The organism is Parabacteroides leei, from assembly GCF_023369805.1.
Classification (GTDB): Bacteria; Bacteroidota; Bacteroidia; order Bacteroidales; family Tannerellaceae; genus Parabacteroides; species Parabacteroides leei.
Window position 1 is genome coordinate 1 of the sequence record NZ_JAMBQG010000013.1, and the last position, 115343, is coordinate 115343.

Sequence of the window (115343 nt, forward strand, 5' to 3'; positions counted from 1 at the left end):
AAAAAACACAATATTTCAGCCCGCCACATATGATTTCATATAAACTAATATTGGCGAAAAAAAACTTCAACCTCTTTTTTATATTTTTTAAGCCATTTTCAACAGAGTCTGTCACGAACTCTGTCAAAATACGAAATCAACTTTAATTTATCTGAAAGTTTCAACCTTGGTTATTAACAAATAAAAGTAATTTATTATGAAGAAAAATCTCCTGATCTTAGTGCTTGTTATGTTGCTTCCCGCTTTTGCATGGGGACAAGAGCAGATAACTATCACAGGAACGGTAATGGATGAGTCTAATTTCTCCGTGCCGGGTGCCTCTATTGTGGAAAAAGGAACCACAAATGGTACAGTAACTGACCTTGATGGTAATTTTTCCATTATTGTATTTAACAAAAATGCGACTCTGCAATTCTCTTTTATCGGCTACAAAACTCAGGAAATTCCGTTAGCCGGAAAAACTAAAGTAAATGTTATCTTACGTGAAGATGCAGAACAGCTGGATGAAGTTGTCGTTACCGGTTATGGAGGGCAACAAAAGAGAGCCACATTAACTACGGCCATTTCCAAGTTAGACAACAGAGCTCTTGAAAACGTAGCAATCTCCAACGCCGGACAATCATTACAAGGAACAGTAAGTGGTCTACGTGTTGTAAATACATCCGGTAAACCGGGAGAGGCTCCCAACATTGTCTTACGCGGCGGTGCAACTATTACCGGTGACCCTGCAAACAATCAGGCGCTGGTTGTAGTAGATGGTATTGTACGTTCCATGAATGACGTAAACCCTGCCGACATCGAATCGATCCAGGTTCTAAAAGACGCAGCTTCCACCGCCATTTACGGAGCTCGTGCCAACAGCGGTGTTATTCTTGTAACGACTAAAAGAGCCAAAGAAGGGAAAGCGACTGTCTCTTACAAATTCAAAGGAGGTATGAACTTTGCCCGCAAAGGATATGAGTTCCTCGGAGCCAGAGATTTCCTGTATTATAACCGACTAGGTAACAAATACATTAATGATGCCGGCTATACCAGAACATTACAACAGGTGAACAATACGACCGGGTATGGAACAAATGCCGGAGATCATTTCTCCGTTCATTATCTGACAGAAGAAAACAAACATCTTCTAAATGAGGGATGGCAGCAAATGACAGACCCGTACGACGGAGAAGGCCAATTGATCTTCAAAGACTACGGAGGCCAAATGATGGACGCGGCATTCAATGACCCTTCATTTACCCAGGATCATTACCTTAGTGTAACGGGAGGAAATGATAAGGCTACTTTCCTGACCTCTTTCGGATATTATAATGAACAAGGCCAGGTCGTAGGTACGTCTTATGAACGTTTTACAGGAAATATCAACGGATCTTATAAAGTACGCGACAATATTAAAATCAATGCAGGTGCTACTTATTCTTTTTCAAAAAAACCGGGTTTATGGATCAGTGAAGCACAGCTGTTCTATCGTTCCATGAGCTTATGGCCGACTCTCAACCCTTACGATGAAGATGGAAATCCGGCTGCCGGTGTCGGATCTGCAGATGGAAACCCTCTTTACTGGAAAGATAAATTACAACGTATCAACAATGTCCGCAGGACGACTTTCAACATTGGTGGAAGCTGGGAAATTATTCCCGGACTGTCACTGAATGAAAACAGTTCAATTTATTATATCGATAACGAACAAGAAGATTTCGATAAGCAATATCAGACGCAAAACAGTAATACACCCAACAATACACGTAATGCACGTGGTATGTATGAACGCCAGTTCCAACAGCAGCATAGTGCCACATTGACTTACAATAAATCGTTTATAGAAAAGCATAATCTGGAAGCAATGGTCGGTGGCGAATATTTCGACTACAACCGTTTCAAGCTACAGGCAAAAGGGAACAAGGCCCCAAGTGACGATATCCCTACACTGAACGGCTCCAGCGACAAGACGGAAGTCTATTCTTATAAAGATGGTTACCGTATGTTATCAGGCTTCGCCCGCGTCAATTACAACTATGAATATAAATATCTGTTCTCCGTTGTTGCCCGCTACGATGGTATATCCAAGCTAAGTGATAACCGCTGGGGTTTCTTTCCGGGCGTTTCTGCCGGCTGGAATATACATGAAGAATCATTCTTTAAAGACACGGAAATCGCCAAATATGTATCCACCGTTAAACCGCGTGTCAGCTACGGTGTTAATGGTAACGTTGCCGGACTGGGTAATTATGAAGTGTATGGAGAATATAATACCATCAACAACAGTTCCAGTATTCCTATCCCTTATAACGGCAATGTAGGTTTTCTGAATACCGGGCTGATCAACAGCGACCTGCGCTGGGAAAAGAGTAATTCTTTTGAAGTCGGTCTTGACCTGGGCTTCATAAATAATCGCTTCAACCTGATCCTGGATTATTACAACCGTACCACCAGCGACTTACTTACCAGCCTCGAGTTGCCCGGATATACCGGTTTCAGCAGTATCAGAACAAACCTGGGAAGCTTACGCAACACAGGTTTCGAGGCTGAAGTTAAACTTAATATTCTTTCAAACCCCAAGGCGTTCAGCTGGGATTTCTCTTTCAACACATCGCTGGTACACAATAAAATCATTAAGCTGCCCTACAATGGTAACGAAAATAACCGCCAGGGCGGTATGGAAGTATACGACCCTAAATCCGGTAAAGTGATCTGGGTAGGCGGATACCAGGAAGGACAACCTCTCGGCGAAGTATACGCCTATAAACAGGAACGTATCTTCAAGGATTGGGACGACGTAAAAGCAAATGCCGGTGACAGATATGACGCGGTTGCAGAACTATACGGTCCGAACAAATGGGCACAGATGAGCGATAAGGAAAAGATCGGTAAAAAACCAATCGAACCGGGAGACGTTATGTGGGCAGACTTAGATAATAACGGCGTTATCAACGAATATGACCGTGTAAAAGTCGGAAATGTTTTGCCTAAATGGACCGGAGGTTTTTCTACAAATCTTTCCTATAAAGATATATCCTTATTTGCCCGTTTCGACTATGCGCTGGGCCATATTATTTACAATGACCTCGCGGCCCGCTCACTGGGACAATATCAGGGTTCTTTCAACATAATAAAAGATGTTTATAATACCTGGTCGCCTGAGAACGTTAATGCGGATCTGCCTAAGTTCTATTATGCAGACCAACTCGGTAAGAAGAACATAACACGTTCAAACAATGCGAATCCCAATATCAATAATAACAGTTCCCGTTTCTACGAGAAAGGAGATTATCTGGCTTTGAGAGAGATCACATTAAGCTATCGCTTACCTAAGAAAATCATTGAAAAAGCAACATTGAGCGATGCTTCTATCTACATAACAGGACAAAACTTATTCTATATTACCGGTTATACGGGAATGTCGCCCGAACCGGCAATCAAGAAAGATAATGCCGGAGTAGATGAAGGTAGATATCCTATGCCGCGAACCGTATTATTAGGCGTTTCCGTTTCTTTCTGATAATCATTTCAAATTTAAAGCAATATGAAAAAAATATTTTTATCAATAGCCATAATTTCATCTCTCTTTATAGGAGGATGTACATCACTGGATATGAAGCCGATCAGTTCCATCTCAGATGCGAATTACTGGAAATCGGCAGACCAGTTCGACGCTTTCATGACAGGATTACACACTCGTTTCAGAGATCATGCCTATAATTTCTTCCTTTTAGGAGAGGCACGAAGCGATGTTTTCGGTGATTTACCATTCGGAGGTGAAGCATCACAGGGTATGGAACGCTTCCCTTATAATACCTTAAACGAAGAAAATCCGGGTATTTCCAATTACGGAAAATTCTACGAGAACATCAATCAGTTAAACCTGATGATCCTCCGTACTGATGAAACTGAAATATTGACTGAAGAACAGAAAAACTATTACCTCGGGCAAGCTTATGGCATACGGGCTTTCTACTATTTCCACATTTTACGTTCATGGGGAGACGCAGTCATCACAACTGAACCGACATTTACAGTAGATGTTTCCAATATGGCAAAAGAGGCTTCTCCTGCAACAGATGTAATGAAACAAATAAAATCTGATATAGAAGCTTCTGTAAATGCTTTTGGTTCCGATTATACCATCAAAGGACAAAAAAGCATGTGGTCAAAAGCTGCGACATTAATGCTGAAAGGTGAAGTGTATCTTTGGTCCGGTAAACAAATGGGAGGCGGAAACGAAGACGCAACCATTGCCAAAAATGCCCTGACAGATATACAAAATAATGTATCATCGTTGAGTTTAATGGATAAATTCAGTGACGTTTTTGCCTACACCGAAAAAGGAAATGAAGAAATCATCTTTGCTTTCCGTAACCAACTCAAAGAACATGATTTATGGAATGGCTCGTTTGGCGGAAGCTTTCTTCCCCAGAGAAACTACTTATCTACCTACTATGATGCTGCTACCGGAGAAAAGTTCGACCTGACAAAAGAAAACAGATTAGGTCTGATCCGTTTGGGTATTAAAAAAGAGAATATATACCGATATGATGACAAGGACAGCCGCAAATTGGCGACACTGAAAGGTGCTTACAATAAGCTGGAAGATGGTACGCTTGATCTTGTAGGTGTCTTTAATTATAAATATCAGGGAGTTCAGGATGCAGGTGACAGCCGCTCTTTGTGCGACGATTATCCTATATACCGTTATGCAGACCTTCTGCTTATGCTGGCAGAGGCAAAAGCTATGCTGGGAGAAAATCCGGCGGAAGAAATAAATAAGATACGTCAACGGGCTTATGGCGAGAACTACGATAACAAAACAATCGGTTATCCGAATCAGGACATTGATAAAGACATAAACGAAGCCATTTTAGAAGAACGTTTCAAAGAATTTATCATGGAAGGTAAACGCTGGTATGATTTGCGCCGTTTCGGTAATGAATATGTATTTAAATATACATTAGCCGAAAACGGAAATACCGACAAGCTGCTGTGGCCGATAGATAAAACAACGCTGACCAACAACCCGGCCTTGAACCAGACTCCGGGTTACAAAGTGGCAGGAGCTAAATAAATTTCCAAACAATTTTGAATTCCAAAGAAGGATTACTCTATACACATTCACTTTCCTTCTTTGGAATTCATATTTCCCCGCCTACACAATCCCTAATATATTATAACACATCTAGTAACTCTAAGAGAGAATTCAATTTATTAGGAAAATATTTCTCAAATAATAACCCCGTTAATAAAATATTTTATTTATTTTTGTCAAGTTTCTAAACGGAAGCATATACATAAACAATAAATACTATACACCATGGAAAGAATTAAAGGTCTGATCGATGCCCCTTTTACTCCGTTTTATGAAAATGGAGAAGTGAACTACGAACCCATCGAAGCATACGCTAAACTACTAGTCAACAATGGGTTAAAAGGCGTTTTCATTAACGGGTCATCCGGTGAAGGATACATGTTAAATGAAGAAGAGCGCATGAAGCTGGCCGAAAGATGGGTGGAAGTTGCCCCGGAAGGATTCAAAGTAATCGTACATGTCGGAAGCACCTGTGTAAAGACAAGCCGGAACCTGGCTGCTCATGCTCAGAAGATCGGAGCGTGGGGTATCGGTGCAATGGCTTCCCCTTTCCCTAAAGTAAATCGCGTGGAAGAACTGGTAAAGTATTGCGAAGAAATTGCCTGCGGTGCACCGGAACTGCCTTTCTATTATTATCATATCCCGGCATTCAACGGCGCATTCCTTTCTATGGTAGACTTTCTGAAAGCGGTAGACGGACGTATTCCTAATTTCGCCGGTATTAAATATACGTATGAAAGCTTGTACGAATACAATCAGTGCAGATTATATAAAGACGGTAAATTCGACATGCTTCACGGACAGGACGAAACAATTCTGCCATGTCTGGCTATGGGTGGAGCCCAGGGCGGTATCGGAGGAACTACCAACTACAATGGAAAAGAATTGGTAGGCATTATCGAAGCATGGGAAGCTGGAGATCTGGAAACAGCCCGCGAAAAACAAAACTTCTCGCAGGAAGTCATCAACGTGATCTGCCATTTCCGTGGAAATATTGTAGGGGGTAAGCGCATCATGAAACTGATCGGTCTGGATCTTGGTAAAAACCGTACTCCGTTCCAGAATATGACAGATGCGGAAGAAGCTACAATGAAAGCAGAACTGGAAGCAATCAACTTCTTCGAAAGATGTAACAAATTCTAATATAATATGGACGCAAAGACAAATATATCCCGGCCAGCCGACTATCTCGGCTACTGGGGCAACGTCTACAAAAACGATTTCGTGAACGATATCATACCTTTCTGGTTGAAATATGGCATCGATAAGGAAAACGGCGGATATTTCACCTGTCTGGACAGAGACGGCTCCTTGATGGATTCAAACAAATCGGTTTGGTTCCAGGGACGATTCGCCTTCGTACTGGCGTACGCTTACAACAACATAGAAAAACGGGAAGAATGGTTACAGGCTTGTAAAAACGGTATTGACTTCATTGAGAAATACTGTTTTGACACAGACGGACGTATGTTTTATGAAGTAACGGCAACCGGTGTCCCGGTACGTAAAAGAAGATATGTATTCTCCGAAACATTTGCTGCTATTGCCATGGCCCAATACGCTATCGCTTCAGGTGATAAGAGCTATGCAGAGAAAGCAGTCAAACTGTTCAAACAGGTTCTCTATTACAAAAACACACCGGGATTACTGGAACCCAAATTCCGTGAAGGCTTTGTTGCCAAAGGACATTCCATTTGTATGATCCTGATCGATACGGCAGCCCGTATCCGCGAAGCGATCAACGATGAAATCCTTACAAAACAAATAGATGAATCCATCGCTGAACTCCGTCGCGACTTTATGAAACCGGAGTTCAAAACCATTCTGGAAACCGTTGGCCCGAACGGTGAATTCATCGACTCGATCCCGGGACGCACAATCAACCCTGGCCATTCCATCGAAACTGCCTGGTTTATTCTGGAAGAAGCCAAATACAGGAACTGGGATCCGGAACTGAAACAGATGGGGCTGACTATCCTCGACTGGGCCTGGGAATGGGGATGGGATAAAACCTACGGCGGCATTACCTATTTCAGAGACTGCAAGAACCTGCCTCAACAGGAATACTGGCACGATATGAAATTCTGGTGGCCCCAGTGCGAAGCCATTATCGCCACATTATATGCGTATGAAGCAACCGGTGACAGCAAGTATCTCGAAATGCACAAAATGATCAACGAATATACTTACGCCCGCTTCCCGGACAGGGAATACGGTGAGTGGTACGGCTATTTCCACTATGACGGAACACTCTCTCAGCGTGCTAAGGGCAATATGTATAAAGGACCGTTCCACATCCCCCGGATGCTTCTGAAATGTAATCTGCTTTGCAAAGAAATTCTGTCAAAATAATATTAACAGAAAGAAAATGCTGTCAAAAGTTCATTTGCCGTCAGCTAAAGCAGGCAAATGAACTTCAGATGGCTTACCTTCCAAACTTTGTTTTCACCTTATAAATATAGAACGAAATGAATAACAAAAAAATCTATCCCTGGGTAGTTGTCGGTCTGTTGTGGGGCGTAGCTTTACTAAACTACATGGACCGCCAAATGCTCTCTACCATGAAAGATGCGATGATGATCGACATCACCGAACTGGAGTCGGCGGCTAATTTCGGCCGCCTGATGGCCGTATTCCTCTGGATTTACGGATTCATGAGTCCTGTAGCAGGTATGATTGCCGACAGGGTAAACCGCAAATGGCTGATCGTCGGAAGTTTGTTCGTCTGGTCGTTCGTTACGTTGATGATGGGCTATTGTACCACTTTCAACCAGATCTATTTCCTACGTGCCCTGATGGGGGTAAGCGAGGCTTTATATATCCCTGCCGGACTATCGCTTATTACCGATTATCACCAGGGAAAAACCCGTTCACTGGCCGTAGGTATCCACATGACCGGTCTTTATACCGGACAGGCTCTAGGTGGTTTCGGTGCAACGGTGGCAAGTGCCTTTACCTGGGAGACGACCTTTCATTGGTTCGGTATTGTGGGAATAGCGTACAGTGTTATCCTGATCCTGTTTCTGAAAGATAAAAAAGACCATATCGTTCAAAAGATAAAAGAAGTAGGTGCAGCGGTAGAAAATCCGATTAAAGGAGCCCTCAAAGGTATGGGAATGCTGTTTACAAACATTTCCTTCTGGATTATCCTGCTCTATTTCGCAACACCGAGCTTACCGGGATGGGCGACAAAGAACTGGCTACCGACATTATTCTCCGAAAACCTGTCGATCGATATGTCTGAAGCCGGACCGCTTTCAACCATTACAATTGCCTTATCCTCTTTTATCGGAGTAATTGCAGGCGGTATCTTATCAGACAAATGGATACAGACGAATGTTCGAGGCCGTGTTTACACGGGAGCCATCGGGTTGGCATTGACCATTCCATCGCTATTATTACTCGGTTTCGGGCATAACTTTCTGATGATAGTCGGCGGAGGTCTTTGTTTCGGTATCGGTTTCGGTATCTTCGATGCAAACAATATGCCGATCCTTTGCCAGTTCATTTCACCGCGTTACCGTGCTACGGCTTACGGTATCATGAACATGACAGGCGTATTCGCAGGAGCAGCCATCACGGATATTTTAGGCAGGTCGACAGATGCGGGTAACCTCGGACACGATTTCGCGATGCTGGCAGGACTTGTTGCCATCGCCTTGATTATTCAGATTTGTTTCCTTCGACCGAAGGTGGCGAATATGACAGATTAATTACCTAGATTATGCATAGATTTTACCTAGATTTCGCATAGAATACCTAGATTTTACATAGATTATGCATAGATTTGGTTCAGTATTTTAACAAACAACACATATAGAACATTTATCATGAAAAAAAACATCTTTTATCTCTGTCTTCTATTCATCGCACAAACCGCCTTTGCAGCAGACAGCTTGTACGTAAGGGAACAGCAGATTCCTATTCTGATCGACCGTACGGACAATGTCCTGTTGGAAATGCGTATTCCCGCACAGAAAGGGGATGTATTAAATAAACTCACCTTACAGTTCGGAAACGAAACGAACCTGTCGGATATCAAAGCCATCCGATTATATTACAGCGGTACGGAAGCTCCCGCCAGAGAAGGTTCCCATTTCAGTCCGGTAGCTTATGTCAATAGCTTTACACCGGGTAAAACCCGTACGGCAAATCTGTCTTATTCAGTTAAACAGGACGAAATTACAACACCATCCAATAGCATCACACTGAAGTCGGCACAACCGATGGTAAAAGGGGAAAACTATTACTGGGTCAGCATCGAAATGAAACCGGAGACATCCCTTTTGTCGAGAGTGTCATTCACTATGCCGGAAGCTACCATCAATAACAAACCCGCCCTTATTGAATGGAAAGGAAAAGCAAATGCTCCCCGCCGTGTCGGCGTAGGAGTACGCCAGGCCGGTGACGACGGCTCTGCAGCTTTCCGTATTCCGGGAATGGTTACAACGAATAACGGTACACTGCTGGGTGTATACGACATCCGCTATAACAGTAGCGTCGACCTGCAGGAAATGGTCGATATAGGTGTGAGTCGCAGTACCGACAAAGGACAAACCTGGGAACCGATGCGGGTAGCCATGACCTTCGGTGAAACCGGCGGTCTGCCGCATGCACAGAACGGAGTAGGCGACCCTTCCATCCTGGTAGATGAAAAAACAAATACCGTCTGGATCGTTGCTGCCTGGACACACGGAATGGGTAACGGCCGTGCCTGGTGGAACTCGATGCCGGGTATGACTCCCGATGAAACGGCTCAGTTAGTACTTGTGAAAAGCGAAGACGACGGTAAAACATGGAGTGAACCGATCAACATCACCTCACAGGTAAAAGATCCTTCCTGGTATTTCCTGTTGCAGGGTCCGGGACGTGGTATCACGATGCAGGACGGAACCTTGGTATTTCCTATCCAATTCATCGATGCAACACGCGTTCCGAACGCAGGCGTGATGTACAGCAAAGACCGTGGTAAAACATGGCATCTGCACAATCTGGCACGTACCAATACTACCGAAGCACAGGTAGCAGAAGTAGAACCGGGGGTATTAATGCTGAACATGCGCGACAACCGTGGCGGTAGCCGTGCAGTAGCCATCACCAAAGACCTGGGTAAAACATGGACGGAACATCCATCCAGTCGCAGTGCACTTCAGGAACCGGTATGTATGGCCAGCCTCATCAAAGTGGATGCTAAAGACAATATCACCGGTAAGAAACTATTATTGTTCTCCAACCCGAACACAACAAAAGGACGTAACCATATTACAATCAAAGCCAGTCTCGACGGCGGCCTGACCTGGCCGGCAGAGCATCAGGTATTGCTGGACGAAGCTGAAGGATGGGGTTATTCCTGCCTGTCGATGATTGATAAGGAAACAGTCGGAATCTTCTATGAGTCGAGTGTTGCACACATGACTTTCCAGGCGATCAAGATCACTGACCTTATTAAGTAAATCCGGATGAAGCAAAAACTGTTCATAACACTTATACTATGTTTATGGCTGCCGGTGGTGTATGCTACCGGTAGTCAGAACTTACTTCCCTGGCCACAACTGGTGGACTGGACGAAGCAGACGTTCTCCGGTAAAGATATTTCTCTCTCACTGGCAGGTAATACCGAGCAAATGGTCACCGACTGGCTGCAGGAAAGCAATATCAAAGTAAATCCTGCCAGTAAAAAGATTTTCCGGGTAATGCTTGTCGAAAGCCTGCTGGAAGCAAAAATAAATGAGAATGAAGCATACAAATTAGAGGTTTCACCACAAGGAATCACGATTGAAGCAACCACCGAACAAGGCGTTTACCGGGCCATTCAGACCCTCCGCCAACTGACAGAAAAGAAAGGTGACAGAGCATATATCACAGGATGTAAAATTACAGACTGGCCGGCTTTCCGTATCCGCGGATTTATGCAGGATGTGGGACGTACCTATACTTCGATGGAGGAACTGAAGCGGGAAATAGCCAAACTGGCACAATACAAGATCAACGTATTCCATTGGCACCTCACGGAAAACCAGTCTTGGCGACTGGAAAGCAAAATCTTCCCGATGCTTAACGACAGTATCAATACGACCCGTATGCCGGGTAAGTATTACACACAAGAAGAAGCCAGGGAACTGGTTGAATTCTGTAAACAGCATCAGGTATTACTGATCCCTGAGTTCGATATGCCGGGACACAGTGCCGCCTTCATCAGCACCTTCCGCCACGACATGCAGAGTCCGGAAGGGATGAAAATCCTGAAGCTCCTGGTCGAAGAGGTATGCGAAACATTCGATGTGCCGTACCTGCATATCGGAACGGATGAAGTGAAGTTCACCAATCCTCAATTCGTACCTGAAATGGTATCTTTCATACGGTCAAAAGGCAAAAAAGTAATCTCATGGAACCCGGGATGGCAGTATCAGCCGGGAGAGATCGATATGGAACAAATGTGGAGTTACCGAGGAAAAGCACAACCGGGAATACCAGCCATCGACTCCCGTTTCCATTACCTGAACCACTTCGATACCTTTGCCGACATCCGTGCTTTATACAATAGCACCATCTATCACCATACCGAAGGAAGCGACGATATGGCCGGTGTCATCATGGCTATCTGGAACGACCGCTGGGTAGAACCGGAAGAAAAGATCATCAACGAAAATTTCCTTTATCCTAACATGCTGGCAATAGCCGACCGTTCATGGCGTGGGGGAGGTTATGAATACTTCGACAAAGAGGGAACGAACCTACCGTCGGAAGACAGTCAGGCATATAAATCCTTTGCTGAATTCGAGAAACGGATGCTATGGCATAAGGAGCATAACTTCAAAGGCTATCCGTTCTCATACGTAAAACAGACAAACGTAAAATGGCGCATCACCGACGCATTCCCTAATAACGGCGACCTGAACAAAGTATTTCCACCGGAAACAGAGCTGAAAGACAGTTATACCTACAACGGGAAAACCTACGGAACAGGCGAAACCTTCGGAGCCGGTATCTATTTACGTCACGTATGGGGAAACACCATTCCAGGCTTCTACAATGATCCACAGGAAAATCATACCGCTTATGCCTGGACCTGGGTCTATTCACCCAAAGATCAGGAGGTCGGTGCCTGGATCGAATTCCAGAATTATGGACGCTCGGAAATGGACCTCGCCCCGCCACAGGGAAAATGGGACTATAAAGGAAGCCGCGTATGGCTGAACGACCGGGAGATATTACCGCCCGTATGGACAGCCACCCACAAGGAAAAAACAAACGAGATACCTCTGGGAAATGAGAACTGCGTTGGCCGTGACCCGGCTAAAGTTCACCTGCAAAAGGGATGGAACAAGGTATTTATGAAACTGCCGGTCGGTAAATTCAGTTTACCGGAAGTACGGCTTGTCAAGTGGATGTTCACCTTCGTATTTGTCACTCCTGACGGTGAAAAGGCGGTAGACGGACTGATCTATTCACCCGATAAAAAGAAATAAGCAGATCATAGATTATTATACAATGAAAAAAACTCTTTTATTATTATGCCTGTTACTCTGCACAGCAACCTATGCCCAAAAGAAGATAAAGGTTGCCTGCGTAGGCAATAGTGTGACATACGGCGCAGGCATAGAGAACCGGGAAGTAAATGCTTATCCGGCTCAACTTCAGCGCATGCTGGGTGACGGATACGAAGTGGTGAATTTCGGTAAAAGCGGTGCTACGCTACTCAACAAAGGGCACCGTCCTTATTGCGACCAGGAGGAATACAAAGCAGCACTCGACTTTGCCGGCGACCGGGTAATCATCCATCTCGGATTGAATGATACCGATCCGCGCAACTGGCCCAATTACAGGGATAACTTCGTAAGCGACTACCTGGCCCTGATTAATTCTTTCCGTCAGGCAAATCCCGATTGCCGGATATGGATCTGCCGGATGACACCGATCTCACACCGTCATCCACGCTTCAAGTCGGGCACACGCGACTGGTACTGGATGGAACAGGAAACCATCGAAGAGATAGCCCGCCTGGCCAACACCGGACTGATCGACTTACAGGCCGGCTTGTACAACCGTCCCGACCTGTTGCCGGATGCCCTTCATCCGACTGCGGAAGGAGCCGGTATCCTTGCCAAGACGATCTACCAGGAGCTGACAGGCAACTACGGAGGCCTGCAAATGCCGGTCACTTACTCCGATAAGATGGTTCTGCAACGTGAGAAGCCGTTGCCCGTCTCCGGAACAGCCAATGCAGGTGAAAAAGTAACCGTACAGATTGCCGGACAAAAGAAAGAAACCGTAACTGCTTCCAACGGCAAATGGTCGGTCATACTCGACCCGATGCAGGCAGGAGGCCCTTATGAACTGACTATCGAAACCTCTTTACTGGTAGAAAAAAAGAACAAGAAGAAAACTCCGGCATCGCAAAAAATAACTTATAAGGATGTACTGGTTGGTGAAGTATGGCTCTGTTCCGGCCAGTCGAACATGGCTTTCCGGGTAGACGAACTGGTAGACAGCCAGCGTAAGGAATTGACCGGATATGCCGGTAAACAACCGCAAATACGTCTCTTCAACATGGAGCCACGCTGGTTCACGAATGCGGTGGAATGGGATGAAGCGGTAATGGATTCGCTCAACCGACTGCAATATTACCACGACACGCAATGGACAACATGTAACGAACAAACAGCCGATAGATTCTCCGCCGTAGCTTTCTCTTTCGGACAGATGCTTTCGGATAGTCTGCAAGTTCCGGTCGGTCTGATACTGAATGCTGTCGGAGGTTCGGGTACGGAAGCATGGATAGACCGGAAAACACTGGAGTTCGACTTCACCGATATCCTGTATAACTGGACAGAGAACGATTTCATCCAGGATTGGGTAGGCGGCCGTGCCGCCCTCAACATAAAGAAATCGACCAACAAACAACAACGGCATCCGTACGAACCCTGCTACCTGTATGAGACAGGCATCGAGCCGTTGCAGCAATATCCGATCAGAGGAATCATCTGGTATCAGGGTGAATCGAATGCACAGAATATAGAGACACACGAACGTCTGTTCCCATTGCTGGTGAATAGCTGGCGGGAGAACTGGCAAGAGGAACTACCGTTCTACTATGTTCAACTGTCGAGTATCGACCGTCCGAGCTGGACCTGGTTCCGTGACAGCCAGCGCCGGATGATGCAAGAAATTCCCAATTGCGGCATGGCGGTAAGCAGCGACCGGGGAGATTCGTTGAATGTACACCCGAGATACAAACGCGAAATAGGGGAGCGGCTCGCACGTTGGGCTTTAAACCGAACCTACGGACATCGGCTCACTCCGTCAGGCCCGCTCTTCCGTTCGGTTGAGTTCAAGGACGATGCCGCCTATATCACCTTCGATTATGCAGAGGGCTTGCATACTTCCGACGGACAGCCGATACGGACCTTTGAAATAGCCGAATACGACGGGTTATTTGTTCCGGCAGAGGCTGAAATTGTCGATGGAAAGGTCAAAGTCCGGAGCGATAAAATCGCCCGTCCCCAATTAGTCCGCTACGGATGGCAGCCTTTCACCCGTGCCAATCTGGTGAACGGGGACGAACTTCCGGCTTCCACATTCAGATCCAAAGAGTAACTTTATAGTAATAACAAGATGTACGACAAATCAATAGTAACCGGATGGTTGATCCTGCTGCTCTTTTCACTGGCAGGATGTAACCATTCTACATCTGAAAAAACAACAAACATCATGATCAACTGGAATAAATTACCCGACCTGCCGGGCATGGCAGACACCGCATCACTGGGAGTATCGGCTCCGTTTACCGGCATAAGTAACGGAATGCTACTGGTAGCCGGTGGTTGCAACTTCCCCGACAAACCTGTCACGGAAGGCGGTGCAAAAAAATACTACAGCGACATATTCGCCCTCGACCTTTCCAATCCGGCCAGCGGATGGAAAAAAGCGGGCAATCTACCTTTTCCGGTAGCCTACGGTGCAGCAGTTACTACCCCCGAAGGTATTATCTGCATCGGAGGCAACAATAGCGACACCTTCTTCCCGGATGTATGCCTGCTATCCTGGAATACGACCGATGAAAAGGCGGAAATCAATACACTGCCATCTCTTCCGGCCCCCATGGACAATCTTTCTGCAACCTATACAGACCACACGGTGTATGTGGCCGGAGGAAACCAAAATACGCTTCCATGCAATAGTTTCCTCTCCATGGACTTAACAACAAAAAGCAATTGGGTAAACCTGCCCGACTTCCCGGGAGCCACCCGCGTCCAGCCTGTTTTAGCAGCCCAAAAGTCAGCAGACGGTGTACGTATCTATCTGGCCGGAGGTTTCCAGCCCATTCAGAACGATACGGAAGCGATCGTACCTCACGATATGCTCTCATACCATCCGGCAACAAAAACATGGAGAACGGAAACAGAACTACCCTCATTCAAAGATGGAAAGCATCGCACCTTCACCGGAGGTTGTGCCGTCTCTTATAGCGACAGTTCAATCCTGCTGATGGGTGGTGTCAACTACGACCGTTTCCTTACCGCCGTCAACCGCCCGAAGCTGATCGAGGCAGCCGAAGCCAAAGGAGACACGACTTTGGTCAATACGTTACAGGAGGAAGGCAAAGCCTATATGTATCATCCGGTGGAATGGTACAAATTCAACACGGCTTTGTTACAATACAACACGTTCACTAAAGAATGGACCGATCTGGGCGATTACGAACCATTAGCCCGTGCCGGAGCAGGAGCCATATTCAAAGGCGACAGCCTCATCATCGTCAACGGCGAATTAAAACCGGGTATCCGTACCCCGCAGGTCAACCTGGCCATCATAGAATAAACGTGTATTCTTGCCTTTCAACCGTTTTATATCATACCCAAACAACGCAAAATCCCCCAGACACGGATCATCGGGAAAGACTTCTTTCAAAGCTTCGGTTATCTCGATGGCTGTTTTTAAGGTGGCATTCTTTTGAGCAGTTAGTCCCAGTTCCAGGGATATCTGATGGACATGTGTATCTAAAGGAATGATCAGTTCATGGGGTCGTATCGATGTTTCCCAGATTCCGAAATCGACAATACCGTCTTTCCGGACCATCCAGCGAAGGAACATAGCCAGACGTTTACAGGCGGATGTACCGGTCAATACCGGAATACCTTCGATACCCGAAAAGACATCTTGTATCTTCGTAATCGGATTGGGGTACCGACTGGTAGCCAATGCATCTTCCAGCGATTCATGTTCTTCATAGATACTTTTCAACCGCTCGCACAATTGCCGGAGATGGGAGTAGGTGTAGAAACGGTAAAAAGTATCCCTTTTGCCCGGTTCCACCGCATTTCCCGGCAAGTCTTTATAACCTTCCTCCATGATCCAGCGGTACGGACTGACGCCCATCACCGCATGCAGTTCGTTTGCCTTCCGCAGGATCAGTTCCCGTCGTCCGTAAGAGATCCAGGAGGTGAGAAAAGCGGATATTTCTATGTCTTTTTTCTCGGTGTACCGGTGCGGGAACTGTACCGGATCATCCGGGATAAAGGTATCTACGTTATATTCTTTTGCCCAACGGCGAAGCTTTTCTTTTATCTGTTCATCCATCTGTTATTTCTTCTTCAGGAAATACTGACGCTGATCCTCCGGGTAATGCTCGATGGCATAGCGAAGTGCTGTGCGGGGGAGACGGGTAGCGTACTCTTCCAGAAAGGCGGTTAAAGTTTCCCGGTCTTTCTTTCCGACCTCTCGGAGCATCCAACCCACGGCCTTATGCATCAGGTCATGTTTATGCGACATCAGTTTTTCCGCCAATGCCAGCGTATCGGTATATTCACGGTTACGGATAAACGTCACCGTCGAAACCATCGCGATGCGTTGTTCCCACAGGCAATCGCTTTCCGCCAGTTCATACAACCGCGAACGGTCTTTATCCAGCAAGTAAAGCCCCACCAGATGCGGACAGGTGACATCCACCAGATCCCAGTTATTGATCCGGCGGGCATTACCGAGATAGAAATCGTACAGCTTCTTCCGGTCAGCTTCCGAAGCTTTTTTGAATTGCTCGACAGCGATCAAAAGGGCACAAAGGCGTGCTTCGTGATATTCGCTATCCATCAATTTCTGCAATTCCGCCAAAGGTGTTTGCTTGTTCGCCTTTGCGATGCTGCGGGTGAGGGGAGCAACCAGTCCGAGGAATACATCGCCTTCGGCATACTGTCCCGGCCCCGTTTTAAAGAAACGTTGCAGGAAAGCAGCCTTCTCCGGATTCGCCATCGAGAGAAGTTCGCTCAATACAAACTCCGCCGTCATGGACGCATGACACGTGATACAGGACGGTCGCCTTCCAAAAATCCGATGACGTTATTACAAACCGTACGGGCCATGACGATACGTACATCCAGTGTCTGCGTTCCGATATGCGGGGTCAATACGACATTATCCATTTCCAATAATTCCGGCAACGGATAATCGCCGAATTCAAATACATCCAGGCCGGCACCATGAATCGTTCCGTCCTGCAAAGCCTTCACCAGCGCCTGTTCATCTACCAGCGGACCACGGGCTGTATTGATCAGGATGGCAGACGGTTTCATTTGCTTCAACTCTTCTTCACCGATGATATGATAGGTGTCAGGGGTATAAGGAGCATTCAGGGAGACGAAGTCGGACTTAGCCAACAGCTCTTCCATAGAAGCATACATTACATTCAGTTTTGTTTCTTCATCCACATATAATTGGCGGCGGTTATGGTAGATCACTTCCATACCACAGGCGTTCGCACGTTTGGCAAGGGCCTTTCCGATGCGTCCCATACCGATAATACCCAATGTTTGTCCGGTAATATTCACACCCAGATTTTCGAGTACGCCTATTTTCATTTCCTTGCCTAAAGTGCGCAACTTACGGTCGCATTCGGTAATGCGGCGGGCGGTGTCGATCATCAGGCCGAGTGCCAGGTTGGCAGTAGGAGCGGTCACCGGGTCAGGGGTATTGGCTACCGTAATGCCTTTTTCCAGGCAGTAAGCCACATCGATATTATTGTAACCCACCGCATAGTTAGCTACCATCTTTAAATTCGGTGCATGGTCTACCAGTTCTTTGTTCACCGGAAAATCGAACATGGAGCACAATATATCATATTCCGGAATCATTTCGAACACTTCCTCATAAGTAAAATCTCTTCCGTCGGGAAATGTCACATCATACTTGCTTTCCAGTTCCGTGAAGCCTTCACGGAACATGTCGTAGGTTACTAATATCTTTGTCATAAGTCATTACGATTATTATTCGGACAAAAATACAAATCTATCGTTAATAAATTCCTATTTTTGTGAGCATAATATTAAAACAGTATGGTTCTAAACTACATTTGGATTGCTTTCTTTCTTATCGCATTCGTTGTCGCACTGGGTAAACTGATCTTTGCAGGCGATACAGTGGTATTCACCGATATCATTAATGCCACATTCGATTCAGCCAAAAGTGGATTTGAAATATCATTAGGGTTAACAGGTATCTTGTCGCTTTGGCTAGGCATTATGAAGATAGGTGAAAAGGGAGGGGTGATTCAGTCGTTTGCCCGGTTGGCTGCTCCGGTGTTCAGCAAGCTCTTTCCCGATATCCCCAAAGGCCATCCGGCAACAGGTTCTATCTTCATGAACTTCTCCGCCAACCTGCTGGGATTGGATAATGCAGCGACTCCGATGGGATTAAAAGCGATGCAACAGTTACAGGAATTCAATACGGACAAGGAATCGGCCAGCAACCCGATGATCATGTTTTTATGTATCAATGCTTCCGGACTGACACTGATCCCTATCACGATCATGATGTACAGGGCACAGTTGGGAGCCGCCAATCCATCGGATGTATTTCTGCCGATCATGCTGGCGACATTTACTTCCACACTGATAGCTATCCTGGCTGTTTGTATCAAACAGCGCATCAATATCCTTCAGAAAAACCTGCTGTTATTCTTCGGAGGTATGGCAGCTTTCATCGGAGGACTCGTTTGGTTATTCAACTCGCTGGAGCAGGAACAGGTATCGCTTTATTCGACTGTCTTCGCCAATACGTTGTTGTTTACCATTATCTGCGGATTCATCGTAAGTGGCGTACGCAAAAAGATCAATGTCTACGACACATTTATCGAAGGGGCCAAAGAGGGCTTCAAGACAGCCATAACAATCATTCCATACCTGATAGCGGTACTGGTAGCCATCGGCGTATTCCGTGCATCGGGTGCAATGGATTTTGTGATAGGAGGTATCCGGACAGGAGTAGAGGCAGTAGGGTTGAATGCCGATTTTGTCGGCGGGTTGCCAACCATACTGATGAAGCCGCTGAGTGGTAGCGGTGCCCGTGGCATGATGCTGGATGCGATGCGAACATATGGAGCCGATTCGTTTGTCGGACGCCTTTCGTCGATCGTACAGGGTTCTGCCGATACTACTTTTTATGTGGTGGCTCTTTATTATGGCAGCGTAGGAATCCGTAACACACGGTACACCGTACAATGTTCTTTACTGGCCGACCTGGCAGGAGCTATTGCAGCAATAGCACTCACTTATTTATTCTTTGCCCAGTAAATTCCGTATTATCAAAATGTCACTACTATACCGGGTAAATCGGATTACTAGTGCAGGTAATTGGAATTAGTATACCGGGTAATATTTTTTAACAAATCATTCTGATAAAGAAACAAGATTAATAATAGCATTATGGCAATATCATTTTACGCGGAAGACATCGAACTTCCGGCTATCAAAAAGAGGGCTGTCAGCAGCTGGATCAAAGCGGTGACAGAAACATACGGGAAAAAGACAGGGGATATCAGCTATATCTTTTGTTCCGACGAAAAGATCCTGGAGGTAAACCGCCAGTATCTGCAACACGATTATTACACCGATATCATCACATTCGATTACACCAGCGGCAACAAAATATCGGGCGACCTTTTTATCAGCCTGGATACAGTAAAAACAAATTCAGAAAAGTTCGAAACACCTTACAACGAAGAATTGCACCGCACAATCATCCACGGAATTCTTCATCTATGCGGCATCAACGACAAAGGTCCGGGGGAGAGGGAGATCATGGAAGAAAACGAAAATAAGGCTTTGGCTATTTTGCCGGAGGAATGCCGGGAGTGATTCATCATAAGAAGGGGGAAGATCTTTCAAAAAGATTATCTTTGTTGGAAATAAAGTAAACGACTGAAAGCATTAAACGATGAATGACTTTGAAGAATATATAAGACAAGGGGAACCTCTAAAACGAGAAAAGGGTTATGCTTGGCAAACCGCTATCGGCTTGCAGGCGGTAGACGATTTAAAGCCGTCTGAATACCTGATACAAACGGCACGTCAACATATTGAAGGTGATATAACTATCGAAGAAGCCAAACAGCTTATTGATAGTTACTATCAGTCAAAGACCGTTAGAGCTGATATCGAAGACAGAACGGAAGAAGCTGATAAGGTTTCAGCACGCATTACCGAGATATTATCAGAGAAGACGTTCACTTTTTCACCTGTTGAGTATATCAACATTCATCGCCGTCTATTCCAAGGTATCTACAAATTTGCAGGCAAGATCAGAGATTACAATATTACCAAAAAAGAATGGGTTCTAAAAGGCGAAACCGTACTTTATGCCAGTGCCGACAGCATACGCGAAACGCTTGATTATGATTTCATGCAGGAGAAGAATTTCAGCTATAAGGATTTGAACATCAACGATGCTATTACACATATCGCTAAATTTATATCCGGAGTTTGGCAAATTCATGCTTTCGGTGAGGGCAACACGCGTACAACAGCAGTGTTTACAATCAAATACCTGCGCACATTTGGCTTCGACATCAGCAATAACGCGTTTGCTAATCATTCATGGTATTTCCGTAATGCTTTGGTTCGTGCCAACTACAATAATTTGGGTAAAGGCATTTACGCCACCACCGAATATATCGAAGCATTCTTTAGAAACCTTATTTTTTCTGAGCATAACGAACTAAAGAACCGGACAATGCTTGTGCAAGAATCTTCTCTACTAGACATTCAAAGTGCAAACGCATCAAAAGAAGTCGCCCCAAAGTGCAATATTTGCACTTTGAATTGCACTTTAGAGGAAATTGCCGTACTAAATTTCTTGCGAGAACAGCCTAAAGCGACACAAAAAGAAATTGCTGCACATATAGGCAAATCCGAGAGAACAATCAAAACTATTACTGTTAATCTGACCGAAAAAGGCATCATTGAACGCAAAAACGGCAAAAGAAACGGCTTTTGGAAGATTATGGATGAGGATACTTACCTGGAGAATACCGAGAGTGATTCATAATAAGAAAGGAGGATAAAATATCTTTCCAAAACATTTTTCTTTTTTCTTACTATCTCTTTATCTATTTTTTCTACCTTTGTCAATAACTCCTCAGCAGAAAGCCCAAGGGCGGAGTTGGGGAGCGTGGTTTATTTATAAAGAAGACGTTTATTGGCGTTTGTCTTTCGTATTTCAAAACTTCGCAACTTTTGACTCCTCGAAATGACGGATAGCAACAAAGACGTCCTCCTGATATGTTTATACAAGCATCTATGTGTTTCTTACCCAAGAAATACACAGTTTGTAGTACATATCGGCGTGGGCTTTCTGCGTTGCTCGTTCTCGAGGAGTGGGCAATGCGAAGGCCTTGAAATACGGGACGAGCGAAGGTAAGATTCCCACGCCTTCTTGTATATAGACTTTGTTTTTACAGAAACTTAACCACCAAAGGGAGTCGGGTACAAGCTAGGAATTAACCATGATTCATATTGGACGGCTTATTGAGCATAAGCTTCATGACCAGGGACGTACAGTTACTTGGTTTGCAACACAATTGTGTTGTACCCGTCCGAATGTGTACAAAATATTTAGCAAAGAAAGTATCGATACATACCAACTTTGGCGCATCTCCAACATTTTAGGATACAATTTCTTTCAGGATCTTTCCGAAGCTATAAAAACAGATCTAATTACTTCTTAAATCACCATCGTGTGTTCATATAGGAAACATAAATGTAAACTATTTGGAACCACTCATTTACCTATTCACACCTCTATTTATCCATATCTTTGCGTTACAAAAAATTAATTTAAAAATACTGCAATTACAGGTTTATCTAATAATGTATTTGTGGCTGAATATTCGTATAAAATAACTGAGTTTGTAAACAAAAACGGGTAAATGATGAAAGTAAAATTCTTATTATCAACATTATTCTTCTGCACAGTCCTGTCCGTGACAGCTCAAACCGTAACAGACAGGATTCATGTCGGAGTAAAAGGAGGAATAAATATGTCACGTGCCGACTATTCGTCACTGAAAAATCGTAGTCCTAAATTTATGCCGAACGCCCTAGGCGGTATTTTCATTGAATTTGAGTTTGGCGAAAACCACCTATTCTCTATCAGGCCGGAAGTCAATTTCTTAGGGAGAGGTACGAAGATCAGCGAAAATGACCTCAATTACAAGTTGAATGCCAAATACACAGATGTTCGTCTTCCTCTCATTTTCAATTTCGGCAATCCCGACAAAATTCGTCCGTATATATATGTTGCTCCTATTGCAGGATTTGTACGGGGAGGTAAGATAAGCCTAAAAGATGCAACTGGCAGCTATAAGATAAATGTCGCAAGCGCCAACATGGCTGATACTTATTTTGCAGGAGCACTGGGCATAGGCTTCAAACTTCCGATTTATTTATCAGAAAATAAACGAATGCACTTTTCACTGGAGGCGAATTACCAAATGTGCTTCACCGATACCTATGGCAAAATGGAAAAAGACGGGGACGCCTTTGCTGTAAACCGTCCAGCTTATTATCTGAGGGGAGAGCGTAAACTGCATGGATTTGAAGTGGCAGCCACCCTTTCTTTACCGCTGAGTATATTTAAACGTGCCCCGAAGAAAAAAGCCGAGCCTGTTTATATTCCACAACCAATCCAGATTGTACAAGACACTCCTGTAGTCAGGGAAGAAGTGAAGCCATGTTACTCTTTAGAAGAAATCCTCGACTTGATAGCAAAAAATAAATCCGTAGTAGGCAAGACTATTTGCGCAATCGATATGGTACACTTTGAGTTTGATAAAAGTGTAATAAAGGAAAATTCGTATCCTTACTTGAACAAAATAACTGACCTGATAAAAAAGACCTCCATGCACATAACAATCAAAGGACATACGGACGGTATCGGTAAAGCCGATTACAACATGGAGTTGTCTAAAAAACGGGCTCAATCCGTTTACAATTACCTGGTAGGAAAAGGAGTCGACCCATCCTGTTTAAAATATGAATATTACGGCCTGACACGCCCTATCGCTCCGAATGCAACGGAAGAGGGACGCTTGATGAATCGCCGTGTAGAATTTGAGATCACAGAATAAACCCAATAGAAGAATATAAATCATGAGAACTATCTATACAAAAATAACATTCTTATTACTGGTGATATTGGCATGCGCCTGTAATAAAGACGAAGATACGACAATCGTTCTTGAAGACGGTCAACCGAAAGCGGCCACTTTAATAGTAGGAAAATGGAAACCGTCTAAAAAACAACTTCTAGATAAACTGACGGGGAAGGTCATAAAGGATGAACCGTTGAATGAAGAAGAATCGTCCTTTTGGGAATTTTTCGAAGACGGTACATTCGGAAAAACCGAAAGTACGGAAGATCGTTTCAACTGGAATGTAGACGAAGATGATTATACGGTCAGTTTCGAAGGTAAGAAATGGTCGATAGGTGCATTGACGAAGGCAAAAATGATACTTTACCTATTAGGCAAACAAGGTAACGAAGAGGAAGATAAAAACAATTTGCTTGCTTATTTCTTCGACCGATTCGGAGAATATGAAGAGGAAGACGAGAATACAGAAGAACCGGTATCCGGTTCAAAAATAGCAAAAATCACAGCGACAACAACGTATTTACATTCTTCCAATAAAAAAACAGAGACCTATACATTCGCTTATGACAAGAAAGGACGCATTGGTGAATATTCAGTTGGAGTAACCCAGGCACCTTTTATATACAGTTATGAACAGGACATGGTTTCCGTCAACGGTTCCGAATCATATCGGGGATTACTGAATAATAAAGATCATATTGAGACGTTACAGTATCTCGATACAGACAGAAAAACTGCTGCCACTGCTTCTTATAACGGTCTGGGGTATTTAATTACCATCAACAATACGAGCCTGAAATACGACAAGGAAAATAATCTATTGACAGTCGGATATTTTGAATATAAATACACGAAAGAGAAAAACGATTCTAATCTCGATCTGAATTGTTTTATATCGAATTGCAGTACGGTTTATGAATATGATTACAGCCATTATTCCTTATTTGCTCCTTTTGGTTTTTACGGAAAATACTCTACAAACATGATTGCCGAAGAGCATGGACATAACTGGGACTATTATTCTGTCTACAATTATGAACGGGATAAAGAAGGCCGTATCATTAAAATCGTTCGTAAAGCCATCAACAATTTCAATCACGACGAAACACTCAACACTACAACATTCGATATTATTTATCAAGATTAAATACAAAAGAATATGAAAAACTTAAATTCCCTGCGATTACTGAGTTTATTAATATGTGTGGTAATAGGACTATCGGGCTGCTCTGATGATGAGAAAGAGGAAGGTCCCGAGCTACCAATAATAGAACAGAGTTTGGTTGGGACCTGGGAATTGATGCACTATGAAGGCTGGAATCAATACGAGGATGAACGGGAAACTTTCTCCGAAGATGATAATACATATCGTATTCAGTTTAAAAACAATGGGACAGCACAATCATGGACATACGAGAATCATTGGATCGAAGATGATTTCACCATTACAGACTGGTATATAAAAGACGATGTTTTATATACACACGATTCGGAAGGAGATGACGAAATAGCGACAATAGTTAAACTTACCGAATCTCACCTGATCGTTGAAAGTTATTCCGAAGACAGGACACAATATTATAAAGAGACTTATAGACGACTTGATTAAATACAAAATTGAAATCGTATGAAAAAACAAATTCTAATCGCCCTGCTAGCACTCGGATGTACGAGCGGAGCATACGCTCAAAGAGACAAGGTAAAGATACAGGACACTCAAGCACGTTTGCTGGATGTAACTTCCAATGCTTATGTGAAACCGTTGACTGTAGAGCTGAAAATTGATAAGTCTAAAGGGCGTATCAGAGATGAATGGACACTGACCAGGGAACAGGCAGAAGCCGAAATGAAAGGGGATATCGTAAATATCCGCAGTTATGCAGTTTACATGTCTTCACAAAAACATAATGCCGATGTTATCGTTGCTGCTACGTTCAATTTCAGAACAAATGATGAGGGGACAGGATATCTGATCACTGTTGTGGGTTATCCGGCAACCTTCGAGAATTGGAAAACGGCCGATACTACCGATTATGAATGGATTCGAATGGAAAAAACACTAACCACTGCCGACCGGGAGAAGATTTCGGCTGTGGTGAAATAAACAAATATATCAGTAGTATTAATTAAAAAACGATTACACGATGAAAAAGATTTTACTTCTATTCGTTATGGGACTTTTCGTATGCTCAGGCATACATGCACAAATTGTTTCATCCCGCAGTGTCGGAATCGAATCAACCCCTCAACGTCCGTCAGAAACCATATGGTACTTACGCGGAGGTCTTAATATGGCAGGATTTGCCGGCGACGGGGCCGAAGATATGGACAGGAAAGCTGCTTACAATTTTGCAGTAGGATTCCAAAAACCCATATCAACTATCGGAGCCTATTGGGGAATGGATTTCGGCCTGGGTTCACGGGGGTGGAAAGTCGAAGAATTAAAAATGATGACCAACAATATTCAAGTATCTCCGTTTACATTCGGTTGGAAATACGGAATAACAGATAACTTCTACATCGACGGACATGTTGGGGCATTCGTTAGTTTCGATTATCTCGGTAAAATGAAATACGATGGTGAAAGCATAAGCATGGGAGACTGGGAAGATGATCTTGGACTAGAATGGAACCGATTTGATGCTGGTATGAATATCGGTTTCGGTATATGGTACGATCGCCTGAATCTGGACTTCACATTCCAACGCGGATTTGTAGAAGCTGCAACCGATAGCAAAGCATATACCAGCAATATTATGCTACGATTAGGGGTTGCATTTTAACTGTTTTCAAAAAAACGTCCATGTCTCCAATGCCGGAAACGTGGACGTTTCTTGTCCAATTAAAAATATAAAAACATATGCTACGAGTTTCAATCTTATTCCTATTCCTGTTCCGCATATTTACGCTGGCATCCCAGACATTTGTGGAAACCGGGAACATGTATCCGTTAAGTGTAGACGGGAATAAATATGTTGTCAGTGGGTTCACAACCTTTGAAAACCTGAAAGATGATGAAATATATGCAAACGCCTTATTATGGACAGTTGAAAATATCTGTCCTAAACAACAGGAAGGAATCACCAAAAGAGACATTAAAGACAAGAGTTTCAGTTGCGACCTCATATTAGGATCACTGGCTGACTCTGGATTGGACAATGCATATTATTGCCGGGCTATTTTCCGGGTGGCAGACAAAAAACTGGTTTATTATCTTTCAGATGTATTGATAGAATCAGCTGCCTTCGTAATGAAAAAAGTAACGCCACTTGAAAAACTAACCCCGGAAAAGAAAACATCACACAAACAGATAATGGACGATTTTGTAGGAGTAGAGTCTTCCATACTCAACAAAATGTTTGACTTCATAACGAATAACAAACTACCGGAGATCACTCACTGGAATGAAATCAGCATCCGCAAACCCGTGAAAGGCATGAATGAAGACGAATGCAGGCTGGCTTTCGGCAAACCGCAAACGATTCTAGAAACCAACAGTGAAGTCCAATGGATGTATAACAGTTCCTTTTATTTATTCTTCAAGAACGGACAGGTTCAGACTATCATAAAATAGATCATATCAGTTAGATATATACCCGGAAGATATTCGGATATAACATTTACGACAAAGAATGAAAACAAGCCTATTATTGTTTCTCCTTCTCTTTGTTCCTGGTGTTCTATGCGCCAATGGAAGAGAAGATAAAGATACTATCTCAAACACTTATTGCGACAAAACGATACAATTCCGGGCACAACAACTTATACTTCCGGCATCTCTTATACTGGTGGGATCATGGGGTGTTTGTAACGGTTTCCTGCAATCGGTCAACCACTCAGTAAAAGACCAGATGACCGACCTGCGAAAGAATCGTTTCTTTCATGCAGACGATTACATACAATACCTGCCAGTTATATCTTATGCTGGTCTAGGCTTGATTGGCATAAAATCCAAACATTCATTCAAAGAAAGACTGATCATTACAGCCACATCTTATCTCGCAATGGGGATAATGGTAAACGGAACAAAACTAGCCATAGACGAGAAACGACCGGATTCCTCTGCTGAAAATTCTTTTCCTTCGGGACATACCGCCACCGCCTTTATGGGTGCCGAATTGGTCTGTATAGAATACGGCCCGGGCTATGGAATCAGTGCGTATCTTATAGCCAGTAGTGTAGCTGTTTTACGTCTTTACAACAACAGACACTGGCTGAACGATATCATAGCAGGGGCAGGTATAGGTATTCTGAGTGCCCGTGTAGGTTACTGGCTCTTACCCGTCAATAAAAGGCTATTCGGATTAAATAAAAAAAGATCAGCAATGATAATAACATCTCCTTTTTATGATCACGAAAACCAGGCATTCGGAGGTGCTTTATCCATACGGTTTTAATCTAAAAACGCCATCCGATATTACCCCCTCCCATTATGCCCTCCCCTTAAACAAGCAAAAACTACCGGAAACACATTCTGAGAAAATCTCTGTCTCAAAGAGAGTAATATTCAACGAACATTTAAAATCAGAAACATTTACAGATTCTAATCCAAATCTACCATTCACTCATTTTTCAACTGATCAGAATTCTTTCTCTCTACATTTGGTCTGTAATCTAATTTTTCATCTTAAATTTACAGATATGAAAGTAAGGCTCTTATTTTTATTCGTATGTCTGGCATGGAACGGATGGGCGGAATCATTCACTCCTTACAGTCGCGATTCTCTTAAAAAAGGGGATTGGTTCACTTTTGAGTGTGTTCATTATTATCCTTATGTGGCACCGGGAATCCAGGAAGAGATTCCCTGGAGAGCAGAGAATATCCGGAGGGTCATTGTCCGGGCAACAGTGACAGATAGAACAGATAAATCCATTTCTATGGACTATACGCTGGATAACCTGTATGATTGTCACAATGATAAAGAGAAACAGGGATTTTATTATTTCGACAATCGTTACCAGCAGGATTTCGGTTTTAAAGACAACGCCTCAGACAAACAGATTTTGCATGTCACATACGATCGGAAAAGTGGAAAAGCACTCACATTCGACAGAACGAACTCACTCTACTCCTATTCGAAAACGTATATTCCTTTCGGAGTAAGACAAGAGGGATTATCTGCCAATGCGGATGTATCTGTCCAGGATTCTTTAAATCTGGACAAGCTTGTCACCTCGACAGCCAACGATCTTCTGACCAGATGGAGTGAGGGTCTACCTAACTTTCCGACACCGAATACACGAATTATCGAAGCCTCCTTCCCTATTCCCCCGAATACGGAATTTACCTGCTGCAATTTAGATCTCGACACATCCGGAGACTCAACCGTTCATAAAAAAATATTTATCCCCTACCCGACAGAATACAAAGTCGGAGCACAAAAAACGCTACTACTAACTCCCGGAGATTCCATTGTTCAGGACAAAAAACTATATATAGATACACATCGCATCCGTTACGAAGGACGAGGAAACGAGCAAAACAACTTCCAATACAGCTATCGAAGGTTTGCCAACCTCTATGAGTCTGACATATTTGTTTTCAACCTCAGACAACCCGACGAGCTGGAAAAAGCCTTCCAGTCCCGTAATGCTCTTTTTCAAACTGTCTTAGAGAAAGATTTTGGAAAGATGGATCCCTATTGGCGAAAGGTATTCGAACGCTCGGAACAGTATCTCAAAGGAGCTATTATCCTACAACGCTATATGTATTACACCGACAAAGAGGCCTGGCATAAAAGCGGTTTGCTCAGCTGGCAAGCCCCCCACTTTGCATCGGTCAATCCACTTATCGATTATGCATACAACCTAAAAAAACCGGATGCTGCAAATTATGACTATTTTCTGTATGAGTATACTATCTATAAAAAACAGGAACTCAAGTCGGATAATCTACGTCTGAACAAGCAAAAAGAATTAACCCCACAGGAAGACTATCTATTAACGAAACAAATCCTTTCAGGTTATCCTAAATATCAAGTAAACAAAATTAATCTAAAGGCTTTAATGGGTGAAAAAATGCTATCCGAATTAGATGCGGATTATAAGGATTTTATCAGCTCCTGCCCGGATACCAGTCTGACAAACGATCTAAAAAATACATACAACAAGCTGTTACCTTTCGAAGCCGGAAAGAATATTAAAGAAACCGGTCTGATTATAGCTGACAGCCTGCACCTGGCGAAAGGAAACGACCGGAAATACATCCTGTTACAACTATTGCCATGGGATGGTCTTCCCGCCAATAATCTCCAAAACGCACTCGACTTGAAACAGCGTATTGAAGCGGAAGGACTAACTTCGACCATACAACTCGAACTATACTCAAATTTCTCCTCTCATAATGCTGAGAAGGTAAAGCCATACAAAGCTATACCCAGCCAGCAAGCACAAGATTTAAAGTCTAAGGGTATCTACCCACTCACCATTCTGATGCGCGAAGACGGAACTATTCTCTATCGGAGACTCTGGGATTTTGACATAGACACAATCATCGATTTAGTAAAAAAAGACCTGAGCAGAGAAGATAAATCCTTCAACGATTTCATAAAAGGATTCAAAGAAGGCGTTATAGGTGCGCTTTTACTCGCTGCGATCATCGGTCTTATTTACTATTTCCGGACCAAAAGCAAACAGAAGCAGGAGCTTAACCGCCGTCGTATCCGTGAACTCGAACTCCGTGCGATCCGTTCGCAGATGAACCCGCATTTCATCTTTAATGCACTCAGCTCGATCCAGAATCTGATCAACCGCTCCGCCAATCAGGAGGCGAATAAATATCTGATCGACTTCTCCCGTTTACTGCGGAAGGTATTGGCTACGTCCGAAAAGAAGCTTGTTCCCCTCTCCGACGAGATCGAACAGCTACAGTTATATTTGAAACTCGAACAACTACGTTTCCCCTTCTCCTACTCCCTGACAGTAGACGAAAACATCCAGCCGGATACGATCGAGATACCGGGAATGCTGATACAACCTTTCGTTGAAAATGCAGTTAAACACGGAATCGCCCCGCGAGGTACCGGAGAGATCACAATTCGATTATCTTTGCAAAACCAGTTGTTGATAATCGACATTACCGACGATGGTCCCGGACTGAAAACAGAAGAGAACGGAGGTTTCGGTATCCGTGCCGTCACCAACGAGTTCGAAATATTAAAGACTTTGTACAACACGGAAATAGGTGTTACAATCGAAAATAGGCAGGAAAAAGAAGCTGTCTCCGGTTGCCATGTCCGGTTATCCATTCCTTTATAACGCAAAATATGAACACAAAAATAACCGCAACAATTGTAGATGACGAGCAGGGTAACCGGGAGAACCTGCTCCGTATGATCGGGACCTATTGCCCGCAGATCAGTATATCGGCCATCTGCAGTTCCGTTACGGAAGCTCTTACCGTCCTGCCCGAAGCAAAACCGGATATCCTCTTTTTGGATATCCGGCTGGGTGACGATACCGGTTTTTCCCTTCTGGAAAGTCTTCCTGATATTCCCTTTGAGGTGATCTTTGTAACCGCCTACGACAGCTATGCGATCCAGGCAATCCGTTTCAGTGCACTCGACTATCTATTGAAACCGATCGACCCGGAGGAGCTGACACATGCCGTAGATAAAGCCGTCCAGGTAGTATTGCGGAAACAGGAAAACAAACGGATGCAAAACCTCCTCCAGAACACACGGGCGATAGACAAACAAAAGAAAATAGCACTGTCTGTCGCCGATAAAATAGAGTTTGTAGAGATCGGCTCCATCATCCGTTGCGAATCGGAGAGCAACTATACGACTTTCTATCTAAAGACAGGTGAGAAGCTGGTTGTCTCCAAAACATTAAAAGAATTCGACGAGCTATTAACTCCCTATCATTTCCTGCGCGTACACCAATCGCACTTGATCAACCTGGATGAGATCAAAAGCTTCATCAAAAGCGACGGAGGATATATCCGCATGAAAGACAGATCGTCCATCCCTATCTCCCGGCAACGGCGGAACTATGTGATGGAGGTTTTAAAGGAATTATGACCGAAACCTTTAACGAAACAAAGCATAAGCAAAATATCCTTTGGGATGATGACTAAAAGGCGGAGTATGACTATCTTTGCAGAAGAAACAAAGATAATTACGACAATGACTTTCAATTACGATGTGATCGTGGTAGGTGCCGGTCATGCAGGCTGTGAAGCCGCAGCAGCTGCCGCCAACCTGGGTTCAAAAACGCTTCTTATCACAATGGACATGAACAAGATTGCACAGATGAGTTGCAATCCGGCCGTAGGCGGTATCGCCAAAGGACAGATCGTTCGTGAGATTGACGCATTGGGAGGGTATATGGGTATTGTTACAGACCGTACCGCTATTCAGTTCCGTATGTTGAACCGAAGCAAAGGACCAGCCATGTGGAGCCCGCGTGCCCAAAGCGACCGTGCCCGCTTCATCGACTGCTGGCGGGGGATCGTGGAAAACCTTCCGAATCTATATATCTGGCAGGATACCGTTCAGGAGCTATTACTTGACGGGAATACCGTTTGTGGCGTTAAGACCAATATGAACGTTGAATTTCGTGCCAAAAGCGTGGTTCTAACCAACGGTACATTTCTAAACGGATTGATGCATATAGGACGCACGCAATTACGCGGCGGACGCATCTCCGAACCGGCAGCCACAGGACTCACAGAACAGTTGGTAGCCGTAGGCATTAGATCCGAACGGATGAAGACAGGAACACCCGTCCGCATCGACGGCCGCAGCATACATTTCGATGAAATGGGGGAACAACCGGGAGAGAATGACTTCCACAAATTCTCATACCTCGATTTCCAGCCACGCCCGTTAAAGCAACTTAGCTGCTGGACAACATTCACCAATGAAGCTTGTCATGAAATCCTTCGCGAAGGCCTCCCCGACTCTCCTCTGTACAATGGACAGATCCAGAGCATCGGCCCGCGCTACTGTCCGAGTATCGAAACAAAGATCGTCACCTTCGCAGATAAAACACAACACCAGCTGTTTCTGGAACCGGAAGGAGAAACGACACAGGAATATTACCTGAACGGTTTCTCCTCCTCTCTCCCATTAGACATTCAGCTGCGTGCATTACAAGCCATCCCTGCATTCAGGGATATTCAAATTTACCGCCCGGGGTATGCGATCGAATACGATTTCTTCGATCCGACACAGCTACATCATAACTTGGAAACAAAACAGATCAGAAACCTGTTCTTTGCAGGACAGATCAACGGTACTACCGGCTATGAAGAAGCAGGCGGCCAGGGACTGATTGCAGGTATCAATGCACATATAAACTGCCACGGTGGCGAACCATTCGTATTAGGCCGCGATGAAGCCTATATAGGAGTACTTATCGACGACCTGGTAACAAAAGGTGTAGACGAGCCTTACCGGATGTTTACCTCCCGTGCCGAATACCGCATCCTGCTCCGACAAGACGATGCAGATATGCGTCTGACAGAAAAAGCATACAAAATAGGTTTAGCGAAACAAGACCGTTACGACCTGCTCAAAGAGAAAAAGGGACACAGGGATGCTATTATCTCCTTTGCAGAAAACTATTCTGTGAAGCCGCAATATATAAACGACGGATTAGAGAAACTAGGTACTACCCCACTCGCTCACGGTTGCAAACTGATCGACTTGATCCTTCGTCCGCAACTCACGATGGAAAGTATTGCCACCCTCGTTCCGGCACTCCGCACAGAACTGGACAAGGTTCCCGTTTCACGTAAAGAAGAGATTATCGAAGCGGCAGAAATCCTGATCAAGTACAGCGGGTACATCCGACGCGAGCAGATCATAGCAGATAAGATAAATCGTTTGGAGAATATCCACATCAAAGGCAAATTCGATTACAATTCGATCCAGTCTTTATCGACCGAAGCACGGCAAAAGCTAACCAAGATAGATCCGGATACAATTGCCCAGGCAAGTCGTATCCCTGGTATCTCTCCAAGCGATATAAACATCCTGTTGGTATTACTCGGAAGATAAAACGCGAATTGTTCCACGTGAAACATTTGCTTTAGATAAAAGGAGGTAAAACACTGGGAATAGGCCAGAAACAATTAAACAAGATGAGTTCAGAAACCGACAAACATATAAAAATGATCCTTTCTATCCTGCCGGACAAACCTGGATGTTACCAGTACTTTGACGACAAGGGTACGATCATTTATGTAGGCAAGGCTAAGAACCTGAAGCGCCGCGTATCCTCCTATTTCAACAAGGAACACGACAGCAATAAGACACGAGTATTGGTAAAGCAAATCCGCGACATCAAATACATCGTAGTAGATACGGAAGAGGATGCTTTATTACTCGAAAATAATCTGATCAAGCAATATCGTCCGCGGTATAACGTAATGCTGAAAGACGACAAAACGTATCCGTCTATCGTGGTAAAAAACGAATACTTTCCGCGCATATTTCAAACCCGAAATATAGTGCGCGACGGTTCGCAGTATTACGGCCCCTATCCTTCCGTATATACGGCAAAAGTCATGCTTCAAATGTTGAAAGAACTTTATCCGTTACGCACCTGCAAATATCCGCTTACACCGGAATCGATTGCCGAAGGGAAATACAGCGTTTGCCTGGAGTATCATATAAAGCGCTGCAAAGGCCCCTGCGTAGGATTGCAGACACTGGAAGAATATCGTCAGAATATATCCGAAATAAAAGAGATCCTGCGCGGGAATATCTCCCAGATAAGCAAACATCTTTATGAGGAAATGCAAACGCTTGCCAGAGAATTGAAGTTCGAAGAAGCTCAAAAGATTAAAGAGAAATACGACGTAATAGAGAACTACCGGGCAAAATCGACCGTGGTAACTCCCATGTTACACAATATAGATGTTTTCTCTATCGCCGAAAACGAACGTTCAGCTTATATCAACTTCATGCATATAGGAAACGGAGCAATCGTGCAGGCCTACACTTTCGAGTATAAAAAACGGCTGGATGAAACAAAAGAAGAACTGCTCAGCCTGGGTATTATTGAAATGCGCGAACGTTTTAAAAGTACAGCCCGGGAGATCATCGTTCCTTTCGATCCGGATATGGAACTGGGCAATGTCAGCTTTACTGTTCCACAGCGTGGCGATAAAAAGAAGCTACTGGAACTTTCAGAAATGAATGTAAAACAATTCAAAGTAGACCGCCTGAAACAAGCGGAAAAACTGAATCCGGAACAACGCAGCACACGCATATTGAAAGAGGTACAGGACGCTTTACATTTACCCAAGCTGCCAATACATATCGAATGTTTCGACAACTCGAATATACAGGGTAGCGATGCCGTTGCAGCCTGTGTTGTCTTTAAAATGGCGAAACCATCGAAGAAAGACTACCGCAAATACATTATTAAAACCGTAGTAGGCCCCGATGATTACGCCTCCATGAAAGAAGTAGTCCGTCGCCGTTATCAGCGGGCTATCAACGAAGGATCTCCCCTGCCCGACCTGATCCTTACCGACGGGGGAAAAGGGCAAATGGAGGTGGTTCGTGAAGTCATACAGGACGAGCTTCATCTGGATATCCCCATAGCCGGATTAGCGAAAGACGGCAAGCATCGTACATCGGAACTGCTCTTCGGCTTTCCACCGGTCACAGTCGGCATGCAGATACAAAGCCAGATGTTCCGGTTCTTCACACAGATACAGGACGAGGTACACCGCTTCGCCATCACCTTCCACAAGGATAAGCGCAGTAAAAGCCAGACTCGCTCGGAACTGGACAGCATCAAAGGAATCGGTGAAAAGACGAAAGTATTGCTTTTACGCCATTATAAAAGCGTAAAAAGAATACGTGAAGCAAGCTTTGAAGATTTAAAAGAATTAATCGGAGAAGCCAAAACAAAAGCATTAATAAATGGTTTAAAGTAAACATATAAATGAGAACAGTTATACAACGTGTACGACATTGCTCCGTCACGATTGACGGACTGGTAAAGTCTAAAATAGGAAACGGATTGCTCGTGCTGGTAGGTATCGAAGATCGCGACACACAGGAGGACATCGAATGGTTATGCAAGAAAATAGCGAACCTACGCATTTTCGACGATGAAAACGGGGTTATGAATCGCTCTGTGATCGAATCAGAGGGCGAGGTTATGGTCGTTAGCCAGTTCACTCTTCACGCGTCTACAAAGAAAGGAAACCGCCCCTCCTACATCCATGCGTCTAAACCGGATATCGCCATACCGATGTACGAAGCTTTCTGTGCGGAGATGGGACTTCAACTAGGCAAGGATGTTGCCACAGGAACATTCGGTGCAGATATGAAAATAGAATTGTTAAACGATGGGCCGGTCACAATCCTGATCGACTCGCAAAACAAAGAATAAGATGGCAGATATTACCCTGCAGGAAGCCCAGGAAAAGGTAGACCACTGGATCAAAACATACGGTGTACGCTACTTCAACGAGCTTACGAATATGACGATCCTGACCGAAGAAGTAGGCGAACTGGCCCGTATCATGGCTCGTACTTACGGTGAACAATCCTTTAAGGAAAGTGATAAACATCGCGATTTGGGCGATGAAATGGCGGATGTATTATGGGTACTACTCTGTCTTGCCAACCAAACCGGCGTAGACCTGACAGCAGCGTTCGAAAAGAATCTGCTGAAGAAAACCGACCGGGATAAAGAACGACATATAAACAATAAAAAATTATAACGATGGCACACGAACACAATTGCAGTTGCGGACATGACCATGATCATGACCACGACGACCAGATGGATAAATACCATGAAGCATTCACCAAATTTGAACCGGTAGCAACAGATAGCAAAATAACGGAAACGGTTAATGCACTCGTTGAAAAGCACTACAAGGAGAACTTCACACCCGAGGTATTAAAACAGATCCACGGATGTATCGACCTGACTTCCCTGACCAGTATAGATACAAAAGAAAGCATCTGGAAACTGGTAGATAAGGTCAATGATTTCGAAGGTACCCGTCCTGATGTTCCCAACGTGGCAGCGATATGCACCTATCCCCTCTTCGTTGAAACGGTAAAGCAGGCATTAGCCGCACAGAATGTGAAGATCGCTTCCGTTGCTGCAGGATTCCCTTCCTCACAAACATTTATAGAAGTAAAAATCGCAGAAACAGCTATGGCTGTTATGTCGGGAGCCGATGAAATAGATGTTGTGATGAATCTGGGTTACTTCATGGAAGAAAATTATGAAGAGATCGCCGAGGAATTGCAGGAGATTAAGGAAAGTTGCCGCGAAGCCAAACTGAAAGTGATACTGGAAACAGGCGCATTGGCTACTGCTGCCAATATCCGGAAAGCCTCCATCCTGGCTATCTATTCCGGCGCAGATTTCATCAAAACATCCACAGGCAAGGGTTATCCCGGAGCAACACCGGAAGCCGTTTATACGATGTGCAAAGTACTAAAAACGTACCATTCCATCGCAGGAAGACGAGTTGGGATAAAAATATCCGGAGGAGTACGCACAGCGGAGGATGCAGTTAAGTACTATACAATCGTAAAAGAGGTATTAGGCAATGAATGGCTGAACAACGAATTATTCCGTATCGGAGCAAGCAGCCTGGTGGAAGATATCGAGCACAGACTAGGGAAATAAAGTAGACAGTCGACATAAAAAAAGGTTCAATCCGTAGATGGGTTGAACCTTTTTTATATCTGAACATTTACTTATTTCTGTCTTTCCATGATATAATCGGCCAGTAAAAGAAGACCGTTCCGGGCATCCGATTCCGGAAGTTGCATAAGAACCTCCACTGCCTTATCACGATACTCCTTCATCCGCAATTCTGCATATTCGATACCACCGTTGGCTTTGGCAAACTCAATCAAAGCATCGATATTCTCAGCAGAAAAATCCTTATCGTGGATCACTTTCAGAAGAGATTCCACATCTTCTCTCCTACCCTGTTCCAGGGCGTGCAACAAAGGCAAAGTAACCTTTCCTTCGCGAATATCATTACCGGTAGGCTTTCCGATATTCATTTCTTTATAATAGTCGAAAATATCGTCCTTGATCTGGAAACAATACCCCAGATACTCCCCGAACTTACGACATATCTTTACCATTTCGGGAGAAGCATCTGCCGAAATAGCACCGATCTCCGTACAGGAAGAAAGCAGCGTCGCCGTCTTTTTCTTTATAACCTGCATATAACATGCTTCATCCAGGATAGTTTCTTCGGCTGTTTCGAGCTGTTTGATCTCACCCTCCGACAAGTCGCGCCCAAGGTTCGATACGATATTTATGATCTGCAGATTGCCTGTCTGAATAGAACGGATCAAAGCCGTGGAAAGGACATAATCCCCAACCAATACAGAGATGCGGTTATCGAAAATGGCATTCAGGGAAGGCACTCCCCGACGCTGCTTCGTTTCGTCGATCACATCATCGTGTATCAGTGTAGCCGTATGCAGCAATTCCAGGAAAACAGCCGAATTGATCGTATGATCGGTCACTTTTCCACAAGCTTTTGCCGTAAGCAATACCAATAACGGACGAACATGTTTACCGCTGGCATGCAATATCTGGTCGATAGCCGCTTGCAATCTACGCGTCTCACTACGAAGTGAATCCGCAAATTCATCGTTAAAGCGCTTAAACTCTTCCGCAACCGGTTCTTCTATTTTCTTTCTATCATTCATATTCTATCCAAAGATTCGCAAAATTAACAAAAAGTATTGAGTAAGCGAGTTTTTTCGTACATTTACCGTCTATTGTCACCCTAAAACGTGTTAAAAGAGATGAAGTTATTCCTCATAGATGCGTACGCACTGATCTATCGATCATACTACGCTTTTCTTAAAAATCCGCGTATTAACTCAAAAGGCATGAATACATCGGCCATTTTCGGGTTTATAAACAGTCTGGAAGACGTTTTAAAACGTGAGAATCCGACACATATCGCCGTAGCTTTCGACCCCAAAGGGCCTACCTTCCGTCATGAAGCATACGAACTGTACAAGGCACAGCGGGAAGAAACCCCCGAAGTGATCCGGCAATCCGTACCTATTATTAAAGATATTATTGAAGGATACAATATCCCGATACTGGAAGTCCCCCGTTTCGAAGCAGACGATGTGATAGGTACGATCTCGAAGCAGGCAGAAAAAGAGGGATTCGAAGTCTTTATGATGACACCCGACAAAGACTACGGACAGCTGGTGTCCGACCATATATTTATGTACCGTCCCAAATTTGGAGGCGACTACGAAGTGATGGGCGTAAAAGAAGTACTCGACAAATACTCGCTGACCTCGGTCGACCAGGTAATCGACCTGCTGGGTTTGATGGGTGACAGTTCCGATAACATTCCGGGTTGTCCGGGTGTGGGAGAAAAGACAGCCCAAAAATTACTCGAAGAATATGGCTCGATCGAAAACCTGCTGGAGAATACCGATAAACTGAAAGGGGCACTTCATAAAAGGGTAACAGAAAATGTAGAGCAAATTCGTTTCTCCAAATTCCTGGCAACGATTAAGACGGATGTGCCCATCCAGTTCGATGCGGCGAAATGCATCCGCGAAAAACCGAACGAAGCCCGGTTGACTGAGATTTACACAGAATTAGAATTCAGAACATTTATTAACAAACTAACCTCAGAGGAGAAAAAGCCTGCCGCAACGAAAGTTGCAAAGGGCCCTGTTCAAGGCTCTCTGTTTGACATATTTGCACCCGAGGAGCCGAGTGTTCCAAAATATTCGACTCTCGCGAACTTAAAATCGACACCTCATGATTACAAAGTCGTTGATTCTGAAGAAGAAAGAGCTAAATTAGGTCAATTTTTAATGGATCAGGATTTTTTTGCTTTTGACACGGAAACTGACGGTATCGATCCACTGACAGCCGGACTGGTCGGAATGTCGTTCGCTGTAAAGGAAAATGAAGCCTGGTACGTTCCGGTTCCGGCCGACAAGGAAGAGGCGGCCAAAGTAATAGCCCACTTCTCCCCTGCCCTGCAAAATCGCAAATCGCAAAAGATAGGTCAGAATATTAAATTCGATATCATGGTCCTCCGCAAGTATGGAGTGCGGGTAGCCGGTCCGTTGTTCGACACCATGATCGCCCATTACCTTCTCAACCCGGAGTTGCGACACGGAATGGACTATCTGGCGGAAACCTATCTCAAATATAAACCGATCCCCATCACGGAGCTTATCGGTTCAAAAGGAAAAAATCAGTTATGCATGCGCGACGTACCTTTGGCACAAATTGCCGAGTATGCCGCCGAAGACGCCGACGTTACCCTGAAGCTAAAAAACTTCTTCGCTCCCGAGCTCGAGAAAACCGGAATCGAATCGCTCTTCTTCGATATTGAAATGCCATTAATATATGTACTGGCAGAAATGGAGCAGACTGGCGTTAAGCTCGACACAGTCGCCTTGAAGCAGTCGTCGGATGAACTGACCGATGCCCTGAAAAAATTGGAAAAAGAAATCTATGAGCTGGCCGGTGTGAAGTTCAACATCAATTCCAGTAAGCAGGTCGGTGAAATCCTTTTCGAACGTCTGAAGATCGAAGAGAAAGCCAAAAAGACAAAAACAGGTAGTTACAGTACCAGCGAAGACATACTGGAAAAACTCCGCGGGAAACATCCGGTCGTAAGTAAGCTATTGGAATATCGCGGGCTGAAAAAATTACTGAGCACTTATATCGATGCCTTGCCGGAACTAATCAGTCCGGTAACAGGGAAAGTCCATACCTCATACAACCAGACAGTCACTGCCACCGGTCGCCTGAGTTCGACCAATCCGAACCTGCAAAACATCCCTATCCGGGACGAGCTGGGACGCGAAATCCGCAAAGCATTCATTCCGGATAGTAAAGATTGTACCTTCTTCTCGGCCGACTATTCGCAGATCGAACTGCGCATCATGGCCCATCTGAGTAATGACGAGCACATGATCGAAGCCTTCCGTAGCGGAGCAGACATTCACGCTGCCACTGCTGCTAAAATATACGGCATTCCGGTAGAGGAAGTGACCAGCGATATGCGTCGTAAGGCCAAAACAGCCAATTTCGGGATTATCTACGGCATCTCGATATTCGGCCTTGCCGAACGGCTGAACATTCCCCGGTCGGAATCAAAAGAGCTTATAGAAGGGTATTTCAAAAGCTATCCGGGTATCCGTGATTATATGGACGAAAGTATCCGTATTGCCAAGGAAAAAGGGTATGTGGAAACGATCTTCAAACGCAAACGCTATCTGCCGGATATCAATTCGCACAACGCCATCGTCCGTGGCTATGCCGAACGAAATGCGATCAATGCCCCCATCCAGGGCAGTGCCGCCGACATCATCAAGGTAGCCATGGTACGTATCTTCAAGCGTTTCGAAGCAGAAGGATTAAAAAGCAAAATGATCCTTCAGGTACACGACGAATTAAACTTCAATGTCTGCAATGATGAATTGGAGAAAGTAAAACAGATCGTCCTGGAAGAAATGGAAGGTGCGATCAAGTTACAGGTTCCTCTGATTGCCGATTGCGGCGAAGGGAACAACTGGCTGGAGGCACATTAAATATATCGTTTTAGATCCCGCCTCATCCTAGATATTTATCTGAAACAGGTGACTTAATTTGAGCGATATAGCTACAAATAGTAGACAACACCCCTATTTCGCCCCCTTTTACACCCCCATCTCAACGATGCTCACACCCGGGTGCAAAAGGGGGCGAGACCCGGATCTCAGTGAACTTATATCATTATCTTACTGGTTTTAAGTCATATACTTAGTCAAAAAAAGTCATAAGTCTACACACTATGAATGATAGTTATGATAGATGGAATGATAGTTATTTCTGGCAACTATCATAAGATAAACATCTATTATACAAACTATTAATTAAAAAAATGATAGTATGATAGTTACTTTTCAAAATATCTTTGGTAAAGAATGCAATATGAGAAAAGACAGTATATTACTTGTTCTTGAATAATATACAAGAAAGATTGGTTATCTTTGCAAACTGAAAAAGCTGTCGGATGGCAGCTCCTACAAAGAAATATTGCAAATAGATAATAAAACAATATATATTTTATGGCATTACAATGTGGCATCGTAGGTCTTCCGAACGTAGGAAAATCTACTCTTTTCAACTGCTTATCAAATGCAAAGGCACAGTCTGCAAACTTCCCGTTCTGTACGATCGAACCGAACGTAGGTGTAATTACCGTTCCCGACGAACGTCTGAACAAACTGGCAGAGCTGATCAACCCGAAACAAATCGTTCCTACTACGGTAGAAATCGTTGATATCGCCGGCCTGGTAAAAGGTGCCAGTAAAGGAGAAGGATTAGGTAATAAGTTCCTTGCAAATATCCGTGAAACAGATGCTATCCTGCATGTATTACGTTGTTTCGACGATGAAAATATCGTACACGTAGACGGTAAGGTAGACCCTGTACGCGATAAGGAGATCATCGATGCTGAACTTCAGATCAAAGACCTGGAAACAATCGATAGCCGTATTGCCAAAGTACAGAAACAAGCCCAGACAGGCGGTGACAAGCAGGCAAAACTGGCTTATGAAGTATTAGTAAAATACAAAGAAGCCCTGGAACAAGGAAAGAGTGCCCGTACAGTTACGTTCGAAACAAAAGACGAACAAAAGATTGCTCACGAACTCTTTCTGCTGACGAGTAAACCGGTGATGTATGTCTGCAACGTAGACGAAGCCAGCGCCGTAAACGGTAACAAATACGTAGAAGCAGTACGCGAAGCAGTAAAAGAAGAAAACGCAGAAATCCTGGTAGTAGCTGCCAAGATTGAAAGTGAAATAGCCGAGTTCGAGACTTACGAAGAACGCCAGATGTTCCTACAGGAAATCGGGCTGGAAGAGTCAGGTGTAGCGCGTTTGATCAAATCGGCTTACAGCTTATTGAACCTGCAAACTTACCTCACTGCCGGCGTACAGGAAGTACGTGCCTGGACATTCGAAAAAGGTTGGAAGGCTCCTCAATGTGCCGGTGTGATCCATACGGATTTTGAAAAAGGTTTCATTCGTGCAGAAGTGATCAAATATGATGATTTCATTCATTATGGTTCCGAGGCTGCCGTTAAAGAGGCCGGCAAGATGAGCGTAGAAGGAAAAGAATATATCGTACAGGATGGCGATATCATGCATTTCCGTTTCAATGTATAATCACAAAAAATAAGGTATAATAAGATACTAAAAGCCGTTCCGTTTTATTCGGAGCGGCTTTTCTTTTTACCATTACGGTATTGCATCGGAGTAACTCCGAAATATTCCTTAAAGCATTTACCCATATAGCCGGGGCTCGAGAAGCCGGCTTTCCATGTAATTTCCGAGATAGTCAGCTCGCTGTTTTCTAGCAGGGAAGCACATTTACGAAGTTTTATCTGAAGAATAAAATCATTCAGGGTAAGCCCTGTAATCGCCTTTATCTTTCCACCAAGACGGGTACGTCCGATAGCAATCTGACGACACCACATGTCGATATTGAAATCTTTATTCTCCATATTCTCTTCGATGATCCGGACAGAGTCTTCAAGTAATTGCTGATCGAGGCGGTTGGTAGCCAGATCGGTTGGTGCCGATTCCGCTTCGGTACAGAAACGAGCCTGTTGCCGTCTCAAAGTAGCGATCACATTATTACATTTTAAAAGAAGAAGTTCCAGATTAAAAGGCTTCATTATATAATCGCTCGCTCCGCACTTCATACCCTCGAGGGCACTTTCCAGATCCGTACGGGCCGTTAGTAAAAGGATCGGGATATGCGACGTTTCAAATTTCTTCTTCAACCGCTGGCACATAGCCGTACCCGACATGCCGGGCATCATCACATCACTGATGATCAGATCGGGCTGCATTTCTCCGGCAATACGGATACCTTCCTCTCCTTCACTAGCCTTATAAACCTTATATTTGATAGAGAAAGCTTCCTCCAGAACTTGCAGTAAATCTTCATTATCCTCTACAATCAGAACAGAAAGTGCATTCTCTTTTATCTCCGGAGAAGAATTATCCAGAGAATCGGAGAAAACGATCTCTTCCTCCGGCCACAATGTTTCTACAGGTAAAATATCAACCGCTGCGGCTTCTGTTGTTTTTTGTTCTTCGGTCAAATGTTGTTCACCCAGTTTGAGAGTCACTATGAATGTAGTCCCCTTACCTAATGCACTCCGTACTTCGATCGTTCCTTTGTGTTGCAATATAATTTCTCTAGTAAGTGCCAAACCTATTCCACTACCGGAAAGGGATACACCGGAAGCATTATCTGCCTGGTAAAAACGATCGAATATATGATCTTGTTGGCTCTGGGGAATACCAGAGCCAGTGTCGGAGACACGTATCTCCGCAATATCCTTTTTCTGTAGAATGGTGATCGTTATGTTTCCCTCTTTCGGAGTAAACTTAAAGGCATTTGAAAGTAAATTATTAAATACTTTCCGGATCTGAGCCGGGTCGAACCAGACTGGGATATTCTCATCTGCCGTATCCAATTTATACTGGATATGGTTCACTGCGGCATAATCCCGGAATGAATCGAATATCTGTTGTATGAAGGCAACCAGGTTTTGTTTGCTTGCATGGAAAGGCATCTTACCCTGTTCCAGACGACGGAAATCCAGTACTTCGGTTATCAGCTGCTGCATCTGTCCGGTATACTGGCGGACCTTCAATAGTTTGTTGCGAAACGTTCCCCCTAAATCGTAATTCTGCAGGATCAAATCGATCTGGCTGACCATCAAGGTCAACGGAGTACGAAGCTCGTGCGATATATTGACATAGAACTTTAACTTCATCTGGTTCAGTTTCTCGATACGTAGCTTCTCCCTATGTTCCATTTCCAACGAAGCTTTCAATACGGCACGACTCCGGTTAAAGCGGATAAGCCAGACCAGAAACAGGACAGCCAGCAAAATATAGATACCGAAAGCATAGACTGAGGCATAAAAAGGAGGACGTATCCGGATATCCATAGCGATCTGCTTGCCCTCTCCCACTTCACGTACCAATAAACGATATTTTCCGGGGGATAAAGAAGTATAAATTATCAATGGATGCCGGGTTCGCGTCCATTGTTTATCCAATCCTTCCAGTTTATACTCAAACAGGTTCTTGTCGGCATACCGGTAATTGGTGGAAGTAAAGCCGATTGTCAGATTGTTGCGGTCATAGGGTAAAGTCAGTTCGGATGTATATGCTATTCCTTCCTTTAGAGGAGTGGAAGCAGAAGAAGGGGTCATAAGCGTATTATCCAGATATAAGCTATTGAAAGAAATCGTATAAGGCACAGTTGTAGCAGCCAGACCTGATTCTTTTGTAGCTATAACACCTTCTACTCCCCCGATAAAGATCGTACTGTCTTTCGGTGATATATATACGCCGCAATTAGAATTCAGCCTGTGAAGCGGTGAAGATATTCCCAGCAACGTATGTGTACTTTTTCCTTTCTTCATATCCAGCAAGGTGATTCCACGTATCGATGTAATCAATAGCCGTCCCATCGGTGTAACACACACTTTGAAAGGTTCGTTAGTCAGTAGCTGTCCCTGCTCCTGGTTATAGCAAGCCCAGAAATCATTCAACGGCTCATATCGCAATACTCCCATACCGACAACAACAAAATAAAGGTTTCCTCTATTGTCACCGGTAATACTTTGTACCGGCTTTTTCCCTATCATCCCTTTTACAGAAAGTATATCTTCTACTTTTCGGGTATCCATACTGACACAGAGTATTTCCCTGTTGGCCGGAGCAAGCCAAAGCCTGTCCTCCATATCCAGATAAGCAGCACGGATAATAACTCCCGTCTGGCTCAACAGGTCGGGATCGGTAAACAACCATGAAAGCTTTTGCGTTTCAAGATCCAATAAATATATCCCCCCCTGGGAAACAACGATCAGATTCCCTTTCCAGGGTATGAGATCTGTAATTATCTGTTGATGATCTTCAACTAATACATCCGCCCCTATCTGTTCAAAAGGTCCGGAAGAAGTGGAGCAAAGCAATCCACGCAGAAAAGTACCGACATATAATCTGTCCCGGTCTGCATCATACCAGACCGACTTGGTTGTACGGCACGGGATACGCGAAGGACCGGAATCAAAACGTTTTATCTTTTGAGTCTTAAGATCCATCGAGTTTAGTCCTCCATGCTCGGTTGCTATATATAAATTCCCTTTGGTATCCTCCGTCATTTTACCAAACAGGAAACCGTTCAGACTATTGGGGTCACTCGGTGAAATACCGTAAAATGTATAATTTTCCGTGTCCGGATTGAAATAACTGAGTCCTCCGTAATAAGTTCCGACCCACATCCCACCCTGGCTATCCCGGTGGATAGCATAAACGGATGAATGCTGTAAAGACCAGGAGACTTGTTCTTTATGAGATAAATGGTAACAGTCCTGCAGAGAAGGCTTCACTACCGTTATTCCACCAAAGCTTCCGATCCATATATTCCCTTTAATATCCTGGTTAATACAACGAACCTGGTTATTGACAAGCGGACAAACCGGACTATTCTCCTGCAGAGCAATCCATGTACCGTCATTATATACTCTCACTCCATTCGATCCCGTACCTACCCATAACCGGTTCTGTGCATCCTTAAACAAGGAAGAAATGGATTCGTTTTCCAACAAGGAACGAACGGTTCCTCCAGTATATTCATACACCCCCTTGTTAGTTCCCAACAACCAACCGGCATCAGATAAAAGCAGAGATCTTATAGTGATAGTCGAGTCCTGAAAAGCATACAGTTTTTCAGGTTCCCCATCGAGCCGGTAACGATAGAGTGTATTTTTAGACGAATAATACAAATACCGGTTCTCATAAGTCAACGTATTCGCCGAAATATCCGTCCGTCGGAACTCTTCCGTCCTCATATTATAAGCAATCAACCGGTTATTGGCCAACATATAGACAAACGCCTCCCCATCCCCACAAATAGCATGGATATTATTATCCTCCACACCATCCATATAGGTAGAGAGACGGAAAGAACGGACAATTCTTCCATCATACACATTGAAGTTATCATTACCAAACCAGATATATCCTCTTGCGTCTTCATAAATAGAGATCGCCGATGGTTGCGTAAATCCATCATTCAAATCGACATGTTGAAAGTAAAGATCTTTTGCCGACACAGGAAATACTAGTAAAAAGCACAATAATTGATAGAGGTTCTTAAAACTCATACAAACGATATTTACATGCAAAAATAGCTTATTTCCAACTAGTAAGCAATAAGATAAATATGTATAACATGTAAATATAAAAGATTATACTACCTGTATTAGGCTTGTTTTTGTAAAAGAACACAAAAAATAACCACCTACCCCCATTATTAAAATAGTAATATCCGTCAAATAAATAGTAATATCCATCACCAACAGGATTTACCATGCTATCAACAGATTCTAATATAGCTTTGATTCAACACTTTATAGATTTGCAGCATTGAAATTAAATTTTCTTGAATCTAATTAAAGATTTGTTTATGAAAAAAGTATTGAGACCTATCGGACTTATTTTACTATCCGGCGCTCTCTGTTCTACCGGACAGGTATATGCAACAGGAGCTAAGTCGGAAGCTGTAACTAACATCGCTCAACAAAAAAAGCAAGTAAAAGGTACAGTTATTGATGCATTTGGCCCCGTAGCCGGTGCTTCCGTATCTATAAAAGGAACCAGTCAGGGTACTATTACCGACATGGATGGTAACTTTGTAATAGATGTGGAACCGGGAAGCATTTTGTCTATCTCTTTTATCGGTTATGTAACGCAAGAGATCAAATACACCGGACAAGCTACTCTGGATGTAAAATTAATGGAAGACAGCCAGAAAATTGACGAAGTGGTCGTAACCGCCATGGGTATCAAGAAAGAAAAACGTGCCCTTCCTTACGCCATGAGTGAACTGAAAGCGGAGCAGCTCCAGACTGTTCCCGTACAAAACGTAGCTACTTCCTTATATGGTAAAGCTGCCGGTGTACAGATCCAGCAGACAGCCATGGGACCTACAGGAGGTACCAAGATCCAGATCCGTGGTATCAACTCGGTGGAAGGTAATACACGTCCGCTGATCGTTGTCGATGGTATACCTATCAACGATACAGACTCCAACTGGGCCGGTCGCGAACGTAGCGAGACACAACAGGGATCTGCTCTTAACGACATCAACCCGGACGATATCGAATCGATGTCTATCCTGAAAGGTGCAAACGCTGCCGCTCTGTACGGTTCACGTGCAACCAACGGTGTGATCGTAATCACTACTAAGCGTGGAAGTGCCGGTAAAGGCCTCGGTATTCAGGTCGGAACATCTTATACGTATGACCAGCGTGCTTTTATGCCGGAACTTCAGAATGTGTTCGGAGGTGGTTCAAATCCGTACTTCACTACGAATGCAGACGGTCAGAATATATATAACGGTGATACTTACCGTAGCTTCGGTCCACGCATGGACGGAACGGAAGTGCTTTGGTGGGATGGCGTGAAACGCCCGTATTCTCCGCAGCCTAACAACTACCGGGATGTATTTAAAGACGGTTTCAGCAACAACAATAGTATCTCTATTACCAACGGTACCGATAAGAACAGCATTCGTCTGGCTTATACAAATATGAACTATGGCGGTTACCTGGAAAACTTCAAACAGAACAAGCACAACTTCAGCTTCTCCGGTAACTTTAAGGTACACGAACGCCTGACTTTCGATGCTTCTGTTTCGTTCAACATTTCGGAAACAAAGAATCCTCCTACACGTATCGACCGTGTTTCAAACTATCCGATGCCTCGTAACGAGATCACTCAGTTGTGGAAAGACAATTATAAGAATGATGAAGGCTACTTCCTGACAGATGAGATCTCAGGGATCAGTTCCGGAAACCGCGATAACATCATCAAATACCTGATGTGGCAACAGAATGAAAACGAATATACACAGAACCGCGAACGTCTGATCGCTTCATTGTCTGCTAATCTTAAGATATTCGACTTCCTGACTTTCCGTCTGCGTGGTGGTACGGACCGTTACCGTGACGACAAGGAGAACAAAGAATACTTTACCAAATATTCAGACCCCTCAGACATTAACAGTCTGGAAGGTAGTTACCGGAAAGAGGATGCACACTACCAGAAAAATTATGTGGAAGGCTTATTGATGTTCAACAAAGCTATCAATGAAGATTTCGATGTATCTGCCAACCTGGGTGTTTCCGGTGAAGATATCACGGAATCGAAAGTGATCTGGGAATCTCATGGTTTGAAATATAACGGTATGTTCTCATCAGAAAATAATAAGAGAGACCCGAAGGGTGCCAGTAGAGACAAAGTCGTTAACCAAGGTGAATTCCTGGGAGCTGTTTTCGCTTCTGCCCAGGTAGCTTACAAACGCTTCCTGTATCTTGACTTGACTGCCCGTAACGACTGGTCGTCTCGTTTGACAGCCGGCAACCGTAGTTTCTTCTATCCTTCTGCCGGTTTGAGTTTCGTGTTTACAGAAGCATTGGATCTACCGGATTGGTATAACTACGGTAAACTTAGAGGATCATACGCTATCGTAGGTAATACGACACCGTCTATCTACTTTACTAACTCTGAATACCAGTACGGATCATTCAATAGTTCAGTTATTACAAATGAATTCAAAGCAGACGTTCCTCCCACCAATATCGTTCCGGAAAAGACTTATTCATGGGAAGTCGGTTTGGAAAGCCGCGTGCTTAACGGACGTTTAGGATTAGACTTCGCTTTCTATACAAACAAGACTAAGAACCAGATCATCACTGTTCCGGTCGCTCCTTCAACAGGTGCTACAGGTATGAGAATGAATGCCGGTGAGATCGGCAACCGTGGTGTGGAACTTCAGGTTACCGGAACTCCGGTTGAAACCAAGAACTTCAGTTGGGAAGGTATTCTGAACTTCGCCTATACACATAATGAACTGCTTTCTCTGATCGATGGCATGGAAGACCGCCAGATCAGTAACCCGTGGAGTGCAGCGATCTTCAAAGCTGTTCCGGGATATGCTACACCTAGTGTATTTATCCGTAAATGGGTACGTGACGACCAGGGCAGAATCGTAGTGGATAAGAACGGTAACTACCAGCAGGAATCAGAATTCACTTATGCAGGTAGCGCAGCACCGAAATTCACAGCCGGTTTCACGAATACATTCCGTTACAGAGACTTTTCTTTAAGCGTACATATCGACGGTTCGTTCGGAGGTAAACTGCTTTCATTCACCAACAACTTCCTGAAAGCATCTGGTGCAGGTAAAGAATCTTTGTGGGGACGCGATGAAGAATACGGTGGTCTGGCTTATTATATCGACAAGAACAGTAACCAGAAAATTCCTCTGGACAGCCACAGCGCCTCAGCTCCGGCAAATGCACTTGACGGACGTGTACGTCACGACGGTATCATTGTAGATGGTGTAAACGAAAAAGGAGAAAAGAACGACATCATTGTATCAGCAGCCGATTATTACAACTCGCGCTACAACCGTAACGGTTCTGAAGACAACCTGTATGATAACACCTATATCAAACTGCGTGAAATGAAATTATCTTACCGCGTTCCGAACAACATCGTTTCTAAGATCGGTCTGCAGAACCTGAATGTTTCATTAATCGGTAGTAACCTGTTCTTCATCTATAAGAACGTTCCTAACGTGAATCCGGAAGCAACACTGGGTACAGGCGGTACGAACCCTTATGTGGAATACACTTCTTACCCCTCGGCCAGAAGCTTTGGTTTTGCTATCAACACCAGTTTCTAAACCTAGTAACTTACTCATAATAAAACAGTAAACTTTTATGAAACACATATTATATAGCCTGCTTCTAGGCACCGTCGTAGCCTTCTCTTCCTGCGAAAGCAAACTGGATGACAAGCACAATAATCCGGATGGATTTACCTCGGCAGAGATCGAATACCTTTTCTCCAAAGGTGCGTTGAAAGCAATCGAAAACGATTACGCCGATACATATAATTACAACTTCCGTCTGATCGGGAACTATATCCAGACAACTGCCCGCCAGGCAGGAAAAGACCGTGTCAACCTGTATCAGAACATTCAGGACGATAAGGCCCGCTGGGAAAACTATTACGTAACCCGTATGAGTACCCTGACCGAGATAGACAAGATGTATGCTACCCTGTCACCGGACGAACAGGCCAAATATCAAATCTTTGTCGAGGCTGGTAAGGTTCTGAAAGCATACAACACGGCTATCGCCACCGACTTTTTCGGCAATATGCCTTACACGGAGGCCTTCACCGCACGTAACGTAGTCTATGGTGGAAGCGTGATCTTCAAACCGAAATATGATACACAGAAAGATATTTATTATTCTATTCTGGAAGACCTGAAATCTGCTGCCGCTTATTTCAAGACAGCATCTACCAGCAATATATTTAAACAACAGGATATTATCTACAAAGGTAACTGCGACGGCTGGTACAAGTTTGCCAACTCATTGCGCCTGCGTTATGCCATGCGTATCTCAAATGCCGATCCTGACAAGGCCAAACAAGTATTGGCAGAACTTTCACTGGACCAGTTGATTACCAGCAACAGTGATAACACATATATTAAGGTAGACAACCAGAGTACTGCTCCTGACGGTATCTGGCGTGCTATGAACGAAAGTCATTCCAAAGCACAAAGCTACTATATGTATGCACCCGAATTCACTGTTAACTTGCTGAAAGAAGCAGCCGACCCGCGCCTGGTGGTATTCTATCAGCCGGCAACAGATGACGAAGGGGATGTTTACGAAGATAGCAAAGAGATCATCGGTTATCCTTCTTCTGCCGACAAAGCAATCGCTCTGGTAAACGGACCGAATGGAACTGAACTTTTCAAGATATACGGATGTCTTAACACGGTTACTTTCCGTAAAAACTATCAATTGCCGGTAGGTATCGGTATGACTGCTGCTGAAGTTTATTTCTGTCTGGCAGAAGCTGCACACCGTGGTTTGTTTAGCGGAAATGCTGAAGAGTTCTATAACAAAGGGGTTATCTTATCTATTCAGAACTATTACGAATATTATAAGAACAGCGATGCAGAGAAAGGAAAAGATATGAATATCGCCAACAGAGACGTATCCGACGGAACGTTGGGTAGCTGGTTAGCCACTTCAACTTTCAAGTTCAATTCATCAAAAGCATTAGAGCAGATCGCTACCCAGAAATGGTTACACCTCGGCTTCCTCCAGATATATGAAAACTGGGCAGAATACCGTCGTACAGACCTGCCTGTCCTGGATGACGACCGCGAAAACGGTGCTCTGCTAAACAAAGAAAATGCTCCGGTACGTTTTTTGTATCCTTCGAAAGAAGCATCCATGAACACAGAAAACTATAATGCTCAATCAGCAAACAACAAAATCGACGCGCGTCTGTGGTGGGACGTAAAATAGTCCCATCCAACTGAATAGCTACTAATCATTGACCGTATGGTTGATAATTGTTACCTTTGCGCTAATAATTACCGGCCATACGGTTTTATATTACAACAAACCATATTAATCCTATAATAGCATGAATTTCAAATATTCATTATTAGTAGCGATCTGTCTTGGGAGCGGTACTATGCAAGCCAAAGACTCGATCTATAAAAAAGGGTGGATAGACTTGAATAAGAACGGTGTAAAAGACGTTTACGAGGACCCCTCCGCTCCTGTCGAGGCACGTATACAAGATCTACTCAACCAGATGACACTGGAAGAAAAAAGCTGTCAGATGGCAACCCTTTACGGCTTCGGACGTGTCTTGAAAGACTCCCTCCCTACCGAAGGATGGAAGAACGAAATCTGGAAAGACGGTATTGCCAATATCGACGAACAATTAAATGGAGTAGGAAGCGCTCGCCGCAGGACACCGGAAATGATCTATCCGTTTAGCAACCATGCCGAAGCAATCAACAAGACACAACGGTGGTTCATAGAAGAAACTCGCCTGGGTATCCCTGTCGACTTCTCAAATGAAGGTATTCACGGACTGAACCATACTAAAGCAACTCCTCTACCCGCCCCGATCAACATCGGTAGTACCTGGAACCGTTCGCTGGTACTTCAGGCCGGAGATATTGCAGGAAAAGAGGCCAAAGCCTTAGGATATAACAACGTATATGCCCCCATCCTCGACGTTGCCCGCGATCCTCGCTGGGGACGTGTACTCGAGACGTATGGAGAAGACCCTTATCTGGTCGGTGAACTCGGCATACAAATGGTAAACGGTATCCAGCAAAACGGCGTAGCTTCTACCCTGAAACACTTCGCCGTATATAGCATTCCGAAAGGTGGACGCGATGCAGCCGTGCGTACCGACCCGCATGTTGCTCCCCGCGAACTGCATGAAATTCACCTATATCCCTTCAAAAAAGTAATACAAAAGGCCCATCCCAAAGGTGTAATGAGTAGTTACAACGACTGGGACGGTGTACCCGTTACCGCCAGTTATTACTTCCTCACCGAACTGTTACGCCAGGAATATGGTTTTAGAGGGTACGTGGTAAGCGATAGCGAAGCCGTAGAATTCGTACAAACCAAACACCACGTAGCCGACTCTTACGAAGAAGCCGTGCGCCAGGTGGTAGAAGCCGGACTGAATGTCCGTACTAACTTCACCCATCCCGCCGACTATATCCTTCCGGTACGTCAATTGGTAAAAGAAGGCAAACTATCCATGAAATCAGTCGATCGTATGGTAGCCGACGTATTACGTGTAAAGTTTGAACTCGGCCTGTTCGACTCGCCGTATGTAAAAGACCCGAAAGCGGCAGATAAGATTGTCGGTGCCGACAAACACCGCGATTTCGTACTGAATATGCAACAGCAATCACTCGTTCTCCTGAAAAATGAAAACAATCTGCTTCCACTGGATAAGAACCAGACAAAGAAAGTGCTTATCGCAGGCCCGTTAGCCAAAGAAACCAACTATATGATCAGTCGTTACGGCCCGCAGGGATTGGATAATATCACGGTTTACGACGGTATTAAAAGTTATCTGGGTAACCAGACAGAAGTAGTCTATGCCAAAGGGTGTGAAGTCAAAGATGCTAACTGGCCCGACAGCGAAATCGTTCCTACTCCGCTGACGGACGAAGAAAGACAGACAATTGCCGAAGCCACTTCAGCAGCAGCGGATTGCGACGTAATCATCGCCGTACTGGGAGAAGATGAAAGTTGCACGGGAGAAAGCAAATCGCGTACAGGCCTCGACCTTCCCGGCCGCCAGCAACAACTGTTGGAAGCTCTGCACGCAACAGGTAAACCTGTCGTGCTCATCCTTATCAACGGCCAACCATTAACAATCAACTGGGCAGACCGTAACATTCCTTCTATCCTCGAAGCTTGGTTCCCCGGCCAACTGGGCGGAGAAGCAATCGCACAAACCCTGTTCGGTGATTACAACCCGGGCGGACGTTTGTCAGTTACTTTCCCGAAAACGACCGGACAGATCGAGTTTAACTTCCCGTTCAAACCGGGTTCACAAGACGGACAATACTTCTCAGGCCCTAACGGCTCCGGAAATACCCGTGTAAACGGCGCTCTTTACCCGTTCGGTCATGGATTAAGCTACACCACCTTTGCTTACTCAAACCTTGCAATCAAGCAGGAAACGCCGTATTCGCAAAGCCCCGTTACAGTCACGGTCGATGTCACCAACACAGGTAAACGCACCGGTGACGAAGTAGTGCAATTATACATCCGCGATAAAGTGAGCAGTGTAATCGCTTACGAGTCTGTATTACGTGGTTTCGAACGTATCTCCCTCCAACCGGGAGAAACCCGGAAAGTGTCCTTCACCCTTCTTCCCGAAGATCTTCAGATACTGGACAGACACATGCAATGGACAGTAGAACCGGGTGAATTCGAAGTAAGGATAGGTGCCTCATCTACCGATATCAAGTTGAAAGATACATTCGTTGTGAAGTAATATAGAACGATCACAATATAGTCTATTCAGGTATTTCATTCCCTCTTACTTTCGAAACAACCCGGAGATTTCGTAAAGTAAGGGGGAATATTTATTTGTAAAAAGAAAGATTAATTATCTTTGCCTGAGAGAAAAAGGAGGAAGATTTGAAAAATCACAAGATACAACAGATTAACTCACTGGAAACACAAAGATGTTTCTCGCAGATATACTCTACATATTTTACCAAAATGATACGCTTTTCACAAGCTTATGTCATTGCAGAAGAAGATGCAGAAAATATCGTGCAAGATATATTTCTTTATCTATGGGAGCATCCGGAAGTATTCAAAACGATTGATAACATGGATGCCTTTCTGTTTACCCTGGTCAAAAACAGATGTTTGAATTTCCTTAAGCACAGCCTGTATGTAAATGAGAAAAAAAGCTCCATACAAACGGTAGAAGAACTGGAAATGCAAATGAACCTGTACTCTCTCCAGCAATTTGACGAATCATTCCTCACTATTTCAGATGTTGAAAACCTGATTAACGAAGTAATCGACAAACTACCGGAACGTTGTAAAGAGATCTTTATACTCAGCCGCATGGAAGGATTAAAATATAAAGAGATAGCCGAACGATTAAATATATCTGTGAATACTGTCGAAAACCAAATGTCTATAGCCTTACGCAAGTTAAAAATCGAATTAAAAGATTACCTGCCTCTCCTACTTTTCATACTTTAGAATAGCTCTTACCTTTTACTCGAATAAAAAAGTAATTTTTTTCATTTTCATTTGGTGGTAACTTCCCGTGCTTTTGTCTTTACTATAAGAGACAAACAATTTAGTCATGAATAATAAATTAGATAGATACTTCTCCGGCGATATGCCTGCTACAGAAAAAGCAGAACTCTTCCTGTTTCTGGAAACCGATCCGGAAGCAAAAAAAGAATTTGTACGCACAAAGAATGCACTTGCCATCTCGGAACTCACCGATCGGAAAGAAGATGAGGAAAAGACCCTCAAAGGAATCCGTGAATTTGATAAACGACTTGGGAAACGTACCGTCAGACAATTCAGGATCAATCTCCTGAAATATGCAGCGATAACACTGGTATTAATAATCAGTTCCTGGTTTGCATCTCAAAAATACAACCAGTATCAGCAAAAGGATCTATACACAGAAATAAACGTACCCAAAGGACAACGTGTAAATATGACCTTAGCAGATGGCACATCCGTATGGCTAAGCCCCCGGAGCAGAATCAAAATACCCAATGAATTCCGAGGGTATGACCGAACAGTCGAGCTAGATGGAGAAGGCTATTTCTCAGTCACAAAAGATCCCAAACGCCCATTTATCGTTAAGACGCAGCAATTCAACGTCGAAGTACTAGGTACAGAGTTCAATGTCTTCTCCTATACAGAACTTCCACGTTTCGAAACCAGCCTGGTCGAAGGTTCCGTACTTGTATATAACAGGAATAACAAAAACGAAAATATTCGTTTAAAACCAAATGAAAAAGTATCGGTAATCAATGATATCATGGTTAAATCCAGTTCTGATTTCGATAACCGGGATTACCTGAAAAGCGGTATATATAACTTCAAATCAAAACCATTTGTAGAAATACTCGACTGCCTGTCACTTTGGTATAACGTAAAATTCAAAGTGACCGGAACAGTTGCTCTTACCCGCAAAATATCAGGAAAATTCCGACAAAGTGAAGAAGTAGAGAAAATATTAAGTGCTTTACAAGGTGTTTATCATTTTGAGTTCAAAAAAATAACAGATGATGAATTCGAAATCTATTAATAAACAGATGTTTAACTCATTAAATCTAATTGCCCATGAAATAAAAGAACAACTACTATGATAGGACCAGAAAGGGTAAGTGATTGCAGCACTTACCCTAAAGAGTCAATACTATCAACCCATTTCGAGACAGATTACAGTATCAACTTTAAACTATCAGCAAAGTTATGAAAAAAAACTTGTTGCAACTATGCTATGTATTCAAACAAGATGAATTAACACACATTATTCGTATTATGAGATTATCCGTGTTTTTTGTATTCGTACTATTCTTCCAGCTTCATGCCATCGATACGCATTCGCAGGAAGCACGAATCACTATCACCAAAAGTAATCTTTCGTTCGGTGAACTAATCTCCGAAATAGAAAGACAAACCGATTATCTGTTCTTATACGGAGATACAGATATAAACCTGTCACAGTCTGTAAAGGTAGAGGCAAAAAATAAGACGGTAAAAGAAGTCTTAGATGCAGTCTTAATGAATAAAGGACTTACTTATAAAGTATTGGATAACTACATATCCATACATTCTACAAAAAATAAACGCCTTATATCATATTCCAAATCCTCGGAACCTCAAGTTCCAATGATCAAGGTGACAGGAACTGTGGTCGATCAGTTAAATATCCCTATTATCGGAGCGAACGTTCTTTTGAAGGGAAGTTCCTCTACTGGAACAGTTACCGATATCGATGGTCATTTTTCTATTGAAGTTCCAGCAAACGCACATCTTATCTTTTCTTATATAGGCTATCAGAACAAGGATATAGCTGTAAACAACCAGAAGACAATAGTAATCACCTTACAAGAAGACTCTAAAAACCTTGAAGAAGTTGTAGTCACGGCCCTAGGTATCAAACGCTCGGAAAAAGCATTGGGCTATGCAGTACAGAAAGTTGGAGGAGATAAAGTATCGGCAGTTAAATCAGTAGATGTAGGAACTGCATTAACCGGTAAAATTGCAGGATTGAACGTACAAAACAGTACAGAGTTCAATGAAGCCCCCAGTCTTTTATTACGTGGAGAAGAACCTCTATTGGTTGTTGACGGCGTACCTTATAGTAATATATCCCTACGTGACATAGCTTCCGACGATATTGAATCAGTTGATGTTCTGAAGGGTGCTACAGCGTCTGCCTTATACGGTGCAAGAGGAGGAACAGGAGCTATCATGGTGACAACTAAAAGAGGTACGGAAGATGGACTAAACGTGAGCATTAACAGTAGTACTATGTTCGAATCAGGCTTTCTGCGATTACCTAAAGTACAGACTTCGTACAGTACAGGGATGAATGGAAAATACAACTCTGAAGACTTTGTATGGGGTGACAAAATGGATATAGGCCATACAGCAACACAATATGATCCTTATACACATGAATGGCGTGAAATGCCATTAGTATCCAAGGGCAAAAATAACTTCAAGAACTTTCTTGAATTTAGTTTTGTCACAAACAATAATATCAGCGTTACACAAAAAGGTAAATACGGTAGTTTTCGTACTTCCTTGACTCATATCTATAATAAAGGCCAATATCCAAATAACAAATTGAATAAGATTAATTATACTGTTGCCGGTGATATGAAATACAAAAATTTCACATTTGAAGGCGGTCTAACCTATAATAAACGTTTTTATCCTAATAATACCGGTACAGGATATGGAACCGGAGGATATATATATAGCATGTTAGTCTGGACTGGGACAGACCTGGATATCAGAGATTATAAGAATTACTGGAAAAAAGAAAATGAAGAACAAAACTGGCCCAATAAAGTATGGTACGACAATCCATATTTCATTGCTAATGAAATTGTTCATTCCAGCGACTATGATATAGTAAATGGCTTCCTCACTGCCAGCTATGAATTTACCCCCTGGTTAAAAGCCTCATTAAGATCAGGTGTCGACACTTATAGTGAACGTGAAAAATGGAGAAACTCTATTGGTGCTTACGGAGGATGGAATAAAAAAGGATATTACGAAGAAAAAAGAAGTGGCGGATATAGTATCAATAATGACTTTATGTTAACTGCCGATCATAAATTTGGAGACTTCTTTGTAGACGCTTTTGTTGGAGGTACCATTTACTTCTACCAGGACGACTGGCTTTCAGGAAAGACTAAAAATGGCATTTCAATTCCTGGTTACTATTCTTTGAATGCTTCCAACGATCCTGCACAACTGGGGAGCTCTATTAAAAAGAAACAGGTAAATAGTCTTTACGGGAAAACTTCCGTAGCATGGAAAAGTACTTTCTTTCTGGATGTCACCGGAAGAAATGACTGGTCGTCGACCCTTCCTTCAGAAACACGTTCTTACTTTTATCCTTCAGTATCAGCCAGTATCGTAGCCTCCGAATTAATTCCCATGCCGTCATGGATTGATTTCTGGAAAATCAGAGGTTCCTGGACACAGACCAAGAAGGATTTGAATATCTACGATACCAATAAAAGTTATACTATTACAACAAACATGTGGGATGGAATGAATGGAGCTACTTATCCGACCAAAATGAGAAGTGCTATCATTAAACCGAGCTCAACCCGTTCATACGAAATAGGAACTGCTTTTCACTTCCTGAATAACAGATTACAACTGGATATCACTTATTATAATAAACTATATTATAATTTAACCCGTGACGCATCCATCAGTGATGCATCCGGTTTCGAATATACATTGATTAATATTGACGAGGAACAGCTTAGAAAAGGTGTAGAAGTCACTCTGGGTGGAACTCTTTTAAAGAAAAAAGACTGGGAATGGAATGCCACTTTCAACTGGTCACTCGATCGTTATTATTACTCCAAAGTGGATCCGGTTTATTCCACACAAAAAGAATGGGTAAAAGCAGGCGAACGTTGGGACTGGCTAGGATACTATGACTGGGAACGTGACCCACAAGGGAATATAATACATGAAGGAGGCTACCCTATTCAAAGTAAATACCAAAGTGTTGCCGGAAATGAATATCCGGATTGGGTATTCGGTTTTAACAATACTCTCAAATACAAAAACTTTACGCTAGGTTTTACAATTGACGGTCGTGTCGGAGGAGTAGCTCATTCGGTTATCGATCAAGCGCTTTGGATGACAGGAGCACATATTGACAGTGATAGCCCATGGAGATACGACGAAGTTGTTAACGGCAATAAAAGCTATGTAGGACAGGGCGTAATGGTTGTTTCAGGAAGTGTAGACAGAGACTCTAATGGAAACATCCTCAGAGATGACAGAGTTTTTGCTCCAAATGATAAGGCTGTATCCTATGAAGGATATATGAAGTTATATAATGGAGCAGGAAATGTATGGGATGCCAAGCATCAACATATATTAGACCAGACATTCATCAAACTGAGAGAACTATCGCTAACCTATGCAGTCCCCGGTACATTCTGTAAGAAAATCGGTTTGCAAGGAGCCTCCGTAGCCTTCATCGGACAGAATTTGTTTATTTGGACAAAAGAATTCAAATTCTCAGATCCTGATAAAGCGTCTGAAAACTTAAATTCTCCTTCTTTGCGTATGCTCGGATGTAATTTGAAAATCAATTTTTAATCAAATAATATATGAAAACACTAAAATATATTTTTCTATCGATCCTCTTCATTGCAGGATATGGATGTTCCGCATATGATGATATAAATACAAACCCTAATGCGGCAACCACAGTATCGTCATCTTTACTGGCAACCCCGCTCCTACTGGATCTGACAGCAACAGGAGGTACTGGATCCGGGTTTATTTCAGACAATTGCCTGGCTAAACAAATGGTATGGTTAGAATCTCTCCATGACTACAATTACAATGTTTTGGGAAGAGCCGGCCTTGGAGGATATAAGACATTGATGAATACTGTAAAAATGGTAGAATTGGCCTCGGAAGAAGATAAAGCTGCCTATCAGGCTTTGGCCCTTTTCATCAAAACATACCAACTGTTCTATACATCTATGAAGCTGGGAGACATTCCTTACAGCGAAGCCTTACAAGGTGAGGAGGGAAATGTCAAACCCCAATATGATCCACAGGAAGATGTAATGATCGCTATTATGAACGATCTCGATGAGTCCGCCCGTTTTTTCAATGAAGCACAAGATTTCGAAGGCGATCCGATCTTCCAAGGTAATATTTCAAAATGGCAAAAGACAGTAGATGCTTTCCGCTTGAAAGTATTATTGTATCTGTCCATGAAAGAGAATCATCCTGTATTAAAAGTAAAAGAACGGTTTGCACAAATTGTAGCGGAAGGAAATCTCATGGAATCAAATGAAGATAATTTTCAACTGGTATTCTCTAATAAGGCAGGGCAAACCTATCCTTTCAACACTTCCGTATCAAAGCATTATATGTATTCAACTATATCAAGTGTAATTGTCGATACACTTAAAGCTTACAACGATTATCGCCTGTTCTATTTTGCTGAACCTGCAAAAGCTTTTATTAGTCAAGGATTACAGGTGAACGATGTGAATGCTTATGAAGGATTGGATCCTGCTGGTGACTTCTCTGATCTTCAATCTCTGAATGCAGATGGAAAATGCTGTACTATGAACCTCAGATATACAGATGTCATCTCCTGTGAACCTTATGTGCGCATAGGTTATGCCGAACAATGTTTTATTCTCGCCGAAGGAGTATTGCGAGGATGGATAAGCGGAGATATCAATTCATACTACAACAACGGTATTAAAGCAGCAATGAAATTTGTTGCAGATAATACTCCTGACGACGTCAAATATCATCATGGTATGAAGATTACCGACAATTATATCACAGAATATTTGAATAGTGACCGTATTACCTTATCTGGTAATTTCGATCATAAGCTGAAACAAATCATTGGACAAAAATATCTGGCTTACTATATGCAATATCCTTTTGATGCCTATTTTGAATACAGACGCACCGGATATCCGGAGCTTCCTGTTAATCCAGAGACTAACCGAAACACAGTCAAGGACAAAATTCCTGTGCGATGGATGTATTCAACCTGGGAATATGATTTCAACAGAGAAAGCGTAGAAAAGGCCGTTGCCCGTCAATATGACGGACTGGATGACAACAACAAACTAATGTGGATCTTACTTAAATAAACAATCAATAGTTATGAAAAAGAATATTTTATTAATTCTACTGGGCATTTTCTTTGCCCTCAGTACAAACAATATATATGCATCTTCCCGAAATGCCAAACATGTTATACTAATTGGCCTGGATGGCTGGGGAGCTTATAGTGTTTTAAAAGCAGAAATGCCCAATGTAAAAAAACTTATGAAGGATGGTTCATATACTTTGAAGAAGCGGTCGGTGTTACCATCTTCAAGTGCTGTAAACTGGGCTTCCATGTTTATGGGAGCCGGACCTGAACTTCACGGATATACTGAATGGTATTCCAAAACACCTGAACTTTCTTCACGGGAAATTAATAAAAACGGAATATTCCCTACAGTATTTAGCCTGTTACATGAGTCCGACCCCAAAGCAGAAATAGGTTGTATATATGAATGGGAAACAATTCGCTGTCTTGTAGATACCTTCGCTCTCAATTACGACAAACATGTTTCCGAAGCAGAAAGTAACCCCGCAGCAACAGCACAATATGCAGCCGATTATATAAAGAAAGCCCATCCTAATCTGTTAGCTGTCATCATCGACAATCCGGATCACGTCGGACATGCAGCAGGTCATGATACTCCGGAATACTACACGGTACTAAAAGAACTAGATAATTATGTAGGAGAAATCGTTAATGCCGTAAAAGAAGCCGGAATACTTGACGAAACAGTCTTTATTGTCACAGCCGATCATGGAGGCATTAATAAAGGACACGGAGGCAAGACCATGCAGGAAATGGAAACAGCCTTCATTATTTCCGGTAAAAATATCAAGAAAGGATATGAGATTTCTGACAGTATGATGCAATTTGATATTGCATCAACTATTGCTTATATCTTTAATCTGAAACAACCACAGGTATGGATTGGCCGTCCTATGTTATCTGCCTTCAAGAAATAAACACTCTAATGGAGCTGGGAAAATCCCAGCTCCATTAGAATTATCCACCTTTTCCATACCTATCTTTACTGTTCCTTTTTATACTTTATTAAAAAGAATCCTTCCCTCATTCCCAAGTAATTGAATATCTTAGCAAAAAATCAATTACTCTCGTAAACCGACAGTTTATGAATAGCCTGCAAAGATGGAAAACACAATACCGGTTCTATCGGATATTCTTCTTCAGCACATTAAAATTCAGTGTCCTGATTAGTTTTCTTTTTGCATTTTTGGGAATACTCATTTATCACGACGGGATTACCGAATACCTTAAACTCTGGCTCCGTTTCATTCCCACAGTCGGACTCGGCTTCGACCTTATTTATAAAGAATTGACCCGCAAAGAAGAATATTTCTTCTACTACAACCAGGGAATCGGCAAGTATCAACTCTGGGGCGTTACCTTCATCGTTATGTTCATCGGCTGTAATCTGTTGAATCAAATCATACAACTATGCATACAGGCCTTGAAATAGACAGCGTAATGAAAGCCTTCGGTGACCGTCCGATACTGACAGATATTTACCTCAAATGTTGTAAGGGAGATATTATAGCCCTCTTCGGACGAAACGGAACAGGTAAGTCCACCCTATTGAATATCATATTCGGAACCTTGAAAGGCGATCGTAGTTTCATCCGTATCGACGGGAAAGTGATGAACGGCCCTGCCTTCCGCTCCGGTTTGATTGCCTATCTGCCACAACATCACTTGCTACCCTCCCATCTGAAAATATCGCAAGTCGTAGATCTATGCATCGCTCCGGAAGACAGAAAACGCTTCCTAGCCGACAAAATATTAATCCGCCTCCGTACCTCTCGCATCTGTGAAATATCGACCGGAGAACAACGTTACCTGGAAATCAAAGCCACCCTTTTCAGCCGGGCGCCTTATATCCTGCTGGACGAACCTTTCAGCGGCGTCTCCCCTGTCGTAGCCGAACAGATACGGGAACTGATGACCGAAAGCGCCAAAGAACACGGTATCATCCTGACAGACCATAACTTCCGGGAAGTGCACAAAATAGCCAACCGCTTGACACTGCTTGACCAATGTTACCTCAAAGAGATCAAACAGATAGAAGAGCTTATACCTTACGGTTATTACCAGCCATAAACTAAAAAAGGGATACCCTCACGGACATCCCCTAACGCTGAAAAGATTTATTTTATCTTATTCCATACTTCTGCATCGCATATTCACCCAGAATTTCCAGATATTTGACGCATTTACTAACTACTTTTTTCATAGCGCTTTCTATTTATTTAAAACGATCTCATCATAAAACATGTCATATAAATATGTTTTACAACACAAAAGTAGTGGTAATACGCATACGTTATACCAGCATTACCCGTTTTTAACATCATTTGCACAAACAGACCTCCCGTTTCCCGAAATCCCTTATCCTATAATGTATTTCGAATAAGGCAATCTACTTAACAAATAGGTGAAAGCCCATGATGCAGCCAACGTAAATACAGCCGAAACAGGTACAATGGCAGGCACAGGAACACCCAGCCAGAGAGTCAGCAGATAAGAAGGCCCTACGAAGAAATAATGCACACAATACACCCCGAATCCTACTTTTGTCAGATTAGCCAAAGCACGACAAACCAAAGGTGACGTAATACGAACTTTCTGAACCAGCAGGAAAATAGCAGCCGTCATCAGCATCGCATTCGGAGAACAATAAGTAAAGAAGAGTTCCATCCCCTCTTCACTTACATTAGGATCGGAAGTCATATAACGAAAGCCTGCAAAAGTGATCAGGTAACCAATCAGAAACAAAAGAACAGATATCGCCAGGGTCTTACCGACTGACCAACCATTCCCTTTACCCAGATAATGGCCAAGCAACAGATAACCGTTGAAACCGGCAAAATAGTAGAACAGTCCATACGCATTCCATGAGCAGGTTCCGAACACATACCTCGAAACAAATTCCACCAAGTAAGGAATAAACAGGGAGACACTCCAGGCAATCAGAAACCAACGTTTCCCCTTATCGGACGCTTTCTCCACCCAGGCCGAGAATACAGGCATATATAAGTACAACCCGATCAGTGCATAAATATACCACATCGGCGTTGCGTATACGGTAAATGTGATCGGAATCATGGCAATATCTTTCAGCCCGTCAACCAAAGAAGCTGAAGGATCGGGCGCCCATGGGAAGAAATCGGTCACCAGTTCAGGACTTCCTCCTACCCACTGGATAAACCAGGGAGCCAGATTAAACAATACAGACCATATCAGGAAAGGAAAGAATACACGCGGAATACGTTTCTTATAAAAAAGAGATGTCTCCTGTTTGACCGGCAACAATAAAAAGCCTGTCATCATTACAAACAAAGGAACACAGGCCCTTAGCATAGATCCATAGGCAGATCCCCAGAAATTAATTTCAGGATTGGCACGCGACTCCGGAGAGGCATTGAACGGGTCGGTACAATGACAGGCAATGACCATCAGGATAGCAACGAAACGAAGTACGTCCAGCCATACGATATGCGGACGTTCAGCAGTAGTGTTATTCATGACAAGAATTATTTTCTTCAACAGGATGTAAAAGTAAGTAATCTTATCAAATCATACAAGACAGGGTTATCCTCTCTTATATTCGGAAGGAATAATGCCGGTATGTTTGGTAAATGCCCTGCGGAACGTACTGATGGAATGAAAACCGGAACGTTCGGCAATATCCTGGATACTGGCCAAAGGTTCGGCATCCATCAAGCGTTTGCTCTCTTCCACACGGAACTGGTTCACATTATCGGAAAAAGACATTCCCAGCTCTTTATTGAATAGTTGTGAGAGATAAGAACGGCTGATAGGGAACACGCGTTGTAAATCAGTAAGCCGCAAATCATCATTCAGGTAAGGTTTTTCCCTTTCAAACCAGGTATTCACCTCTTCAGCATAGCGTTTGAAAAGAGCCCCTCGCTGCTCCTCGTCATCGTCGTCTTCCTCGTCATCCACACTCAACGGAAGATCCCATCCGTTTTTAAAGGAGTGTTCAATCCGGATATTCTTAAGGAATAATGCTTTATAGAAGAAATAAAACCATACAACCAGCATAATAGCCTTAATAACGACATACAGGATCGTTCTGTCGGTCAGCAACAAAACCACATAAAGGAAATAGAGAATAGATAACACGATCATTATCCGCTTCAACCATCTCAAGTCATAATTTTCAGGATCCGAAACATTCTCGCTCAGATAAGCGGAATACTCATCGGCGTACTTTACGACAAGATATATCGGTAAAATCATATAAAAAAGAGTAAGAACCAGTACCAATAAACGCAGGAATACATCCATATTAAAGTGCGTAAACACGTCTTTTATCGAATAAAATATATGAATTTCTCCGCCTGACAAACGATAAATAAGATAAGATAAACCGCCTATCACAACAGGCGAAAGAAAAACTGCAAACCGCTTTATAGTAAGAAAACCGGGACGTAGCTTTTCAATCACATAACAGTCAAGGCAAGCAGTCACAAAACAACTTGCAATTAGTACGTCGGGATGAAATGTTACCTTCACGTCATCGACATAAGAATTAATAGAAATCCGGATCACAGCCATCAAGGCCCACATAATCATACTCCAGCCTAAAATATGTCGTGCCCGGTTACCGAATGACCTTAATAACATCATAATACCGCCTAAAATGCATAGGCCGATTATCTGCATACTTAATAAAAACTGTATTTTGTCTAACATACTCCTATCGCCTCGTTTATCTATAAACAAATTGCACTCTCAAATAGTTGATTTGCATCATATTTAGACAATTTGACGTCTTTAGATTATTTGCATCATGCGTTTTTATACGATTTCATCGTGGTTTTATACCGTATGACCCCTCTTTTTACTCAAACCGCCGGATATTTGCAATATGAAATTTGATACAAAAATAACATAAAAGTATGAGAAATTTATTACTATTTATTACACTGATTTCCTGTTTGGCAGGTTGCTCTAACGAAGGCAATATCGTAGCCATTGAGAGTATTAGCGCAAAAGAAAAACCATTAAGAATTATTACACGTATTTTAACTACAAAATCTGCGAATTTCGTGCAAGAATTCAAAGACGGATCGGAAATAGGACTACTGATCACCCGCGAAAATGACGGTGGCCTATATGATGAGGATAGTGATTATATAAATGTAAAAGCGAAAGCAAGTTTAATTAGTAATAAAATCTCCTGGCAACAAACGCCGGAAGTCTCCCTTAACTTCGACCCGGCCACCGTGTATGCCTATTATCCGTATCAGTCGCAAATGAGACTGAGTGCAGCCAGTATTCCTGTAAAGTTATCATCGGATGCAACTCAAACTCCCGACTATATGTATGGCACACACGCTGTTGGTCAGAAAATAGTGAACAGTATTTCACCTGTAGTGATCCTGAATATGAACCATGCTTTGTCTCTTATCTCCTTTCAAATCAACTTGCAGGAAGGAGAAAACAAAGATTATCAGCTAAGTGCCATCCAGGTTGGAAACAAGGCCGGAGGAAGCACACTTATTTGTAGGGGTATGATGGATATCAGAACCGGAGAAATTACCGGAACAGCAGGTTGCAAGACCTCCACCCGGTTAAACCTCGAAGAAGCTGTTACACTGACGAAAGAGTTTTGTGATCCGCAGCATATCAGGGTATTCCCGACATCGGGTCCCATAGCTGAAGGAGACATTGAAGCCCTCTTTACAATAAATGGAAGTTCATATAAATATAAAATTCCCGCTCAAACAGTTTGGGAAAAAGGACATAAATACCTCTACAAATTAACTCTCAGCGGAGAGGCTCTTACATTGAAAGAGGTATCCGTTACCGACTGGATACAGGGTAATGGTAAAGATGCTACAAGCAGCATTATGTAAGTTTTATTTTATGTTTTGGTTATGGTTTAGAATCTCTGCGTAAATGTACTTTGTTGCAGTGCCGACGAACTGGCTGCCCGGATGTACAGACGAAAGTCTGATAGTGTAGCAGGTCCGGCATCGCAAGAAGAAGCACAATTACGGGGAAAAGGAGGAAGCAATGCTCCCGCTCTTACCACGACATCCGGTAAAGGGGTCTCAAAACTTCCTCCGAATGAGGTTCTATATTTGAAATGGATTAACGAACTAACTCGTGAGAGTTACGTACACATTTAATTAATACTAAAATAGTAGTAATGAAGCCGGCCCCGAATACCGTGCCCTGTACTCAGCAGGGCGCATATTCCCTCTCAACTTATCGCCGACAACACTCTTTTATTTGACCCGAACCTTACCGGGGCCGGTTTCATTATGCTACTATTTTCTTTCCTTCAGGTATCTCACCTATCAATATTTTACCGATGGGATTTAATTTATATTTATTTTCCCTACATTTGTCCCCAACGACTATTGTGAAAACAAGGAGAGAAAATGATCGGGACTGAAATACACAACTTCAATACTTTATATACTAAATACTACAGAAAATCTTTTCTGTTCACCAAATCTTATGTTCACGACGAATGCATTGCCGAAGACATTGTATCGGATGTCTTGATAAAATTATGGGAAATACTGAAAGAAAAGGAGATTGAACATATCGAAGCCTTACTACTGACGACATTAAAAAACAAATCACTCGACCACCTGAAACATGAAGCAATCAAGACGGAAGCAATCCATTCATTGACAGATATGAAGCAAAGGGAACTGGATATTCGCATTTCCACCCTGGAAGCATGTAATCCGGAAGACATATTCTCTACCGAAGTACAGCAGATAGTCACCGCTACTTTAGCTCTTTTACCGGAGCAAACCCGCCGTGTATTCGAAATGAGCCGCTTCGAGAACAAAACAAATAAAGAGATTGCCGAAGAGCTTAAACTCACAGTTAAAGGAGTCGAATATCATATCACCAAAGCCTTAAAACCTTTACGGGAGAATCTGAAAGATTATCTTCCTCTCTTCTATTTCTTCTTCTTTTTCCAATAATTTTTCATTTCCCACTAGGGTTATCACTTTGTAAATCGTTTTTATAATAACGGGGCATAAAACATACCCATAAAAAGAAAAATATGAATCAGGAAATACTACATAAATATATAGCAGGCGAAGCAACACAAGAAGAAAAGGAAGATGTTGCCCGCTGGCTCGATGCTGACAAGGAAAATATGAGAGAGTTTCTTGCTCAGCGTAAATTATATGACATATCTATCTGGCAACAAGAGCCGGCTCTTGTTGCCAGAGGGGACTCCCCTCTGGCAAATAAACGACGGACATTACGATCCATTGCAATCGAATTCTCTAAAATAGCAGCAATCTTTATCATTACTTTTTCTGTTTTGTATTCATTCTTTATAAATAAAGAAGATGTAGATCCGGTAAGTATGCAAACCATATTTGTCCCACCCGGACAAAGGGCAGAGTTAACCCTGACGGATGGTACAAAAGTCTGGCTGAATGCAAAAACAACTTTTACATTCCCCAATAAATTCACAGCTAATAACCGTCGTGTCATTTTAGATGGGGAAGGCTATTTTGATGTAACAAAAAATCCGGACAAACCTTTTATAGTAAATACTGAACACTATAATATTAAGGTATTAGGTACAGAATTCAATGTAACTGCTTACTCAGCTTCTTCGGTTTTCGAAACATCTTTGCTAAAAGGAGCTGTCGAAGTATTTTCTCCGACAAAAAACGTAAAAGTCAGTTTAAAACCGCATATGCGTACCTACGAAGAAAATGGCATACTAAAAAAAGATACGATAGAACACGAGAATTATTTTTTATGGAAAGAAGGATTAATCTGTTTCTATGATGAACCGGTAGATAAAATGATAGAGAAACTTCAATTATATTACGATGTAAAAATCGATGTTCAAAACAAGTCACTATTAAAAAACCGTTATTCAGGAAAATTCCGAACTAAAGATGGAGTAGAGCATGTATTAAAGGTGCTTCAACTCAATAACATATTTAGTTATGAAAAAGATAATGATCGGAATCTAATTACTATCAAATAAATTAATCATAAAAACAGTTAGCCTATGACATAAAAGACATGAATGAACAAAAAAACCGATAAGTGCTCCAACACCTATCGGTTTAAAGTAAGTCAATACCCGACTTCATCACTTAAATATCTAAGTATTAACTAAACACAGTCTACAAAAGTATGAAAAATATTTTGTATAGGGATTCTTTTATCCCATTTAAACCACATTATAAACATATATTGCGCATTATGAAATTAGCCTTTGTGTCTATTTTTATTTTTGCATCCGGCATATTTGCTACGGAAGCAACTTCACAAACAGCAAAAGTTTCCATTGTTGCAAATAACATTTCGACACAGGATCTTATGCTAGAAATTGAAAAACAGACAGATTACCTGTTTGTTTACAATGAAAATGAAGTAAACCTGAATCGCAAAGTAACTATTCAGGCGACCAATCAAACAGTAGCAGAAGTATTGAATAAAGCATTCGATCAAACAGATGTTATTTATGCCATGGAAGGTTCCAATATCATGCTGATAAAAAAAGAGACAAGAAATAAGACTCTATCCACGCAGCAAAAAGCACGGACAATTAATGGCATAATCACTGATGAAAAGGGCGAAGCTATCATCGGTGCAAATGTATCTGTCAAGGGTACTACCAATGGAACGATTACTGACGTCGATGGAAATTTCAGCCTGGCAAATATATCGGATAATGACATTATTGTCATTTCATATATCGGTTATACTCCGCAAGAAATCAGAGCTGGAAAACAAACAAGCCTGAAAGTCATTCTAAAAGAAGATACACAGGCTATCGATGAAGTTGTCGTTGTCGGATTTGGTACACAAAAGAAAGTAAACCTGACCGGATCGATCGGAACTGTAAAAGCAGACGAGGTTTTAAAATCCCGTCCTGTAACGAATGTACAGGAGTTGCTGGCCGGATCTGTACCGGGTATGGTAGTCACTAAAGGAAGTGGTGCAGCCGGTTCAGGGGCAAGTATCAATATTCGTGGAATATCTACTATCGGAGATAGCTCCGGTGTACTGGTGCTTATCGATGGTATACCCGGTAATATTTATACGTTAAATCCTAACGATATAGAAAGTGTATCCATCTTGAAGGATGCCGCTTCGGCAGCTATCTACGGTTCACGTGCTGCCAACGGTGTTATTTTGGTAACAACCAAGGGAGCGAAAGCGACAGAACGTCCAACCGTTGAATTTTCGAGTAATATCGGTATACAGAATCCACAGTTTAAACTCGACTTCGTAGATGCTGAAGATTTTATGCGCTTGTATGACCAAGCCATGATAAACGACGGAAAGCAGGCAGTCTACGGCGAACAAGGTATCCAGGATTTACATGCGGGCAAATATGTAGATAACAAATGGTATAAAGAAATTTACAAGAAGAATACCGTTATCAACAATACCCATGTTGCACTATCCGGAAAAGAAAAATCAATCTCTTACCGTTTCTCCATCTCTAATGACTATCAAGACGGCAACTTACCGAACAACAATTATAACCGATTGATATTCAAACCGGATATGCGTTTTCAGATTTTAAAGAACCTGGAAGCTCGTGCCAGTCTGCAATATACACAAACCAATATCAAGAATCCGAATGGCGGAACAACAATCTGGCAGACACAAGCAGCACGTATCTCTCCGGTTACTCCTATCTATAATACAGACGGTTCTTACGCCACAGGCGGTGCCATGGGTGGTAATCCCATTGCCGGTGTCAATGAATCAGGATATTCCAAAGAAAGACATAAAGAGATGATGGCTATTTTCAATGTTAGCTATTCTCCGTTAAAAGACTGGAATATCAAAGGTAATATTGCAACTTACTCCCATAACACGACATACAAGGACCGTAAGAATACTTATTATCTGTATGACAATGATGGGAATATTGCAAAAACTGAAAATCAAGTTTCTTCTTTGAAGGAAACAAATACTTACAATTTCCGTACGCAATTACAGTTTACAAGCGACTATTCTTTCAAAATCGCAGCTGATCATAATTTTAAAGTATTGGCCGGTTATTCACAGGAATATTACAAGTCTGATGGTTTCTGGGCTTCCCGTGACAAACTGCCGTTTGACGGCATAGACGTACTGAACACCGGTAGCGACAACAAGCAGAACGGCAGTGCCGACGGCAATGGCAATGAATATAGTAATGATGTAGCCGTACAATCCTGGTTCGGTCGTCTAAATTACGACTATCAGGGTAAATATCTGTTTGAAGCCAGTTTGCGTGCTGACGGCTCCTCTCGTTTCGCCAAAGGACACCGCTGGGGTGTATTCCCTTCTTTTTCCGGAGGCTGGAATATACATCGTGAGGCTTTTATGATGCCTGCAAGCAATTGGTTGTCTGAGTTGAAGGTGAGAGCTTCCTGGGGTATATTGGGAGATGCGGAAAAGGTTGGTTATTATCCGACTGCACAGATTTTATCTTACGATCCCAAAATCTACGCTTTCAACGACAAACTGGTAGGTGGTGCCTATAATAATATAGCCGTAAACCCCAACATCACTTGGGAAGAGTCTAAATATACAAACTTTGGTTTAGATTTCGGAGTATTGGATCAGCGTATTAAATTGTCTGCCGACTATTTTATCAACCTGAGAGACAATATTCTATATCGTCCACCTGTACCAAGCGAGTTCGGTCTGAATGCCCCTTATTCAAATCTGTTGAAGATGAAGAACCAGGGTATGGATATCCTGACCAGTTATCAGGATTCGAAGGGTGATTTCCGTTGGGGTGTCGATGTAAACCTCAGTTATTCTAAAAACAAAGTGCTGGAAATGGGTGACTCGGAAAGATGGATTGAAGACAACAACAAAGTAACTTATCTAAACGACCGCTATCAGTTGCCATACGGATACGAGGCTATCGGTCTGTTTCAAAGCGAAGAAGAGATTGCCGGCTCACCCGATCAAGGAAATGTGTTACCCGGTAACATCAAGTTCAAAGATCAAAACAATGACAATGTAATCGACGAAAAAGACCGTGTCGTACTAAACCGTAAGATTCCTGTAAACTTCGGTATGAATCTTTCGTTCGGCTATAAAGATTTCGACTTCTCTATGAATATGTATGGAAAATTGAACTTCAAAAAATATCTTCAAGGCTATGAAGGATGGGCGTTCTACCTGACAGACAACGCACGTCCTATGCACCTGGATGCATGGAGTGAAACAAACAGGGATGCTTCCTACCCGCGTCTGACTTTATCGAACACAGCCAATGACTACGATTCCAGATACAACAGTTTCTGGTTGCGTACAGCCGATTATCTGAAAATACAAAATATACAGATCGGTTATACTGTTCCCAAAAGTGCATTGGAACGTGTCAATATTCAATATTTGAGATTGTATCTTTCCGGACAGAATCTGGCAACCATCACCGGTTATGACGGTTTCGACCCGGAAGGCGGTTGGTATCCGCTGGCAAGAACATTCTCATTCGGTTTTAATCTTCAATTTTAAGAATCATGAAAAAATATAGTTTAGCATTTTTATTAGTTTCAGCACTCACATTGAGTAGTTGTTCTGATTTTCTGGATCGTGTTCCTCTTTCACAGGCATCCGAAAATACGTTCTGGCAAACAGAAGCAGATGCTTTGGCCGGAGTAAACGCTTTATATCCGTTATTGCCAAACTCACGCGATTTCTGGAGAGATTGCCAAAGCGACAACTCATTGATGACAAATGCTTGGGGAGAAAGTGGTTTAGGATATATTTGCCAAGGATCCCACAATGCCGGTACCGGTTATCTGAAAGAAGAATGGAAATACGATCATATCCGCAGAATATTGTATTTTCTGGATCGCCTGGAAGGTATGAATATAGATGAAACCAAAAAGCAACAGTATGAAGGAGAAGCCCGCTTTATCCTGGCTCTGCGCTACTACCGCATGACACGTCATTTCGGTGACATACCTTTAATCAAGGAAAAACCGATCGACCTGGAAGAAGCAGCACTACCACGTTCACCTAAGCAGGAAGTTTTGGATTACGCACTGGAAAATATCAACAAAGCAATCAAATATCTGCCGGAAACTTATTCGGGCGACAACATCGGTCGCATCACCAAGGGAGCTGCCCTCACATTAAAAGCAGATATGTATTTGGATATAGCTAGCTATGCCAAATTTCACAACGGACAAGAAGCGACCGATTTATGGAAAGAAGCAGCCAACACAGCCAAGCAGGTTATAGACATGAACTTGTACGGCCTGGAAGACGATTTCGCATATATCTTCAAAGCTGAAGCCAACAACAACAATAAAGAGGTTATACTGGCGTATCAGTATAAAGAAAACGAAATAACTCACATGTTGCCTATTTTAGCTTCTCCGGCCGGAACAGGTATCACCGGACAGGGATGGGCCAGCTTCTGTCCCACTCGTCAGTTAGTAGATTCATACGAAATGAAGGACGGAAAGAGTATTTATGAATCAGATTCTTACGACAAGAACAACCCATGGGAAAACAGAGATGCCCGTTTAAAAAAGACTTTCTTCTTGCCCGGTTATGAATGCTTGCGTCCAAATGGTTCTCACGAGCCTTACATGCCGCATCCGGCTTATAACAAAGACGAAAGGATCAATCATGAAGGTGGTGGTATCACTGGTTATATGTATTTAAAATATAATGATCAGGAATTGATTAAACCGGATGCCTCATGGACTAATTTCAGCCTGTACAGGTATGCGGAAGTTCTCCTGATTTATGCAGAAGCACTCAATGAATATGATCCGAACAATTCACAAATAGCATGGGCAGTCAACCAGGTGCGCGAACGTGCCGAACTGCCGGGCGTAGATCAGTTAGTCGGCAATCAGGAAGCTATGCGTGAAAAGATACGGGAAGAAAGACGGCATGAATTCGTTACCGAACATAAACGCTATTTCGATATCCTGCGTTGGAAAATAGCTGAAAAGGTATTGAACGAACCGGGATATGGCATTAATGAAGATGAAAATGCACCTATCGGAGACTATACGGTAAAACAATTCTTAGGACAAAACCGTACCTTTGATCCTACGAAACATTATTTGTGGCCTGTTCCGCAATCAGTACGAGACAATAATCCCAATTTAGGACAAAACCCGAATTGGTAATCTAATTAAAACAGAAAGACCGGTTATAGAGCCGGTCTTTCAAATAAACTATATTTTACACATGAATAAACTATATTTAATCGTGGCCGGAACAATACTTTCCGGTATTATAGCACTCCAAGCCCAAGAATGGAAGCCGCAACAATGGCCGGTATTAAAGAAATACGATCAGGAACATCTTTACCAGATAGCATTGCCGTTAGGCGGCATCGGGACAGGAACCGTATCATTGGGTGGTCGCGGAGAACTCCGGGACTGGGAAATCATGAATATTCCGGCAAAGAAATACAGTACGGTAACAACCGGTAACAATGCTCCCTTTTTTGCAATCTATGCCAAACCGCAAAACCGGGAAGCTACCACAACCCTACTGGCCGGCCCTTTATATCCACAGGAATATCTCCATTATGAAGGACGCCCTGTCAATCATCACGGTCTTCCGCGTTTTGCCGAAGCCTCGTTCGACGCAGCCTATCCTTTCGGACAAGTCTCTTTATCAGACAAAGATTTACCCGTAAAAGTCAAAATAAAAGGTTTTAACCCATTCATTCCGGGCGATGCCGATGCCAGTGGATTGCCTGTCGCTGTCCTCTCTTATGAGGTGACCAACACGACCAACCAACCGATGGACGTTGCCATTTGTGGTTCTATGCGTAATTTCATCGGTAAAGACGGAAGCCAATTCCGTACAGACTGGAAAGGAGATTACATTCCCACCGGAGTAAAAGACAACAAAAACGAATACATCGAAAGTAACGGAATAAAGGGGATCTACCTTTACTCGGACGGTGTAGACAAAAACGACCCGGCATGGGGGACTGTCGCCTTTACGACTCAGGCAACCGGGAAGGTTACCTATCGTACCTCATCCAAATCCGACAGCTGGAACAACGGCATACTAAACTTCTGGGATGATTTCAGTGCAGACGGCATATTGACGGAACGGAACAAACAGGAAGACGAAGACCCGATGGCTTCCCTATCCATAAAAAAAATGGTAGCTCCTCAAAGCACAGAAACATTTACATTCTATATCACCTGGAATTTCCCGAATCGAAAAGCCTGGTCTTCTACCGTAGTCGGCAACTATTATAGCAACCAGTATCCGGATGCCTGGAAAGCAGCAGAAATGATCATCCCACAAATACCCGTACTGGAAAAGAAGACATTATCTTTCGTAAACGCTTTGCTCAATACTTCTTATCCGGATGTTGTAAAAGAAGCTGCCCTGTTTAACCTTGCCACTTTACGTTCACAGACCGTATTTCGTTTGCCTAGCGGGCATATGATGGGTTGGGAAGGTGTCATGGACCGTTTCGGCTCATGTGCCGGTTCATGTACTCATGTATGGAACTACGAAGTGGCAACTCCTTATCTTTTCGGGGAACTGGCAAAAACCATGCGTGACGTAGAATTCAATTATGCCACCAAAGAAAACGGTTTGATGAACTTCAGAGCCTCACTCCCACTCTCGGAAGCAAACAAAGGCAACAGTGCAGCAGCTGACGGACAAATGGGTTGTATCATGAAAATATACCGCGAATGGCAATTTTCCGGAGATACTGATTTCCTGAGAAACAACTGGAAACAGGTAAAAAAAGTCCTCTCCTACGCTTGGACGGAAAAAGGATGGGACGGCAATCAGGATGGTGTCATGGAAGGTGCCCAGCATAATACCATGGACGTAGACTATTATGGTCCGAACCCTCAAATGGGCTTCTGGTATATGGGAGCATTAAAGGCTGCGGAAAAGATGGCTACAGCCATGAAAGACAAAGATTTTGCAAAGAAATGTCATACTCTGTTCGAAAAAGGAAGCAGCTGGATGGACAAAAACCTGTTCAACGGTGAATATTATGAACATAAAATCACTGATCCGAAAACTTTCGAATACTTGGATATGAATGACCCGAATGTCAAAATCCCCGCCTTCCAATTAGGTCCCGGCTGCCTGGTAGACCAGTTGGTCGGCCAATATATGTCCCATTTATGTGGATTAGGTTATTTGGGTAACAAAGAACATATCCGGACAAGTATGAACAGCATCATGAAATACAATTATGTCACGGACTTCAGCCGCCATTTCAATAATATGCGTTCTTATGTAATGGGCAATGAATCTGGACTACTTATGGCCTCCTGGCCTAAAGGTCGCCTGGAAGTTCCATTCCCCTATTTTGCCGAAGTTATGACCGGATTCGAATACTGTGCGGCTGTAGGTATGATCTACGAAGGTATGGAAAAAGAAGCCCTCACCTGTATCCAATCCGTACGCGACCGTCACGACGGAGCCAAACGGAATCCTTTCAGCGAACCGGAATGCGGACATCATTATGCCCGGTCGATGGCAAGCTGGTCCGCTATCATCGCTTTAAGCGATTTCCAATACTCGGGTGTCGATAAAAGCATGAAAATTACAGACCGTCCCGGCAACTATTTCTGGAGTAACGGCTATGCATGGGGAACTATCCAAGTCACCGATAATGATGTAACCATCGAAGTCATCAACGACTCACTCCAATTGGAATCGCTTACCATCGGCAATAAAAAAGAGATGAAATTAAAACATTTCGATCTGAAAGAAGGAAATAAACAAACAATAAAACTGTAGGGTTATGAATAAACTGATTATACTATACTGTTTGTTTGCTAACTTATTTCTAAGCAGTTGCTTTCAGAAAGATCCGATAGAAACAAAACAGACTTCCGGTTCTGACAACTGGCAAACTGTCCTGCAAGAAAAGCTCCCCCTATTAGGCCACCGCAACTGGATAGTCATCACGGATATGGCATACCCATTGCAGGCTAAGGAAGGTATCACGACCTTATACGCCAGCGAGCCTTATACGGAAGTGCTGGGCACAGTCAAAAACATGCTGGATAACTCTTCTCATGTGTATGCCCATATCTATCAGGACGAAGAACTATCTTTCCTGGAAGAATATTTTTGTCCGGGGATAAATAATCTGAAAACAGAGATGGGAAATGTCCTTCCGACAACTGAAATAATAAGTATCAGACATGACGACCTAATAGCCCGTTTGGATAGCATCAGCAATCTGTTTGAAATAGTTATTATCAAAACAGAACTGACAAAACCCTTTACTTCCACCTTCTTCGAACTCGATTGTAAGTACTGGGATAATAATAAACAAACAACGCTCAACGAGCGAATGACTATTATCGATAAAATACACCAGTAAATACCCTACTGCATCTGTATGTATATAAGGGGGCATAACTTCCCAGACATGCCCCCGTACATATAGTTGTTGCATTCCCTCAATTTAATTTGACAAAATGATACCCAATACTCATTTTACATGACTTTACATCTCAAAACAGACCAATCAAATAACTTATAAATCTTTCCCAATTGTTATTCCAGAAGATTTCCTATTACAATTATTAACACAATTGTCTTATAAACCATTTTTATATCTTGTTTTAAACGAAATTACAATTCGTTTAAAATGAAATTTTTCTCATTTTAAATGGACAGGCACTTCATTTAAAGCACAAATTATGTCAAATATAGTTACATTATATGTATTCACATAATATTTTTAACACATTTCATATGTTTTACGGCAGAATATTTCTCCAGAATGGTTGTAAACGATTTCAAAAATGAAATAACAAAAATACTTTAATCACCAATTCACAAAAAGCAAATGGATACTATAAACAAACATATATCTTCTTTTTGTTTCATTATCAAGCATTATGTTTTCTATTTCACAACACAAAACATCCCGAGAATCGAAAATAAACATCAACCACTCCCCCCGAGTAAATACACTCCCTCCATGAATCAGTTAAAATAACATTTTGACACATCCATAAATAACTTTCGATACTAAAAGCCAGTCATAAAATCAAAAGAAATAAATGACATAGTCCTAGATGAACTATTGTGTTATATTCAATGCAAATATAATCTATTTATAGTATAACTGGTTAATATTGTGCACTAAATCCGATAATAGAAAAAATATGAATACATAGTAGAATAATTCTACTAAAGTTCCTATATAACAGACAATCAATAGAATGCCGTATCGCTTAAAATTGAGTTCATCTAGAACAAAGTTAACCTATGGCAACAGAAGCATTAACTGATCAAAAAGAAAATATCAAATTTGAAGATATTTATCTTTCTTACTTCTCAAAAATGAAGTACTTTGCCTTGGAGTATGTTATACGAGAAGAAGATGCAGAAAATATCGTTCAGGATGTTTTCACTGAACTTTGGGAAAAGAAAGAAATGCTCTCTATGCACATAAACCTAGTTGCATATCTATTCACTACAGTCAAGAACAGATGCTTAAACCATTTACGCCACAAAACAATTGTACAAGAAACAGCCAACCTGATACAGGAAGAATATCTTATCACTCTGCGAATGAACCTGAACTCATTAGACGCATTCGATCAAAGTCTTTTCTCCCATCAGGATATCGAGAAAATAATAGCACGTGCGCTTGATACTCTGTCTCCCAAATGCAGGGAAATATTCGTTATGAGCAAGATCGAGGGGAAAAAGCAGAAACAAATAGCCACAGAACTGAACATTTCAATTAATACCATTGAAACTCAGATAGGTATAGCATATAAAAAACTAAGAACAGAATTAAAAGAACACCTTTTTTTATTTATATTCTTCTTCTATCTTTAAAAAATAGAGTTCGTCCTTTAGCGGATTTTTTCCATATAGGTGTTTACATTATAACAAACCGATCGTATGGACGAACAAATAAAAAAATATTTCCAGGGAGAACTTGATGCAGCTGAAAGATTGAAATTGCTGAGACAAGTTGAATCCGACGATAAATTGAAGAAACAATTTATCGAAAGTAAAAATATGTATGCTTTATTATCTCTTACCCCCGAGGCTGATGATAAAAAAGCGAATCAGGATGGATACATTCGTTTTAATGCAAAAATCAGAACAAAGAAAATTCGGCGGATGTTATTTCATGCAGCAAGTTGCGCCGCCATCGCAATGTTATTGATCCTATCAACCTATTGGGTAACCGCCAATCATCATTCAACCATGCATCCAGTAATTGCAGACAACACGCTTTATGTACCTGCGGGCCAGCGGGTCAAACTAACATTGCAAGACGGAACAGATGTGTGGTTAAATTCACAGACTACATTTATTTATCCGGCAGTTTTCTCAGATAAAGAGAGGCGGGTATTCGTTGAAGGAGAAGCATTTTTCGATGTTGCCAAAAATACAAGAAAACCCTTTATCGTCTCCTCACGGGGTATAGACATGAAAGTATTGGGTACTAAATTCAATGTACATAGCTATCCCGGAGAGAAAGAGATTCAGACAAGCCTGATAGAAGGCTCTTTACATGTCTATTTTTCACAGCCAGATAAAAAAGGTGTCATTCTAAAACCGAATGAACAGGTGATAATAAAAAACGGAACCATGAAAATCGGTTCAATTCCGCATTACGATCACTTTTTATGGAGAGATGGGATTTACAGTTTTGAGAATGAACTTCTTATTGACATTCTTAAAAAACTGGAACTCTACTATGATGTAAAAATAGAAGTAAAAGACCCTTCCATATTCAAATGGGAATATACCGGTAAATTCCGTCAACGGGACGGTATTGATGAAATCCTCCGTATGATCCAAAGGATACACAAATTCAATATCGAGAAAAATGAAGAAAACAATATTATCACTTTAAGTAAATAAAATGTATAACCTCTAAATAGTAATGCCTATGATAAAATCCATGTAAGAAAATAACGGCAGATGCTGTAACATCCGCCGTTAAGAAATCAAGTAAACATCAAGTAGTTAATTTTAATATTTACCTAATATTCAACAAAGATATGAAAAGAAAAGCTTTGTTACCACTCTTTACTGTAAATCATAAACACATTAAAGAATATTTCAGAATCATGAAAATATCACTGTTTATACTTTTCGCCTGTGTTTTTCAAATGGTGGCTGTCAACTCAGAAGCACAGAACACCATTATAAGCCTTGATACAGAGGTACTATCCATTGGTCAGCTTATCAGCCAGATAGAAAAGCAAACAGATTATCTGGTTGTATTCAGAAACCGGGAAGTCGATACCGAACGTGCTATTACCGTACATAAAAAAACCGGTAAAATAATCTCTTATCTGGATGATGCTTTTAAGAATACGGATATCACTTACGAATTCGATAACAAGTATATTTTATTATTGAAAAAAAACAGTACAGACAAATCCGCTCTTATCAATCAACAAACCAGAAAAATAACCGGTACGGTTACAGATAATAACGGAGAGCCGATCATCGGTGCCAATGTAGTCGTAAAAGGTACTACCAACGGAACTGTAACGGATTTCAATGGCCAATATACATTGGAAGTTCCCCAGGGAGCAGTCCTCCAAATTTCATACATCGGTTATTTAACGAAAGAATTAGCTGTCAATAGTAATAAAACGGCAGATGTGAAATTACTGGAAGATACGCAAAGTATCGAAGAAGTTGTTGTTGTAGGATACGGCACACAGAAAAAAGGCGAAGTAGCCAGTTCTATTTCAACAATCAAGTCTGAAAACTTCGTTAAATCCCCAACAACAGACGCTGCCCAGCTGATTAAAGGCCAGGTTCCGGGTCTGAGTATTATTACTCCGGATGCAAACCCAACTTCTACCGCACAGATCTCATTACGTGGTATCACCACACTAAAAGCCAGTGCCAGTCCGCTAGTTCTTATCGATGGAATCCCCGGTGATCTAAACTCTGTTTCACCTGATGATATTGAACAGATAGACGTATTGAAAGATGGCTCTGCCGCTGCAATTTATGGTACCCGTGGTACTAATGGTGTTATCCTGATAACAACCAAAAACGCTAACGGGGAAATGCCTACGGAAGTAGATGTTAATGCTTATGTTTCTACCCAGCAGATCACTAAGACCCTCCCATTTATGAAAGCAGACGAATATCGTCAGCGTGTTCAGGAAGGATGGCCGGGAGGTCAGGATGACGGCTCATCTACCGATTGGCTGGATGAAGTCACTCGTACTCCGTTCACACAAATTTATAATATCAGCATGCGTGGTGGAAGTAGAACAACCAATTATGTTGCAAGTTTTGAATACAGAGGTTTGAACGGGCTAATCAAACGAACTAATAACGAAATGTTCTACCCGCGTATCGAGATTACACACCGTATGTTCAATAACAAATTGAAATTGAACGCCAACTTAAGTGGCTATAAACAAACTTATTTCTCCGGATCAGATGGAGGCGGTTACAATAGTGAAGTGTATAGAAATGCGTTAATTTATAATCCGACAACTCCGGTATATGATAAAGATGGAAATTATTCTGAAAGTTCGAAAAATGAATATTATAACCCAGTATCATTACTGAATGAAGTAGAAGGAGAAAACCAGGCGACGAATTTACGTATGTTCGCCAATGTGACTTATACTCCAATCGAAGGGCTGGATATTAAATATCTGTTCTCTTCCAATACCTACAATCAGGTCAGAGGGTATTACGAATCACAAGAGCATAAATCATCCTGGAGAGACGGCAAAAACGGATATGCTTCACGTGGTTCCACGCGTAAGAATGAGGATCTTTCCGAATTAACCGTTCAATGGAGAAAAACATTATTTGAAGATCATTCATTTACACTTCTGGGAGGATATAGCTGGCAGAAAACGAATTATCAGAATTTTTATATGCAGAATTTCAACTTTCCCTCTGATGACTATACATACAATAATATGGGAGCAGGACAGGCTTTAAAAGATGGACGAGGAACCGAATTTTCAGAAGCAAATGAAAGTAGACTGATCGGTTATTTCGGTCGTTTGAATTATAGCTATAAAGGTAAATACATGTTTGCTGCAAGTATACGTCATGAGGGTTCAACCAAATTCGGAGCCGATCATAAATGGGGTAACTTCCCCTCTGTTTCAGCAGCATGGAATATCAAAGGTGAAAGTTTTCTGGATGATGTGGAAGCACTGTCTATATTGAAACTACGCGCCGGATACGGTGTTACAGGAACTGTTCCTACTGATCCGTATATGTCATTAAACACCCTGAATTTTGGAACTTATGTCTATTACAATAATGAATGGATCAAAACTATTCGACCTGATTCGAATGCAAACCCGGATTTAAGATGGGAAAAGAAGAAAGAAATCAACGTCGGTTTTGATTTTGGATTCCTGGATGATCGCATTACAGGTAACATCGACTATTATAATCGTAAAACAGAAGATTTGCTTTGGGATTACGATGTACCTTCTCCTCCTTATTTGTTCTCCAATATGGTTGCAAATGCAGGTTCTATGCGAAATCAAGGTATAGAAGTGGGAGTTACGGCTATTCCGGTACAAACGAAAGATTTCCAATGGACCACTTCTATGAATTACTCCAGCAATAAAAACGAATTATTATCACTTTCTAATGATCAGTTCATATCAAGCGGCTATTCCGATCAGGGATCTACCGGAGAACCTCTGCAAACGACAACCCACCGTATTCAGGAAGGACAACCTATCGGCAATTTCTGGGGATATAAGAGTGTCGATATCGATGAGAACGGTCATTGGATCATAGAAGGAGCCGACGGTAATCCGAAGCCGATTTCGCAACAGCAACCAACCGATAAACAGATCATCGGTAACGGTCTTCCTAAACATTATCTAAACTGGAACAACTCTTTAAGTTATAAAAACTTCGATTTTAATGTTACTATGCGTGGAGCTTTTGGTTTTGATATATTGAATATGCCTCGTTTACAATATGAAGCACCGGTTATGTTATCAAGAGGTAATGTATTAAGTGCCGCTTTTGAAACAAAATACGGTAAAGTACCTCTGGCTGCCGATCAGGAATTACAATACGTTAGCTATTATATAGAAAACGGTAGCTATTGGAAAATCGACAATGTAACTCTAGGATATACATTTAACTTCAATACTTGGATCAAACGTTTGAGAATCTATGGTACGGTATCTAACCTGGCAACAATTACCGGTTATTCCGGTATCGATCCGGAAGTTAGTATCAGCGGTCTGAATCCGGGTGTTGATAATAAGAACCGTTATCCGTCTACGAGAACTTATACATTAGGAGTTTCTGTTAAATTTTAATATGTAATATATTATGAAGAGCTATATAAAGTTATTTTTAGCATTGTGTTGCTCAGGAACCATCATTTCCTGCAGCAATGATATGGATGAAAAAGTTTATTCTAAGATAACTGAACAAACATATAATTATACAACCAGTGATTTTTCACCATCTGTGGCCAGCGTTTATAGCTATTTACGAAGCTTTACAGACCATTGGGGATACTTTTCTGCTCAGGAAGTAACTGCAGATGCCATTGTAATGCCTCCTAATGCCTCAGGCTGGGATGACGGTGGTGTTTACCGACGTATGCACTATCAGACATGGAATTCAGAGCAAGACCATGTAAAAAATATATGGTCGGTGTTTTACCAAGGAGCTTTGTTATGTAATAAAATTATTGATCAAATAGAAACAGGCATTCTCCCTGCTCCATCAGATGCTGAAAAAACAACTGGTCTGGCCGAACTGAGAGCAATGCGTGCATATTACTACTGGCAAATCTGCGACAACTTCGGTGAAGCCCCGTTAGTTACAACGACATCAATGGATTTACCGGCTAAAAATACCCGTAAAGAAATCTATGACTTTGTTGTAAAAGAATTACAGGAATCAATTCCTTCGTTAAGCGAAGAACAAGGAGGAGGTAATTACGGACGTATGACGAAATGGGCTGCAAAGGCATTACTTGCAAATGTATATCTGAATGCAAATGTTTATATCAACGAAGAACATTGGAATGATTGCATCCAACAATGCGACGATATCATTAACAGTAATAAATTTGCCTTGTCGGATAACTATAAAGATCCATTCCGGACAACAGGCGTAGAAAGTTCCAAAGAGGTCATTTTTACCATTCCTTTTGACGAAAATCTAGCCGGAGGAAACAGTATATTTATGTTCTCCTGGCATGGAGAGTTAAAGAAAAAATATGAAACAGAAGCAACTCCATGGGGTTGTGGTTCCGCAATGGGAGTATCTCAATTTATTGATACTTATAATGTGAAAGATACTCGTCTGGCTAACAGCTGGCTAATGGGAGAACAATTAGCAGCCGACGGTAGCACATTATATGGAACATACGATAAGATGGGAGAACCTATCATTTACACAAAAGACCTCCCTGACGGCAATTATACCAGCGAAATGGAAGGTTATCGTATGAACAAATTTGAAGTGGCAAAAGGTTCACAAAGTTCATCTGGTACAGACGTTCCTTTGTTCCGATATGCAGAAATTCTGATGATGAAAGCAGAATGTTTATTACGTTCAGGAAAATCGGGTGCAGGTGCTTTAGTAACAGAAGTCCGTAAACGGGCATTTAAAGATAATCCAGAACTGGCAACAGTAACAGATGCTCAATTGCAGGAAAACACATCATATAAATATGGTTCTGTTGAAAACTATAAGATCACAGACAAAGGAAATACAGATCCTGTAGCATTCGGTAGAATGTACGATGAATTAGGCTGGGAATTCGCTTGGGAAATGCATCGCAGAAGAGATGCCATCCGCTTCGGTGTTTACACAAAGAAAAGCTGGCTATCACATAAGCCACAAGGAGATTACCGGACTGTATTCCCGATACCGGAAAAAGTTTTAACATCCAATCCGAATCTGGAACAAAATCCCAGCTATAAATAAACAGCTGTAAATCATTATTTAATCTTATCTCCCCGTCCTTATCGGATGGGGAGATTAAAAAATCTTTGTCCTCATGAATAAGTATATTATTACTTTTTTATTGCTCTTCTGCAGTTCAGGACTTTCAGTCAAGGTTATAGGCCAGATACTTGACCATAAAACATTAGATTCGTATGTAGACCGCTTCAATCAGCAAGATGAGGAACTATATGTACAATATATCCCCAATAACCAGGCAAAAAAATTCTTATCCGAAAATATACCCTTGTTTGAATGTCCGGATAAAAACATAGAAGAGATCTACTATTTTCGCTGGTGGACATTCAGAAAACATCTGAAAGAGACACCGGATGGATTTATTATTACCGAATTTCTTCCGGATGTATCCTGGGCGGGAAAATACAACGGCATATGTTGTCCGGCCTGGTTCCATTTCAGAGAAGGCAGATGGCTGAAAAACAATAAATTCCTGAAAGATTATGCCTATTATTGGATAAAAGGAGGCGGTGCCCTCCGTTCCTACAGCTTTCCTGTTACAGATGCTATATATCAATACTCTCTGGTAACAGGTGACAACCAAATACTCAAAGACCTCTATCCTGAGTTAAAAGAAAACTACATTGAATGGAAAAAGGAAAAGTTTATACCGGAAACGGGGTTGTTCTGGCAGACAGACAACAGAGACGGAATGGAAATATCCATAGGAGGAAACGGGTTCCGGGCAACTATTAATTCTTATATGGCTGCGGAAGCTGCAATCTTATCCAGAATTGCCGAATGGGATAATGATCCCCAAGCAAAAACACTCAAAGAAGAAGCTGAGACACTAAAAAACAACCTGTTCAAAAAGTTATGGGATCAGGATGCTGAATTTTTAAAAGTATTGCCACAGGAAACAAATGCCCGATTACAGAATGTCCGCGAACTTCACGGATATACACCATGGGCTTTTGATCTGGCTGATCCGGAATACGCGGTAGCATGGAAATACCTGATGGATACACGCTATTTCTTAGCCCCTTACGGACCTACAACCGCAGAACAATGTCATCCGGAATTCAAGGTGGTCTACGAAGGTCATGAATGTCAGTGGAATGGTCCTTCCTGGCCTTATTCTACCTCTATGACGTTAACCGGACTATCCAATTTATTAAATAATCAGGTCCAACCCTTTATATTTTCAAGTGATTACGTAACTTTACTCACGATTTACGCACGAAGCCAGTATAGGAGGAAAGATAACGACACACAGATACCATGGATTGATGAAAATCTGAATCCTTTCACAGGGGATTGGATATCACGAACTATACTGAAGCATCAGAATCGTTTACCGGAAGAACGCGGAAGAGATTACAATCATTCTTCCTTTTGTGATCTGATTATAAATGGATTAGTAGGTATCCGTCCACAGGAAGGAAATAGATTGGATATTAATCCATTAGTTCCGGAAGGGCACTGGGATTATTTTTGTCTGGACAATGTGTCCTATCATGGAAGGACCATCTGTGTTCTTTATGATAAAACGGGAGAGAAATATAACAAAGGAGCCGGATTATCCATCTTCATCGATGGTCAGAAAGTTGCCTCCTCTCCTTCTTTAAAAAGAATTAGTTGTGAATTATAACATTAAAAATTAAGACCATGAAACAGTATCTAGTATTATCTCTGGCTTGTTTGGCGTTATGGGGATGTAGCGAACAAAAACAGGTAGCAGACACTCCCCTCAAAATGATCGACCAGGTAGACTTCTCCCACGTTCATATACAAGACCATTTTTGGTCGCCACGGCTGAGCAAACATATCTCGGCAACATTACCTGTCTGTATAGATCAGATAGAGAACCAGACAGGTCGCATGCAAAACTTTGTCAATGCGGCTAAAGGAGAAGGTGAACATTCCGGTATTTTCTTCGATGATTCGGATGTATATAAAGCACTCGAAGGTATTGCTTATAGCCTCATCAACAATCCGAATCCCGAACTGGAAAAGAAAGCCGACGAATGGATCGATAAGATAGCCGCCGCACAACAACCGGACGGATATATCAATACATTCTATACCCTGACCGGATTGGATAAACGGTGGAAAAATATGGACAAGCACGAAATGTATTGCGCCGGTCATATGATGGAAGCTGCCGTTGCTTATTACCAGGCTACCGGAAAACGGAAACTGCTCGATGTCAGTATGCGTATGGCAGATCATATGATGAGCCTCTTCGGCCCGGATAAGCGCCATTGGGTACCGGGACATGAAGAAATAGAACTGGCCCTGGTAAAACTCTATCAGACTACCAAAGAACAAAAATACCTGGACTTTGCCAACTGGCTATTGGAAGAAAGAGGCCACGGCCATGGAAGTAAAGGAGACGACGGCAAGTGGGATCCGGCTTACTACCAGGACATCGTTCCGGTTCGCGAGCTGACAGATATTTCCGGCCATGCTGTTCGTTGTATGTATCTGTATTGTGGTATGGCCGATGTTGCTGCCCTGAAGAAAGATACCGGTTATGTGGAAGCGTTGGATCGTCTGTGGGATGATGTTGTTCTGCGCAATATGTATGTTACCGGTGGTATCGGTTCTTCCAGACACAACGAAGGATTTACAGAAGATTATGACCTGCCTAATATGGATGCCTATTGTGAGACTTGTGCCTCTGTCGGCATGGTTTACTGGAACCAACGTATGAACCAGTTTACGGGCGACTCCAAATATGTGGACGTACTGGAACGCTCTATGTATAACGGAGCTCTGGCAGGTGTTTCCCTGGCAGGAGACCGTTTCTTCTATGTCAATCCCCTGGAATCAAAAGGAGATCACCACCGCCAGGCATGGTATGGTTGCGCCTGCTGTCCAAGCCAGATTTCACGCTTCCTGCCCTCTATCGGTAATTATATCTATGGAACATCAGATAAAGCCTTGTGGGTAAACCTTTATATGGGAAATACGACACAAATTACCGTGGATAACAAAGAAGTCACCTTGAAACAGGAGACGGATTATCCATGGGACGGACTGGTTAAACTGACAGTTACCTCTGCACAGCCTTTGAATAAAGAACTACGCATCCGTATTCCGGGATGGTGTAAAAAATATACGTTGTCTGTTAATGGAAATCCGATAAATACATCGACAGATAAAGGATATGCTATTGTCAAAGATTGGAAATCAGGAGATCAGATCGCACTCAACATGGATATGCCGGTCGAAATGGTTTCTGCTGATCCACGTGTAAAACAAGACGTAGGCAAACGGGCTGTACAGCGCGGTCCACTGGTTTATTGCCTGGAAGAGATTGATAATTTCAAAAACTTTGCCGATCTTAATCTGGCTGCCGGTACCTCTTTCGAAGTAAAAGACGAACCCGGTAAACTGGGAGGCATCAAAGAGATTGAAGCCGTATCCGGCAATCAAAAGTTGTCTTTCATCCCCTACTACACCTGGGATAACCGGGAAGCGGGAAAAATGAAAGTTTGGATCGATTATAAAGAGTAATTCATATATTCTACATGACCATGAATAAATTAATAAAAATCTTTTTCGCATCATTTGCGACCTTTGCGATTGCTTCGGCTGCACCTGCCGGAGGAGAATCCATGTCTGGTAATTATTTGAATAACCGCCAGCCACTATTACAAAAAACATACATAGAACTTCCTCTAGGTTCTATCAAAGCCGAAGGCTGGATACAGGAACAACTCGTCCGGATGAAAAACGGAATGACCGGACATCTGGATGAGGTCTACGAAAAAGTAATGGGACTGCGCAACGGCTGGCTCGGCGGTGACGGTGATGTATGGGAAAGAGGCCCGTACTGGATAGACGGCCTGCTCCCACTGGCTTATATTCTGAATGACCAGGCTCTTATAGAGAAAGTAAAACCCTGGATCGAATGGACGCTTGCTTCTCAAAAACCGAACGGCTATTTCGGACCCGACACCGACCGTAGCTACGAACTGGGATTACAGCGTGACAATGCCCAGGACTGGTGGCCCAAGATGGTCATGCTGAAAATCATGCAGCAGTATTATACGGCAACCAACGATACCCGCGTGATCGGTTTCCTGACCAGTTATTTCAAATACCAGTTAGCCGAATTACCCAAGAACCCGCTTGGCAAATGGACATTCTGGGGTGAACAACGTGGCGGCGATAACCTGATGATCGTCTACTGGTTGTATAATATTACCGGAGATAAATTCTTGCTCGATCTGGGCGAACTTATCCATAAACAAACATTCAACTGGACGGATATCTTCCTGAACCAGGATCATTTGTCACGCCAGCACAGCTTGCATTGCGTAAACCTGGCACAAGGATTCAAGGAGCCGATCGTTTATTACCAGCAAAACAAAGATCCGAAACAGATACAAGCAACAAAGAAGGCTGTTCATGATATTCATAACACGATAGGCCTGCCTACCGGCTTATGGGGTGGTGACGAATTGCTGCGTTTCGGAAAACCGACAGCTGGTTCCGAACTATGTACGGCTGTAGAAATGATGTATTCGCTGGAAGAAATGCTGGAAATAACCGGTGACATCCAATGGGCCGATTATCTGGAACGGGTAACTTATAATGCACTGCCAACACAGGTAACCGACGATTACTCCGGCCGTCAGTACTATCAGCAAACGAACCAGGTAGCTGTCACACGCGACTGGAGAGAATTCTCCACTCCCCATGAAGATACCGACATCCTGTTCGGCGAACTAACCGGCTATCCTTGCTGTACCTCCAACCTCCATCAAGGCTGGCCCAAGTTTGTACAGAACTTATGGTATGCTACTGCCGACAACGGCATTGCAGCTTTAGTATATGCCCCGTCACAGGTATCGGCAAAAGTAGCCAACGGCATTACTGTAAATATCAAAGAAGAAACAGCCTATCCTTTTGAAGAGACCATCCGTTTCAACATTTCCTTCGCCGACAAAAAGGTGAAACAGGCATTCTTCCCCTTCCACATCCGTATACCGGCCTGGTGTAAGAACCCGGTAGTCAAACTGAATGGCGAACCAGTTACTATCGACGCCTATCCGGGAACTGTAGCACGTGTGAACCGCGAATGGAAGAACGGCGATGTACTGAGCGTCGAATTACCGATGGAAGTCGTTGTAAGCCGCTGGTACGACAACAGTGCCGTAGTTGAACGTGGCCCGCTGGTATATGCTTTGAAAATGAATGAAAAATGGGAAAAGAAAACATTCGAAAACGAAAAAGCCGGAGAATACGGCAAATGGTATTATGAGGTAACTTCCGATTCTCCCTGGAACTACGCTTTATTACACCGTAGCTTCTCGCCTGAACAGATCAAGACATCTTTTACAGTAGAGAAATCGTCTGTCGTTCCCATTTATCCGTGGAATGTAGAAAATGCACCTATACGCATCAAAACAAAAGCAAAACGGGTAAACAATTGGACACTCGTCAGAGGTTCCGCCGGTCCGGTTCCTTTCTTCACGCAACAAGGTAACGATGTCGGTGAAGAAGAAACGATCGAACTGATACCTTATGGGTGTACGACACTCCGTATAACCGAATTCCCGGTAAGATAATATCTATTCTAAGCCACCATCAAGAAGATAACATACACTTGAAGGTGGCTTAAATATCTCGTCATAAAGCCAAAATGCATAATAATAATATCATATTTGAAACATTATTATCCTGATTAGTAACTACTTTTGTTTTATTACAGATATAAACTAATCAACCATGAAAAAACTCTTTATTTTAATCCTGTGTATTTTTTCCCAGTTTCTTTCTTCCCAGGTAAAACAATTGCCTCCCGGGCATCCGGATCGTTCCGCCACTATGGATTTAAAAAAAGGTTTTGCAACGCCTCCCAAAGGATATGGCGAAGTACCTTTCTACTGGTGGATGGGCGATACTTTAACCCGTGAACACCTCACCTACCATCTGGATCAGATGGCTGCAAAAAAAGTGACCAGCTTACAAGTAAATTATGCCCACTCGGACAAAGGCGGGGTCAGTTACGGCTTAACTTTCCCTTCCCGCCCGGCCCTCTTTACAGAAGAATGGTGGGATCTGTTCGGCTGGTTCATGGGAGAAGCGAAAAAAAGGAATATGACCGTCAGTCTCAGCGATTACACACTGGGAGTCGGACAAGGTTCTTACGTTGATGATGCCCTAAAGGAAAATCCTGAATTGACGGGAGCCGAACTGAAATTCGAGAGTGATACCATTCAAGGCAACTATGAGAAAGCATGCCATGAAAATCTGCTTTCCTTATATGCCTATCAGTTGGGAGCAGACAATATAATCATAGAGAACTCCGGTATCGACCTGACCAAAAACTTTACTGACAACAAAATACAATGGCAATCACCGGAAGGTAAATGGATCGTAACGCAGGTATACAGTGCCGCAAAAAAACCGTCACTCGACCCGATGCATCCCCTTTCGGGCAAAAGTTATGTCAAACATTTTTTCCAACGGTTCGAAGACCGTTTCCCGGAACAATCCAAAGGAGGACTCAACTTCTTTTTTTCTGATGAGCTAAACTTCAACCTGCACGGCTGCATCTGGAATTCAATCTTCAGAGATGAATTCAGAAAACGGAAAGGATACGATGTCATCCCCTACCTCGCCGCCCTGTTCACTCATATAGGTTCAATCACTCCTAAAATCCGGCTGGATTATAATGACGTCATGGTATCGCTCAGTGAAGAGAACTTCTTCATCCCCGTATACCAATGGCACGAAGATCGTAACCTCATTTACGGCTGCGACCATGGTGGACGCGGAAGAGATGTCAGTGAATTCGGCGATTACTTCCGTACCCAACGATGGAACCAGGCACCGGGTTGCGATCAGCCCAACTTTTCGAAAGACATTATAAAAAATAAAGTAGCCTCTTCCATCGCACACCTTTACGAACGTCCGAGAGTATGGCTGGAAGGTTTTCACAGTAGTAAATGGGATAGTAACACAGCTAATGTTACCGATGCGATCTTTGCTAATTTTGCCATGGGTCAGAACCTGCTCAGCCTGCATGGTTTCTTTTACAGTACGGTAGGAGGCTGGTGGGAATGGGCACCTCCATGTAATCATACCCACATGCCTTATTGGGAACAAATGGGGCCCCTGCTCGAATGTTCCGAACGTCTGAGTTATGTTCTCTCACAAGGATATCACCGGGCCGATATAGCAATTCTCTACCCCGTAGAACCGGTAGTAGCCGGATACGGTAACGATGCTGTGGAAAAAGCTTTCAGCCTGGGAGATTTTCTTTATAAGAAAGGTATCGATTTCGACTTCATGGATTACCAATCGTTGGATAAGGCGACCGTAAAAAACGGTCAACTTCATATTTCAGGAGAAGAATTCAAAGTACTTATTATCCCTTCCATGAAGGCCATTCGTCATTCTTCCCTGGAAAAGGCTCTGAAATTCAAACAAAATGGAGGGATCATCATCAACCTCGGCGATTTACCCGAAGCAACAGAGAAAAAAGGATTGAATGATACCCGTGTAAACACATTACTCGATAAACTATTCAAAACATCCGGCAATAACGTGTTTATTGCCACAGACAACAAAGAGATCCTCCATATTCTTGACTCACATCTAACCCGCGACTTCCGCATCACCTCCCGGGAGGATAAACAGGATGAACCCTATATCATGCACCGGAAAATAGCGGGTAAAGAACTCTACGCCGTATATAATGTACCTAAAGATACGGAATGCTTCTTCCGTGCAACAGGTGGAATAGAACTATGGGATCCATGGACCGGGACCTTCCGGGAAATATCCGCATCATCCATTACCGACGAAGGAACCTGTATCCGTATGCCACTCAATAAACAGGATATGCATATATTCGTATTCGATCCTGACCGGAAAGCAACGATCTCTGCCCCTGTAGAGCACAAAGTAAAGGAGACAATCGTACTGGATGGTGAATGGGCATTCGAACTTAAACCAACCCTGGATAACCGGTTCGGCGATTTCCACTGGCCTGCTACACCGGAAATACTGGGAGCTTACATCTACAAAGCCCGCTACCTGCAAAGTTCTAAAGCAACAGACGGATGGCAATCTCCTTCCTTCGACGATGATGACTGGACATCAAAAACTTTCACATTCGCTCCCCGCTTTATGCTGTTGGAAGCCACTCCTGAATTGACAGAAGAACTGATTTTCAGTAATCTTCCGGGAAAATCAGAAGGTATCATAGCCGGTAATAAAGAATACCGCTGGAAACCGTACGAATTTTCCTGGCGCTGGGGAGTAGAAAACGATTACGGTCATCAGGGATGGCATGGGCTGAAAGCAACCGTACACGATGAATTCATCAGGCTAGGCGAATTCAAACAGGAATTCAGAGAAACACAACGGGTAGAAAACCCAAGCGGTAATAAAAACTATTATCTCTATTCGAATGTACTGGCTCCGGAAGCAGGAACCTACCAACTCTCACTCGGAGAACTGAAGCCGGCAGCCGTGTATATCAATGGAAAACAGATCGAGGACTTATCGGGAAGTATCTTACTGAAGGAAGGTCTCAACGAAATCGTACTGCATTACGATACTTTTGGTGTAACCTGGTGCGTCATCCGAAAACAAGGCGACACCCCACGTATAATCAAAGAAGCAACAGCCGAAAAACCATTGGCTACCAATTTCAGAGGAGATCGTTCGATACTCCCGTTCGATATCAGACAGACACAGGAAGCAACCTACGGGCAATACCGTTTCAAATCGGCTCCGGGACTCGATAAATTCGTATTTTCCGCTTTCGGGGAACCGGAAGTATGGGTAGACGGAAAAGCCTGTCTGCTGGATATCAAAAGAAAACGCCCAGACGGTTGCATAACCTATGAGGCCACGATTCCTAACCCGAACAAACGGGTATCTACAGTAGCCATCCGTATAGAAGAAGAATGGGGTAATACCGGTGGAGCGGCTATTGATGGTCCGATCAGACAGATATGCGGGGAAGGCTTGATTGCAGCCGGCGACTGGTCACAGATAGAAGGTATTTCGACCTATTCAGGAGGTGCCTGGTATCGTAAAAACATCCAACTGAAAGATATAGCAAATAACCAGAGAGTTCATCTGAACCTCGGCAAAGTCATTTCTACTGCAGAAGTATGGATAAACGGCAAAAAAGTAGGTCTGAAACTAACTCCACCCTGGCAATTTGACATTACTGATCATGTTAAAACCGGTGATAATAAGATTGAAGTATTGATACATAACACAGCTGCCAACTACTATCTCTCCGTTCCGACACAATATCGGGGAAAAACAACTGCCGGACTCTTAGGAACCGTATCGATAGATATTACAGAAAACAGATAAACACGAACAAGGGACAGAAATCATAAAGATTCAGTCCCTTGTTTTTGTATGTAAAATAGAAATTACAGAGGTATTGGCTAAGATTGTGTATTTGTATTTGTCGTTGTTGTATTAGTTGTAGTTGTATTATTTGTATTGGCAGTTTGAGTAGTAGTACCGGCAACAGGAGCCTGTACTTTTGCTTCTTCCCAATGGAACGGTTCGAACTCTGAATTCGGATCGACCCAGGATGCCTTTTTGGAAGCATAAATAATAAACGGAGCAACTACGACAACAATAGCACCGATGATCAATACAGCAAACCAAACAGTATTACTACCGACAGAAATCTGACTCGGCGGAATAAAACTTAATATAAACGCCAATAATGAACCACAGAAACCAAGACCACCGATAAACCACATCAGACCATTACCATGTTTACCGATACGGAACGGACGATTGGCTTTTTTCATCCGGTAACGTAATGCGATTGCACCGGAGAACATCAATAGGTACATAACCAGATAAAGGATCACTGTTAACTGTGATAAGATCTGATAGAAACTTTGTACTGAAGGCATTACAACGAACAGTAAGCTCAATAAAGTAACAGCACATCCCTGTACCAACAGAATATTTTTCTGAACACCGATCTTGTTCGTTTTCTGGAAGAAAGGAGGCAGATAACCGGCCTTACCTACTGTAAAGATACCTTTTGACGGACCGGCAACCCATGTCAACACACCTGCCAGTACACCGAATGCCAGGGCGATAGCGATAATAGGAGACAACCAGGAAGCATGGATGAATTTGAAATAGTTATCGAAACCAACCAGCAGGCTTTGTGTCAGGTTAATATCCTTTTCCGGAATGATAACACCCAAGGCAAAAGTACCCAATACGAAAATAAGAACAGTGATCAACGCACCGATAAATACAGCTTTCGGATAGTTCTTGGAGGGATTTTCCACATCCTTTACGTGGATACCACCCATTTCCATACCTGCATAAAACAGGAAGATACTGGATGCAAGAACCAGGTTATCGAACTTAGAAAAATCAGGGAAGAAATTACCATGGAAGTCCATATTCGAATGACCGCCCATCGACAGATAAACAATTCCGAGGATGATCAATAGGGCAGCCGGAAGGATCGTACCGACAATACCGCCTACTTTAGCAACTTTACCTACCCAACTCAACCCTTTCAATGAAATAAAGGTAGCCAGCCAGTAAATGATTAATACAACAGCTAACGTGTACATTTTATTTGAAGCCAGTGTCATGTCATGCGCATCATTCATTCCGATAAAAGCAATGGATACTGCACCGAAGGTTAACACAGTAGGATACCAGATCGTACTTTCAATCCATTGTACCCAGATGGCAAGGAATCCCCATTTCTTACCGTAGGCCTCTCCTACCCATCTGAAAACTCCACCCTGCTTATCCTGGAACATGGCTGCTAACTCAGCTGCCACCAGCGACGTCGGGATCAAAAAGACAATTGCCGCAAATAGATAATAAAAGGCTGAACTTAATCCGTATACAGCCTCGGCTGGTAGTCCGCGGAGAGACACTACTGCCGTAACATTCATAATCGCAAGAGTAAAAACTCCAAGTTTTACTGCTTTTCCTACATTTGCCATGAATTTTACTGTTTAAATGTGAATTTTGTATTGTTTAGTTTCGCTTTAATATGTCAGTAAAACAAATCGGTATTGTGTTAGTTTGTCAACAAGATGTCAAACTAGGTTAATTAACAGAATAGTGTTAAAAACAAAATCAGGGTTTTCAATGTTAGATACCCTAAAATATTTCTATTTAAACGCCTAAAGATTAAACATAATGAAGTCAGCTTTTAATGATATTATTTATGAGAAAAGAGGAATATACGGAGTATTGCACGTTATCATTTTGCTACTTTCGCTGTTCCTTATTGTTGTAATTTCAATCGATACATTCAAGAATATCCCTTTCATGACACAGGGATCGTATTTGAAGATACAGTTCTGGATCTGCATGTTTTTCATTGCCGACTTTATTTTGGAGTTTTTCTTATCAAAACGTAAATTATATTATCTGCAAACCCACCTGATTTTCCTGATCGTATCTATTCCTTATCTAAATATTATCAATTATTATGGGATTGAATTTTCACCGGAGATTACCTATTTCCTACGTTTTATTCCATTGGCACGTAGTGGTTACGCCCTGGCAATAGTGGTAGGATGGCTATCTTCCAACAAGGCTTCGGGACTGTTCGTATCTTATCTGACAATGTTGCTGGCTACGGTTTATTTTTCCAGTCTGATATTCTTTGTCATCGAACATAAGGTTAATCCACAGGTAACCGGTTATGATGATGCACTCTGGTGGGCTTTCATGGATGTGACGACGGTAGGTTCGAATATTTATGCCGTTACACCTACGGGACGGATATTATCGGTACTGCTGGCTGCACTGGGGATGATGATGTTCCCGATCTTCACTGTTTACGTGACCAGTCTGGTGCAGAACGCCAATAAGAAAAGAGAAGAATATTACAGCAAAAGACAAACAACTCAAAGTACGACTTCCACACCTTCGGACACAAAAAATAAATAGGTAACACTATCCGAAGTACTTTGAATTGTCCTATATGCTAAATCGAATTACATGCCGAAGTAATCAGTGGTTGATAAATATCAGCCATTAAAAAGTGCCGTATAAATATACTAAAACAAAGGATACATTCTACTGAACATTAGTGTTTTATTTTACAAATAATATAACCCTGTTGTTTTTTAATTACATTTGCATCTACAACCCAAAAATCTAAGTTATGGCACAATCAGGAAGGTTACTCTCACTGGATGTAATGAGAGGTATTACAATTGCAGGAATGATCATGGTAAACAACCCCGGAACATGGGATTATGTATATGCACCACTCCGCCACGCATCATGGAACGGTTTGACACCGACTGATCTGGTATTTCCGTTCTTTATGTTCATCATGGGAGTTTCCATGTTCTTTTCATTACGGAAATACAATTTCAAAATATCCAAAGAAAGCGTTACGAAAATATTGAAGCGCACTGTGTTGATCTTCCTGGTCGGATTCGGATTAAATTTATTCTCACATATATGTTACAACGGATTCACTCATTTTGAGAATCTTCGTATCCTCGGAGTAATGCAGCGCTTAGCGCTAGCTTATGGTGCAGGTTCACTGATCGGACTGGCCATTAATCACAAATACATCTGGCAAACGGCAGCCGGTATCCTGATCGTTTATTGGATGCTACTTGCTTTCACAGATAGTACGACACTATCGGAAGACAATATTATTGCGGTTGTAGACCGTCTCTTGTTTGGCAATACACATATGTATCATGATTATCTGGCAGACGGAACACGTATTGCTTTCGATCCGGAAGGACTGTTAAGCTGCCTGGGGAGCATCGGACACGTCCTGTTGGGGTTTTATGCCGGTAAAATAATTCTGGACAGTAAAAAAAATAATGAACAGATCATCCGGAACCTGTTTATATTCGGAGCGATCATCCTGTTCCTGGGATTTTTGTTAAGTTACGGTTGTCCGATCAATAAAAAATTATGGAGCAGCACATTCGTACTAACCACCTGTGGGTTTGGATCATTGTTCCTTGCCTTACTGATCTGGATCATCGATATCAACGGTAAAAAGAAATGGTCACTATTCTTCGAGTCGTTCGGGATCAATCCGTTATATCTTTATGTACAAGCCGCTGTTTTGGCTACCATATTCGATAAATGCGGAATAACATCCTATGTTTATACCGATATACTGGTGCCTCTGTTCGGTAATTTCGGAGGTTCGCTGGTATGGGCCGTTCTTTTTGTCATATTGAACTGGATTCCGGGATATTGGTTATATAAGAAACATATCTATATCAAATTATAATGAATTGTAACAAGTTATTCCATCATAGCATTTATATAAGTATTATCAGTTTTTTCCTGCTTCATGCAGGTGAAATGAAATCGCAGATAAGCGAAGGAGGGAAACCGGCTAGTTTCAATTATCGAAATATGTTGAAAAGTGAACAGCCGGCTGTTCAGATTCCTGTAAACTTCAGTGTGGAAGACCTGATTGCAGTCGACGAATGGCGGGTGAGCCAGGGGGCACCTTTAACTGTTTCTACTTTAATAGATACGGATTTGAATATCGATAATTCCGGCAAGTGGATCACACTGCCCGGAGGCGAAAAGGTATGGCAGCTCCATCTGCAAGCAAAAGGAGCAATTGCCTTAATGTTATATTACGACGAATTCTACATTCCGGAAGGCGGAAAACTATTTATTTATAATGCTGATAAAACTCACCTGTTGGGAGCCTATACATCACAAAGCAATCCGGGAGGAAAAATATTTGCCACAGAATTTGTAGCTGGTGATGATCTTACGCTTGAATATGAACCAGCTGCATCCGGTGATAAAGCCGGAATAGCCATTAGCCAGGTAGGCTATGGATACAATCATTTAACCGTATCCGGCAGTTTACGAAATACCGGTCCGGGAACTTCCGGTTCCTGTATGGTTAATATAAATTGTGAAGAAGGAGAGGAGTGGCAAACCGAAAAGAACGGGGTTTGCCAGATGGTAGAAAAAATAGGAAAAGCAGGATATCTTTGTTCCGGTTCCCTGATAAATAATACGGCTAAAGATATGAAACCTTATATATTATCTGCTTTCCATTGTACGGAAGATCAGGATAACGGCCAAATAGCTTCAGTAGAGGATCTGAACCAATGGGTATTCTATTTTCATTTCGAACAGACCGGATGTGAAAGCACTTCACCGGTTGCCGATCATAAAACAATGGTCGGGTGCAGCCGCATCGTGAGTATTCCGATAGATGGAGGTTCCGACGGCCTATTATTATTGCTGAACGGGAAGATCCCTCAGGATTATAATGTTTATTTCAACGGATGGGACCGAAGTGATCTACCTGCTTCATCAGGAGTAAACATTCATCATCCTTCAGGTGATTATATGAAAATATCCACATTTGGCAATCGCCCGGTAGAAACAATGACCTGGAATACTACCGGCGCTCCTGATGCCCACTGGAATGTTATTTTCGATAAGACCCTCAATGGACATTCCATAACAGAAGGCGGCTCTTCCGGTTCACCGCTTTTTAACGAGAATAAACAGATAGTCGGAACATTAAGCGGCGGAAATTCCACCTGTCGCCAGACAACCGGTAATAATCTATATGGCAAATTATCTTATCATTGGGATAAATACAGCCAGGCTGACACCGGACGGATGGATATATGGCTGGATCCTCTGAACACGGGCACCACAGTGCTTCCGGGTTTATCGCAAACAGGAGAAGAAGGAAACCTGATCAATTACAAATCACCGACAGATGTAACAGCCGGGGTTGTTTCTTCCAAAGATGTCCTTATACAGTGGAGTGCTCCCGTATATAGCCAAACAATTGGGTGGGGAACACAAAGCTCATACAAACAGCTCGGATACCAAAGTTCTCCTTTTTATTTCGGTCAACGTTGGGAACCTGAAGACCTGGGAAATATGCATAAAAAGACACTGACGAATGTAAAATTCATTCCTGCTTACAATGTCAACTATGCTATTTATATCAAGCAGGGAGAACGTACATATCAACAGGAAGTTGGCAATACGACAGCTAACAGATCGAATACGGTAGAGTTAAAAACTCCGTATACTATCGATGCCGGCCAGGAACTGATCATTTCCATATATGCCAGAAAATATAACCGATCGGCTTATCCCGCTTTTATAGATAAAGGACCGGCTATTAATGGAAAAGGTAATTTAGTATCGTTCGACGGAAACAAATGGGAATATTTACTAAATGAAGAAAATGATAATAATTTTATCATCTCCGCAACTATCACTTCCGAAGAAGGTAAATTAACGGAGCTCCGGTCTACGACAACACAACCTATTACGGCTTTCCCTGTTGTCACAGGATATAACATCTATAAAAATCAGATAAAACAGGCAACAGTTCCGGCTTCAACATTACAATTTACAGATAAAAATGTGATTTCCGGTATTCATAATTACAGTGTTTCAGCTCTTTATGATTTAAAGGAAAGTAAAGCAACCCCGGCTGTGGCAGAAGTAAAAGTAAGTTCTGAAAGCATACCGGCTAAGGAAGAGATAAATATCAGTCCTGCCATATTCAGAGACCGGATACATATAATAAATTATCAGCAGATTAAATACATAGATATTTATTCCGCCGACGGAAAAATGATCCGGAAAATAAATAATCCGACAGAATGGATAGATGCGGGAAATATTCCCCCGAGTGTCTATTTCTTTAAGCTGGTTACGGATAAGGAGGTTAAGACGATCCGTACTATTAAAATAGATTAATATTACTTTTCTCTTGAAAGAAAAGTAATCAAAAGTTGCCGTCCAGACGGCCAAAGCCCTATCGTTCGGCATATCCAAGCAAGCTTGGCTCTGCACTCACTTAACTGGGCTTTTCAAGGCTGCACCGGCTTCGCTGCTACGGTAAAAGACTACGCTGTCGTCTGCGAACTCGCTTCGCTCAAACAGCGCAGCCTCCTCACGCTTCGTCTTTCCCCTTCGCGGACGCTCAATAGGAAACTGTTACATCAAATCCTTCTTTCCGGGCCCGGTCTGCTATTGCATCCAAAGCCTCCTTAGAAACCTTTTTAAGTTCTTTCAAAGGTGTTTCACGATCTATAGTATAGATCATAACTTGTTTCGGTTTTATTTTTTTCAATGCATCGATCCAACCTTTTATCTCCTCTTCAGTAGTATTATCAACCGACTTACCATCTATTTCACCTCGCAGGAACATGGTTTGGATAATCAGGTTTCCACTGAAACGGCATAATTGCTCCAACAATCTCTCAAATGTAAAAGCCGGGGAATTCGGAACATTCAGTTGTTGTATCCGACTATCGAGTACGGAATCGAGCTTAAGTATATTATCCTCGATCTTATTCAATGCCCGGAATACACCCTCTTTATGAAGCATAGTCGAGTTCGACAGTACAGCAATCTTAGCATTTGGAAAGTAACGGTTGCGGGTAGCGATCGTATCTTCTATGATACCTTCGAATTCCGGATGCATCGTCGGTTCTCCATTGCCCGCAAAGGTGATCACATCAGGAGCTATCCCTTCTTTTTGCATAGCCAATAACTTTTCTTCCAAGGCGTTTTTTACTTCTTCACGAACCGGTAGTTTGGTGCGTGTACGACGCTCACCATTCAAACCACACTCGCAATAAATACAATCGAAAGAACAAAGTTTACCGTCGACAGGAAGCAGGTTCATACCCAAAGAAACGCCCAGACGCCGACTGTGTATCGGACCGAACACTATTTTATCAAAAAGAATCGTTGACATAATATATAATTTATCCATTAAGTTCTTTATATAACAAAGAACACCGCAATATTACCAGTTTTACGGACACAAAGCTACAAAAGATTATAAATTCTCAAAACTTATACCTGAGAAGCACATATATATCTGTTTTATTATGTCCTTCTATTTCTTCCTGATCCGTACCTATCAAATCCCTATCTGCATAATAAGTATGGGCCAGCTTTGCAGAAAGAGATAGTTTATCCAGTATGTTCCATCGAAAAGAGAAAGATAACCTGATTCCTTTTCCGTAAAAAGAAGGCATATTGAAAGCATAAAGAATATTCTTTTCATACGAATTGATACGGCTGTAATAATCATCCGTATGAAAATAACCAATATAAAAATCAGACTGAAGAGGAAATGAAGAGGGTTTCCAACCTATACTTTGTGAAATCATCCACCCAAGACTTTGTTTTCCCTGTTGTTCATCGTAATAAACAGCATCTGCAGATGTTTTCAACACCCATGCAGGTTGTAAACCATATAACAATTGAAGACGGAAGCGTTGTTGAGAATAAGGCAGTACACTTTGTGTCGATTCATTCTCTACAGTCTGGTTCTTTTCTTTCTTCCTGTACTTATAACGAAAGTAAGTACTAAAATTCTTTCCTGAATTATAATCCAACTGAACCATATATTCCTGTCCGGAAGAAGGTGAATCTATTCCATATTTCAACCAGGGGAAACGAAATAAGTCGGCATACAACGATAATTTAAAATGGGCGAACGGTGTCCATTGCATCCCTGTATAAACACCTTGCTCATTCTGTACAGTAGAATTCTGACTGAAAGCACTTCCGAAAAAAGCCTGATAACGCCTGTCGTAATAACGATGAAGCAGCAATAACGATAAATAAGAAACAGGCGTTAGTTGAAACGCATTTAATGTAGCTACAGCTTTATTTGAAGACAAGGCTGTTTCACCATAAAATTTAAGTTTATTCGTTTTCAACATATAATCCACACTGATGTTCATATTACTGTTTCCACGGAAATAGAAAAGGTTATAAGGTTTCGGATCAGGTTGTATATCGTATTTTCCAAAAGAATAGGAGAGGGCTGTTATACCGATGGCAAGGTTAGAAGTTGTATAGCGTACATTTCCACCGTATGTCTGCATAGGAACAGTATGTTTCTTATTCCAATCACGTTCCAACCGGTGCAAACCATCGGTTTTAAACGAACTTACTTCATAGTTATCAACACCCGCATCCAGCTTTCTGAAAGAATAAAAGAAACTAATATCCAAATCTTTAATCGAAACGGTAGAAGCTACTCCACGAAAGTAATCATTCTCATTAGTTGAAAAATGACGGCGAAATCCATTCGTACGTCTTTCCGCCTGAGCCACAATAGAACTCCGGCCCGGAGAGAAATCACTGCTGATTACCAAGCCTTGTCCGAAAGAAACTTTGTAATCACCGATTGCAAAGCTTTTCAACCATTTGTTTATATCTTTCAAAAATAAATGTACCGAATAATAATCATACCCTTTATGATACTCATTCCAAAAAGGTTCACCGGCATCTTTCTCCGCTACAATGCCAAACCGGAGCCTTTCATCGAATGCATAAGAATAACGAAGAGAGTGATGGAAAGGTTCACCCAGATATTTCCGGTTCGGATATTGCTGTAAAATACTATCCGGATATGAACAATATCCTTTTTTCTGTTGAAAACATTGATCATATCTGATTTGCAATTCATTAGAACTATACTTCAACATGTTCTTAACAGTAAAAGGACATTTATCAACAGAAATCTCTCCGATATAAACAAAAGGAAGTAACAAAGATATTGTATGAAAATCCAACTCTTCAATATTCTTCAGTTCATAAAGGGTAACCAGTTTACCATATTTTTTACGGTAAGAAATAATCTGTTCAATCTGCAGATCGGATAAAAAAGGCAGACGGGTTAATTCTTCGCTGGTAACACTGTTTAATTCAAAAGGATGTTCAACCAGATATGAAAGATCGGAATAAAGATTTTCAATCCGGGCATCATCATCTGTTTCGGAAGCCATTTCTTCTATGTATTCCATCCACTTATCAACAGAGTAAATATTCTGGCTATTAATATTATAACTGTTTATCAACATATATACTAACAGAGTTATAAACGACTTTTTCATAGTTATATAATTTAAAAAGAATACTTCAAACCTATCCCTGTACTAATACCTAACACCGGATGATACACAGTTGCCACATCTACAGTGAAACAGGAAAAGCGATATCCTACACCAAGAGTAGGCAGAAGGGGAGTTGCCTTGATTCCTGCCCGTACATAAAACTGTTTATATAATTGATATTCCAAGCCGGCACAACCTGTTAAAGTAGTCTGTTTATTCGTCTCCAGATTTCCTACTATCAACAGGCTGTTAATTACTTCCCATTGAAAACCTATCTGTATAGAATAACTCATAAAATAGTTAGTATCAATATCTTCCTTTTTAATAGCGACAGACGGTAAATCCATTATTAACATACCAATCAACAACTTTTCAACCGGAGAATAAATAATACCGATGTCGGTCGACAAATACTGTGGATGTCTCTCTGTCAACTCTGTCTGTATTATTGAATACTGGATACTTATACCGATATTCCATTTTTCATTCAAAGACTTTCCCAGGAAAAGCCGGAACATACTTTCCCTGTATCGATCATAACCGAAAGAAGAGATATTAACACCGATTGGAAGAAAGGTGGCAGGATAAGAAAATGAAAGGTTAATAACTCCCAGTTCTTTTAGTCCGTAGCGATTAAAATAGCTGATATCTAAACTTTTAACACTCTCCAGACCGATCAGTGCCGGATTGAAAAGAAAAGATTGGGTAATACCACATTCTCCCATTCCCACGCTACGCATATCGGGCAAACGTAAGTTATTAACAGCATACAAACAGGGGAAAACTCCCGATAACAGGGATAGAATCAATAGTTTCATAGATAAGATATTTTGGTTGTTAATTTATAAGCACATATAGAATGCTACTAATAATATTCAATGTCCATAGCTAATTCGTTTTGTTATTAATAAGAATTGCTGCAAATATAACGATTCTTATTAATCCGACAACTAATTAACAAGTAAATCATCATTTCTATATAATTAGTCAAATTCTGTAAAACCGGTACAGACTATCGGTAAATCACCTACTTTTGTAGCTTATGATAAAAGTAAGATGGTATAAGATTATGGTTTTGTTTTTACTCTGTGTCACAGCCGGTCAGGCACAGAAACTGAAAATAAACACACTTCCCGAAGGAGTACAAAGAGCTTATCTGGATGGGAAGGATACCATTGCTGTTGTCAATCTCCAGGAAGTATTTGTTTTTCCTCAGATGCGTTTCAAGAATAACCGGGAACAACAAAAGTATAATAAACTGGTTCGAGACGTAAAACGCACATTACCTTATGCTAAAATGGTATATGAAACCCTGATCGAAACCTATGAATATATGGAAACGCTTCCTAATGACAAGGCCCGTCAGGAACATCTGAAACGTATGGAAAAGGATTTGTTCAAAGAATATAAACCGGAACTTAAAAAGCTGACATTCTCACAAGGTAAACTACTTATCAAACTGATCGACAGGGAATGTAACCAATCAAGTTATAACCTGTTGAAAGCTTACCTGGGAGGTTTCAGGGCAGGCTTCTGGAATTTGTTTGCCGGTATGTTCGGAGCCAGCCTGAAATCGGAATACGACCCGAAAGGAAAAGATGCCATGACCGAACGGGTCGTTATTATGGTTGAAAGAGGATTAATCTGATAACTGTTTAAAGAAATCCCAGATAACGATCCCTGTCGTTACCGATACATTTAATGAATGTTTGGTTCCGTATTGGGGTATTTCAATACACATATCACAGTTATCAACAACAGATTGTTGAACACCTTTTACTTCGTTTCCCATGATAACTGCATATTTTTTACCCTTGTCTAACAGCAGTTTATCCAGCATAACACTACCTTCTGCCTGTTCTACTGCACAAACAGTATACCCTTGTTGCTTCAGGTTATCAACAGCGTCGTGTGTATCTTCAAAATATTTCCATTCCACCGTATCTTCAGCTCCCAGGGCAGTCTTATGGATCTCCGCATGAGGAGGACAAGCCGTGATACCGCACAAATAAATAGCCTCTACCTTGAAAGCATCCGACGTACGGAAAACGGATCCGACATTATTCAGACTCCTAACATGATCAAGCACAACAATTAAAGGTATCTTCTTACTCTCTTTAAAAGCCTCCGGGGTGAGGCGGTTCATTTCTGTTATTTTCAGTTTACGCATAGCTCTTTTCTTTGCCTGCAAAAGTAGCTAATTAATGTGGATATGCCGTTGAAAAGGTATTGATAAGTAGTGAACACAAAATGAAAAAAAGTTCTTGCTTTATTCAAATACTTACTTATACTCCTTCCCATTTCAAACACGCAACATTTATAACCCATTATTTATTACGAGCTATTAACAGCAGTTATACACGTATCAACACCCATCAACAGGAACAAACTTTTTCACACAACCAGTTATCAACATAAAACTAATAAAGTCTATAAATAAAAGGAAAACAGAAGTAAAGCTATATTTTATACTGTTAGTATCGTCTTGATAAGCGGTTCATATACTTTAATAACTCCTCAAACAAATATTGTAACAAAAATGTATTAACTGTTTCAACAGGATATCATATACATCATATTTTATTTTTAAATTAAAGATTAATATTAATATAATATATAATTGTGGATAACTAAGAAGAGGGGATTACGGAAGGATACGGTTACAAAGGATTATCTTTGCAATAACGTTTCACCCGTCACGGCTTCTATTTATTTGAATGTAATTCCTTTATGGTGACACGTCTTTACAAAGGTTCCATAAGCACCGGGCGGTAAACCGATAGGCACTGCTTTTAGGTTCGGTAAGCACCGGCTGAAAAAGACAGGTCTTTTGTTTTTAAATGTCCCGTCTTTTAAAGACAAAAGTCCTGTCTTAACATTGGAAAAGTCATATCTTTTAAATGTGAAACGTCTGCCGTCACAGCAACTGTCTGTATGCCAATGTGCTGTACAGCTTGTGACAGGTGAAACGTATGTGTGTGAATCTTGTGTGGATATCCTGTGAACAGGTGGTTGGTAAGTGCTGATAAAAAACTCTTGCTTTTCTCGATTGAGATATCGGATAGGAGAATTATTATGACGGCCAATAAATAGGGAAGCTTCTTTCCCCTTTCTTTTAAAGATTGTTTTGCACTGCTTTAGATGGCTGAAATAAATAAAGTTTTTACCTTTGCACATTATCAACATAGAGTTGATAAGTATAGTAAAATAAAGATTATCAGTAATAAAAGTGGATGATAACTTTGTTGATATACTATTTATATCCTCATAAGGAGGAAAGGGCGATTAAAATATGAACCATTTTAACAGGATATTATATACATCCTATAATCTTTAGAATTAAAAACTAAGAATAATATAATAGATAAACTATGTTGACAAATCAATCGATCGGATATATGGATGCACCGGTACCTAAAGACATAGATCTGAAGGAAGCCATTGATAAACTGCGTAAGGAAAAGAATGCCGTTATCCTTGCGCATTATTATCAGACCGGCGATATACAGGATATAGCAGATTTCGTGGGAGACAGTCTGGCGTTGGCTCAATGGGCTGCCAAAACAACAGCGGATATTATAGTTCTCTGTGGAGTTCATTTTATGGGTGAAACGGCTAAGATCCTATGTCCGGACAAGAAAGTATTGGTTCCTGACCTGAATGCCGGTTGTTCCCTGGCCGATAGTTGTCCGGCTCCTGAGTTTGCTGAATTTGTAAAACAACATCCGGATCATGTGGTTATTTCATATGTCAATACAACAGCTGCGGTAAAAGCGGTAACAGATGTGGTGGTAACTTCCACCAATGCCCGTCAGATCGTTGAAAGTTTTCCGGAAGGAACAAAAATGATCTTCGGTCCGGACCGGAACCTGGGTAATTACATAAACAGTATTACCGGACGTAATATGTTACTCTGGAATGGTGCCTGTCACGTACATGAACAATTTTCACTGGAAAAGATACTGGAATTAAAGAAACAGTATCCGGATGCGGAAGTGATCACTCACCCGGAGTGTAAACAACCCGTTATACAGGTGTCAGACTTCGTAGGTTCGACTGCCGCTCTTTTGAAACACACTATCAAGTCAGATAAGAAACAGTTCATTGTGGCGACGGAAAGCGGCGTTATTCACGAAATGCGGAAAAAGAGTCCGGAGAAAGAGTTTATTCCGGCTCCTCCCAACGACAGTACATGTGCTTGCAACGAATGTAATTTCATGCGGCTGAATACGATGGAAAAGCTGTATAACTGTTTGAAATTTGAAATGCCGGAGATATTTGTCGACGTGGAAGTACAGAAGAAGGCTATCAAACCGATCCGTAAGATGTTGGAGATTTCTGAAAAATTAGGTTTGTAGCATATAGGCTCTCCCATCATTCATAGAACAGAACAAGATGTTATTTAATTCAATAGAGTTTCTGATTTATCTTCCGGTAGTATTCTTACTATATTGGTTTGTTTTCAACAGGAAGATAAAATTACAAAACTTATTTATCGTCATTGTAAGCTATCTGTTTTATGGATGGTGGGATTGGCGTTTTCTTATACTTATTGCCTTTACTTCTTTTTGCAGCTGGTTGAGTGGTGTTGCTATTGCAAAAGTACGGGAAGGCAACGATTCATTATCCGAAGATTCCTTATCCATACAAAAGAAATGCAAATGGATAACCGGGATAAATATTTTCCTGAATTTGGTTATCCTCGGATTCTTCAAATACTTTAATTTCTTTGTTGATAACTTTGTGGAAGTTTTTTCCCTGTTGGGAATTACTTTGCACAAATCGACTTTGCAGATCATTCTTCCGGTAGGTATCAGTTTTTATACGTTTCAGGCTTTGAGTTACACGATAGATGTATACAGGAGAAGGTTGGAACCGACTAAAGATATAGTGGCTTTTTTTGCTTTCGTCAGTTTTTTTCCACAGTTGGTTGCCGGGCCTATCGAAAGAGCCACCAATTTGCTGGTTCAGTTTTATAAGCCGCGTAAGTTTACTTATGACTATGCCGTAGATGGTATGCGTCAGATCTTGTGGGGGTTTTTTAAAAAGATGGTGATTGCTGATAACTGTGCACTGGTAGTGAACGATGTATTCGGTAATTATTCGAATTATTCTGCCAGTACATTGGTTCTGGGAGCTTTTTTATTTGCTTTCCAGATATATGGTGATTTTTCGGGGTATTCGGATATTGCTATCGGGACAGCTAAATTATTTGGTATAACATTGAAGCAAAACTTCCATTATCCTTATTTTTCAAGAAATATTATCGAATTCTGGCGCAGGTGGCATATATCGTTGAATACCTGGTTTGTGGATTATGTATATATACCTTTGGGCGGTAGCAGGGAAGGACAATATAAGCATATACGTAATATTCTGGTTATATTTTTCCTGAGCGGATTGTGGCATGGAGCAAGTTGGACATTCATTACCTGGGGAATCTATCATGGACTATTATTTGTGCCTTTGTTATTATTGAGTAAAAAGAAACAGGGTGATTCACCTATGTTTCCTCCTGTTATTTCAATGTTGATCACTTTCGGGTTCGTTACCCTGGGGTGGATTGTGTTCAGGGCAGAAACGCTCTCTATTGCGTTTAATTATATCGGTGATATATTTTCACCTTCTTTGTTGAGGGTTCCCAAAGTTAGCGGAGCTAATAATGTGACGGCTATGTTATCGTTGGTATTTATAGGTATTCTGTTAGTCGTGGAATGGGTGAACAGGAATAAGCCTTTCGGATTGGATATACAGAACATACAAAGTTTATTTGTCCGGTATTCAATTTATGCCGGCATACTCTTTTCGATTTATTTCTTCGGTGCTGATTCTTCTAATTTTATTTATTTTCAATTCTAAGAAATTATGGAACTGACAGGGAAACAGATAAAGAGGATATTCTTTTTTCTATTATTTATAGTCGTTTTGATGGTTGGTTTGAATGGGGTAACTCCTTACTTCTTCAGGATGCTTCCTAATGATTATGCCCGTACTAAACTTATACTGAATACAATAAAAGATCCGAAACAAGTTCCGGAGATTGTTATTTTCGGTAATAGCAGGGGGATGAGCGGAGTAGATGGCTATATGTTGGAAAAAGAGTTGAGCGATCATCCTGTCGTATATAGTTTTACTTCGACCGGACAGATGCTGAGTGAAAGTGCTTTATATTATTCTTCATTGCCGTCTTCTGTCAAAACGGTTATCCAGTGTCTCGATATAGATGTTCTGTCCAAGCCGGTCGATATGGATATACCTAATCAGGTAGCTTTACATATGTATGGTTATAAGATGGATGACCGGACGAAATTGTTAGTACCTGGTTTATATGATGAATTGAGTAAATCGGATTGGTATTATAATTATAAAGCCAGGAATTGTTTGTTTTCGGGATTCTCATTCGTACTTCGTAATCTATTGGACGATGATGCACCGGAAAGTTCTATCGACAATGAATTGCGTTATCCTGCTGCTCAAGCCTCTTACAGAAATGAAGCTGTTTATCAGCGTGGCCTGGACGAACAAAACAAACAAAATAAGTTTGAAGCATATAGGATAACTCATGAATGGAAACGATTGATAGAGGAGTCTTATTCTTTTTTCAAAGCAAAGAATATTCGATATTATCTGGTGTTGATGCCGTATAATCCTGATATTATATCAGCAAAAAAGACTGAAAAGCAGAAAGCTCTTCAGTCTTATATAAAAGAATTGGGGTATATCCCTTATATCGATTGTTTTGATTTGTTGGAAGCATCCGATTTTTACGATGCAATCCATCCGAATGACAAAGGTGCCAAAAAGATAACCAATCAAATACTTATTTCACTACCATAATTTTAGTAACTACGCTTTCTTTGGCTTCGGGTGTTGCTGAGAATACAAGATAAACTCCGGTTGCAACCCGGCCACCTTTTCTACTTCGGCAATCCCAGGTAAAAGTACCTCCGGCAGATTTTCCCTGGTAAATGATATTACCTTTCAGATCCGTGATCTTTACATTCGAATCATTCATTAATCCGACGATCGTTACATGGTCGTTATGTTCCGGACGAACAGGATTCGGATAAGCATATACATCCGAATAATCTTCTTTTCCTTCTGTTGCATCGCCCATATAAGATACCAATCCTTTTTCAGTGCCTATAAAAACTTCTCCGGTCAGTTGATTAATGGCTAATGAGTTTATCTGATTGGATGGGAGAGGAGAGTTGGTTGTCGTAAAATTTTCGATTGTTTCCATACCATCTTCGCTTACCAGAAATACACCGGAACTTTGTGTAGCTATCCATTTACGGTTTCCTCCGTCTACAGCGATAGCATTTATTTGTTCTCCATCAAGAAAATTGTAAGGAACATCATTGATTTCATCTGCGGGACGGATAACCCGGCTACATCTTATCTCTTCCAGTTTAGCTTTGGGATTGGCACAGTAAATCGGACCTCTGTTAGTTCCAATCCAGACCTGTCCGTTTTTATCTTCAGTAATGCAGAAATAACCGCTGGCATCAATCGTACCGTTGATATCGCTGAATGTCGATATAAAACGAGCTTGGTCGTCGCTTGTGTCATCTATTGTTCTGCCATCATCAAATATTAAAATACCCGCTTTATGTCCATAAGGAACATTTATCCATTTACGATTATCGGAAGTGATTGTTATTTTATCTGCTAAAGGTACGTTTGTAAAACTTTCCGTATTGGAAAAATTAAAACTGATCCAGGTTCCGTCTGTTTTTAATACTTTAAGAACATCTTGTACTCCACAGTTGGTTGCCCATAAGTTACCGTTTTTATCAAATGTTACTCCGCCTATCCGAATATAAGTATATTGACTTCTGTCACCTTCTTTGGGATATATTGTCTCTAGCTTACTGTTTTTATGGTTGAATAGTTCAACGAACTTATCTTCTTTGAATTCAATAATACCTTCTCCATAGCTGGAAACATAGTAGTGGGAAGGATCTTTTGGATCAATGGCAACACCGGTATAATCACTGGCATATTCTGTTTTATTATTTTCATCGGGAATAGTAAATTTGACAGTCGTTTCATCTAAATTGAACCACTTTTCATTGTCATATATCATTAAAGTGCCTTGTTTCCAGTCTCGGGTAGTCCAACGACCTCCTCCGGCTACATATAATTTATCATTATAAGTAGTCATGAAGTAATAGTAATTACGTTTGGGGTATAGGGTAAGATCATTCAGTCCTTCGACAATCGTTCCATATTGATTATTTTTCTTTTGGATACCTTTCAGTCCGTTTACTCCGGATGCTATCCAGAAAGTATTAGGATCTTTCAGTGACGACACATTATATACAATTCCGGGATTGACAATATCTCTTTCTGTCAATGAAGAATAGATGTATAATTGAGTGTTGGTATATGGCATCAATTTATTATTTTGAAAAACCATATTAGTCAAACTATTATTTATCAATAGACTTTTGACTGTTTTATCTGCTTGTTCATAATAAATACCTTTCTTGTATTTTTGATTAGCAAAAAAACATAAGGTATTCTGGAAGAAACATATCTGGCTGATACTGTCCTGGTCGAATTCGAATTCAGATGGAGCCAACTGATAAGAATCCCATTCATTATAATCGAGTAAGTTTGCATCCAACGAGGCTTTCAATATGCCACTCGAAGTAGCTGCATATATGTAATTGCCGTTGATAGTTACGGAATTGACTTTCTTGTTCAATTTGTAAGTATCTTTGATTTCTTTTTTATTCGGATCCATATTAAGGACAATAATCCCGAAATCAGTTGCCAGATAAGCATATTCTTTATATAAGTATATGCTGTTAATGGTTTTATTTGTTACATTCGAATTGTCAAGTAAATAAGAAAGATTATAAATGCCATAATCTCCCAACAGGTCTATATTTCCATTGCTGTAAGTAATCAATAATGTATTTACTTCAGGATTGAAGATAATATGATCTATTCCACTGTCGCTAAGCCCTGTTTGTTTGGTATAATGCTTAACACTATTGTCTTCTTTACTATAACTGTATAGAGAACCGTCCGCTACAGTGAATACATGATTATTACCTTCTGCGACTTTCATTGCAATATTATACGCCAGGTAAGTATTCCATTCTCCAACACTTTTTTGGGCAATGATGCTAGAAGCGGTAACGTATATAAATATAAAAGTGTATATAATTCTTCTCATAATTTATTCTGATAATGTAGATAGAAAAGCACTTAGTTTCTTTACAGCTTCAGCCCGGTGGCTGATCGTATTTTTAATATCATTTCCCATCTCGGCAAAAGTTTGTGTGTAATTATCCGGTACAAAGATAGGATCATATCCGAATCCACTTGCACCTCGTTTATCTTTCGTTATTTGACCATTTACAATTCCTTCAAATAAATACTCCTGGCCATTTAATAAGAGAGCAATAACTGTACGGAAACAAGCTTTTCGGTTTTTTATATTATTCATTTCCTGTAAAAGTTTATTCATATTTGCTTCCGAGTCATGTCCGAGACCTGCATAACGTGCAGAATAAACCCCAGGTGCATTATTTAATGCTTCCACCTCCAGGCCTGTATCGTCGGCAAAACAATCGAATCCATAATGCTCTTTTATGTATCGGGCTTTCTGAAGAGCATTTCCTTCCAGGGTATCACTTGTTTCCGGTATATCATCATGACAACCGATATCTTCCAGGCTTACTATATTTACCAGACCGGATGTTATTTTTTGTACTTCATCCAGTTTATGTTTGTTATTAGTTGCAAATACTAATGTTTTCATACTGCTTATCAATGTATTGTTTTTATTTTTGCACAAAAATACATATCAATTCATTATCAATATGAAGAATGTGCCTGTTCATTTTTATCTTTTTTCTTTAGTTGCTACTTTTTTCCTGGCTATTAGTTTTACATCGGCTGACTTCCTGACCATACCGGTCAGCACAGGAAAAGACCTACTTATTATTGCTTTTCAATGGTCGGTAATAACAATGGTGCTTTTCTTTATTACTATTCTATTAGCTGCTAACAAAATAGTATTTGCTATAACATTCCCATTACTAACATTTCTCAGTTCATTGCTTGCCTGGTTCCGTTTTACCATGAATGCAACTTTGACTCCCATGTTATTAGATGCAGCTTTACAAAATGATATGCGTACATCCGGAGACCTGGTTTCACCAGGTTTGTTAGTATTTGTATTTATAACCTTTGGATTATCTATAGCTTTTGTTGTTTACAGGATTAAACGGGTTACTATTCGCTCGTCTATTTATCCGGTTCTGATAGGCGGATTACTTTTGTTTTCAGTAACGCGTATAAATGCCATAAAATATCCTATATCAGAACGTATACCCTTCAATATTTATTATACTTTTATGAAATATTGGGAAGAAAAACAGGTGATTAGTGAAGAAAGAATAGATTTGACGGAAGGGATACAATGTGGTGATGAAGATGTAACGGTTGTTTTTGTATTAGGTGAGTCGCTTCGTCCGGATCATCTGGGGTTGAATGGATATGAGAGAAATACTACTCCCTTATTATCAAAAGAAGATATTATTTCTTATCCTTTCATTTATGCGGAGCAGACTTATACGAATAGTAGCGTACCTTATATATTGACTCGTGCTGATAGTACCGATTATTCAAGGGCTTATACTGAAAAGTCTTTTATTAGTTTTTTTAAAGCCTGTGATTTTTATACTGTTTGGTTAGCTAACCAGGAAGCAGCCGATACATATGTGTATTTTATGAATGAATGTGATTCATTGTTCCATGTCAATATAAATAAATCTTCTTATGTTGTATTCGACCGTTGGGTAGATGGAGATTTGTTACCTCTTTTTGATAATGCGTTAGAGGTAGATAGAAAGAAGAAACTGATTGTATTACATACAATTGGTTCTCATTGGTGGTATAATTCTCATTTTACAGATGAATTTGCGCGTTTTCAACCGACAGTAAACAGTAAAATTATCTCTTCCTGTACACAAGAAGAAATGATAAATTCGTATGATAATACGATTCTTTATACAGATTATTTTCTGTCTAATCTGATAAATCGTTTAAAGGATGAGAAAGCTATTCTTATCTATCAGTCTGATCATGGAGAAGCTTTGGGAGAGGATGATATTTGGTTACATGCAGTCGAATCGCCTTTTGTTCATCAGGCAACTTGTATGGTTTGGATGTCTGATAAATATAAAGAAGCGTATCCGGATAAT

The 115343-nt window shown here is 41.9% G+C and carries 77 protein-coding genes (1 of these 77 running past the window's edge); 63 read left to right on the forward strand and 14 right to left on the reverse strand.

Annotation, left to right across the window (positions count from 1 at the left end; translation table 11 throughout):
- Positions 1-196: 196 nt before the first annotated feature.
- The 9 genes from M1P97_RS17475 (at position 197) to M1P97_RS17515 (ending at position 15904) form a co-directional block, all read left to right on the forward strand.
- Entirely contained in the window at positions 197-3502 is a 3306-nt protein-coding gene (locus M1P97_RS17475) for a SusC/RagA family TonB-linked outer membrane protein (RefSeq protein ID WP_195370618.1), read from the forward strand.
- 24 nt (positions 3503-3526) lie between these two features.
- Complete coding sequence (gene nanU / locus M1P97_RS17480) at positions 3527-5062, forward strand: SusD family outer membrane lipoprotein NanU (RefSeq protein ID WP_249389727.1); 1536 nt, start codon at positions 3527-3529, stop codon at positions 5060-5062.
- Positions 5063-5308: 246 nt separating this feature from the next.
- Positions 5309-6226, forward strand: coding sequence for a dihydrodipicolinate synthase family protein (locus M1P97_RS17485; protein ID WP_195370614.1), 918 nt, complete (start codon positions 5309-5311; stop codon positions 6224-6226).
- 6 nt (positions 6227-6232) lie between these two features.
- Positions 6233-7435, forward strand: a complete 1203-nt coding sequence (locus M1P97_RS17490) for an AGE family epimerase/isomerase (protein WP_249389728.1) — start codon at positions 6233-6235, stop codon at positions 7433-7435.
- 116 nt (positions 7436-7551) lie between these two features.
- Entirely contained in the window at positions 7552-8796 is a 1245-nt protein-coding gene (locus tag M1P97_RS17495) for an MFS transporter (protein ID WP_249389729.1), read from the forward strand.
- A 117-nt stretch (positions 8797-8913) separates the two neighbouring features.
- The gene (locus M1P97_RS17500; protein ID WP_195370608.1) at positions 8914-10536 is read left to right on the forward strand and encodes a sialidase family protein; all 1623 of its coding nucleotides are present in this window, start codon (positions 8914-8916) and stop codon (positions 10534-10536) included.
- A 6-nt stretch (positions 10537-10542) separates the two neighbouring features.
- Positions 10543-12552 (forward strand): family 20 glycosylhydrolase, encoded by a 2010-nt coding sequence (locus M1P97_RS17505; protein ID WP_249389730.1) that lies wholly within the window; start codon positions 10543-10545, stop codon positions 12550-12552.
- Positions 12553-12574: 22 nt separating this feature from the next.
- Positions 12575-14680, forward strand: coding sequence for a GDSL-type esterase/lipase family protein (locus tag M1P97_RS17510; protein ID WP_249389731.1), 2106 nt, complete (start codon positions 12575-12577; stop codon positions 14678-14680).
- Positions 14681-14698: 18 nt separating this feature from the next.
- Entirely contained in the window at positions 14699-15904 is a 1206-nt protein-coding gene (locus tag M1P97_RS17515; RefSeq protein ID WP_249389732.1) for a cyclically-permuted mutarotase family protein, read from the forward strand.
- Here the strand turns inward: M1P97_RS17515 and M1P97_RS17520 are convergent.
- From M1P97_RS17520 to M1P97_RS17530, 3 genes are read right to left on the reverse strand one after another with little or no spacing between them, the layout of a single operon-like run.
- A complete protein-coding gene (locus M1P97_RS17520; RefSeq protein ID WP_249389733.1) occupies positions 15854-16663 on the reverse strand; it encodes a TIGR02757 family protein in 810 nt (269 codons plus the stop codon). The genes M1P97_RS17515 and M1P97_RS17520 overlap by 51 nt on opposite strands.
- Before the next feature lie 3 nt (positions 16664-16666).
- Positions 16667-17368 carry a DNA alkylation repair protein gene (locus tag M1P97_RS17525; protein ID WP_249389734.1) on the reverse strand — a complete coding sequence of 234 codons (702 nt, stop codon included), beginning with the start codon at positions 17366-17368 and terminating at the stop codon, positions 16667-16669.
- Positions 17365-18327, reverse strand: coding sequence for a 2-hydroxyacid dehydrogenase family protein (locus tag M1P97_RS17530; protein WP_249389735.1), 963 nt, complete (start codon positions 18325-18327; stop codon positions 17365-17367). Before M1P97_RS17530 ends, M1P97_RS17525 begins: the two co-directional genes overlap by 4 nt.
- 84 nt (positions 18328-18411) lie before the next feature.
- On the opposite strand from M1P97_RS17530, the gene M1P97_RS17535 reads away from it, so the two are divergent.
- The 18 genes from M1P97_RS17535 to deoC all read left to right on the forward strand — a co-directional run bounded on the left by M1P97_RS17535 (position 18412) and on the right by deoC (position 37121).
- A complete protein-coding gene (locus M1P97_RS17535) occupies positions 18412-19647 on the forward strand; it encodes a nucleoside recognition domain-containing protein (protein ID WP_249389736.1) in 1236 nt (411 codons plus the stop codon).
- 132 nt (positions 19648-19779) lie between these two features.
- Complete coding sequence (ybeY, locus tag M1P97_RS17540; protein WP_249389737.1) at positions 19780-20211, forward strand: rRNA maturation RNase YbeY; 432 nt, start codon at positions 19780-19782, stop codon at positions 20209-20211.
- A 79-nt stretch (positions 20212-20290) separates the two neighbouring features.
- A complete protein-coding gene (locus tag M1P97_RS17545) occupies positions 20291-21400 on the forward strand; it encodes a Fic family protein (protein ID WP_249389738.1) in 1110 nt (369 codons plus the stop codon).
- 457 nt (positions 21401-21857) lie between these two features.
- The gene (locus M1P97_RS17550) at positions 21858-22079 is read left to right on the forward strand and encodes a hypothetical protein (protein ID WP_249389739.1); all 222 of its coding nucleotides are present in this window, start codon (positions 21858-21860) and stop codon (positions 22077-22079) included.
- A gap of 201 nt (positions 22080-22280) precedes the next feature.
- Positions 22281-23480, forward strand: coding sequence for an OmpA family protein (locus M1P97_RS17555; RefSeq protein ID WP_249389740.1), 1200 nt, complete (start codon positions 22281-22283; stop codon positions 23478-23480).
- Positions 23481-23502: 22 nt separating this feature from the next.
- Positions 23503-24651: a hypothetical protein gene (locus M1P97_RS17560; RefSeq protein WP_249389741.1), complete on the forward strand. Its 1149-nt coding sequence runs from the start codon at positions 23503-23505 to the stop codon at positions 24649-24651.
- 12 nt (positions 24652-24663) lie between these two features.
- Positions 24664-25113 (forward strand): lipocalin-like domain-containing protein, encoded by a 450-nt coding sequence (locus tag M1P97_RS17565; RefSeq protein WP_249389742.1) that lies wholly within the window; start codon positions 24664-24666, stop codon positions 25111-25113.
- Positions 25114-25131: 18 nt separating this feature from the next.
- The gene (locus tag M1P97_RS17570) at positions 25132-25608 is read left to right on the forward strand and encodes a hypothetical protein (protein WP_249389743.1); all 477 of its coding nucleotides are present in this window, start codon (positions 25132-25134) and stop codon (positions 25606-25608) included.
- A gap of 40 nt (positions 25609-25648) precedes the next feature.
- Positions 25649-26287: an outer membrane beta-barrel protein gene (locus M1P97_RS17575; RefSeq protein ID WP_249389744.1), complete on the forward strand. Its 639-nt coding sequence runs from the start codon at positions 25649-25651 to the stop codon at positions 26285-26287.
- A gap of 77 nt (positions 26288-26364) precedes the next feature.
- Positions 26365-27078 carry a hypothetical protein gene (locus M1P97_RS17580; protein ID WP_249389745.1) on the forward strand — a complete coding sequence of 238 codons (714 nt, stop codon included), beginning with the start codon at positions 26365-26367 and terminating at the stop codon, positions 27076-27078.
- Positions 27079-27136: 58 nt separating this feature from the next.
- Positions 27137-27901 carry a phosphatase PAP2 family protein gene (locus tag M1P97_RS17585; protein ID WP_249389746.1) on the forward strand — a complete coding sequence of 255 codons (765 nt, stop codon included), beginning with the start codon at positions 27137-27139 and terminating at the stop codon, positions 27899-27901.
- Positions 27902-28145: 244 nt separating this feature from the next.
- Positions 28146-30761, forward strand: coding sequence for a sensor histidine kinase (locus M1P97_RS17590; RefSeq protein ID WP_249389747.1), 2616 nt, complete (start codon positions 28146-28148; stop codon positions 30759-30761).
- An 8-nt stretch (positions 30762-30769) separates the two neighbouring features.
- Positions 30770-31525 carry a LytR/AlgR family response regulator transcription factor gene (locus M1P97_RS17595; protein ID WP_195370578.1) on the forward strand — a complete coding sequence of 252 codons (756 nt, stop codon included), beginning with the start codon at positions 30770-30772 and terminating at the stop codon, positions 31523-31525.
- A gap of 105 nt (positions 31526-31630) precedes the next feature.
- On the forward strand, positions 31631-33508 hold the full coding sequence (mnmG, locus tag M1P97_RS17600) for a tRNA uridine-5-carboxymethylaminomethyl(34) synthesis enzyme MnmG (RefSeq protein ID WP_249389799.1): 1878 nt from the start codon (positions 31631-31633) through the stop codon (positions 33506-33508).
- Between the two features lie 83 nt (positions 33509-33591).
- On the forward strand, positions 33592-35400 hold the full coding sequence (gene uvrC, locus M1P97_RS17605) for an excinuclease ABC subunit UvrC (protein ID WP_249389748.1): 1809 nt from the start codon (positions 33592-33594) through the stop codon (positions 35398-35400).
- A gap of 8 nt (positions 35401-35408) precedes the next feature.
- Positions 35409-35861 (forward strand): D-aminoacyl-tRNA deacylase, encoded by a 453-nt coding sequence (gene dtd, locus M1P97_RS17610; RefSeq protein ID WP_129730759.1) that lies wholly within the window; start codon positions 35409-35411, stop codon positions 35859-35861.
- 1 nt (position 35862) lies between these two features.
- Entirely contained in the window at positions 35863-36195 is a 333-nt protein-coding gene (locus M1P97_RS17615) for a nucleotide pyrophosphohydrolase (protein WP_195370572.1), read from the forward strand.
- A 2-nt stretch (positions 36196-36197) separates the two neighbouring features.
- Positions 36198-37121, forward strand: coding sequence for a deoxyribose-phosphate aldolase (deoC, locus tag M1P97_RS17620; protein ID WP_195370570.1), 924 nt, complete (start codon positions 36198-36200; stop codon positions 37119-37121).
- Positions 37122-37192: 71 nt separating this feature from the next.
- Here deoC and M1P97_RS17625 read toward each other — a convergent pair whose 3' ends face one another.
- Complete coding sequence (locus tag M1P97_RS17625) at positions 37193-38167, reverse strand: polyprenyl synthetase family protein (RefSeq protein WP_195370568.1); 975 nt, start codon at positions 38165-38167, stop codon at positions 37193-37195.
- 99 nt (positions 38168-38266) lie between these two features.
- On the opposite strand from M1P97_RS17625, the gene polA reads away from it, so the two are divergent.
- Positions 38267-41044 (forward strand): DNA polymerase I, encoded by a 2778-nt coding sequence (gene polA, locus M1P97_RS17630; RefSeq protein ID WP_249389749.1) that lies wholly within the window; start codon positions 38267-38269, stop codon positions 41042-41044.
- Between the two features lie 519 nt (positions 41045-41563).
- Positions 41564-42667 (forward strand): redox-regulated ATPase YchF, encoded by a 1104-nt coding sequence (ychF, locus tag M1P97_RS17635; RefSeq protein WP_195370564.1) that lies wholly within the window; start codon positions 41564-41566, stop codon positions 42665-42667.
- Between the two features lie 44 nt (positions 42668-42711).
- Here ychF and M1P97_RS17640 read toward each other — a convergent pair whose 3' ends face one another.
- A complete protein-coding gene (locus M1P97_RS17640) occupies positions 42712-46695 on the reverse strand; it encodes a hybrid sensor histidine kinase/response regulator transcription factor (protein ID WP_249389750.1) in 3984 nt (1327 codons plus the stop codon).
- Between the two features lie 302 nt (positions 46696-46997).
- Here M1P97_RS17640 and M1P97_RS17645 point away from each other — a divergent pair, with 302 nt between their 5' ends.
- From M1P97_RS17645 to M1P97_RS17690, 10 genes are all read left to right on the forward strand, one after another.
- Positions 46998-50282 carry a SusC/RagA family TonB-linked outer membrane protein gene (locus tag M1P97_RS17645; protein WP_249389751.1) on the forward strand — a complete coding sequence of 1095 codons (3285 nt, stop codon included), beginning with the start codon at positions 46998-47000 and terminating at the stop codon, positions 50280-50282.
- A gap of 37 nt (positions 50283-50319) precedes the next feature.
- Positions 50320-51930: a SusD/RagB family nutrient-binding outer membrane lipoprotein gene (locus M1P97_RS17650; RefSeq protein ID WP_195370560.1), complete on the forward strand. Its 1611-nt coding sequence runs from the start codon at positions 50320-50322 to the stop codon at positions 51928-51930.
- 121 nt (positions 51931-52051) lie between these two features.
- Positions 52052-54451, forward strand: coding sequence for a glycoside hydrolase family 3 N-terminal domain-containing protein (locus tag M1P97_RS17655; protein WP_249389752.1), 2400 nt, complete (start codon positions 52052-52054; stop codon positions 54449-54451).
- Positions 54452-54612: 161 nt separating this feature from the next.
- Complete coding sequence (locus tag M1P97_RS17660; protein ID WP_195370685.1) at positions 54613-55179, forward strand: RNA polymerase sigma-70 factor; 567 nt, start codon at positions 54613-54615, stop codon at positions 55177-55179.
- Between the two features lie 106 nt (positions 55180-55285).
- Positions 55286-56251: a FecR family protein gene (locus M1P97_RS17665; RefSeq protein ID WP_249389753.1), complete on the forward strand. Its 966-nt coding sequence runs from the start codon at positions 55286-55288 to the stop codon at positions 56249-56251.
- Between the two features lie 167 nt (positions 56252-56418).
- Positions 56419-59814: a SusC/RagA family TonB-linked outer membrane protein gene (locus M1P97_RS17670; protein WP_249389754.1), complete on the forward strand. Its 3396-nt coding sequence runs from the start codon at positions 56419-56421 to the stop codon at positions 59812-59814.
- An 11-nt stretch (positions 59815-59825) separates the two neighbouring features.
- The gene (locus M1P97_RS17675; protein WP_249389755.1) at positions 59826-61349 is read left to right on the forward strand and encodes a SusD/RagB family nutrient-binding outer membrane lipoprotein; all 1524 of its coding nucleotides are present in this window, start codon (positions 59826-59828) and stop codon (positions 61347-61349) included.
- A 13-nt stretch (positions 61350-61362) separates the two neighbouring features.
- Positions 61363-62271 carry an alkaline phosphatase gene (locus tag M1P97_RS17680; RefSeq protein ID WP_195370555.1) on the forward strand — a complete coding sequence of 303 codons (909 nt, stop codon included), beginning with the start codon at positions 61363-61365 and terminating at the stop codon, positions 62269-62271.
- A 167-nt stretch (positions 62272-62438) separates the two neighbouring features.
- Positions 62439-62786, forward strand: a complete 348-nt coding sequence (locus M1P97_RS17685) for a hypothetical protein (RefSeq protein ID WP_195370554.1) — start codon at positions 62439-62441, stop codon at positions 62784-62786.
- Positions 62765-63424, forward strand: a complete 660-nt coding sequence (locus M1P97_RS17690; RefSeq protein WP_195370553.1) for an ATP-binding cassette domain-containing protein — start codon at positions 62765-62767, stop codon at positions 63422-63424. Before M1P97_RS17685 ends, M1P97_RS17690 begins: the two co-directional genes overlap by 22 nt.
- A gap of 288 nt (positions 63425-63712) precedes the next feature.
- Here the strand turns inward: M1P97_RS17690 and M1P97_RS17695 are convergent, their stop codons facing one another.
- A complete protein-coding gene (locus M1P97_RS17695; protein WP_249389756.1) occupies positions 63713-64849 on the reverse strand; it encodes an acyltransferase in 1137 nt (378 codons plus the stop codon).
- Between the two features lie 66 nt (positions 64850-64915).
- A complete protein-coding gene (locus M1P97_RS17700) occupies positions 64916-66043 on the reverse strand; it encodes an AraC family transcriptional regulator (protein ID WP_249389757.1) in 1128 nt (375 codons plus the stop codon).
- 206 nt (positions 66044-66249) lie between these two features.
- On the opposite strand from M1P97_RS17700, the gene M1P97_RS17705 reads away from it, so the two are divergent.
- The 16 genes from M1P97_RS17705 (at position 66250) to M1P97_RS17780 (ending at position 94570) form a co-directional block, all read left to right on the forward strand.
- Positions 66250-67209, forward strand: coding sequence for a fimbrillin family protein (locus M1P97_RS17705; RefSeq protein ID WP_249389758.1), 960 nt, complete (start codon positions 66250-66252; stop codon positions 67207-67209).
- 81 nt (positions 67210-67290) lie between these two features.
- Positions 67291-67485, forward strand: a complete 195-nt coding sequence (locus M1P97_RS17710) for a hypothetical protein (RefSeq protein WP_195370550.1) — start codon at positions 67291-67293, stop codon at positions 67483-67485.
- Positions 67486-67740: 255 nt separating this feature from the next.
- On the forward strand, positions 67741-68301 hold the full coding sequence (locus tag M1P97_RS17715; protein ID WP_195370549.1) for an RNA polymerase sigma-70 factor: 561 nt from the start codon (positions 67741-67743) through the stop codon (positions 68299-68301).
- Positions 68302-68384: 83 nt separating this feature from the next.
- Complete coding sequence (locus tag M1P97_RS17720; protein WP_249389759.1) at positions 68385-69335, forward strand: FecR family protein; 951 nt, start codon at positions 68385-68387, stop codon at positions 69333-69335.
- Between the two features lie 338 nt (positions 69336-69673).
- A complete protein-coding gene (locus M1P97_RS17725) occupies positions 69674-72829 on the forward strand; it encodes a TonB-dependent receptor (RefSeq protein ID WP_249389760.1) in 3156 nt (1051 codons plus the stop codon).
- A 5-nt stretch (positions 72830-72834) separates the two neighbouring features.
- Entirely contained in the window at positions 72835-74466 is a 1632-nt protein-coding gene (locus M1P97_RS17730; RefSeq protein ID WP_195370547.1) for a RagB/SusD family nutrient uptake outer membrane protein, read from the forward strand.
- A gap of 61 nt (positions 74467-74527) precedes the next feature.
- Positions 74528-77077, forward strand: coding sequence for a GH116 family glycosyl-hydrolase (locus tag M1P97_RS17735; RefSeq protein ID WP_249389761.1), 2550 nt, complete (start codon positions 74528-74530; stop codon positions 77075-77077).
- Between the two features lie 4 nt (positions 77078-77081).
- On the forward strand, positions 77082-77669 hold the full coding sequence (locus M1P97_RS17740) for a hypothetical protein (RefSeq protein WP_195370545.1): 588 nt from the start codon (positions 77082-77084) through the stop codon (positions 77667-77669).
- 896 nt (positions 77670-78565) lie between these two features.
- Positions 78566-79144, forward strand: coding sequence for an RNA polymerase sigma-70 factor (locus M1P97_RS17745; RefSeq protein WP_195370544.1), 579 nt, complete (start codon positions 78566-78568; stop codon positions 79142-79144).
- A gap of 66 nt (positions 79145-79210) precedes the next feature.
- On the forward strand, positions 79211-80185 hold the full coding sequence (locus tag M1P97_RS17750; protein WP_195370543.1) for a FecR family protein: 975 nt from the start codon (positions 79211-79213) through the stop codon (positions 80183-80185).
- Positions 80186-80394: 209 nt separating this feature from the next.
- Positions 80395-83610, forward strand: coding sequence for a SusC/RagA family TonB-linked outer membrane protein (locus M1P97_RS17755; protein ID WP_249389762.1), 3216 nt, complete (start codon positions 80395-80397; stop codon positions 83608-83610).
- A 13-nt stretch (positions 83611-83623) separates the two neighbouring features.
- The gene (locus M1P97_RS17760; RefSeq protein ID WP_249389763.1) at positions 83624-85237 is read left to right on the forward strand and encodes a RagB/SusD family nutrient uptake outer membrane protein; all 1614 of its coding nucleotides are present in this window, start codon (positions 83624-83626) and stop codon (positions 85235-85237) included.
- A 73-nt stretch (positions 85238-85310) separates the two neighbouring features.
- On the forward strand, positions 85311-86864 hold the full coding sequence (locus tag M1P97_RS17765; RefSeq protein WP_249389764.1) for an MGH1-like glycoside hydrolase domain-containing protein: 1554 nt from the start codon (positions 85311-85313) through the stop codon (positions 86862-86864).
- 17 nt (positions 86865-86881) lie between these two features.
- Positions 86882-88735, forward strand: coding sequence for a glycoside hydrolase family 127 protein (locus M1P97_RS17770; protein WP_249389765.1), 1854 nt, complete (start codon positions 86882-86884; stop codon positions 88733-88735).
- 20 nt (positions 88736-88755) lie between these two features.
- A complete protein-coding gene (locus M1P97_RS17775; RefSeq protein WP_249389766.1) occupies positions 88756-90795 on the forward strand; it encodes a beta-L-arabinofuranosidase domain-containing protein in 2040 nt (679 codons plus the stop codon).
- 160 nt (positions 90796-90955) lie between these two features.
- On the forward strand, positions 90956-94570 hold the full coding sequence (locus M1P97_RS17780; RefSeq protein WP_249389767.1) for a glycosyl hydrolase: 3615 nt from the start codon (positions 90956-90958) through the stop codon (positions 94568-94570).
- 77 nt (positions 94571-94647) lie between these two features.
- Here the strand turns inward: M1P97_RS17780 and gadC are convergent, their stop codons facing one another.
- Entirely contained in the window at positions 94648-96201 is a 1554-nt protein-coding gene (gadC, locus tag M1P97_RS17785) for a putative glutamine/gamma-aminobutyrate antiporter GadC (protein WP_195370536.1), read from the reverse strand.
- Between the two features lie 199 nt (positions 96202-96400).
- Here gadC and M1P97_RS17790 point away from each other — a divergent pair, with 199 nt between their 5' ends.
- The 3 genes from M1P97_RS17790 (at position 96401) to M1P97_RS17800 (ending at position 100954) form a co-directional block, all read left to right on the forward strand.
- Positions 96401-97159: a potassium channel family protein gene (locus tag M1P97_RS17790; protein WP_249389768.1), complete on the forward strand. Its 759-nt coding sequence runs from the start codon at positions 96401-96403 to the stop codon at positions 97157-97159.
- Positions 97160-97376: 217 nt separating this feature from the next.
- A complete protein-coding gene (locus tag M1P97_RS17795; protein ID WP_249389769.1) occupies positions 97377-98480 on the forward strand; it encodes an acyltransferase family protein in 1104 nt (367 codons plus the stop codon).
- 74 nt (positions 98481-98554) lie between these two features.
- Complete coding sequence (locus tag M1P97_RS17800; RefSeq protein ID WP_249389770.1) at positions 98555-100954, forward strand: T9SS type A sorting domain-containing protein; 2400 nt, start codon at positions 98555-98557, stop codon at positions 100952-100954.
- A gap of 226 nt (positions 100955-101180) precedes the next feature.
- On the opposite strand, the gene M1P97_RS17805 is transcribed toward M1P97_RS17800, so the two are convergent.
- The 3 genes from M1P97_RS17805 to M1P97_RS17815 all read right to left on the reverse strand — a co-directional run bounded on the left by M1P97_RS17805 (position 101181) and on the right by M1P97_RS17815 (position 104936).
- The gene (locus M1P97_RS17805) at positions 101181-101960 is read right to left on the reverse strand and encodes a radical SAM protein (RefSeq protein WP_249389771.1); all 780 of its coding nucleotides are present in this window, start codon (positions 101958-101960) and stop codon (positions 101181-101183) included.
- A 94-nt stretch (positions 101961-102054) separates the two neighbouring features.
- On the reverse strand, positions 102055-104118 hold the full coding sequence (locus M1P97_RS17810) for a helix-hairpin-helix domain-containing protein (RefSeq protein WP_249389772.1): 2064 nt from the start codon (positions 104116-104118) through the stop codon (positions 102055-102057).
- 11 nt (positions 104119-104129) lie between these two features.
- On the reverse strand, positions 104130-104936 hold the full coding sequence (locus M1P97_RS17815; protein ID WP_249389773.1) for a hypothetical protein: 807 nt from the start codon (positions 104934-104936) through the stop codon (positions 104130-104132).
- 224 nt (positions 104937-105160) lie between these two features.
- On the opposite strand from M1P97_RS17815, the gene M1P97_RS17820 reads away from it, so the two are divergent.
- Positions 105161-105766, forward strand: a complete 606-nt coding sequence (locus M1P97_RS17820) for a DUF4294 domain-containing protein (RefSeq protein WP_249389774.1) — start codon at positions 105161-105163, stop codon at positions 105764-105766.
- Here M1P97_RS17820 and M1P97_RS17825 read toward each other — a convergent pair.
- Positions 105758-106288, reverse strand: a complete 531-nt coding sequence (locus M1P97_RS17825) for an RNA methyltransferase (RefSeq protein WP_249389775.1) — start codon at positions 106286-106288, stop codon at positions 105758-105760. The genes M1P97_RS17820 and M1P97_RS17825 overlap by 9 nt on opposite strands.
- Positions 106289-107489: 1201 nt before the next feature.
- On the opposite strand from M1P97_RS17825, the gene nadA reads away from it, so the two are divergent.
- Genes nadA through M1P97_RS17840 form a run of 3 tightly spaced genes read left to right on the forward strand, consistent with a single transcriptional unit; the run spans position 107490 to position 110955 of the window.
- Positions 107490-108476 (forward strand): quinolinate synthase NadA, encoded by a 987-nt coding sequence (gene nadA, locus M1P97_RS17830; RefSeq protein ID WP_249389776.1) that lies wholly within the window; start codon positions 107490-107492, stop codon positions 108474-108476.
- 37 nt (positions 108477-108513) lie between these two features.
- Complete coding sequence (locus M1P97_RS17835; protein WP_249389777.1) at positions 108514-109977, forward strand: MBOAT family O-acyltransferase; 1464 nt, start codon at positions 108514-108516, stop codon at positions 109975-109977.
- Between the two features lie 6 nt (positions 109978-109983).
- Positions 109984-110955 (forward strand): SGNH/GDSL hydrolase family protein, encoded by a 972-nt coding sequence (locus M1P97_RS17840; RefSeq protein WP_195370521.1) that lies wholly within the window; start codon positions 109984-109986, stop codon positions 110953-110955.
- Here the strand turns inward: M1P97_RS17840 and porZ are convergent.
- Together porZ and M1P97_RS17850 are read right to left on the reverse strand one after the other, a co-directional pair.
- Complete coding sequence (gene porZ / locus M1P97_RS17845) at positions 110939-113308, reverse strand: type IX secretion system anionic LPS delivery protein PorZ (RefSeq protein WP_249389778.1); 2370 nt, start codon at positions 113306-113308, stop codon at positions 110939-110941. The two genes, M1P97_RS17840 and porZ, sit on opposite strands and share 17 nt — an antisense overlap.
- Positions 113309-113311: 3 nt before the next feature.
- A complete protein-coding gene (locus M1P97_RS17850) occupies positions 113312-113896 on the reverse strand; it encodes a non-canonical purine NTP diphosphatase (RefSeq protein ID WP_249389779.1) in 585 nt (194 codons plus the stop codon).
- A gap of 61 nt (positions 113897-113957) precedes the next feature.
- Between M1P97_RS17850 and M1P97_RS17855 the strand changes: the two genes are divergently transcribed.
- Positions 113958-115343, forward strand: the 5' portion of a protein-coding gene (locus M1P97_RS17855; RefSeq protein ID WP_249389780.1) for a phosphoethanolamine transferase. It continues 123 nt past the right edge of the window; 1386 of the gene's 1509 nt are visible here — the first part of the coding sequence; it begins with the start codon at positions 113958-113960; the stop codon falls past the right edge of the window.

What these genes read in the sequence shown, in the direction of transcription:
- M1P97_RS17475 (WP_195370618.1), top strand. Translation starts at nt 197, where the DNA reads ATGAAGAAAAATCTCCTGATCTTAGTGCTTGTTATGTTGCTTCCCGCT.
- nanU (WP_249389727.1), top strand. Translation starts at nt 3,527, where the DNA reads ATGAAAAAAATATTTTTATCAATAGCCATAATTTCATCTCTCTTTATA.
- M1P97_RS17485 (WP_195370614.1), top strand. Translation starts at nt 5,309, where the DNA reads ATGGAAAGAATTAAAGGTCTGATCGATGCCCCTTTTACTCCGTTTTAT.
- M1P97_RS17490 (WP_249389728.1), top strand. Translation starts at nt 6,233, where the DNA reads ATGGACGCAAAGACAAATATATCCCGGCCAGCCGACTATCTCGGCTAC.
- M1P97_RS17495 (WP_249389729.1), top strand. Translation starts at nt 7,552, where the DNA reads ATGAATAACAAAAAAATCTATCCCTGGGTAGTTGTCGGTCTGTTGTGG.
- M1P97_RS17500 (WP_195370608.1), top strand. Translation starts at nt 8,914, where the DNA reads ATGAAAAAAAACATCTTTTATCTCTGTCTTCTATTCATCGCACAAACC.
- M1P97_RS17505 (WP_249389730.1), top strand. Translation starts at nt 10,543, where the DNA reads ATGAAGCAAAAACTGTTCATAACACTTATACTATGTTTATGGCTGCCG.
- M1P97_RS17510 (WP_249389731.1), top strand. Translation starts at nt 12,575, where the DNA reads ATGAAAAAAACTCTTTTATTATTATGCCTGTTACTCTGCACAGCAACC.
- M1P97_RS17515 (WP_249389732.1), top strand. Translation starts at nt 14,699, where the DNA reads ATGTACGACAAATCAATAGTAACCGGATGGTTGATCCTGCTGCTCTTT.
- M1P97_RS17520 (WP_249389733.1), bottom strand. Translation starts at nt 16,663, where the DNA reads ATGGATGAACAGATAAAAGAAAAGCTTCGCCGTTGGGCAAAAGAATAT.
- M1P97_RS17525 (WP_249389734.1), bottom strand. Translation starts at nt 17,368, where the DNA reads ATGACGGCGGAGTTTGTATTGAGCGAACTTCTCTCGATGGCGAATCCG.
- M1P97_RS17530 (WP_249389735.1), bottom strand. Translation starts at nt 18,327, where the DNA reads ATGACAAAGATATTAGTAACCTACGACATGTTCCGTGAAGGCTTCACG.
- M1P97_RS17535 (WP_249389736.1), top strand. Translation starts at nt 18,412, where the DNA reads ATGGTTCTAAACTACATTTGGATTGCTTTCTTTCTTATCGCATTCGTT.
- ybeY (WP_249389737.1), top strand. Translation starts at nt 19,780, where the DNA reads ATGGCAATATCATTTTACGCGGAAGACATCGAACTTCCGGCTATCAAA.
- M1P97_RS17545 (WP_249389738.1), top strand. Translation starts at nt 20,291, where the DNA reads ATGAATGACTTTGAAGAATATATAAGACAAGGGGAACCTCTAAAACGA.
- M1P97_RS17550 (WP_249389739.1), top strand. Translation starts at nt 21,858, where the DNA reads ATGATTCATATTGGACGGCTTATTGAGCATAAGCTTCATGACCAGGGA.
- M1P97_RS17555 (WP_249389740.1), top strand. Translation starts at nt 22,281, where the DNA reads ATGATGAAAGTAAAATTCTTATTATCAACATTATTCTTCTGCACAGTC.
- M1P97_RS17560 (WP_249389741.1), top strand. Translation starts at nt 23,503, where the DNA reads ATGAGAACTATCTATACAAAAATAACATTCTTATTACTGGTGATATTG.
- M1P97_RS17565 (WP_249389742.1), top strand. Translation starts at nt 24,664, where the DNA reads ATGAAAAACTTAAATTCCCTGCGATTACTGAGTTTATTAATATGTGTG.
- M1P97_RS17570 (WP_249389743.1), top strand. Translation starts at nt 25,132, where the DNA reads ATGAAAAAACAAATTCTAATCGCCCTGCTAGCACTCGGATGTACGAGC.
- M1P97_RS17575 (WP_249389744.1), top strand. Translation starts at nt 25,649, where the DNA reads ATGAAAAAGATTTTACTTCTATTCGTTATGGGACTTTTCGTATGCTCA.
- M1P97_RS17580 (WP_249389745.1), top strand. Translation starts at nt 26,365, where the DNA reads ATGCTACGAGTTTCAATCTTATTCCTATTCCTGTTCCGCATATTTACG.
- M1P97_RS17585 (WP_249389746.1), top strand. Translation starts at nt 27,137, where the DNA reads ATGAAAACAAGCCTATTATTGTTTCTCCTTCTCTTTGTTCCTGGTGTT.
- M1P97_RS17590 (WP_249389747.1), top strand. Translation starts at nt 28,146, where the DNA reads ATGAAAGTAAGGCTCTTATTTTTATTCGTATGTCTGGCATGGAACGGA.
- M1P97_RS17595 (WP_195370578.1), top strand. Translation starts at nt 30,770, where the DNA reads ATGAACACAAAAATAACCGCAACAATTGTAGATGACGAGCAGGGTAAC.
- mnmG (WP_249389799.1), top strand. Translation starts at nt 31,631, where the DNA reads ATGACTTTCAATTACGATGTGATCGTGGTAGGTGCCGGTCATGCAGGC.
- uvrC (WP_249389748.1), top strand. Translation starts at nt 33,592, where the DNA reads ATGAGTTCAGAAACCGACAAACATATAAAAATGATCCTTTCTATCCTG.
- dtd (WP_129730759.1), top strand. Translation starts at nt 35,409, where the DNA reads ATGAGAACAGTTATACAACGTGTACGACATTGCTCCGTCACGATTGAC.
- M1P97_RS17615 (WP_195370572.1), top strand. Translation starts at nt 35,863, where the DNA reads ATGGCAGATATTACCCTGCAGGAAGCCCAGGAAAAGGTAGACCACTGG.
- deoC (WP_195370570.1), top strand. Translation starts at nt 36,198, where the DNA reads ATGGCACACGAACACAATTGCAGTTGCGGACATGACCATGATCATGAC.
- M1P97_RS17625 (WP_195370568.1), bottom strand. Translation starts at nt 38,167, where the DNA reads ATGAATGATAGAAAGAAAATAGAAGAACCGGTTGCGGAAGAGTTTAAG.
- polA (WP_249389749.1), top strand. Translation starts at nt 38,267, where the DNA reads ATGAAGTTATTCCTCATAGATGCGTACGCACTGATCTATCGATCATAC.
- ychF (WP_195370564.1), top strand. Translation starts at nt 41,564, where the DNA reads ATGGCATTACAATGTGGCATCGTAGGTCTTCCGAACGTAGGAAAATCT.
- M1P97_RS17640 (WP_249389750.1), bottom strand. Translation starts at nt 46,695, where the DNA reads ATGAGTTTTAAGAACCTCTATCAATTATTGTGCTTTTTACTAGTATTT.
- M1P97_RS17645 (WP_249389751.1), top strand. Translation starts at nt 46,998, where the DNA reads ATGAAAAAAGTATTGAGACCTATCGGACTTATTTTACTATCCGGCGCT.
- M1P97_RS17650 (WP_195370560.1), top strand. Translation starts at nt 50,320, where the DNA reads ATGAAACACATATTATATAGCCTGCTTCTAGGCACCGTCGTAGCCTTC.
- M1P97_RS17655 (WP_249389752.1), top strand. Translation starts at nt 52,052, where the DNA reads ATGAATTTCAAATATTCATTATTAGTAGCGATCTGTCTTGGGAGCGGT.
- M1P97_RS17665 (WP_249389753.1), top strand. Translation starts at nt 55,286, where the DNA reads ATGAATAATAAATTAGATAGATACTTCTCCGGCGATATGCCTGCTACA.
- M1P97_RS17670 (WP_249389754.1), top strand. Translation starts at nt 56,419, where the DNA reads ATGAAAAAAAACTTGTTGCAACTATGCTATGTATTCAAACAAGATGAA.
- M1P97_RS17675 (WP_249389755.1), top strand. Translation starts at nt 59,826, where the DNA reads ATGAAAACACTAAAATATATTTTTCTATCGATCCTCTTCATTGCAGGA.
- M1P97_RS17680 (WP_195370555.1), top strand. Translation starts at nt 61,363, where the DNA reads ATGAAAAAGAATATTTTATTAATTCTACTGGGCATTTTCTTTGCCCTC.
- M1P97_RS17685 (WP_195370554.1), top strand. Translation starts at nt 62,439, where the DNA reads ATGAATAGCCTGCAAAGATGGAAAACACAATACCGGTTCTATCGGATA.
- M1P97_RS17690 (WP_195370553.1), top strand. Translation starts at nt 62,765, where the DNA reads ATGCATACAGGCCTTGAAATAGACAGCGTAATGAAAGCCTTCGGTGAC.
- M1P97_RS17695 (WP_249389756.1), bottom strand. Translation starts at nt 64,849, where the DNA reads ATGAATAACACTACTGCTGAACGTCCGCATATCGTATGGCTGGACGTA.
- M1P97_RS17700 (WP_249389757.1), bottom strand. Translation starts at nt 66,043, where the DNA reads ATGTTAGACAAAATACAGTTTTTATTAAGTATGCAGATAATCGGCCTA.
- M1P97_RS17705 (WP_249389758.1), top strand. Translation starts at nt 66,250, where the DNA reads ATGAGAAATTTATTACTATTTATTACACTGATTTCCTGTTTGGCAGGT.
- M1P97_RS17710 (WP_195370550.1), top strand. Translation starts at nt 67,291, where the DNA reads ATGTACAGACGAAAGTCTGATAGTGTAGCAGGTCCGGCATCGCAAGAA.
- M1P97_RS17715 (WP_195370549.1), top strand. Translation starts at nt 67,741, where the DNA reads ATGATCGGGACTGAAATACACAACTTCAATACTTTATATACTAAATAC.
- M1P97_RS17720 (WP_249389759.1), top strand. Translation starts at nt 68,385, where the DNA reads ATGAATCAGGAAATACTACATAAATATATAGCAGGCGAAGCAACACAA.
- M1P97_RS17725 (WP_249389760.1), top strand. Translation starts at nt 69,674, where the DNA reads ATGCTAGAAATTGAAAAACAGACAGATTACCTGTTTGTTTACAATGAA.
- M1P97_RS17730 (WP_195370547.1), top strand. Translation starts at nt 72,835, where the DNA reads ATGAAAAAATATAGTTTAGCATTTTTATTAGTTTCAGCACTCACATTG.
- M1P97_RS17735 (WP_249389761.1), top strand. Translation starts at nt 74,528, where the DNA reads ATGAATAAACTATATTTAATCGTGGCCGGAACAATACTTTCCGGTATT.
- M1P97_RS17740 (WP_195370545.1), top strand. Translation starts at nt 77,082, where the DNA reads ATGAATAAACTGATTATACTATACTGTTTGTTTGCTAACTTATTTCTA.
- M1P97_RS17745 (WP_195370544.1), top strand. Translation starts at nt 78,566, where the DNA reads ATGGCAACAGAAGCATTAACTGATCAAAAAGAAAATATCAAATTTGAA.
- M1P97_RS17750 (WP_195370543.1), top strand. Translation starts at nt 79,211, where the DNA reads ATGGACGAACAAATAAAAAAATATTTCCAGGGAGAACTTGATGCAGCT.
- M1P97_RS17755 (WP_249389762.1), top strand. Translation starts at nt 80,395, where the DNA reads ATGAAAATATCACTGTTTATACTTTTCGCCTGTGTTTTTCAAATGGTG.
- M1P97_RS17760 (WP_249389763.1), top strand. Translation starts at nt 83,624, where the DNA reads ATGAAGAGCTATATAAAGTTATTTTTAGCATTGTGTTGCTCAGGAACC.
- M1P97_RS17765 (WP_249389764.1), top strand. Translation starts at nt 85,311, where the DNA reads ATGAATAAGTATATTATTACTTTTTTATTGCTCTTCTGCAGTTCAGGA.
- M1P97_RS17770 (WP_249389765.1), top strand. Translation starts at nt 86,882, where the DNA reads ATGAAACAGTATCTAGTATTATCTCTGGCTTGTTTGGCGTTATGGGGA.
- M1P97_RS17775 (WP_249389766.1), top strand. Translation starts at nt 88,756, where the DNA reads ATGAATAAATTAATAAAAATCTTTTTCGCATCATTTGCGACCTTTGCG.
- M1P97_RS17780 (WP_249389767.1), top strand. Translation starts at nt 90,956, where the DNA reads ATGAAAAAACTCTTTATTTTAATCCTGTGTATTTTTTCCCAGTTTCTT.
- gadC (WP_195370536.1), bottom strand. Translation starts at nt 96,201, where the DNA reads ATGGCAAATGTAGGAAAAGCAGTAAAACTTGGAGTTTTTACTCTTGCG.
- M1P97_RS17790 (WP_249389768.1), top strand. Translation starts at nt 96,401, where the DNA reads ATGAAGTCAGCTTTTAATGATATTATTTATGAGAAAAGAGGAATATAC.
- M1P97_RS17795 (WP_249389769.1), top strand. Translation starts at nt 97,377, where the DNA reads ATGGCACAATCAGGAAGGTTACTCTCACTGGATGTAATGAGAGGTATT.
- M1P97_RS17800 (WP_249389770.1), top strand. Translation starts at nt 98,555, where the DNA reads ATGAAATCGCAGATAAGCGAAGGAGGGAAACCGGCTAGTTTCAATTAT.
- M1P97_RS17805 (WP_249389771.1), bottom strand. Translation starts at nt 101,960, where the DNA reads ATGTCAACGATTCTTTTTGATAAAATAGTGTTCGGTCCGATACACAGT.
- M1P97_RS17810 (WP_249389772.1), bottom strand. Translation starts at nt 104,118, where the DNA reads ATGAAAAAGTCGTTTATAACTCTGTTAGTATATATGTTGATAAACAGT.
- M1P97_RS17815 (WP_249389773.1), bottom strand. Translation starts at nt 104,936, where the DNA reads ATGAAACTATTGATTCTATCCCTGTTATCGGGAGTTTTCCCCTGTTTG.
- M1P97_RS17820 (WP_249389774.1), top strand. Translation starts at nt 105,161, where the DNA reads ATGATAAAAGTAAGATGGTATAAGATTATGGTTTTGTTTTTACTCTGT.
- M1P97_RS17825 (WP_249389775.1), bottom strand. Translation starts at nt 106,288, where the DNA reads ATGCGTAAACTGAAAATAACAGAAATGAACCGCCTCACCCCGGAGGCT.
- nadA (WP_249389776.1), top strand. Translation starts at nt 107,490, where the DNA reads ATGTTGACAAATCAATCGATCGGATATATGGATGCACCGGTACCTAAA.
- M1P97_RS17835 (WP_249389777.1), top strand. Translation starts at nt 108,514, where the DNA reads ATGTTATTTAATTCAATAGAGTTTCTGATTTATCTTCCGGTAGTATTC.
- M1P97_RS17840 (WP_195370521.1), top strand. Translation starts at nt 109,984, where the DNA reads ATGGAACTGACAGGGAAACAGATAAAGAGGATATTCTTTTTTCTATTA.
- porZ (WP_249389778.1), bottom strand. Translation starts at nt 113,308, where the DNA reads ATGAGAAGAATTATATACACTTTTATATTTATATACGTTACCGCTTCT.
- M1P97_RS17850 (WP_249389779.1), bottom strand. Translation starts at nt 113,896, where the DNA reads ATGAAAACATTAGTATTTGCAACTAATAACAAACATAAACTGGATGAA.